This is a genomic window from Adlercreutzia mucosicola DSM 19490, assembly GCF_000422625.1.
Classification (GTDB): domain Bacteria; phylum Actinomycetota; class Coriobacteriia; order Coriobacteriales; family Eggerthellaceae; genus Adlercreutzia; species Adlercreutzia mucosicola.
In genome coordinates this window covers 120153-234003 of record NZ_KE383895.1, presented here as the reverse complement: position 1 = coordinate 234003, position 113851 = coordinate 120153, and the positions used below count along the sequence as shown (strand labels likewise).

The following is a 113851-nucleotide window of genomic DNA, read 5'->3' as shown; positions in this document are numbered from 1 at the left end:
ACGTTGGCCGCACTCGTAGGGTTCGCGGCGGCGGCGCTGCTCGTGGCGGCTCTGGAGCTGTTTCTGTCGAAAGGCTTCGACATTCTGCACATCTACCAGCTGCTCTTCCCCGCGCTGACCATCGGTTTTCTGCTGCCGTCGCTGTTCGGCCAGCAGTACACCACCCTGCTCGTAGCCTTCCTCATGTTCGGCTTCGAGGTGGTGAACCTGCTGCTCATCATCACCTGCGCGGTGTACACTATCCGCAACGGCCTGCCCTCGTCGCCCCTGTACGCCCTGTGCATCGGGCCGGTGCTGGCGGCGATGCTGGTGGGCAGCGAAGTCGGTGCGCTGCTGGGGCCGGTGCTATCGGGCGATCTGGCCCACTGGGCCAGTATCATTCTGTTCTGCATCGTGCTGCTGTCGGTAGCTTTAGTGCTGGTCGCGCGGGGAAAGGGGAAGGCGCCGGCATCGATGACCGACGCCGAGCTGGTCTCGCCCGCCGAAGCTGCGAGCGATAACTGCGCAGCCGCGCCGGCCAGCGGCTCCGCGCCCGAGGAAGCGCAGCCACGCTTGGCCGAACGCCGCCAAGTAGTGCAGGCCTATCTGGAAGAGCGGGGGCTTTCTCCGCGCGAAACCGAGGTGGCCGAGCTGTTGATGAAGGGGCACAGCGTGTCGGCCATCGCCGGTAAGCTGTTCATCTCGGAAAACACCACGCGCGGCCACGCCAAGAGCATTTACAAGAAGCTCGCCGTGCACAGCCGCCAGGAGCTCGTCGACCTCGGCGACCAACTCCTGGGATAGGAGCGGAAACTCGCCTGTCATTTTTCTTCGTTTGAACAGGCAAAAGTACACCATGATCGTGTTTTTCGAGCCAAAAGAAGGAAGGCGGGGCTGGTCAATCGTGTCTCCTCGACAATAACCGAAGCTCGCCCCTCCTCGCGCAGAAACGGCCCGGCAGCGAACTGTCGGGCCGTTGAGGGGGCGGTTGGCGAGAACTGTCGGGGCCCGCCGCCGGCTGATGGACAGTCTCCAGCCTCGGGCCCGCCGCCGGCTGATGGCCGGCCGCCGGACGACTTCCGACCACCCCGGGCACGCCTCGTGGCTCGCGGCCTACCCGAGGTTGATCTCGCGATGGAGCACTTTCGTCAGCACCAGATAGTAGATGATTCCGATGATGATGAAGACAACGCCCACTGTGAGGGCCACCTCGCCGACCGAGAGCATGATGGCGAAGCACACAAGCGCGCCCAGAGCCGGAAAGATCAAGTGCATGAACAGGGCCTTTGCACCTTTGCGCTGCTTCAGCTGGAACCAGCAGAACACGATGACGCCCACGTTCAGCATGGTGTAGGTGGAAAGAGCGCCGAAGTTTGAGATCTTCGCCACCGTGTTCATGTTGATGCCGCTGAAATGGAAGATTAGCGTCAGCACCACGGACAGGGCGATAATAAAGAACACGGCGTTGAGCGGGGAATTCGTGCGCCTGTTCATCTTCGCCATGAACTTCGGCAGACAGCCGCCCTTGGCCATGGTGAACATGACGAAGGCGATGGAATTCTGCTGGGCGATGGCAGTGAACACGCCCTGGGCCAAGGCCACGCCCACGGCGCACAGGATCATGAGCCACGGACCGGCAGCCATCTTGGCCACCACATAGAAGGCATTGTCGGTGTCGCCGGCAAAGCCCGCGCCGGTCGGGTCGACGCAGGTAGCGATGAAGCACTGGGCCACGTACAGCACGCACAGCACAATGGCCATCACCATCATGGCCCGCGACGGGCCGTGCTGGGGATCCTTGGCCTCTTGGGTCAGCGTGGCAATGGCTCCGAAGCCCACGTAGGACATCACGGCCAAAGACACGGCCGACATGGTGCCGCCCAGCTCGAACTTATCGGGGTCGAACACGTTGGCCGGCGAGAAGCTGACCGTCTCGGGATGCTGCACCACGAATGCGACGCCGAAGCCCACGAACAGGGCCAGAATGACCAGCTGAGCCACAAGCGCCACCTTGTTCACCACCATGGCCGTCTTCATGCCGATGACCGACACCACGCCCACGATTACGAGGAAGGCAAAGCACAGGGCCAGGATGGGAATGCTCGGCACCATGGAATGAATGGCGATAGCGGCGATGAGGTACACCAGCGCCGGACTGACCAGGTACTGCAGCAGCATGAGCCAGCCGGCGATGAAGCCCATGGCCTTGCCGAACACGTGGCTCACATAGGTGAAGATGGATCCCGACGACGGGAAGTGCCGGATCATGATGCCGAAGGAGAACACCGAGAACAGCACGGCCACAAAACCGATGAGGAAGGCCAGAGTGGGCATACCGCCGGAATCGGCGAACACGCCGCCGTAGATGGCCATGGGGGAAATGGGCACCATGCAGATAAGGCCCCAGACCACCATGTCCTTTACCGTGAGAGTCTGCTTGAAGGGGTCGCCGTTCTTCTGCTTCGTGGCCACGGTCGGCTTCGTCACCTTCTCGCCGTTGTTCTCAGGCATCGAGAGACGGGCGGCCTTGCCCGGATCCGCCGCCCTGACCGATGCTGCGCCGCCTACGGCGGCCGCGACCGATGCGGAGGCCTTCGGGGGGGCGCCCGCAGTCGTCTTTGCGTTGTTGCTCATGGAGAACACCTCTATCCTGGGCGGGCCGCGCCCCGCGCCCGAGGCGCGGCCCGTTTCGTTGCTGGCTACTTATGGTCGGACGCCTTCGGGGCCGCGCCGGCAGCGCCGGTCGCAGCGTCAGCGCCCTCGGCACCCGTCGCAGCCGCACTCGCCGCGCCCTCGGCACCGGCTGTGGGATGGCCCACCTCGCGTCGGGCCTGGTCGGCGGCCGCCTTGGCCTCCTTCACCTCGCGGCGGGCAGATGCCAGGTCGCTATCGGCCTCTACCTGCTGCTCTAAGGCCTCGGCCTCCACCTCGTAGGCATGGGCCTTCTCTTGGGAGGCCTTCGCCGCCGCACGGGCAGCCTGCTCGGCCTCGGTGGCCCGCTTGGCGTCGGTCACCGGGTCGCGGGGCACCGACTGGGCGGCCACCTCATCGGCGGGGGCGGCGGGCACCGCGGCGTCCAGCCGCACCGGCTCGGTTCCCTCTACCGGCGTCGGCACTGCGGGGGCCTTCTTCAGCCCCACGGTGGCGGCCGTGCCAATACCGGCCTTCTTCGAAATCACCGTCGGCTGGCTCATGGGGATGGCGCCCAGTGCGCCAATGGACGTGCCGCTGGTCTTCACCGGATGGTTCATGGCCGCAGGATCGTCGCCGGCCTCAATGGCCGGAGAGGACGGATGGTGCTTGCCGTGCACGTACTCGTCGGGCAGCACGATCTGCTCGTTGGGGTTCCACAGCTTCTTAATGGGCATGCCCATGGGGTTCTGGCCCTCGCTCATCAGCTCGGACGGCACGTTGGACAGCACCTTCTGGGGCTTCTTCAAGCCCTCGAGCTGCCAGGTGAACGGGGCGAACACGTTGTTCTCGTCCACCCAGTTATGGCGCTTGGAGGCCTGGTACACGCCGAAGCAGATGGCAAAGGTGACAACGATGATGGCCACGATAACCACCACATAGGTCACCGGGCTGCCCACCTCCTCGGCCACCTGGGCCGGCGGGATGATGGCCAGCACGATGCCGAACAAGCAGGCCAGAAGGCCAAGACCGGCCACGAGCCACGCGCCCACGTTGCCACCGGGCACCTTGAACAGGCGCGGGCGGTTCGGTTGGTCGCGACGCAGCTTCAAGAACGAGACGAACATGAGCACGTAGTACAGCATGTAGAGGATGGTGATGGCCTGGGTGATGAGCACGACGAAGCCCTCGATGTTCGGAATGAGGAAGCACAAAAACGCAATGAGGGTCATGAACGTCATCTGCAGGTACATCAGCCGGCTCGGCATGCCATGCTTGTTGGAGTTCTGCAGCACCTTCGGCAGGAAGCCGGAACGGCCAGCCTGGCCGAGCATGAACGAGGGACCGGCCATGTTGGTGACGAGCGACGCCATGGAGGCACCGAGGCCGACCCACACGAAGGCCACGTAAATCCACGGGCAGTTGAAGGTGGCGCCGAGAATCTTGTAGGTCTGGAACAGGCCGTAGACCAGGTTCATGTCGGACTTCGGCGTGACGATGGCAATGCACACCGTGCCGGCGATGAAGATGATCAGCGTCAGGATCATGGCGATGAAGATGGACAGGGGGAATTCCTTCTGGGGCTTCTTCAGCTGCTTGATGTGGGCGGCGTTCATGTCGATGCCCGCAAAGCTGAAGAACACGCCGGCGGCCAGGGCCAGGTTGGTGAGGCTGAAACCGTCGCCGAAGGGATTGAACGCTTCGGGCGTGGGGGTCACATTGGACACGTTGCCCTGGGCCAGCCACACCACCGTGAAGATGACGATGAATGCCAGCGGGATGAACGTGCCGATGATGACGCCGTACTTGGTCAGGCGGGCGAAGGCCTTCACGCCCTTGGTGGCCAGGAAAGTCAGACCCCAATAGTAGGCCAGCCATGCCAGAATGATGAAGAACTGGTTCTCCGGATGGTTCATGAACTGCACGGCCCAGTCCCAATCGGGTGTGTAGAAGCCGATGGTGGCCGATGCGGATGCAACGCCCATGCCGAAGTTGATAGAGGTCTGGAACCAGAGGATCAACAGGCAGGTGAATGCCAGACCGGGGCCTAAGGCCTCGCCGACCCAGCGGAAGATGCCGCCGCGCTGGCCCCAGCCGGAGGCCAGCTCTGCGGCCACCAAGCCGGTGGGCAGGAAGAAGACGAGAGCGCCGATGATAAAGAGCGTGACGGAGGACAGCCCGTAATAAGCCTGCTGGACGTCATTGGCAACGCTGCCGATGATGGTCACGTTCATCATGACCAGTGCCATGAGGCTGATATAGGCTCCACTGCTGGCCTTCGCTGCGCCCTTCGCCGGTGCCTTCGCCGGGTGAGATGCGGTTTGGGAGCTCATTGTTACCCCTCACGATAAGGTCCGGCGGAACGGTCGCGTCCCGATCCGCCGGACAGCGGATAGTGTGTGCGGGCTTGGGTGCCCGCGAAGCCGACTGCGCGATGGGCGCGCGGCCAGCGGGTGTCCTTAGGCAGACACCGGGTTGAAGGTGTTCCAGAACGGCCAGATGATCGGGTCGGAATCCAGGGCCTTCTGCAGCGCAGGGCTCAGGCGGTCCTTGCGGATAGCCACCTCGTAGACGAAGTTGTCGAACCATTCGTCGCTGCACACGAAGTAACCGTTGTTGCCGGTCTTCTTGCCGCCGTTCTCGGTGCCCCAGCTGTTCTCGATCTTCCACTTGGTGGGCTTGCCGTCCTTGATGTCCACGCCGGCGATGGTCATGGCGTGGGTGGGAAGGCTCTCATGGGTGGCGAAGCGCTCGGCCTTGTCCATGGTGAACTTCACGCCGAACAGCGACTCCAGATCGAACAGGTTGAAGTCCATGACGCCGGCCTCGCGATCGCAGTGCTGCAGCACGTCGGAGCCGAACCAGACGGGCTCGCCGTCCTTGAGCGACTCGATGACGTAGCCCTTCAGCTCGTCCATGGGCACGTTCAGGTACAGGTTGCGGCGCTCGGGAATCTGGTCGGAGTCCTGCACGGCATACAGGCGGCCGTAGGGGTTCGCCTCGCCCGGCACGTTGATGATGCCTACATAATCGTCCAGGTCAATGGGCACGTACTTCTTCAGGAACTCCAACGGGGTAAGGCCCAAGTCGGCGTGGTAGGTACCCTTGGCGTCGTTGTAGGTGAAGTCGAACTTCTCCGGGGGCTCGCCGAAGCAGACAGCCAGGATGCGGTACACCTCGGTGAGCATCTCCTCTTGAACCGCCTTGGTGTCCTTGCCCTCCTGGGCCAGGGTGCGCAGCCTCAGGCCATCCTGACGCAGCAGGTGCGAGAGCACGGTGTTCAGCTCGGCGGTATCATTGGTGCAGTGGGTCTCGCTCATGGCGGAATGGGGCATCACGCCGTACTTCTTCACGAGGGCGCACACCATGTCCCAGTCGCCGCCGTCGGCCATGGGAGCGCTGAACAGCCAGTCCACCTCGCGGTCGTCGAGGGCCTTGTCGGCGGTGGCCGCCGCATGCTCCATGAACCAGGCCGCGCGCTCCAGCTTGCTGAAGAACGCCAGGTAGGCCTGGGAGAGCTCGAAGGTGCCGCGGGGCAGGTCAAGCTCCTTCTCGATGTGGAAGCGCAGCACGTTCAGGCAGGCGAACATCCAGCAGCGGCCGGACATCTTCTGGTTGGCCACGGCCTGGTCGTCCACGTCGATGGAGAACGCGAAGTTCTTGGGGCTCATGGACTCGAGCACCTCCACGCTCTCGGCCGACGCCAAAATGCCGTTCTTGGTGACGGCGCGCTGGGCCACATGCTGGGTTTCGGCCTTCTTGTAGGCCTGAGCCATCTTCGCAAGTTGTTCCTTTGAGATTTCCATAATCTATGCTCCTTTATCCTCGATAGGCTGATGCGGTATATGGAAAGGACGCGAGCGCCGTGGAGAGGCGCAGCATCCGGGTTCCCGGTTTCCTAGTCGAACAGGGTCCAGGGCTGGGTGGGGCGATCCTGCAGGTAGCCATCCATCCACTTCCACAGCGGATGCTGGTCCATGAAGTCGCGCGCCACGAACTCCACCCCGTCGGCTCGGCCGTAGCGGCCCCACATCTTCATATGCTTCACGTCGTCGGGACCGGCGGCCTTGGCGTCGCAGGAGCCGGCCGGGTAGAACGGAATGTTCCACACGGCATCGGGATCGTCGGCGTAGTACTGCGGGTCCACGTCGTAGTGGGCGCAGATGCAGCGGCTCGACGGGCAGTTATAGCCGAGATACACGTCGTAGGTGTCGGCCAGCATCTTCTTCACGACCTCCAGATCGATCTTTCCGTAGTACGCATCGATCAGTTCCATCCAGCGCTGGCGGCGGGCACCGGTCTGCTGGCGCGGGTCGTTGAAGCCGTTGTCCTTGCACTCCAGGTTGCGGATGCGCGGGTCGAACACGGCGTTGCAGCCGAAGTAGGCGCCGTCGAAGGTGCGCTCCAAGCTCGTGAAGGCCAGGCCCTGCTCGAAGCGGGCGATCTCGCCGGTGTTGTGGTCGGCTATGAGCCAGGCGTTGGCGTAACCGCCGTTGTTCTGCCTGTTCAGCCGCTCAACGAACTGGTCGATGGTGGCCGAGAACTGCACGGCGTCGCGGATGCGCACCCACTCGGGCATACCGGCGTCGTCGTAGCGGTCGAAGCCGGCCAGGGTGGTCTCGGTGATGTTCAGGCCGGCGGCAGTCACATAGAAATCGGTCATGGAGGACAGCATGCACGGGGCCGAGGCCTGCATGATGAAGGCGTAGCCCTCGTCGGGCTCCACGCGCTTGCACACGTTGAAGTACTGGCCGCTCCAGAACTCGTCGAAGCTCTCGTGGCCCAGGTAGGGCTTGCCGTCCACGGTGGCCGAACCAGTGGCCACGATGGCGGAGCAGTGCTCCTTGCGGTGGGTCTTCATAAGCGGGCGGCTCATGACCTTCCCGGCGTTCTGGGGCCACCAGTAGCCGGTGATCTCCATCCAGTCGTTCCAGGCGATCATGTCGTCGGTGGTGGTGGGCACGCCGGCGGCCGTCAGGCCCTCGGCCATACCGCACAGCTCTTCCAGCCAGCGAGCGGGAATCATGTCCCGGTGCAGCTTCAGTGCCTGTTCGGCAAACCACTCGTAGGTCATGCCGAAGGACTCCAAGGTCATGAACTGGTAGACGCGCAGGGCGTCTTTGTACTCGTCAACGAGCAGGTAGCCCTCTTGGAAGCCGCACTCGTAGGGAGTGCCCTTCACCTTCAAGTGCTGCCAGCCGTTCACCTGTTGCAGCTGGGCGCGGTCGATAATCTTTTGCTGCTCGGCGGTAACCATTGCCTGCTCCTTTCCTGCGCGTCTCGCGGACGCAACGCTATCACGCTCTCGAATGGGGAAGTCGCCGGCGCGGGTGCGCGTGGCAGCGGCCAAGATGCGCCAGCCGCAGCGAGCCCTGTTCGAAACCGAAGATGGCGGTGGGCTTCCTCATGGGAAATGCTGCCCTCATGATGCGCTCGGCGCTGATCGATTAGGTTTCACCTGGGATTTCCGTTTCTGCGCCGTTACGGGTTAGTTTCCCCCTGCTTGCCTTGAGTTTCGCAAGCCCACGCCCCACTTCACAAATCGGTTTCGGGTTGGCAGGGCGGCCGCACGGCGGGGCGTTCCGTGGGATTATGACTTCGCATTTGCAAGCATCGGCGGCGAGCGGCGAGCCATCCCGCGAGCCCGAAAAGGAGGCACCCATGGACAAGTACATTTGCGATGTCTGCGGCTACATTTACGACCCCGCCGTAGGCGATCCGGACGGCGGCATCGAGCCCGGCACCGCGTTCGAGGACATCCCCGAGGACTGGGTCTGCCCCCTCTGCGGCGTCAGCAAGGCAGACTTCTCCCTCTACGAGGAATAGACCGCCGGCAGCGGGACGCTAGCTTCTGAGTATGGCGTCCCGCTGCAAGCCCCGTCGCGCAACTTCCGCGGCCTTTTTCGAGACAAATGCCCTTGAAAGTGGCGCTGAATTACGAAAAGTAGGCGCTACTTTGTCTGGGGTGCCTTCATACCTCTCTGTCGAGTAGCTATCACCAGGGAAAACAGCGTTTCCTGTAACGAACAGCGACCCCAGCTCGCAAAAGAAACGACGCCCTCGTCAACTTTTCGCGATCTAGCGCCATTTTCAGCACACTTTTTTCCCACGCCCGCTGATTGAGGAGATATGACGCGGGCGGCCGCAGTGCAGAACGGACCGAAAGCTTGGAATGCAGCTAATTTGACTTATATAGCATTTGAAGAGGATCAATTGCAGATTTTTGAACTTATATAGCATGAAAGTGTCCTTCTCGTTCATCCACAATGCTATATAAGTCGATTTTTCTGCAAAAGAGAGCGCTCGGCTGTCACGGGCGATGGACCAAATCGAAAATAGTGTCAGTCACGCCTTCGGAAGCCCTCAGGCGCCCTCCTTCTCGCTTCGATACTAGAACGCCCTTCGACGGGCGTTGCGCCACAGCCCATAACCCGCCGCAGTCCTAGGCGCACTGCGGCTTTCGGGCGTGGAGGACGGCGCTCGCGGGAACGGCCGCGGAAGTCGCAGCGCCGAGTTGAGAAGGGGCCGAAGAAGCCAAGCCCGCAACCGATTCCTCAGCTACGAGAAGCGGCTCCGAGGCCATGACGGCAGGGTCGGGAAAGCCAGCGGCGGTCAGCTGACAGATTACGGCGACGAGCTCGTCGGCCGTCGTCGTAACCACTTCCAAAACGAGAAGGCCCCCGGGCGCCAGCGCACGGAAGCACTCCCTCAGTGCTTGCGCGGGATCGGCGAAGTGGGCGAATCCGTTGTTGAGGTACACCACATCCTGGGAGCCGTCGGCAATGCCGGCAGCCGCCAAATCCTCGGGGTAGCCCTGGCGAAACTCCAAGTTGCTCGCGGTCAGCCCGCTGCGCGCCAAAGCCGCGGCAACCCCCTCCCGCGCCGCTTCTACAAACATGGGGCTCCAGTCCACGCCGACCACCAGGCCATCGGCACCTACGCGCTCGCTCAGCTTGTAGGCACCCTTGCCACGGCGGCAGCCCACATCCAGCACGTGCTTCCCCGTCCAGTCCACGCCGCCCAAGGCCATGGCGCAGCGGCTGGCAAAACCGCCCTCCCGAGGGAGGGCGGCGTAGTGGCGTTCGATGTACGCAGGCGCGGCCACGCTTAGCGATCCTTGTGGGAGCAAAGCAACAGGATGCCAGCCACCAGCGAGCAGAAGATCAGCGTGCACACGCCGAAGGCGACGGTATTGGCCTTGGTGCCCTTGTAGATGCCCCACGAGATGACGGACATGGGGATCATCCACGCGAGCGGAATGATGAGCCAGCAGGAACCCAGAAGCGACAGGATGCAGAAAATGAACGCCACCAGGCGCAGGGTACGATCGGTGTCGGTCATCGGGTACAGCGCCACCGGCTGAGCCGGGGCTACCGGTTGCGCGTATACCTGCTGATAGGATACCTGCGGCTGCTCGTAGCTGGCCTGATAGGGCTGCTGCGGCGGGGCCTGATACCCCTGGCACCCTTGGTATCCCTGGTATCCCTGGTATCCTTGGTACGACTGCTGGGCATAGGCCTGCTGGGAATAATCCTGCTGGGGCTGATAGGCTCCATAGGGCTGCTGGTCGGCGCTTCCCGCGGCGGCCTGAGCTGCGGCCACCTGCTCGGCGGCGCTCAGGTTGGGATCGGCCATCGGGGCCGTGGGGGCGCCGGCGGCCGTGGCGGTAAACTCGTCAGCAATGGAAGCGGCCGTCGCGCTGGCGCTCGAGGCCGCGGCGCCCGTCGCGCCGGCAACCGCGGCACCATCCGCCTGATAGGGCTTCGCCGAAGCGGCCTGCTGGTTGGGATTGAGTTGCGGTTCGGTCATAACAGATACCTCCTGTATCAAAATGGTCTGCGACCAGTATAGCCCCTTCCTCAGCCGATAACCTTACGCAACGCCTTTCATTGTCGTAAGAAAGCGAAGGCCCGCCAAAAGCGGGCCTTCGCAGGGGATAAGCGTTGCGGTGGCAGCGGGTACGCGGATGAGAAGGAAGAGTCTCCCAGGATCCGGGCAGGTTGCGGGCAGCCTGAAGCCCGTCCGCAACCTGCGAGGCCTCTTGGACTCTTAGCGGCGGGTAAGGCGCAGGATCTCTTCTCGGGACGACACGTCCAACTTGCGGTAGATGTTGTGAATGTGAGTACGAGCCGTGTTGGGAGAGATGAAGAGAACGCTGGCGATATAGGAGCCGTTATGCCCCTCGGCGAGGTACTCGAGAATCTCCCGCTCGCGAGCCGTGAGGCTGTGGGCCTCGGCAAGACGAGCGCAGCGAGCGGCCAGGGTATCGGAAGAGGAGGTATCTCCCGCGGCACCCGCGGCACCAACCCCCGATGCACCCTCCGCGTCGACCGCAACCACCGGAGACCCAACCTCCACAGCCCCGGGCGCCTCCCCCGCAGAGGCAACCGCAACCGAACGCCCGCCGCCGTCACTCTCCCCTCCTTCCGCAGCCAAAGGCGCCGCGGACTTTCTCCAAAAGTGCGATACCAGCACCAGTGCGAAGGCATAGAGCGTCGTAGTGATAGTGACCACGACCGAAACCATATCATTGGGCAGCGCGCCGCCGACCTGCTGGCCGATGAACGAGGCCCCGCAGAAAGCGCAGATGGCAACGGCAAACACCAGATCGGGCGAGAACTCTCCCGCATGGGCCACTGCGCACAGCGTTGCCAGGGTGAGCACGGCCGCCAGAGAATACAACCCATAGGTAAGCCAGTCGGACACCGCGACGCCCTGACCGACCGTGGCAGTGATATTCGCCGCCGCCAGCACCACTAGGGCCACCACGGGCAGGAACGTCTGCTGCAAGCCACCCGGCAGCAGAAACCGGCCGCGTTTCAGCAGCGCGTAGGCAACGATGCCCGTGCCCGATAGGGCCAGCGCTGCCAAGTAGAGGCTCTGACTCTCGTTGAAGGCCGTGCGCATCACCGCCATCACGAAGGCGAAGGAGACAAGCCCCAGGCTGGGCGTTCCCACCACCTCGAACAGCGACGCAATGCGCGAGCGCGCGTCGGGAGCATCGGCCTCGCCAGCCTCGTCAGCCGCATCGGCAGGCACAGCCGCGACTCGTCCGGCCACCGACGCCGAAGCCGCGCTGCCCTCATCCCCCTCCACGCCTCCACGCGAATCGTGCACAGCCAGGGGAATCACGGCGGCTAGAGTGGAGCCCACAAAGAACAGGGCGAGCATGCCCTCCAGAGGCAGCCAGCTGTAGAGGAAACAGAAAGCCGCCGACAGCACCGAGGCCAGACCGACAACCACCAAAGCCGGGCGCATGGTCAAACGACGCGCGCAAACGCGCCCCCATACCAGCACCATGCCGCAGTCGGCCACCGCAGCAGCCGTGCCCAGCAGGGGGTACACCTCAGGTGTGGTCACCTGAAAGTAGCAGGCGAAGCCGAATCCCAGCGAACAGCACAGGTAGGCGACCGCCGCCAGCGCGCCCAGCACCATGAAGGGCAGCGGGCGGCGCTTCCGCAAGCTGGCCATCGCGATGGCGGCCCCCAGCACCGTAGATGCCAGCAGCGTTGTCTCGGCGAACAGCGCCATGTAGCCGGCCGGGCCGAACGCCAGATCGAACAAGGGAAATCGCAGAAAGCTGATCACGGTACCCGAATAAATGAGCAGCGACGAGAACAGCCCCGCGAGGCCCACCACCAGAAGCCCCATGGCTCCAGCGGTCGATTGCCTATGGTTGTCCGCAGCCAGCGGCGTTGCCATCGCGCGCCCCTCTTTCCCTCAGCCGCGGTGCGCTTCTCACGCCGCCCGCGGACCTCCTCTCCCTGACTCGACGGCAGTCTCCAAAGAGAATTGACGTCCAGACCAGGCAGGGGCCATTATAGCAGCCCTTTCTGATCGCGTAGCCTCCGCACCATTCCCCACCTGGGAAAACGCTTTCGCTCATCGGGAAAATACGTAAAAGCGTTGAGACAAATCGCGCCGCTCACCACTCGAAAATCGACGCTTCGTCGGATGGCGACGGCCGATGCGGCCTGCCATGCTGGATACAGCGCCTCGGGCGAGAGCCGCGGGGTCGCCGATTCCGATAGTCAAAGTGATAAGGAGAGGGAATCATGGAACTGTCTCGTAGGAACTTTCTCGTAGGTGCCAGCGCCGCTGGCGTGATGGGTGTAATGGGCCTGGCCGGTTGCGCGCCGCAGGCGAAGTCCGAGCCCGCAGAGGCCACAGGCAACGGCGAGCTGAGCAGCACGGGTGCCGGAGCCGCGCGTCCCGACTTCTATATGTGCGACGAGGACTGGCTGGGCGCCGCTCCCGAGATCGCAGCCGATGCCATCACCGCCACGGAGAGCTTCGACGTCGTGGTGGTCGGCGGCGGGCACGCGGGCACCCAGGCGGCCCTGGCCGCGGCCCAGGCCGGCGCGAAGGTGGCCGTCATCGAGAAGCACAACGACGGCGAGATCGTCTACCGCGGCGATGACATCTGCTCCTACAACTCCCAGCTGCTGGAGAGCTGGGGCTTCGGACCCTATAATCTGGACGAGATCGTAAACGAGTACGTGCGCCGCGCCAACGGCCGCTGCAACACCGAGGTCATCCGTTCGTTCGTGTACAACTCCGGCGAGATGATGGACAACCTGGCCTCGCTCATCCCCGACACCTCCAACGTGTTCGACTACGCGGGCGGCGAGTGCATCGTGCAGATCGCCTACGACAAGCCCAGCGGCACCGACTACCCCGTGGAAATTTCCGGCTACAAGATGTGGGCCTCCACCGTGCAGACCGTAGGCACCCAGAACGCGAACCCCGTGGGCAAGGCGGGGCTGACCGGCATCTCGCGTCTGTCGGAGATCGAGACCTACTGCCGCGATGCTGCTGAAGAGCTCGGCGCCGTGTGGTTCTGCGGCCACGCTGCTGTGCGCTGCCTGTCCGATGACGCCGGCGTCGTGACCGGGGTTATCGCCGAGGACGCCGAGGGCAACTACGTGCAGTTCGACGCCGCCAAGGGCGTCATTCTGGCCACGGGCGACTTCGGTGCCAACAGCAACATGGTCTGGGAGCTGTGCACGGAATGTGCCGAGAACGCCATGCGCCACGGAGTGGACCGCGAGACGCTGACGGGCATGACCGATTGCGACGGCAGCGGCCACAAGATGGGCTGCTGGGCCGGCGGCGCCATCGAGAGCCATCCGCGCCCCGTGGCCGGCGACGCGCCCTCCATCTCGTTTGGCCCCTGGGGCTCCACGCCCTGCCTGTGGTTGAACTGCAAGGGCGAGCGCTTCATGAACGAGTCCTTCGCCGGCCTGGTGCTGGCCCAGTCCGTGCGCCAGCCTATCAATCTGGAAGGCGCTATGCAGGGCAACTTCGCCATCATGGACAAGAAGCACATGGACTACATCAAGGCGGGCGGCCTGGATCACGGCGCCCCCAACTGGGGATTCCCCGAGGGCATCGAGGAGTACCAGGCTCAGATGGACGCCGCCGACCCCGCGGCCGGCACCGTGACGGTGCGCGGCTTGGAAATCGCCAACCGAGGCATGGCCATGACCAACGACGTGTTCGTGGGCGCCACCGTGGAGGAAGCGCTGAAGAACGCGGGCCTGGAAGGCGAGGCGCTGGAGAACGCCAAGGCTGCCGTGGAGCGTTACAACGAGCTGTGCGCCACCGGAAAGGACACCGACTTCGGCAAGCCGGCCAACAACCTCATCCCCATCGACGAGGCGCCGTTCTACATTGCCGCCCAGGGCACGCCTCGTCTGTACGGCCCGGGTCTGAACACCTTGGCGGGCCTGTGCGTAAATGGCAACTACCAGGTGCTGACCGCTTCCAAGAACGACGTGATCCCCGGCCTGTACGCCGTGGGCAACACCATGGGGGAACGCTACGGCAACGCCTACAACTGCCCCTCGGCCGGCAATAACATGGGCAACGCCATGACCAGCGGCCGCGTCGCCGGCAAGCACGCCGCCGGGAACTAGGATCCAGACCGCCCTCCTCGGCTCGAGGCCAGTATCGCCCCTGAACCTCACCCTCCCCTTGCGCGCCCCGCATCCCTCCCGCGGGGCGCGTCCTTTTTCCTGTGCCGCACCGCTGCAAGAGAGCCCAGGTTTCGGAAGTTTTCCGATTGCTGATCGGAAAACTTCCGAAATTGAATTGATTTTCTTGGCGCATCGGCTCCAGAGGGCTTGGCCCTATTCAACCGGTGGGAAGAGCGCCTTGTCGTAGAGGAGCTGCCGCGGCGCTCGAAAACGCGCGAAGCCCGATCTTTGCGGATGGCCTTCTAGGACGGCCTTCTACCCCAACAGCGCCGTTACCTTTCCCAGCAGGGGCTCGAAGCTGACGCCGCGGGCCTCGAAGTCGGGCTGCTTGGCCGATACCACCATGGCATCAGCCGTGAAGTCGGCGGCGAAGGCCGTGGCCTCGGCCAGGTTGCGGCCGGCCATGACGGCGGCCAAAAGCGTGCTGGCGAACACGTCGCCGGTGCCGTGCAGCATGTAGGGCAGTTTCGCGTTGGTGGTCTCGGTGAAATCCACCGAGTCGCCCCACGCGTAGTTGTGGATAAGGCCATCGCCATGCTCGATGCCCTTCAGCACCACGTTCTTTGCGCCGCGCTCGCGCAGCTCCAACATCATGGCGCGCACGGTCTCCTCGTCCACATCGGCCCCTTCCCATTCGCGACCCAGGATGAGCGCCGCCTCGGTCAGGTTCGGCGTGAGCACGTCGGCGCCATTGGCCAGCTCGCACATGGCGGCCACCAGTTCGGGCGTGTAGGTGGGGTACACCTTGCCGTGATCGGCCATGACCGGATCCACCACGCGCAGGGCGTTCGGGTAGGTCTCCCACACCTGGTGGATGATGTCCACCTGCTCGGGCGCGCCGAGAAAGCCCGAGTACACCGCGTCCAGATCCACACCGATGCCGGCCCAGGCAGCCAGATAGTCGCTCAAAATATCGGTGGTGTCGTGCATGTACCACCCGGGAAATGCCGTGTGGCTGGAGAACAGGCCCGTGGGCACCGGGCACACATCGCAGCCCGCGGCCGACAGCACGGGAATAGCCACGCCAAGCGAGCACTTTCCGTAGCCGCACAGGTCGTGGATAGCCGCCACCCGGGGAATATACGCCTCGCGGCGCTCGTACAAATTCGTTGACTGCGGCTCGTTGGTCATGGAAACGCTCCTTCCGTTGAATGGTCGCCGCCGATTCTACCCTTTGGCACGGCCCCAGCTCCTTAGGTTTTTCCGAATGCCAGCGAGTTGTTTGCAGACGCCACTTGAAAGAGCGCCAGAACACATAGCAAAAAGCCGCACCGCCGTCATCGCGCAATTTGCACGGAAAGGTGCCTAAAGGTGTACACTGCATTTCAGCGATTCTTACAGAAAGGTAGTCCTATGGCAAACTCCAATGTCACCATCCGCATCGACGACGAGCTGAAAAAGCAAGCTGACGAAATGTTCGACGAACTGGGCATGAGCTTCACCACCGCCGTCAATGTGTTCGTGAAGCAGGCCCTGCGCGAAGGGGCCCTCCCCTTCGAAGTGACCCTGCACCCCCGCGGCCGCACCGCCTATGACTACGCCACCGAGGACCTGCCCGCCAAGTAGCCCGGCAGCGCCGATGACATCAGCGGTAGCGACACCACCTCGCGGAGGCGCTCCTAGCGATTCTCGATGTGCCCGATATTCTTCAGGGCGATTTGGATGCGGCCATCTGCGGCGCTCGAGAACTCGATGAAATCGGGGTTCTCGCCGTATTCCGCGGGGAAGGTCAGTTCAATGCCCGTGTCGGTGCGAATCTTGTGGTTGCGCGTAACCCGCTTGGCCACGGCCGCCTCCACCACCACGCGCTCGGGGATGGCCCCCTCGCTCACCGCGCGGTCGAAGCGCTCCTGCAGCACTGGCTCGTCGGCGAACACCTCGCGGCCCAGCTCGTGGGCGTCCACTTCGTCGGACTCCTCGGCGTTCTCGGCCACGTAGGCTTTGGCCTTCGACAGCGCCACGGCCGTGTTGGCGCCGTATTCCTCGGCCACCTCCTCCACCACCGTGGTCACCGCCTGCAGCACTTCCTTGCTGGACGCCTCCATGGAGCACTGCAGCAGACCGTCGGGGATGATCCAGCGTGTATCGCCGGCGATCTCGCGCTCTTTGTCCACGAACCACACGGTCATGGCATCGCCGTCGATGAGCGCGAACGACGCCACTTTCTGGGACGGATTCGGCAGAATGGCATGGTGCCGCGCGATGGTGGTGGCGGCGTCGCCGAAGTCGTTGCTGCCCACCTCGTGCATGTAGGCCTGCCGACTCTCCAGCAAAATGATGGCGAAGTACCGCGTGCCGCGCCCCTTGAAGGCGGTCTCGGCCTCCTCGTCGGTCATCTCGCGCACCGTTTGGTCCAGGTCTCCCTCGAAGTCGATGACGAGCAGGTCGGTGGAGGGGGTCTTCTCCATGCGCGACAACTCGTTCACCAAAAACTCGCCGATCTGCTGCGACAGCCCCACGAAATCGCGCTCGCCGCGGAAATAGGCGCGCAGCTCCTCGGCAAACAGGCTGTTCTCCGCGAAGGTACCGCGCTTGCTGTCCAGGTTCCCCACGGCCCGCTTCGCCTGGCTCGTCACGTAGCGCTTCGCCGTCTTGTTCCCCAAATCCATCTCGGCCTGGGCAAACACATTCACACAGGACACGAAATCGAACACATGCAGAATCGCCTTGTTAATGTTCATGAGGAGCCTTCCCAAAGAATCAACTAATCGCAGCCTGCCATTATAGCCGAGCTGCGCACGTCTCCCTTAGGCGATTTCGAACCAGACGTTGAGGTCGGCGTTGGTGGGAATGCCGGGAACTTCACCCTGGTTGGTGTACTGCCAAATGGCGAAGTTGAAGGAAACGGTGGGCTCGTCGATGCCGTACTCGGCAAGCCACAGCGGGTATTCCTTGCGCTCGGCGGGAGTAAGGCGCAGCAAGTCCTGCTGGTTGCCATAGATCATGGGCGCATAGCCGTTCTGCTCGATAACCTCGCAGAACGCCCGCGCGTTGGCGGCAAATTGCTCGGCTGAGATATTATTGGCCCGGGCGCCGTCGATTTCCACCGACTCGTGATCGTAGGCCACAATGCCCACCGACACACCCTCGGCTTCGACCTTGTGCACCTGCGCCAACGCATAAGCCGCTTCTTCGCGGGCCTCCTCCTCGTTCACCGACTGCGAGAAGAAATAAGTGTGCACGGGAATGCCCGCCTCGTGGGCGCCCTTCGCATTCTGGAAGAAATACTCGTCCACACCGAGCGACCCCTTGGTGGCGCCACGATTGCCGATGCGCACGAAAGCGAAGGTGGCACCCGCCTCGGCCACAGCACTCCAGTCCACTTCCAGCTGATGCTCGGACACGTCCACGCCCCAGCGGGACAGCACCTGGTCATTCACGCGGTACACAGGGCGACCGCCGTCCCAGATGAGGTCGTTCCAGTTGTAGGGGCAGGGGTCGTCCTGAACGGAAGACGCGTCGGTGGAGGCATCGGACCCGCAGCCGACCAACGCGCCGGCAGCAACGCAGGCGGCCGCGACCACGAAGGCCCGTCGGGAAAGAAGGGGAACTTCGCCGGTCGCCAGGGGCTGTGGCGTCCGCCCTTCGCCGTGGCTTGTTTCACGAGAAACACGAGACACGGTTTCTCTGGAAGTTCTCATAGGTCCTACTTTCCTCTTGCACAATGGGCATATTTTACACCGTCTTGCCCTTGCGTCCCTCGTCAATCGGCTTTTTTGCCCTTATTCGCTCGCGACATCGTGGAAAAGAGGGGAGGACCCGGGTGCGCATCCCCTATTCCGCGGGAAAAGAAGTGCCGACGGGGCGCATCCGATCTCGCGCAGAAATGTTCACGGGGCTTACCAGCCGAAGCAACGACGCCAGCTGTGGCCGAGGACCTCTCGCTTTGTGCAACGTAAAAAGGGGCCGCACGGAGCGACCCCCAACATAGATATCCTTTCGGCCTTCCGCGGTTACAGTGCCGCAGCGATCACCTCGGACAGGCGGCGGATGCCGTCGCGGATGGTGTCGGCATCGGCGTTGGTGAAGTTCAGGCGCATCGTGGAGCGTGCGCCGGGCTCGGCATAGAACGGGTCGCCGGGCACGAACGCCACGCCGCGCTCGAGTGCCTTCGGGAACAGGTCCATAGTGCTGATGCCCTCGGGCAGCGTGGCCCACAAAAACATGCCACCCTGGGGCTTGGTGAACGACACCTCAGCCGGGAAGAACTCGGCCATGGCGTCGGTCATGGCCTGGGCCTGATCGCGGTACAGGTCGCGGATCTTCACGAGGTGCTCGTCCAGGTCGTTGTGGCGCAGGTAATCCAGCACCACGAACTGGGCGAACACGTTCGTGTGCAAATCGGCGGCCTCCTTGGCGGTGTTCAGCTTCGCCAGCAGCTCGTGGTCCTTCGTCAGCAGATACCCCATGCGGAAGCCCGGCGTGACCGTCTTCGAGAACGAACCCATAACCACGCCGTGGGGCAGCGCCGTACCGCCGATGTAGGGCAGCGACTCGCCTTCAAAACGCAGCTCACCGTAGGGGTCGTCTTCCACGACCACAATGTTGCGGCCGGCCAGCGCCTCGCGCACCTTCGCGCGGTTCTCGGCCGTGTAGGTCAGGCCCGTGGGGTTCTGGAAGTTGGGAATGAGATAGATCATCTTCGCGCCGGCATCCAAGGCGGTGTTCAGCTCGTCGATGTTCAGGCCCTCGTCGGTCAGCTCCACCTCGCGAAACACCGGCTGCTGCAGCGCAAAGGCCTGGATGGCGGCCAGGTAGGTGGGCTTCTCCACGATCACGCCGTCGCCCTTATCGAGCAGCACCTTTCCCAGCAGGTCGAGCACCTGCTGCGAGCCAGTGGTGACCAGCACGTCTTCTTCAGTGTAGTCGGTGCCGAAGCGGTGGTTGTAGCGCTCGGCGATCCAGGCGCGCAGCTCGGGAATGCCCGCCGTCGCAGAGTACTGGAAGGCCTCGGCGCCGCGCTCGGCCACCACGCGCTGCATCGATTCCATCAGCTTTTCCTGCGGGAAAGAAATGGGGTTGGGCAGGCCGCCGGCAAAGGAAGTGACATCGGGATCGGAGGCCGCCTTCAGAATGGCGCGCACAAACGACGGCGGGGTGGATTTGATGCCGTCGGAAAGCAGTTCGTCGATGGCGAACTCGGTGGTGGTTTCGGTCGTGGTCATGGTTGCCTCCGCTCACTGGGAACTCTCAAAAACCATTGTTCCACTAACGTGCGCCCTCCGCGCCCATTTTTTTGCCAACGCGCCGAAGAGGAGGGCGGTGCGGCCTCGCGGGCGGTCATCGGGGACGAATTGATCGAGGAAACGGGTATTCACGAGGGCAATCACCTGCAGGCGTGGGGAGGATCGCCGCAAAGGCGATAAACAGAAGACCCAGCGACAGCAAGAGCGCCCAGACCGAATGAATCACCCCATGTCCAGCAGGCTGATGGCCAGCAGCATAAAGCAATTCAAGCACCAGGCCGCCCCCCATGTCGAATGCAGGCTGGGCCGCTCCGAACACCAAGTTCATCACTGCGTTCGAAGAGTGGCTGAACGGCATCGAGAAAGAGATGGGGAAGCGCATCGAAAGCGGCAGCTTGGTGAAGGCAGAATCCCTTGATGAATTAGCGGAAAAGATCGGCGTGCCGGCAGATCAGCTGAAAAGTCTGTCGATGAATACAACGCAGCCTACCAGGCAGGAGTTGATACGAAGTTCGACGTGCCGGCCCAATTCCTTTCAGAAGTTAAGACAGCGCCATTCTACGCGACCCCGCTCGTTTGTTCCACGCTAACCATCCCCTTCGGATTGCACGTGGACAACAATTCCCAGGTCTGCACCGAAGAAGACGAGCCTATCGACGGCCTGTTTGTCATCGGCAACGTACAAGGTGACTTCTTTGGAAAAGACTACCCCGTGCACTGCCCCGGCATCAGCCACAGCCGATGCCTCGTGTTCGGGCAGCTTGTAGGCGAGGCTCTTGCGAAAGATACGGTGCTTACCGCGCTCATAGCTTAGGTGGCTTGGCCGTAGTTCCCTCCCCAGAGCGGGCTCCTACAATGACTAGGAGTCCGCTCCACTTGCTTAAAGCAAGAAGGCGTTTCAAACCCAGACCTCTGGCCGCACCTCAGTCCATCCGTATTGCTCCCGCATCCAACGCACGAAGGAGCGAAAGGGCATTCGCAATCCACTGGGTGCCGGCCTCCAGACGATAACCTGCGAAACCTGCCTCACTGAGGATTTCCCCGATACGACCCTCATCCATATCCAGGCTCATAAGATCACCGAAGCGCACGCCCTGCGCCGCTATATCACAGACGTGATCCCAATAGGTGCCGGTGTAGCCGAAGGTGGTGGCGAAAGCGCGGGGGTCGGCTGCGGCCTTACGTGCGAACTCCTCGGTATCCTCGTAAAAGAGGCTGCGCCCGTTGTCGTAAAGCGGGTAGAAGCGCTCCCCCTCGCCCGTCACTAGCACCGCAATGTTCGACAAATGCCGATCGTCCTGACGCGTGATGAAATCGAAGGCGATCATGCGGCAGAAATTCTCAGCATACTGAGGGCGTACCGCCAGCAGGTTTTCCAACTCGTTTTCGCCACGCGGGCCGTCGAAAAGACGGCGCATATGCACCAAGTACTCGCGGGTGAAATCGTACTCGAAGACGCTGAATACCGCATCTTTGTCGAAGCGCCAAGCGCGGCAACATGGCACGCCTAGCTCTCGGGCAAGCAGCGCCGCGGCCACTTCGGATTCAACGTCAGTGGAAAGAGGGCTGATGCGCTGCTTTACAATGCCGTAGCATCCCTCGCTGGCCCCATAGCGCTTCACGTTGGCCCCCTCAGGTGTGTCCACGCTGTCGCCCACCGCGTCGATGCGTTGCAGGAAGACATCGTCGAACACCGCAGTGACCGCACTGGCCATAGTCTCGTCGACTTCCCGAGCCATCCACAGCTCATCGCGCGGGTTAATGGCATGCGTCGCGTCGGCAATCTTGAACACATCGTACTCTGAAAGACCGCAGCGGAACAGGAGGCGCTCGACGTCGCGGCGGCTCGGGCTCATGATACGCTCGGAGAGGAACTGCAAAAATTCATCGGGTGACCATGCTGAGCGGCCATGGGTATACAAGGCCACTGTCGTGTTGTAGCGCGGTTCGACGAATCGCACCGACAGATCGGGCGCAACAAGGCCAACAATATCGTCGTTCCACTTGAGATACCGGAAAGGCTCGACGGTCATAGCTCAGGCTCCATCCTACCGCATTCGCACACATGAGCCCAGCATAGCAGATAGGGTACCGACCCTTTACGCATACGGCAGCTTTGGTTGACAGTCTTCAACCATGGTTAGTAGATGCGCGGCGCGCCTTCTGTTTCGTGCCCGCCTTCATGCAGTCTATCCTGGGGACGCCGCCACCCGTCGCATCGCGCGCACTGTTCCCGGCGATCCTCTGCTCGCGCATCGTCCCACCAGTTGCCGGGCGCGTCTACGACAGGCGCGGTCCCGACGTGCTGCTGCCCCCGAGCTGCTTGTCCCCCGTGCTGCCGCCCTATGCTACTGCCACGGAGAACTACTCGGGCTTGACAGTTTTTTGACTTTACCGTCTTATGATTCGTAAGATTGGAGGCGACAGCATGACCCAAAAGATTCTCGTGGTTGATGACGAACCCATGCTCACCGACCTGCTGGACGCGCACCTGACCCAGCGCGGATATTTGGTTTGCAAGGCCAACAACGCCGAAGAGGCCCTGGCGAAGCTGGGCTTGAAGCCCGACCTTATCTTGCTGGACATCGGCATGCCGGGGACAGACGGGCTGCAACTGTGCCAGACCATCAGGAACCACATAGGCTGCCCTATTTTGTTTCTTACAGCGCGTATCGCCGAGCAGGACAAGATTGACGGCCTTGCAGTCGGCGGGGACGACTACATCACGAAGCCCTTCAGCCTGCGAGAGCTGACGGCGCGCATCGAGGCGCACCTGCGCCGGGAGGCCCGGGGACGCCAGACATCGGAAGTGGTGGCCGGGCAGGGCCTTCTCATCAATCGGTCCCAGCGGAAGGTGTTCGCCGGGGATCGGGAAATAGCCTTCTCGAAGCGCGAGTTCGACATCTTGGATTTCCTGGCATCCCATCCCAACCAGGTTTTCGACCGCGAGCGCATTTACGCGGCGGTATGGGGTATCGACGGCCAAGGGGATGCCAGCGTCGTCAAAGAGCACGTGCGCAAAATACGCCAGAAGCTCTCGGAGGCCTGCGGCAGCGAGCCCCTTGAGACGGTTTGGGGAATGGGGTACCGGTGGAAGGCATGAAGAAGAAGTCCCTCAAAGGCGAGTTCGCCCGAACCGTGGCGGTGACCATGCTCGCCGTTGCTCTGGCCAGCGGCCTCGCGATCTTCGGCTGCAGCCAGCTGCAGAAATCCATCCTGCCAGATTCCAACGAGGCGTGGCTCACCCAAAGGATCACCGCGGCCGACGGCACGGTCTCGGAAGCGACCACCCGAGTTGAGATCGGCGGACAGGCGCAGTCGCTCGGCCGTCTTGTCCAGGACGGCGCGGAAGGCGATCCCGACCAAACGGCGAGTTACACCATCGACCGCATAGACTCGAGCTTCTCGATGCTCACGGATAAGGCGAAAGCCGCCTACCGCGCCTCGCAGGTGGCCATGGTCGGGCTGCCGCTTCTCTTCGCCATCCTCGGCATCGCCCTGGCGGGGCAATGGTTCTACCGGAAGAAGCTGGAGCCTCCCATCCGCGCGCTCGCCGACGCGACCGCCCACGTCCGCCGCCAAGACCTCGACTTCCGGGTGCGCTGCGCTTCCGCCGATGAGTTGGGCCAGCTCTGCGTTGCCTTCGAGAGCATGCGTCAGGCCCTCGTCGACAACAACCGCCTTCTGTGGGACATGCTGGAAGAGCGCCGAGCCCTCCAGGCATCCGTGGCCCACGATCTGCGCAACCCCATCGCCATCATGGGAGGCTATGTGGAGCACTTGCAAGAAAGCCGCAAGGCGGGCCTTCTGACCGACGAGGAACTCGACCGGGCACTTGCCAACCTGGAATCCGCCGCCGACCGCATGGGGCGCTACACCGAAGCCATGCGCGAGGTGGGAGCCATCGAGGAGGTGGAGGTTCGCCCCGAAGAGGTAAGCCTTCCGGGTTTTCTGGAGGGGCTGGGCGATTCTTTGGCCGTGCTGTGCCGCGGCAGTTCCGCGCAGCTGACCTGCCGCATCTCCGTGCCGGAGCGCACAGCTGTCTTCGACGGCGAGCTTCTGTACCGTATTCTCGAAAACCTCGTGGGCAACGCCCAGCGCTTCGCCCGCCGCGAGATCGTCCTTGAGTTCCACCTGGAAGGAGAACTGCTAGCGGCCACGGTAACCGATGACGGCCCCGGCTTCTCAGAGACAGCGCTCCGAAAGAGGGACGCCCTGTTCTTCACCGAAGATGCCTCCGGCGGCCATTTGGGGCTGGGGCTTGCCATGAGCCGGATATTCTGCAGGAAGCTGGGAGGATCCTTGGAGTTGTCGAACGGCGATACGGGCGCCTGCGTAAAGGCGCTGATTGCCGTCAATCGCCCCCAAGGAGGCGTCGAGAAAAGCTAACGCAAAACCGCTGCCGTCGATCTTCACCGGCGCTCCTTCAGCATCTCCGAAATTTTTTTCGCCGCTTGACCGGTTTTTGACTTTTGCGCCCTAGGCTGGAGCAGAAGACGCAAAGGAGGTCCTGTATGCGAATGAAACCTATTTTGGCCATGCTGCTGGGGGCGGCTCTTCTGCCTATCTCCGCCTGCAGCGGTTACGACATTCCGGAAGAAGCTCCCGCACCTGCGCAAGGCGATGCGTCGAACCCCTTCGAGGAAGCCCAGGACGACGCGAGCCTTATGGCCATGCTCAGCCACGAGGCCGCCAATCCGCCCCTGTCCGACAGCGGTGAGCGGGAGCCGTTTCCCTACGATGGCGGAGAGTTTCGCCTGGACTATCGCTTTTCTGTCAGCGGAGACCTGGACAGTGTAGGGTTTCTCCTGTTCTTGGACGGGAAACCCCAGCCCTACCGTATCGATGGCCAATCGTCCGATTATGCCTTTTGCCATACATTCGATGCGGCGGAGGATCAAGACATTGCCTTCCTCTTCGAGCCGGTGGCCGGGCACGGCGGCGACACGCTGAACCTGACTATCGTCAGCATCACGAACCCCGACTTCCAGCCGGACATGGAAAGCACGTCCAGCTACGGGTGGTATCACAATGCACTTTCCGCCAGTGTGGAGATGCGCTTCAACGCCGACCCCCCTTCGTCTGCCGCCACGGCGCCGAACCCGGTGGAGGCTCTTTCCTCCTGCAGCGTGCACGAGGAAAAGGTCACGTCCCGGTACCTGGAGAACGACCTGGCCCAGGCGGGATGGCCGGATATAGCCATGGACACGCTGGACGACGGGATCTATTACACGCTCACCCTCGATGGCGACACGGTATTCGACAACCTTCCCCTTACCGAGCCGGTAGCAGTGCGCTTCACCCTGTGCGGCACTCCCGGCGCGCGTTACCACATTTCCTTTTTCCTCGATCACCAGCCGATGGCGATGAACGAAGAGGCATCGAGCGCCGTAGAGCTGAGCAAAGGGGGCGTGGCCGTGGTGGAGGGCGTCATCGACCCGTCCCTGTTAGGGAAGCTCAGCACGTTCTACTGCGTGGCGGTGCCTGCCGACAACGCGGGCGCGCCCTTCTTCAAAACCAACTCGATACTGCTCTTCCAGGAGGCCTAGATCATGAGAAAAGCACTTTGCGCCGCACTGGCCCTGTCGCTACTTGTCCTGGGAGCCTGCAGCGCGCCTGTACCAACGGACAACTCCGAAGAGGCGACGCCGGAAACACCGGCCGCCCCGCTGCCAGCTTCCGATGTCATGAAGGACGATGACCCCGCCCAAACGTCAGGCTCCTTCGCTTTCGACAGCGCTCCTCTCCAGGGAAAGCTCACGGGCTGTTCCTATGCCCAGGCGGGCACGTTGCTCGTCTGCGCTGATGAGCTGTACCTCTACGATACCGCCTCCGGCACGGTGCTGGCCCACTGCCCGGCTCCGGCACCGATGCGAGATTTTGGCGCAGCACCGTTCAAAGACGGCATCGTCCTCACGGTTATGGGCGATGCGGGGGCGGTCGCGTACATCTACGACAGCGAGTTGAAGCTGGAGGAAACTCTGGAGCTGGAAGAGCTTCTGTCCGGCGATCCGGTGCTCGATCCCGGCTGTGTGGCGGCGTCGAGCGACGGGAATCGGCTGGCCATCGCTGGCCTTAGCGCCCTCTACCTTTACGACCGCCCGGCCGGCCAGCTGACTACCCTGCTCGACACTGCCCAAGGCATCGGCGGCTCCAGCTGCATGGCGACCTCGCTGAACGGCGCCGCATTCACCCCCGACGACGACCGCGTGGCCTTTTTCGGCGACGGCTTTTCCGCCGAAAGCGGAGATGGCGAGGACAGCGCGCCGGTATGGGGAACCATAGGCATCGACGGCAGCGAGCTTGAGCTTGACTGGCTGGAATCGGAGGGCGTCGAGGAGATGCTACGAGCCGACGGCCGGCTGTTCTTTCCCCCTGCGATTTCCCATGTCGACGGGAGCCTTCCCTGGGTCGATACGGCAAGCGGCGCCGCGCATCGGCTCGCCTTTTCCGCGAGCGACGAGGGAGGGGACGGTGTCTACGTGTCCGAACAGGGCAAATACGTCGCCACCGCCGAACTGGGCGACGTGCTCACCGTGCGGGTCTATGCCGTTGACTCCGGCGAGCTTCTGGCCACCGAGACCATCGAGGTGGACGATTCCCGCTACGTGGGGCGGATTCCCCAGGTGATCCTTCTAGATGATGCGCAGGCCGCCATCGTGCTTCTGGGCTGCGGCATAGAGGAAATCGACACGGCAGTCGCCACGTTCAGCTTTGGAGCCTAGCATGGAGATTCAGTTCGATAACGTAGCGAAATGCTACAAGGGCAAGTACGCCCTCAAAGACTTCAGTGCCACGCTGGGCGAAGGCGTTTTCGGGCTGCTGGGCGAAAACGGCGCCGGGAAGACGACGCTCATCAGCATCCTCGTGGGCATCTTGCGCGCCGACGGCGGGACAGTGAGAGCCGATGGGCGCGACGTTGGGGCGCAGGGCCGCGCGTTTCTAGCCGATTTGGGCTATATGCCGCAGTACCCGGTCTTCTACCGTGACTTCACCGTGGGGGATTTCCTCCTCTACATGGGAGCGCTGAAAAGCCTGCCCCCGGCTTTGGCGCGAAGCCGCGCGGCGGAATTGCTGGACACCGTGAATCTGTCCGACGCGCGGGACAAGAAGATCGGCGCCCTTTCGGGGGGCATGCGCCAGAGACTCGGCATTGCCCAGGCCATGCTATCCGACCCGAAGGTCCTGGTGCTGGACGAGCCCACCGCCGGCCTGGACCCGGGCGAGCGCATCCGCTTTCGCAACCTTATCTCCCGCTTCGCCCCTGGGCGCACCATCCTTCTAGCCACCCACATCGTGCCCGACGTTGAGTGCATTGCCACGGAAATCCTGCTGCTGCGCCGCGGCAAGCTGCTCATGCAGGGAGCCCCGAGCGCACTGGAGCAGAGCATCGCGGGCAAAGTGTGGGAGGTAACGGCGGACCTGGAACAATCCCGGCGGCTGGCCGAACGCTGCTGCATCGGCAACATGAAACAGGACGGTGCCCTCTTCTCGCTTCGTATCGTCAGCGACGAGTGCCCCTGTGCGGGGGCTCGGCCAGCGCGACCGAACCTGGAAGACGTGTTCCTGTATTTCTGCCAGGACGGCGATGCACCATGCGCCTAGTCTGGTACGAATTCGCCAAGCTTTTCTGTCGGCGATCGGTGCTCGTGCTCTTCGTCCTGTTCAGCGTTATAAACCTGGCCAAGATCTACAGCGAGTGGGATGCCTATTCGTTTCTGGCCGACGGCGGCGGCGAGCACAGCTGGCACACCGTCTACTGGCAGCTCTACGACCAGTACCAAGGCCCCATTACGCCCGAAAAGGTGCAGCAGCTGCTGGCGACGTGGCAGCCTTTAGCCCAGGCCACGGCGGACATGACCGCCAGCACCGCCACCGACGACGCCAACTCCCTGACGGGAAATCTCTACAGCGATCGGAATCTACTGGAGAAGTACTTCGTCGATCCCATGCAGTATTGCTACGAATATGGCGACCGTGCTGCATCGGTGGCGGAAAAGGCGCGCCAGAACGCCGAGGCCGCGGCTCAGGCCGGGGCCTTGTACCAACAGCGGGAAAGCGCCGCCCTCTACCAGATCTACGCCGGTCGCACCGTGCCCGACTTCGCCTACACGGAGATGGCCAACTACTACCTGAACTACGACTTCTCCCTCGTTCTCGTGCTGCTTCTGGGGCTTTACGGCGTGGCCGGCACCTTCGTGGAGGAGCGGGAAACGCAGATGGACCGGTTGCTGCTCACGAATCCCAATGGCGGCAGCCGCACCGTTCTCGCGAAGCTGATGGCAGCCAGCGGGTTTTTGCTGCTGGTGACCATGTGGTTCTCGCTGCTTGACCTGGCGGGCTTCGGGGTCGCCTTCGGTACCTTAGAGGGCCTGAATTTGCCGGTGTACGCCATCCCCAGCTTCGCCGAGGCACCTATCGACCTCAGCGTCCTCCAATTCGCGGTGCTGGCGGCGGCGCTGCGAAGCGTCGGGCTCTGGGCTTTGGGCATGGTCTGGCTTGCGGTGTCGCTGCGGGGCAGAAACGCCCTTATTCCCCTTGTCGCCAACTTCGCGCTCACCGCCGTGCTCGTCATCGGCGGCGCGAGCGCGGCCTATTCCCACTTTGTCTGGGCGAAAGCGCTCGATCCCTATTCGCTGCTGGCGGGCCGCCCCCTCCTGGCCCAAACGGAGTTTCTGGACATCGGCGGCTTCCCCGTCCTGTCCTGGCAGGCAGCGCTCGCAATCTCCCTGGTTGCGGGGCTCGTCGTTGCCGCAGCCATCTATCTGCTTTCGCCGCGAAACACCTACTGCCCCATAAGGAGGCTGCGATGATGGTGCTCGCCTATGAATGGAAGAAGCTCATGATCGGGCAGCGAGGGTTGGCCTGTCTGCTGGCGGCCCTGGTGGTCAGCGGGGTCTGGCTGGCGGCGACCGAACAGCCCCAGAACATCGCCATGCAAGAGCACCGATCCGATTACGCCTGGTGCCTGGAAAGGCTGGACGGGGCGTTGAACGACCAGAAGGAGGCCTGGCTTCAAGACGAGAGCGAGGCCATCACGGAAGCGAAAGCCGCCCGTGCCGAAGCGCAGGAAAGCTACTACAGCGGCCTCACCTCGGCTGAGGATTACGAAAGTGCGGCGGCCCAGGCCGGGGAGGTGCTGGCCCACGAGCGGGGCTTCGACGCCGCCTTCCAGCAGTACCTCTATGTATCGGAGAGCCCGACCAACCGATACTTCCTTGAGACGAACGGCTGGGCCGGGCTTCTCTCTGTCCAGACGCTGGATTTCGCGGTGCTGCTGGCCGTCTTGTATCTGGCCGCCGCGGCTTTCTGCTCGGAATACGCCTGCCAGATGGACGCGCTTTTGCGCACGACCCCCGAGGGCCGCGCAAGCGCCCGGTGCAAGGTGCTCATCGTCATCGGTTCCGCCGTTGCCCTTTGTGTCGCGCTCTCCCTTCTCCAGCTCACGTTCTTCGCGGTGAAATACGGGCTGCCCCACGGGGACTATCCCCTCCAGAGCGTTCCGCTTTTCGGCACCAGCGAGAAGAGCCTCTCTCTTGCAGAGGCGTTCGTAGCGGCCGCCGCCCTCCGTTGCTTCGGCGCGGTGATGCTCGCGGCCTTGCTCCTCTTCGCCTCGGTTATAGTGAGGAAGTACGCACTGACGGCTCTTATCGGCGCCGCTGCCACCCTCATCCCCTTCATCGGACTGCCGGAGCAATTCATCTTCCGCCTGCCCCTTCCCCTGCCGTTCTTGCTGGCGACGGGATTCTTGGAGGGCGGCCGCTTTGCTCAGGGCGACGGAGGGGAGGCAATCGCCGTGTTTGCCGAAGTGTCCCCGTGGGAATTCGCGCTGGTGACGGGAATTTCGGCGGCGCTTACGATGCTCGCGCTGTACGGAACGGTGCGGCGCAGCACGAACTGCTGGCTCTTGGAGAGAAGGCCCCGCTTCGGCAGCAAGGCAAAGCCCGCGGCCGCCCTTCTGCTTGCCGTCGCTCTTCTGCTGCCTGTAACTGGATGCTCTTCCGAGGCCGCCGAAACCGTGGTCTACAACTCTGCCGCCCAAAGCGTGGCAGGCGACGGCTTTGCCGTGGCGCTCGACGACGAAACCCGAACCTACACCTTAGAACGCGAAGGTGCCGCAGCGATGGCCGTGGAAACATCGCCGCTTTTCGGCGCCTTTTCGGACGGGGAGTCCGTGACGGGCGCCTATGTGGCCGGCTCTTGCATTTACTACCTTACTTCGCGAACCCAACAATACATCGACCGGGTTGGCAATTACAACAGCACGTTCACCCAGTTCAGCATCGTGCGCCTTAATGCGGACACGCTGGAGCGCCACGTGATTTTCGAGCAGATCGCCGACAGCGATCGCTCCCTGCTGGGAATCGACTACACGGTCGGCGATACCTGGGCGTTTCTTCCGGATTGCCGCAGTTTTTTCCTGAACGACCGCAGTTTCTTTTTCGTGGCGAACGATAAGATCGTCGAGGTGGATCGAGCCACGCGGTCGGTGCAGACGCTCGCCATCCCCGCCAGCGGCAACATAGCCTTCGACGGTCGCGCCATTTACTTTGTAGACGAGGATTCGCGCCTTCAGGCCTACGACACCCAAACCCGGGAAGTTGCTCCCGTGGGAAACATCATCGCCCGCAGCTTCTGTCTCACCGAGGGCGGCCTTTGCTTCGTCAACCGCCTGGACGGCGATGCAGTCTGCACCTGCGCCAAAGACGGCTCCGATGCTGTGGTGGTGTTGGAAGGACCTGCCCTATCGGTCGATTATGAAGGCGGCGAGCTCTCCTCCACTCTGAAATCGGATGGCCGAACGGTTCCAGTTGAGTTATGACGAGCGGTTTCCCTATGCGCAACTGACCCAACGCGTGCTGCCTGCCCTCTCTTGCGCCCCGAGGGTGAAACGATCTTCGTGTTCATTTCTTACCTCATTTCCTTTTTTCCGAATCGAAGCACCGACAATGAGAGGAACGCCGCGAAGAGCAGCGCCGCGAAGAGGACGAACGGGAACGGCTGGAACGCGGTCGATGCCATTCCGGCCGTGAAGTCATGGAGCGAGCACGAGACGAGGTAGCCGCTATAGCAGTACGGATAAGCTATCCAGGCGGGGGTGTTCGCGACGAGAACGCCCGGGATGACGAGAAGCAGGTTGAGCCCGACGGTGATGAGGGGCTTCTCGAAGACCACCGTTATCGCCCACATGGCGGCAACGGCGGGCAGCATGGTCAGGAAAAGGCCCGCGCAGGACTTCAGCAGGTAGCCGATGGGCAATGTCTCCTGCACCCCCATCATCTGGGTGGCGATTAGCCCGACGATCACGAAGACCGCGAAGAACACGGCGATCTCCATGAGAAGGAAGAACGCGACGACCACGAACTTCGCCAGGGAGAGCTTGTAGCGGCTGACGGGGAGCGCAAGCATCTTCAGGATGCCGTTGTGCGACGTCTCCCTGCCCGCAATCATCACGCACACGACGATCATGCTGAGCGGGAGCAGGTAATACGCGTACACGAGCGCGCTCTGGACGAACATCGCGGGCCATGCGTTTGTGTACTCGGGGGTGAAGTAGCGGCTCAAGTTCGCCACCCCCGATACGACCACGAGGATGGGCGCAATGAAGATGAGCGGGACGATCTTCGACCTGCGCACCTTCATGAACTCGATTCCGATAAGGCTTGTAAATCCCATAACTGCCTCCTACTCGTAGCGCCCGCGGCCGGAAAGCCAGAGCCCGGCCGCAAGGAAGATGACCGTCTGCGCCGCCGAAACCGCGATGGCCAGGAACTCCGGCTGGGCGCTCATGGCGATCGCCGGCTTCAGCATCAGGACGAAGGGGTGGGCTAGGACGAGGGGCGAGTCGACGCTGGCGAGCGCCATGGCGCTCAAGAAGCCCGCCACGCCTATGCCGAGGGGTATCCACATGTTCTCGATGCGCGACGACACGAGCAGCATGAGGGTGAGAACGGGCATGCTGGTGATGAGCGAGTAGCCGGCGAAGGCGATCACAGCGCCGGGATCGTACGCCCCTTCGGGCAGACTGCTCGCTCCAATCAGGGCGAGCACTCCGTTCTGCATCGCGACGGCGATGAGGAGCCCAATAACGAGGACGAGGAACTTGCTCCCGTACATCGAAGGCATCTTCATGGGCATCACGAGCATTTTCTTGATGGCATCGCCCCTGAACTCCATGCCGTAGATCATGCACGCCGCCACGATGACCCCGAACATGTTGGTGACGACGATCATCCCGTAGAGCTGCGTGAGCAGGATGTCCATCGGGTCGAGCGGCATGCTGAGCAGCGTCTCTCCGCGAACGAGGAAGTTCGCGCATGCGTAAAGGGCTCCCAAGACGCCGATCGCCAAGAGCACGAAAACGATGCCCGTCCTGCGCTCTTTGCGCAGCTCGATCGACAGCGCGCTCATAGGACGGCCCTCTGCTTCCGCAAGAGGTTGTCCTGCTCTATCATCGCCAAGAACAGCTCTTCCAGGTTCTCGGCGGCGTAGCCCGAGGCAAGCGCCTGGGCGCGCAGGTTGTCGAGGCTTCCCTCGTAGAGCATCGTCCCATGGTTCAAGATGCCGATATCGTCAGCCACAAGCTCGATCTCCGACAGCATGTGGGAAGAGACGAGCACCGTGCAGTCGAAGGCCTTCGGCAGCGATTTGACGAGGTTTCTGATCTCGTGTATTCCAGCAGGGTCCAGGCCGTTCGTCGGCTCGTCGAGGATGAGGATCGGAGGCCTTCCAAGAAGGGCCTCGGCAAGCCCCAGCCGCTGCTTCATGCCAAGCGAGTACTTCTTCGCGAGGCGGCCGCCGAACTCCGACAGGCCCACGAGTTCCAGGGCCTCGTCCACGGAGCTCGCAGGCAGGCCCAGTATCCTCCGGATGATATCGAGGTTCTCCCTTCCGGTGAGGTTGGCGTAGTAAGAGGGGGACTCGATGAAGGATCCGACCTCCTTGAGGATCGCCACCCGACTGTCCGGAAAGCGCATGCCATCGATCTCGAAGGCGCCCGATGTGGGCGCCGTGAGGCCGAGCAGCATCTTCATGGTCGTTGACTTTCCTGCTCCGTTGGGCCCGAGGAACCCGTAGATGCTCCCCTTCCGCACATGCATTGAGACATCGTTGACGGCGACGAAGTCCTTGTAGCGCTTCGTCAGATTGCGGGTCTCGATGATGAGAGGATGGCGCCTCGAACGCCCTGGTTGCGCATGTTTCATCGTTGCTCCTTTCGACGGAGATCAAGGTATTCGCCCCGCCTGACATTCCTCGATTGCGCACCTGACTTTTTCCTTACTTTCGCGTACGGCCCAGGGGCGGGACTGTATTCTGTACAGCGGATAGGTTTGAGAAAGGCGCCTCGTGGATTACGCTCTCTTGCACAGCAAAAGGATCTTGCTCGTGGACGACGAGCCGGAGCTTCTTGCCCTCGTGTCAGATATCCTGACCGACGCGGGGTTCGGGGAGATATTCACCGCGGCAAATGCAAAGGATGCGCTTGAGCGCTTCGATGAAGTTAATCCGGAGTTGGCAATCTTGGACGTGATGCTTCCCGATGGCGACGGGTTCTCGCTCATGCGGCAGGTGCGCAAGTCGTCCGACATCCCTGTGATATTCCTCACGGCGAAAGACGAGCCCATCGACAGGATATCGGGCCTGGGCCTGGGAGCCGACGACTACATTCCCAAGCCATTCCTTCCCCAGGAGCTCTTGCTGCGCGTCTATGCAGTACTCAGGAGGTCATACCCCGCGGTTGAGCCAAAGGTCCAACTTGATTATTGCGTGATCGATTTCGACAGGGCCGAAGCCGTGCGCGAAGACGGCCCGGTCTCGCTCACGGCAAAGGAGTTCGCGCTGCTGGAGATCCTTTCCCGCAATCAGGGCAAGGTGGTCACAACCGATGCCATTTGCAATGCCTTGTGGGGCGGGGACGCATTCGGGTACGAGAACCCCCTCAATGCCCACATCAGGCGCGTGCGGGAGAAGATCGAGCGCGATCCCTCGCATCCTGTGTCGCTCATCACCTGCAAGGGGCTCGGGTACAAGCTGATGGTTTGCAGGTGATGCCGTGAAGTCCCTGCGCCCCTATATCGCGAGAAACCTCGCGTTCTTCGCCGCCCTGATGGTCGCTTTGCTGGCGTTCAATGCGGCAGCGTTCGGCATCTTCTTCTCCGGAGCAGTCGCCCATGAGGCCGGAGACGCCTCGCCCGTGGCCATGCTTCATGCCATTGAGGACACAACAAGCGCATCGGAGGCGTCTCCGGAGGCGAAGAGCAAGCTACGGGAAAACGGCCTATGGGCGCTGTTCATAAAGCCGGATGGGGACTGCTCGTGGTCGGTCGACGCTCCCGAGGGCGTTCCCCTCCACTACACCCTGCAGGATGTCGCGCGCTTCTCGAAGGGGTATATCTCCGACTACCCTGTTTTCACGCGCGTCACTGACGCCGGCCTGCTGGTCTTGGGCTATCCCAAGGACAGCTACATGAAGATCACGGGCAACTATATCCCCATGCGGGCGGTGCAAGCTCTCCCGTCTTTCCTCGTGGTGATGGCGTTCCTCGATGTCGGCTGCCTCTTTCTAGCCTATTGGCTCTCAAAGAGGCGCACTCTGTCTGGATTGGAGCCCATCGAGGATGCCATCGAGGCGCTGGGAACGGGCAAGGCGGCGCATTCCCTGCCGAAGGGGACACTTGCGAACCTTTCGGAGAGCGTGACTCGCGCGTCCGACCTCATCGCCAAGCAGAATGAGGCGCGCGCGAACTGGATTGCCGGCATATCCCATGACATCCGCACCCCGCTCACCCTCATCATGGGAAATGCGGAGCGCATCGCCAGCGACCCCTCTGCCCCATCGGATGCGTCTGGCCGCGCTGCCCTTATCAGCGCGCAGAGCGCCAAGATCAGCAACCTGATCAACGACCTGAATCTTGCCTCCCAGCTAGAATACGACATGCAGCCCTTGCATAAGGCGAAAGCGAAGCCCTCGAAAATCGTCCGCAAGGCGGTGGCAGATGCGATCAACGCATGCCCGGAAACGAGGTATTCCTATGAGATGGAAATCGAACAGGAGGCCGAAAAGGCGGCCGTTGAGTGCGATGAGCGCCTGCTCGGGCGGGCGATAGGGAATATCCTGCAGAACAGCGTCACGCACAACCCGCAAGGCTGCCGCATACGCATAGGGCTGAATGCGACCGATGAGCATGTGCTCATCACCATTGAAGATGACGGGGCGGGGGCGGCCGGAGAAGGCCTGCTCGCCCTTCTTAAATCTCAGGAACACGCGAGCAGCACCGACGAAAACCTCGACCTTCGCCACGGGCTCGGACTGCAAATCGCGTCACGGGTGATAAGGGCGCACCAGGGAAATCTCTCCTTCTCAGCTCCCGTCGAAGGCGGCTTCAAAACCGTAGTACAGCTTTCCAGGTGTTAATCCGGCTGCGAGGCCTGCTGCCTCGGTGCTCATGAGGCACGAGAACCCATCGTACACGCTCGGCCGCTATACAGGATACGCCCCGAACACGGTCATGGGCATAGGGGAAGGTGCATCGACTACATCCGTTCCGCCGAGCAAAATTGTGGTTTTATCTGTTAGTCGGGGCCGACAAAGATCAATAGCGTATAACTCAACAGCACGCGGGCGTCGCCAAGTGGTAAGGCCCAAGCTTCCCAAGCTGCTAGCGAGGTAAGCACCCGCGAAACACGCGAAATGCGTGGTCGAGAAATGCCCAGTTCAGAATCATGATTTCTGAATCCTGGGAAACCCTTCTCCCTTCTTGGTTTTTCGAGAAACCCCGATATTTCCAGTGCGCTTCCAGTATTTTCGCGAAACGCACGTCCATCGCACATCGCGCGAGGGCCGTCTGACCTCCCGATGCGGGCAACCGCAGAAGGAGGCGCATGAGCCATGCCATGCAGAACCATCGCAGTAGCGAACCAGAAGGGCGGCACGGGGAAGACCGCCACCACCTTGAGCTTGGGGATAGCCCTCGCGCATCGCGGGAAGAGGGTGCTCCTCGTGGACACCGACCCGCAGGGCGATCTCACCAAGTCGCTCGGCTGGGCGGACCCCGACTCGCTTGAGACGACGATCGCGAACCACCTGGGCGCTGTCATCGAGGGCGAGGGAGCAGACCCCCGCGAGGGCATCCTCTCCCACAAGGAGGGCGTCGACCTGATGCCCGCGAACATCGAGCTGGCGGGCATGGAGATGCCCATCCTCATGGCGATGTCACGCGAGCAGCTTCTGAACGTGTGGGCCTCGCCCCTCAAGGCCGACTACGACTTCATCCTCTTCGACTGCGCACCCACGCTCGGCATCATCCCCGTGAACGCCTTCGTCGCGTCCGACAGCGTGCTCATACCAGTGTCGGTGGAGTACCTTCCCGCCTCCGCCATGGTCGGCCTGCTCAACACCATCGGGCGCGTGAGGCGGCAGATCAATCCCGCCCTGGCCGTCGAGGGCATACTGCTCACGCTGTTCGACAGCCGCAACAACCTCGCCCATGAGGTCGAGCAGACCATCCGCGATCAGTACGGCAGCGCCTGCCGCGTGTTCGACACGGTGATCCCCAGGGCGGTATCGGCCGCCGAGGCGCCTTCTGTGGGCGCGAGCATCTTCGCCTACGACGGACGCGGCAAAGTGGCGAGCGCCTTCGAGCGCCTTGCTGAGGAGGTGGTCTGCCGTGGGTAGGAAGAAGGTTCCCATAACGCTGCCCGGCGTGGACGACCTGTTCACCTCGCAGGGCGAGCGCGACGGCTCCGCCATGGGCGGCGTGTCGGACATCCCGCTGGCGGCCATCGACCCGTTCCCCGGCCATCCCTTCCAGGTGCGCGACGATGAGGAGATGGAGCGGCTTGCGGAGAGTATCGCCGAGAACGGCGTGCTCGTGCCGCTCACGGTGCGGGCTGCGGGGCCGGATCGCTACGAACTCGTGAGCGGTCACAGGCGAAAGCACGCAGCGGAACTGGCGGGGCTTGAGAGCGCGCCCTGCATCGTGCGCGCCATGACCGACGACGAGGCTGTCATCGCCATGGTGGACTCGAACCTGCAGAGGGAGACCATCCTGCCGAGCGAGCGGGCGTTCGCGTATTCGATGCGGCTTGAGGCGATGAAGCATCAGGGGCGGCGCACCGACCTGACTTCTGCGCAAGTTGCGCAGAAGTCAGGCGGCAGGTGGTCGCGTGACATTCTGGCCGAGGAGCTTGGCGTCAGCAAGGACAAGGTGCAGCGCTTCATACGCTTGACCTTCCTCTCGCCGGAGCTCCTTGCCCTCGTCGACGAGGGGCGCATGAAGATGCTCCCGGCCGTCGAGGTGAGCTACCTCTCGCAGGAGGAGCAGGGATGGCTGCTCGACGCTATAGGCGCTCAGGCGGCAACCCCGTCCCACGCCCAGGCTATCAAGATGAAGCGCTACTCCAAGGAGGGCTCGCTCACATCCGCCCTCGTGCGCTCCATCATGGAGGAGGAGAAGCCAAACCAGGTCGAGCAGTTCAAGATGCCGAGGAAGAGCATCGCTCGGTTCTTCAAGCCGAGCGCCACGAGAGACGAGATCGAGAGCCGCATCGTGCGCGCCCTTGAGCTGCTTGAGCAGGCCGAGGCGAGGCGCGGCAGACAGGGCGGTGCATGATGGGCAACGTGATGCACCGCGGCAAGGGATCGTTCACCTTCGTGGAGAACACCATCTTCTTCGACCACGGCCTCTCCGCGAAGGCCAAGGGAATCTACTGTCAGATTCGCTCCCTTGAGAACAATCCCGAGTGGGTGTTCACCATCAAGGGCTTCGCCTCTCTCGTGAGGGACGGCGCGGATGCCGTGTCGGCCGGAATAAAGGAGCTGGAGTCCTCGGGCTACATCATCCGCGCCCGCAAGCGCAGCGAGAACGGCCGCTTCCTCAAGGCGGAGGAGGCCACCTGGATCACGCTCGACGACCCGGCCATGCACGCGCAGGTGGCGGCGGAGCTCAAGGCGGACGGCTACGCCATCCTCTCGGAGTTCACCCGCGAGCCGCCCGCCAACGTGGAGGCCGAGCCCTCCCCAGAGAACGAGGGCGAGAGCGACGGCGGCCCCGTGAAAGCCCAGGTCGTCACCAGAACGGGAAAATCCGTATCTGGAAAAGCCACATCTGGGGAACCGGCACCTATAAATTACTCATCCCATAAAACCCTTGAACCTGATAAAGAACCCCTCTCTTGTCCCCCCGACGAAAGCGCCGACGAAGCGAAGAAGCGGGAGGACGGTTTTAGGGAATATCGGAAGGGAGAGTTCCCGGAGGCATTCGAGCGGCTGTGCGCCATGTCCCTCAAGCCGGTCGCTTCGCTGCGGTTCAAGCGCGACTGCCTCGCGGCCTGGGAGCGGCGCGTGGCGCAGGGCTTCTCGCCCGAGCAGATCATCGACGCCTACGCCGCCTACGCCAAGAGCTACTGGATGCGCAACGGCGACGACGCGAAGCTCGCCAAGAACCTGGCCCGGTGGATCGAGGGCGAAGGGGGCTTCTCCGCGTACTCCGACGAGCCCATACCGCCCGACCTGCTGGACGCCGACGGGGAGCCGCTGGACATGGTGGGGCTTGCGCAGGCCGACCCCGACTTCGCGAAATTGTGGCGCAAGGTCGAGACGCGCCGTAGCGTCATCCGCTCGCAGATGGCCATGGGAGGCTCGCTGCCGCCGGAGGAGCAGGTGCTCGCGGCCTGCGAGGAGGACGGTCCCTACAAGCGCTACCTGGCCGCCTGCGAGGAGCGCCACGGACGCTATTTGAGGATATTCGACCTATTCAGAGAATCCGGCGCGAATGCCGAGTTTGAGGAGCTGCGCTATGAGGTCGCTGAGGAGGGCTTCGGCCCATGCGGAAGGGGAGTCATCGCATGAGAGCGGTTTGGAGGTTCGCAAAATGGCTGTTCCGTTCCGTCTCCAGGTTCATGTGACGGGCGCTTGCCGCGCGATGCGTCTGCTTAAGCTGTGAGTGCCCTTCGGACGGATATGGAGCGGTTTATAATAAGGGAGTCACGCTAAATTGAATACGAACACCAAATACCGGACAGAGGGGCATCTGCCGTTTTGGGTATTTGGTGTTCAATTCCCAACAGCGTGACAACTGAGGTGGATGCCTCTCATCTGACATTCACGGGGGCTACCATCTTCCTGATTCCATTTACGGAAAGGTGGCCCCATGGCAGCAAGCGAAGGTTACTCCCCAACCAAAGAGATGGTCAACGCTATGGTCCAGTCGTCCGAGAGGCTGGAAGGGGCGGCATCGCTCCTGGCGATGCTCGAAGACAAGGCCGGCGACGAGCAGATAACCGCCTCCGAGCTTTCCGCCGTCCGCTGCATAGTGGAGACCTGCGCCGCCGACCTGGATGCAGCCTGGGCACGCGCCTGAAAATAACTAGGGCCAGTCCCGCAGGACCGGCCCTTGCAAAGCCTCGAAGGCTTTGACATGTGCGATTATAGTGACAGGCTCACACGGCTTTGTCAATGAGCCGTTCTGTCCTACGGGCATCATCCCGAGGGGCCTTCATGGGAGATTCAGGGTCGGCACCTTCCGCACGGCTTGTAACCTGCGTCTATGAGCTCTTGCCTCATACCCGTATGCTTCCTCATCCGGCCGTCTTTGATCAGCTGGACGGAAGGGCATGACGTCCGGTGGAATGTCTTCGCCGCGTCGTTCACGATGCAGTCGTGCACCATGGAGTCTTGCACAGAATCGTCGCGGCAGCTCGCGCCTGTTGCGTAGTCTATGCGCACGCCCGGCTGGATGTTGTGGAGGTACACGTTGAACTGGAGCGGCGCGTCGTCCTCGCATATCGAGAGCGCCTCCATCTGAACGCCCCGCGCAACAAGCTCGTCATCCCGGTAGATCGGCGTCACGCGAAAGAGGACCCCCGCATCCCCATGTTGCGCGCAATGGTCAGCGACCATGTTCTCGAACACGCGCATAGCGTGGTTCATGTAGCGTGTGCCCGTGATGAGGTTGCGCTCGTTCGCGTGCTCGCCTGTCAACCTGTAGCCGATCAGGTGGCAGCGGTTGTAGAGCTTCCTACCTTCGACGAAATCGTATTCGACATCATGCCATCCGCTGGGGACGATCTGCTTGATGGCACGGCGCGACTCGCCGTCTTCCGGCATCGTCTCCTCGCTCACCAATGCGAATGCCGCGCCGCAGCGCCCCATCTCGTCCAACTCCGAGTAACGCTCACAGCCGACCCCGACGGCTTTGTCCTCTTCTGAGAAAGTTGGCACGTTGTCATTCACGATGTCGAAGGGATGTCCGGCATACTCCGGAAGACCGCCCGGGTCGAACGACGGCACTCCGTCCTCCACCGCTTTAATATAATCAGATCGACAAAGGCCGAGTTGGCCTGAAGCTGATCCTCCGGCGAAGCTTTGAAGCAACAATCCGGCAGTCTCCCCGATATCTTGGATGATATCGAAAACGGATCCTATGTCGAGTCGTCCTTCTGCCACCTCAGCGCTTCTGCTGGTCAGAGGTCGCGGGCAGCGCGTACCTTCGTGCGCGAGCATTTCCTTCAGCCTCGACGGTCCCCTCGGATACGAGCGTCCTTAGAAGCTCGTTGGTCCAAGAGACGCCGAGCCCAACTCCAGATGCGATATCTGCCGATTTGGAAGGCCCGTGCACCGTCAGATACTGGACTATGCCAGCCTTGCTGCGCTCTTTTTCCCCAGATGAGAGGGCATTAATATCTGCCGCTCGTATCTGACGGCGACCGGCAGATACTTCGGAAAGAGGCAACGTCAGAATCGTCTTGCCAGGGTCGGACTCTTCTCTATACGACGGCTCTGCATAACCCATCTCCCTCCACCCGTGGAAGATCTTGGTTATGCCGCTTCCTGCGCGTTCGCCTGCGTCGATCATGGCGAATATCTTGAGCATTGTCGCATTGCGAGGACTCGACTCGCCCGGTTGTACAGCCTTCTCAAAAGGAATGCGGAAGTTGCCAGGATTGGAGATCGTCAACGCCTCATCTCGCCAAACGCAAACGACGCCGCTCCTCCCATGGTAATCGGCATTGGTCAGGCAGTTCACTAGGGCCTCGCGAAGAGCTTCATGTGCAGGGGTGTCATCCACGCGCTCGATTCCTTCCAGCTTGAACGGAACTCTCAACGCAGCCTTGAGCTTGTTGTACGCCTTGATGTAGAAGTCGTAGATATTGCCCGACCAGTCTCCGGTAAACGATGTGAACCTGTCCTCCCATCGAGTGTCAGCGCTAGTCTCCTGCCGATAGTCGAGGAAGTAATCCGGGAGCACGCGGGTTATCCAACAATCCTTGCTGAACATGAGCATTCCGGCGTACGTCGGCCGCAGAACCCCTTCTGCGTCTTTTCCGGCCGCGCCGAGGAACATAAGGAAGTCATTGTCGCTTGCGGTATTCCAGACGTGTCCCTCGTTTCTGAACTCGAAGCGGGTGCGGTACTTGCGAACCGTCTCATAGTCGATGTGGTCCATCTCCGCCGTCTCTGCAATACGGGAGTCATCGCTTGACGACTCAGCGTCGCGGAGCATCGACTGGATTTCCTCGCGAGTGCAACGGTGGTCGCCCGTATGCGTGCGCCGCCACGTCTCGCCAAGGATGTCCTTGTTCAGAAACACAGGACGCATAAGCCTGCTGACGCGAGGCACCTCGATGACGATGACCTTCTTGTCGTTGACCGCATCAATACGGGCATCCTCGTCGCGCAGGAATCTGGCGCTCAACTTGTCTTTGCTCAGCGCAGCATTCCAGAAGTCGTCGAGCATCTTGTCGGCGTCACCGAGCCCGACGATCTCCAAAGTACCGTCTTTGCGCTCCTTGGCTCCGAGCACAATTACCCCGCCGCTCGTGTTCGCGAACGCCGAGACCGTCTCCCAGACGCTCTTCGGCAGACCGCCCTGGGCGGCCTTGGCTTCGAGGCGGTTACTCTCCTTGTAGGCTTCGAGTTTGGCTAGATCCATGCGGTGACCTTTCTAGTTCTCTTCATTTTACTGCCCTGAGCACCGGCTCGATACCGTGCGTTCCCGAAAGCGGAACATCGACGCAACGACGGGACCTAGGCCGCGCCCTCAGGCCTCCCGCTTACGCCTCTGCCCCCGGTCGCCTTGAGCCCGCACGTTCGCACGGCGCCGGCCCGGGCGCAAGGGCCGCGAAAACTTTTCGGCTGGGGAGAGAGGCCTTCCAAGACCTCCCGAAAACTCAAGCCCTGGCGGGTTTCGCTCTCCTCTCTTGCACCCGCGACGCCGCCGTGCGGGACACGTGCCACAAGGCGAGCCCGAAGGGGGCGAGCCGACAAGACCAAAGGAGGTCTGAAAGATGGAAACGACCAAGATCCCGCTCTCATCGTGCGTCGAGAGCAAGCACCAGAACCGCAAGGAGCTGGGCGACGTCTCGGGGCTCGCCCGCAGCATCGAGGTGAACGGGCAGATCACGCCGCTCATCGTGGTAGCCGACGGCGAAGCCTACCAACTCGTCGCAGGACACCGCAGAACCGCCGCCATGAAGTCACTCGGACTCGAAGAGGCTGACGCCTACGTGATGGACGGCTGGGACGACGCCCGGATCGCGCAGATCCTCAACGCGGAGAACAACCACCGCCGTGAGCTCACCGAGGCCGAGCGCGGGCGCGGCATCCAGACCATGCTCTCGCTGGGAGTCCCGGTCGCGGACGCGGCCGTGAGCGCCGACATCCCCGAGGGCAAGGCCGAATCCTACGTGCGCGGCACGAAGGTGGTCCCCGTGGACGCCGTGAACCTGGACTTCGAGGCCGTGGCGCTCATGGGCGACTACGACGACGTGCTCACCGAGGACGACGTGGTGGCCGTGCTCTCCAAGAAGAGCTTCTGGGACCGCCAGGCGGTCTGCCGCAAGGCCCGGGCGCGCGCGGCGGCCGAGGAGGAGGCGGCGCGGCTGGGATCCCTCGGCATCGAGGTGGTGGACAGGGACTCCCTCGGGGAGGGCTACCACGGATGCGGCGGCGACTGCGGGCACCCCGGCCTCGTGGCCGTCGTGAGGCCCCAGGCCTGGGGCGAGGGGGCGGACGTCACCTTCTACTGCGACGACGAGTCCCACGTCTACCAGCCCACGCCGGAGGAGGTCGCGGAGACGGAGGCCTTCCTGGGGCGCAGGGCGACGCTCGACGCCATGGGCGGCCGTATCGCGGAGTTCGCCAAGTCCATCTACCCGAAGTTCCCGGCCAAGGGCCAGTCGAAGCTGCGCCAGTGGGCGCACGAGGCCTTCGAGGCCTGCTACGAGTGCGAGCCCGACGACGTCTGGGAGGGCTTCAAGGAGCCGCGCGGCAAGGCGCTCGACCAGTTCATTCTGATGCGCACCATCCCGGCCTGCGTGCCCGGCCTCCCGGAGCGCGTCCTCAAGCGCGGCTACGAGCCGTGGTCGCGCGACCTGGACGACCTGCTCGGGTTCACCTCCTTCGTGGACGACGTGCTCATGCCCGCGGGCTACGAGCTCTCCGAGGAGGAGCGCGACCTGATGGACCACCTGAGCGGGATCTTCGCCGCCGAGGACGAGAACGAGGTGTTCGGCGAGGACGAAGACATCGAAGCCATCGAGGACGCAACCGAGGCAGATGATGACGAGTGCCCCTTCGACGCCGACACCATCGACGGCGAGCCCCTGAATAGCAGCGCGGCCATCGCCAAGGCGGCCTGACGCCTTATCTCCGCCCGGCCCCAGCCACGGGTCGGGCGGTCTCTTCTCTTCCATCACATATCAGAAAGGAACAAGCCATGAAGACCACCCTTGAGGCCATGATCGTCCCTGTGGGCGGTGCGCCCTATCCCAAGACCCTCGAAGCGGACGAGAACGGCTCGTTCCTCCGCGCCCTGCAGGAGTGCGTGGGCGGCCGCATCGAGCCCATGAGCCACCTGTTCGACGATGCCCCGACCGTCTACTGCAACGAGGAGGGCAAGCTCCCCGGGAGCGGGTGCCGCCCGAACCGCGCAATCTACGCGACCGAAGCGATGGCAAACGCTGGCTACGCGAGCCCCAACGACTCGAGCCGCGCCGTGAAGCCCGACGAGTTGTACGACATCGTGTTCGGCGACATGGTGTGCGTCGGCTTCGACTCCGAGACCGGCGAGGACCGCGACATCACGCCCGAGGAGCGCGAGCGCGTCATCGAGCGGTTCGGCAGCCGCGAGTCCATCGCATCGGGCGATCTGGAAGCCCTCCGCATCCAACTGGCAGCCCGTCACCGCTAGGCGCAGGCTATGAGCGCCACGCATCCCACACGACCTCCTCCGTGAGCGTCCTCCCTCCGCACGCCCCGTCCTGGGAGCCAAGCTGCCCGAGGGCGCGCGCGGCGGCAAGGGCCGCGAAAAACCTTCCGCTGAATACCCACGAAGGCGACCGAAAGCTCAGGCCTGCGGTTTTCGCTTCCCCCCTTGCCCCCACGTGCGCCCTCGGGCGGCCGCTTCTCCCAGGAAGGCGCATCCGAAGGAAGGACGCGCCGCGAACACCAGGAGGTCACATCATGGGAAACCGAGCCGTCATCACCACGTCCGAGCGCAAGGTCGGGCTCTACCTGCACTGGAACGGAGGACGCGACACCGTGGAGCCGCTGCTCCGGTACTGCGAGCTGCAGGGCTACCGGCCGCCGAGCCAAGACGAGTACGGCTGGGCGCGCATGTGCCAGGTCATGGGCAACTTCTTCGGGGGGAGCACGTCCCTCGGCATCGGCCCCTACACCACCGACCGCCAGATGGACCCCGGCGACAACGGCATCTACGTCATCGACGGCTGGCGGATCGCCGAGCATCTGCGGACCGAGTACGACGAGGGCTGGAACGCCGTCGGGATGCGAGCGTTCGAGCCCGCCGAGGAGGAAGCCTGGCACGAGTTCGACGATATGCTCCGCAGCCTCGACGCGTCCATGCCCGAGGGGCTGCGGCTCGGCGGGGTGCTCGACTCGGTGGAGGTCCCCGTCTCGGACGTGAGGCTCGGCGACGAGGTGTGGCTCTACGACGGCGTCTACGGCAAGTGGGAGTCGTTCCCGGTCGTCGGCTTCGGGCAGCCCGAGTTCAACCGCATCGCAGTGGAAGTCGACGCGCCGAACGGCAGGAGGGAGGCCACGTACCCGGACCTGCCATACGTCGCCAAGTGCGACCACGACGGCGACTTCTCGTGGAACTGCAACAACTACGTCCACGGCGACACGGCACGCATCAAGCCGCGAGGCCAGCAGGTTGCCGCATAGCAGCTCGCAAGCCCGTCGGCCTTCGGGTCGGCGGGCTTTCCCTTCGCTTCCCGCATGGGTCGCATCGACCTCCCGGCGTATCCGGCAGCCCCGCCCTGCCTCTCACCCGCATACTCGCCGAAGCCCCGCGGCCGCGCAAGGGCCGCGAAAACTTTTCGGGCGGAATGAGGGCAAGTCCAAGGCCTCCCGAAAACTCAAGCCCTGGCGGGTTTCGCTCTCCTCCCTTGCGCAGACGCGAGACTTCGGCAGCTCCCGGGTCACGAGGCAGGACAAGAGGGCCTGCCCGAAACTTTAGGAGGTCTACCATGAACGACTTGAACGCGAAGGCCAAGCAGGCCGCCGAGAGCTTCCTCTCGCGAAGGGGCTACGACATCCTGGACGACGGCTGGGAGGATCCCTCAGGCATCGTCGACATCGTGGCGCGCGAGGGCGACGTCCTCGTGTTCGCGGAGGTGACCGTGACGCGCGATAGCAGCCGAGGCTTCCCCCGCGAGCGCTCCGACGAGGCCAGCCGGGCGGCGCGCGAGGCGTCGGCGCTGGCGTACCTGGCCGAGCACGACGTGGCCGACATGATGGTGCGCTTCGATACCGTGTCCCTCGTGGTCCTCGGCAGCGACCGGGCGCTCGTGCGGCACCACGTCAACTGCCTCTCCGTCGGGATTCCGCAGCAGGAGCTTCCCGACGGCTCGGACCTGCAAGCCCTCCCGGAGGCCGCCTAGACCTCCTCGGCCCCGCGAGGGGCGAAGCCCTCCGCCTTCGGGCGGAGGGCTTTTTGATGCTCAGGACTGCCCCTTTGGCTGGAGGCTTGCAGGCATCGACCCAGACGCCCGCGGGCACGGTCTGCGCCAGCTCTTCGGGCGTCAAGGCGATGGCGCTGTTGGAGCTTCCGCATGCCGGGCAGATCACGTCGAACCGACGCAGGGACTCGTCGAAGCACACGTCGCAGCCGTCCTTCACGCCGAAGGGGCAGACGCCTCCCGCCGCATGGCTGATGCGGCCCTCCGCCTCGTCCGCGATCTTCCTCAATGATGGGTCGCCCATGGAGAGGCTTTCGGACGAATCTCGCCCAAGGTTCCCGCAACAAAGCAAGAGGCCTATTCCGTGTACACAGCACACGGAATAGCTCTTGGCCGCCGAGCGCCATCGTTCGCAAACGATGACCTTTGGCATCGTTTCGGGCGGTATCGCCATGAGGACGAACCTTCCCGAAACGATACGGCGGCAGCGCGGCCCCGGATGCCCTCGACTACGCTTTGTGCGGGGGATCCCCCGCGCCCCTAGTGCGCAGGCTTCGCCTCCTTATTCAAACTCGGAAGGGGGCAAAGCCCGCGCGATGGAGCGCCATCCCAAACAGATTCACGTGCGCATGTCGGAAGCCGAGGTCGAGCGGGCCAAGCGCCTCGCGACGGACACCGGCATGACGCTATCCGACCTCATCCGCGTCCTCCTGCAGCTGCCCTCGTCTTCCATCGAGGAAGGAGCGCGCCTCGTCGTCATCGACAGAACGACCGCCGCGAAGCTCACCCGCGAGATGCGAAGGTGGGGCCATCACTACAACCAGGCCGTGCATGCTCTCAACGCCATCGCCTATTACCTGCGCGCCAACGATATGGACACAGAAGACGTGCTCGAAGAGCTCGACCGCGCCTCGGACAAGCTCGCCGTCATGCAGCCCGGCGTCGAGGCCCTGCGCCGAAGCGTCGAGGACGTGGCAGGAAGCGTCATTGCGGCGCTCGGGAGGTGATGTCGTGCCGATGCTCAAGACCATCGCGGGGCATACCTCGGCACGCGGCATCTGTCGCTACCTCACGCGCAAGAACCGTGCGCTCGCCAGCGACTACATAAACATCGACGTCCCCGAGGGCAGCCGCGAGTTCGACTGGGCGGAGACGATGGATGCCACGCGCCGCTCCTTCGGAAACGACCTCCCCTGGCGGGGGAAGCGGGCGCGCACCTACAAGCACTACGTCGTGTCGCCCGATCCCAAGGACGGCATCGCGCTCGAAGCCCTGCGCGATCTCGCGACCTCATGGGCGCAGGAGCACTTCTCCGAATACGAGGTGGCAATCGTCTACCACGATGACAACGAGCACGGCATCCCCCATGCGCACGTGGTCGTGAACAACACCAACGTCGAGACGGGGCGGCGGCTCCAAGACCCTGACCCGAAGGCTCTTGCCGCATCGCTCCAAGCGCTCGCCGAGGCGCAAGGGCTCACCGCTTTGAGGCCGCCGCAGGCAACGGGCGTGGCGGCGCGCGCACAGAGGCGCAGCCCGAAGAGGAGCCCCGAGACTTACAGAAACGAGTATGTGCGCCGGGCGGAGCAGGAGCTCACCGAGCGCGGCGAGTACTCCTGGACGGCGGACATCCGTGCCCGCGTCCGCATAGCCCGCACGGTGTCAAGGAGCGAGGCGGAGTTCCGCAGCATCCTCGGCACCATGGGCGTGACTGTGGCCGACAATTCACCCAAAGCAGAGCGACGGGACTGGATATACGCGCTCGCGAGCCACCCTTCGAGGAGGATATCCGGGGAGCGCATGGGGCTCGCCTACGGGCGCGAGCGGCTGGAGCCGCTGCTGCGCTCGGGAGGCGCGAGAAGGCTCGAAGACGCCGGGGAGCGCGCCATCGCGGCCATAGCGAAGCGGGCGGTCGCGGTCGGGGACCTCGCGGAGCTGCGGAGCCTTTCCGGGGCGGTCGCCCTCATCGAGGCCTCTCATGCCAGATGCCTTGACGATCTGGATGCGCTCCTGAAGAAGGGCGGGGACGAAGCGGTGCCGCAGCTCGTCGGCTACGTCAAGGAGAAGGGGCTTCTGCCCAAGGAGCGGCCTGCGCCCGCCCCTAGGAAACCTGCGGCTAGATCGGGCATCCGTCCCGTCGGAAGCAGGCGCCAAGACGATGCAGGAAGACATGCTCGCCAAGACATTCAGGACAAGCGAAGAGAAGGACCCGAAAGGTGATAGTCAAGGCTTACTACTCCGGCGGTCGCATCGACGTGTTCGACACAGACCGCATGACCGACGGTGTGCCGCAGCCGGGAAACCTGCTCACCAACTACACCCTCGACCTCTCCGACGTGAACGGCGAGAGCCTATGGCTCTGCTCCTACTACTACGAGGCAGCCCAAGCGTATAAGGACGAGAAGGGGTCGAAGGACCTTCCTGTGGCCCGCAGGCGCGACGGCTGGAGCTTCCTTCTCGCCGACGCCGAGGACATGCAGAGGCTCAATCGCGTCACTATGGACGGGGAGACCGTGCTCGTGCAGATGGCCGGTGAGCTCGTGGACGTGTCGGCGTTATCATGGGCATGTGACGTGGCTGATGTGTTCGGGCCTCAGGTTGAGGAAGCTCATAACCTCTTGGCAGCAACCGGGGCAAACGCCCTTGCTGACATAGGGGTACCCGCCTCAATCGCGCATCGCCTCGCAATGAGCGTCGATCAGGGGAGCAAGGAACCCCTAAGATTCTGATGCCAATACCGTCCGGCCGCTCAATGAACCGACCCGAGTTGTAGCCTAATTCCAAACAGCTGGTCAGCAACTTCGGCACAACAACCGTGAGAGCATGGTTCTTAGCCGCGCATTCTCTTCATCGTGCTCAAAGAAGAAAGACCTGTCGACCCCCTCGACATCCCCCATCGCCTGCTTCAGGCGGTTCCTACCCTCTTCCGTATTCAAGATTGAATTGGCCCGCATGTCCGCTTCGTGCGGGGATCGACGAACGAGCCCTTTTTTCTCCAATAGCCTAACGGTAGAAGACACGGTCATCGCATCAATCATGGAGAAATCCGATATCTTCTTTTGGGTGATGCGCTCTCCTTGCTCGGAAAGCTCCTCGACTACAGCCAGGATTACGAACTGGGTATGCGTGAGGTCGTATGGCTGAAGCGCCTGCTTGACCTCTCTGTGCCAAAGCATATAGGTTTGCCAAAAGAGCAAGCCAGTGCTGTCTTTATGATTTTCGCACTCTGCAAACTTCATGACAATCCGTCACATGGAAAGGAGCTTCTTCAGGCAGCCGGCAAGGCCTGCGGTAATGCCTTTTCCTATGTTATCCATCTGGCTCTCTTCTCCACCATCAATGGTGACGGCATGTGTGATGATCACGTTGCCCGCATCTTCCTCCAAGGCGTGCTCAAAGGTGATCGTCATTGGCCCCATCTCAGATTTTGTAGTGAAGCCCTTCATTTGCGAGCATTCGACCAGAATGAAGGGCAGGTCAGGCCCATGCGACATCTCCATGACGCCATGGGTGCCGGCGGAGAACGGTCCAGACAGCCGCACGGATCTTACTCCGCTATCCCATGTACTCCATTTGCTGACATCAGAGTACAGATCCCAGATCCTGTTGATATCGGCTTGGCCGGTAGCAGATTCTTCATAGTAAAACATGCAAAGCCTCCTATTGGTAAGTACACTTATAATAAGATAACTTACTTTATAGAAGGATGCAATAGGCGGCTTATAGATGATCGTGGGGTCTTAAAAGACTGCGATTTTGTTGCCGCAAGTCCGCCATGGGCAAACGCCCGGAGCATCGGCAACTCAGGGATAGCCATACCAAATGCAATACCAGCACATCATATTGATAATTGACCGCATGCGCCTAGAGCGTGGCATGAGCGTTGCTGAGCTTGGCCGTCGGACGGACATCGACAAGAAGCGACTTTGGTACATCCTCGACGGGCAGCGGGAGATGCGAGTGGAAGAGTTCCTGAAGCTCTGCATTGCCTTGAAAATCGACCCCCGCAGCTTTGTCACCAGGGAGATGGTCGAAAAGGTGGCCGAGGCGACGAGGCGAAGCACCGAACGATACGATGATATAGGCATATGAAGCGAAGAGCGCCCCGCGGGGCGCTCTTCTGCGATTATCTACCCCTTTCCGCCAGCACAGGCTATTCTTCCTGCGGCTCTCCCTCTTCTTCCGATCCCCCTCTCCCGGAGGGATTCCCTGGCAAGAAAAGTCTTCCGGAAATCGCCTAGCTCACCCTTGCCATTGATTTCGTACAATGATATCTTCTCTTTGTGAACATATTTTACGAATGTTCGTAAACAATATTCTAAAAGGAGATGAGCCGCCATGCCGTCGAAGCCGATGCTCACCGAAGCCGACAGGGAAGCCCTCCGGGAGAGGCTTTCCGGGCTCTGCGAGGAGCGCTGGATAGAGCGCGGGTACAAGAAGACTTCCATCAAGGAGCTGTGCGAGGGCGCGGGGATGTCCGTCGGCACCTTCTATACGCTCTATCCCACCAAAGAGGATTTGTTCTGCGAGACCATAGCGGGCATCCAGGAAGAGCTAGAGGCGAGGTTTCTCGACACCATCGCGAAGAACCCCACCAAGGAGGGCTTCGCTCAAGCGATGAAGGATATCTTCCGCGAGTACGCGAGCAAGCCGTTCCTCTACAACGTCGGCACCGCCGACTTCCAGTCCTTCGCGTCGAAGCTGCCCGCCGACACCCTGGAGAAGATCAGCTTCGATAGCTTCGAGTTTTTCGGCCGTGCGGTCGACGTCGCCGGACTCGCCCTAAAGGTCGCTCCCGAGCAGGCCTACGGGACCTTGAGCGCGCTGCTCTCGATCATCAGCGCTAAAAACACGCTTAGCCTCACATGCAACTGCCTTGCCGTGTTCGACTACATGACCGACGTGCTCGTAAGCGGAATCTTCGAGTAGGAGGGGCCATGGAGCTATACGAATACGAGGTCATTGCTGCGGAGGCCGGGAGCGAGGCCGGTCTAGAAGGCGGCCTGAAGGCCGAGCTGAACCGGCTGGGAGCGCAAGGCTGGGAGCTCGTCACCTCCTTCGCGCTCCCGCACCTCGGTCGCTCGAAGCACGCCCTTCTCGGCATCGCGACACCGACGGTTCTCATACTCAAGCGTCCTCTCGGAGCTACCAGAGAGGTGCCGAAATGAGCTGGGCCATCGAGACCTGCGGCCTCACGAAGAGGTTCGAGGGCGTCACCGTCCTAGATGACGTGACCTTGCGCGTGAGAAAAGGCGACGTATACGGTTTCCTGGGGCCGAATGGCGCGGGCAAGACCACGCTCATGCGGTCGCTCTTCCGCCTCGTGACCCCCGATGCCGGGACGGTCTCCCTGCTCGAACAGCCCGTACGAAAGGGCTCTAATCCCGTTTTCGCTCGCGTGGGCAGCATGCTCGGCAGCCCGGCCTTCTTCGAGGGGTTGAGCGCGCGGGAGAACCTCACGCTGCACTGCGCATATATGGGAGCTGATGCGGGACGCGTCGACGAGGCCCTGGCGCTTTTCGGCCTGTCGGGGGCGGAAGACAAGGCTGCAGGCAAGCTCTCCCTCGGCATGAGGCAGCGCCTCGGGCTCGCCCGCGCCATCGTGACCGACCCCGAACTGCTCGTGCTGGACGAACCCATGAACGGCCTCGACCCCGAGGGCATAATAGAGGTGCGCAACATCTTGCGCGCCGTAAATGAGGAGCTGGGCGTGACCATATTCGTGTCGAGTCACCTCTTGGACGAGCTCTCGAAAATCGCGTGCACGGTCGGGCTGATAGATCGCGGGCGCATGCTCGACGAGGCGACCGTGAGCGACCTGCATGATAGCGACCGTACCCTTGAATCCTGGTACCTTGAGAAGACGGGAGCCCGCCATGGTAAAGCTGATTAGCTTGGAGTTGAGAAGGGTGCCGCTTCTGGGCCATCTCGTGGGCATCGTGGTGGCGAACCTCCTCATCGCCCTCGTGAGCATCATCGCGTCCGCCCTCCTGTCCGGGAGCGCATCCACCTCGGCCGCAGTCGGCTTGCCTGCCACTCCGCCGGACACACTCACCTTGGCCACCATGCTCGTACGGGCAACCCTCATCGTCTGGGAGGCGGTGCTCGCATCCCAGGTCGTCATCGAGGAGTACCGCGCCGGCACGCTGGCCCTGCTCTTCGCGAGCCCTGTACCGCGAGGAAGGATCCTCGCGGCGAAGGTCCTCCTCGTGTGCGGCATAACGCTCGCGCTCTACGCGCTATCCTACTGGTTTCAGAGCGCCTGCGTAGCCGTTGCGGGAAACTATCTGCCCTACGTGAGCGGTCACAACGTTGACCCCGTCAGGGATACCACCGCCATCGTCTCCGCAATCGCCGTAGGTCTCGCTCCCCTTCTCGTGGGAGCCCTAAGCAGATCCGTCATCGCTACGGTGGTCTCGTCCTTCGCGCTGGTGGCCGTCGCATCGAACGCCCAAGGGGCGGGAGCGAGCCTTCTGTCGGTCCCCTTCGCCGCGCTCTTCATAGGCATGGCCGGTACGGTCTGCGCAGCAGCGGCCGTCCACAGAATAGTATCGGCCGATTCGGCAAAATAGCAGAAAGGGAGAACGCATGCTCAATTTCCTCATCCCCAGCTCCATCCCCGTGCCCGACGCCAACACCCTCCAGCTCATATCCATCGCATCGCTCATAGTGGGTATCTGTCTCGTGCTTGCAGGCGGCGCCTTCCTCCTCTGGGGAAAGAAGGCGGGCGGCGGATGGAAGGTCGTACTCGGATGGGTTCTCGCCGCCATCGGCGCGACACTCACGCTTAGCCACGCCGTGCAGCTGATGCTCTACTAGGAAGGAAGACCGATGATAGACGAAGTAAATGATGCATGCAAAAAGCTCAACAAGGGGCTCGGCGTCCCGGTATCGCCCCCGAACCCCGGAGAGAAAGCGCTCGGCAGGGCTTCGGCAGTGAACGTGGTCTTGGGAATCGGCCTCGTGGCCGTAGGAGCCCTCTCATCCTTAAAATGGTGCGCCGTCCTCGGGATTGCGGCCATAGGCAGCAGCGCGGTGATGGCGTGGGAGAGCAAGAGGCGAAGGGACGACTGACTCCCTCCGAGGCTCGGATCCTCGACAAAATGAGGAAGATGCGGGGAATTTGTGTTGCTGAGCTGGCCCGACGCATCGGCGTTGACAAGAAACGGCTGTGGTATGTGCTCAACGGGCAACGTGAGATGAGGGTCGATGAGTTCTTGAAGCTCTGCGTCGCCTTGAGGCTCGACCCTCGCAGTTTCGTGACTCATGAAATGATGGACTGTGTTGCCGAGGCGACGAGGCGAAGCATCGAACGATACGATGATATAGGCATATGAAGCGAAGAGCGCCCCGCGAGGGCGCTCTTCTTGCTGTTTTCAGCTCCTTTCCGTCAGCGCAGACTATTCTTTCTGCGGCTCCTCCTCTTCTTCTGAATCCTCCTCTCCCGTCTCTTCGCCTTCCGAGGAGCCCTTGTGCTTGGCACGGCGTTCGTGCAGGGCGACAAGTGCGGCGATGAGGGCGGCCACGACCGCCAAGCATATGAGCGGCACGACGTTGTTGGTGTCGCCCGTTTGCGCGAGGCCGGTCTTGGGGTTTCCGGGGCCGGGCTTCTCCACGAGATCGACGCTCTGGCCCTCGTCGTCGATGTCCTCGTGCGTGGCCACCACATCCCCGTCGAGCGCAAGGCTCTCGAAGACCACCGTGCGGTGCCCGGCGAGCTCGCTGCCGTCGAAGGAGAACGAGACCTCCACCGAGCCGTTCGGTTCCTCGGGCGTGAACGCCACCATGCTCGTCAGGGGCAGCCCGTCCATCTCGACGGGCTTGGCGGTCGTCTTGTCGATGAGCGTGCCGGTCAGCACGTACTCGCGGCCGGGCTCAAGGTTCTCGTAGCGAACCTCGTCGATGATGGTCACATCATTGTCCGCCACGGCCTCGTGGTCGCCGTCGTCCGCGTCGGTCGCGGTCGTGCCGATCTCGGGCGCGGGCTCGGTCATGCGCACCGTCTGGTTCGCGTTGTCGAGGTCGCTGTGCTCGAGGACGGCCTCTCCGTTGCGGTACAGCGTCTCGAACACCACGATGTCGGTTCCCTCGAAGCCGGTGCCGTCGAACTCGAAGGCCACGGTCGCAAAGCCGCTTTCCTTCTCGGGCGCGAACTGCACCTCGCCCTCCACCGGGCTCCCGCCGACTAATACGGGCTCGCCCGTTGCCTTGTCCATCAGGATCCCGCGCAAGGCGTAGCTCTCGCCGGGAACGAGCCCCGTGTAGAACACCTGGTCCTCGATGCGGACGGTGGAGTCGGCCGAGACCTCGTGGTCGCCGTCGGCCGCATCGGTCGCGATGGTGCCGATCTCGGGGGCGGGCTCCGCCTTCACGGTCTGCCCCTCGTCGTAGATGTCCGCGTGCGCCGCTACCTCGATGCCCTCGTGCTCAAGGCTCTCGAAGGCGACGATCTCCTTGCCCGCGAGCGCGGATGCGTCGAAGGTGAACTCCACCTTCACGTGCCCGAAGGGCGCGATGGGGGCGAACTCCTTCTCGGACGTGACCTCGGAGCCGTTAACGATGAGCGCCTGGCCCGTCGCCTTGTCCATGAGGGTGCCCTTGACCGTGTAGGTCTTGCCCGGCACGAGGTTTGCGTAGGCTATTTCGTCGATGACGGTGACGGTGCCCTCGGGCGAGAGTGCATGGTCTCCGTCGGCCGCATCGGTCGCCTCGGTGGCGAGCAGCGGGATGGGCTGGTCGTCCACGGTGCCCAGGTCGATGTCGAAGCCGGTGGCGGTGGTGTCGCGGCTCACGTTGAAGGTGTCCTCCCAGAGAGCGTAGCCCTCGTTCGCCTCGCAGCGGAGCTCTTGGATGCGGTACTCGCCGAAGGGAAGGGCGCCCAGCTTGTCATCGGGCTCCGCCATGGAGCCGTCCTCGCCTTGGCCGAACCAGATGCCGGAGCCCTCCACTACGTCGGCGGTGTCGATATAGTCCTCGCTGAGCAGCTTGTCGTTCGCGTTCACCGCATCCTGGCGGCTCCTCCATTCGGAGGAGGTGTTCAGCATGCCGTTGCGGTCCGTCACGGCCACATGCACCTCTCCCGTGGTCACGTTGGTGATGAGGAAGGGGACGTGCGCGAGCTTGCCGCCTGTGATGGAGCCCTTCTTCTGCAGGTGGGCGTCATGGCGCACTACCTGGTCGCGCCAGAGCAGAGCGTCGCCCTCGCGGTCGCACGTGACGGTCTTGCCGTCCTCGCGTACCTCGAAGGTGCGGGGCTCTCCGTCGGTGAGCAGGTAGCTGTCGTTGGTCGCCGTCTCCGCGATGGTGTAGGTCCCGTAGGGCAGCGTGTCGGATGCGGTCTGGGCCGTGTAGGCTCCCTTCTCGGGGTTCCAGGCCGTCTCGATCACGGCCACGACGGCGCCCTTGGGCCGATAGGTGTCGCCCACCATGACGCCGTGCTCCGATGCGTTCACGACCGTGAACTGGATGCCCTCAAGGGAGCCGCCAAGATACCCTTCCGTATCGAGGGCGGAATGGTCGGCTCCTCCCAGCGCCTCGCTCTTGCCGAGCTCAAGGTCGTCCTTCTCCACTTGGACGCCTCCGCGAACCACCTCGTTCAGCATGCCGTCGTCCTCGACGAGCTGGTCGAACTGGCCGTCCTCGCGGATCTCGACGATGTGGCTCAAGATGCCCTCGCGCACATATCCGGCGGGGGCCTTCGTCTCCACGACCTCGTAGGTGCCGAAGGGGAGCGCACGCGCGCCGGTTGTCGCCGTCCAGGCGTCGAGCGATTCGTTGTAGCTGGTGGCGATGGTCATGACGGCATCGCCGGAAGCGAACTCCTCGGCCGCCTGGAACCTCCCATCATGGTTCGCGTCGTACCAGATGGGATTGGCGGAGCGGTTGTACACCGTGAACTCCGCGCCCTCGAAGGTCGCATCGCCCTGGGCGTAGTTCCAGAACTCCCCGTCCTCATGCTCGTAGCGCTCCGCGTCGCCTTTGCCGACGATGAAGCCGCCGCGCTGCGGGTTCTCGCCGAACTCGCGCGTAGGCTGCACCTCGATGACGGCGGAGCCGCCCTGGGCATCGGCCGCGGTGACGCGCAGACGGTGGACGCCGCGGTCGAGCAGATATCCGCCGGACGGATCGAGCTCGCGCACCTCGATGTCGCCGAGCGGGATGCCCTCGAACACCACGGTGGCGCCGTTCGTCTCGCCCCTGACCGTCTCGGTGGTGCCTCCCCGCTTGTAGCTCGCCTGGTAGAGCGCCCCGTCGAGGGTGGCGTCGCCCTGCGGGCTTCCGTGCCCCGTCTCAGCGTCGAACTTCTTCAGCACGAGGCGCACGGTGATAGGAGGCTCGGCCGAGGAGAACGCGTAGTCGTTGCCGGGGCCGACCTCGTAGACGTTCTCGTCGAGCACGTAACCGGACGAGGCCCGCACCTCCTTGGCGTAGAAGGTATCTCGGGTGGCGCCGAGGCTGCCCGACTCGCCCGCGCCGCTCGCGTCGGTGGTTATCGTCGTCAGCCGGTTGCGATCGGCCTGGGCGTCCGCCCGCGTCCGGTAGATGCCGTAGACCGCTCCCGCGAGCGTGTAGTCGGGGTCGTCGGCCGCCCAGGACCGGGCCGCCGACTTCGACACCTTCACGGTGGTGTGGTAGGTGAACGAGAGGATCACCTGGGTGGAGGAGCCCGTGTAGAGCATGAAGGGCTCGAAGTTCGAGGGCACCTCGCCCGCGCGGCGCAGGATCTTGCGGCCCGTGGCGTCGTCGTTGATGAGGCTCCCGTCGTCGCCGAAGCCGATGACGTTCCAGCGCACCCAGTCGCGGAACCCCTCGGTGCAGCCGAACATAGCGTAGTTGCCGTCCGAGGAGTAGGTGTCAGCCATGAGGATGTGGGCGAGCGCCATGTATCGGTCGGCCGTCATCGGGCCGCCGTCCTGCCACCGGCTCGGCCACAGCGAGGCGTCGAAGCCGGGCGTGCCGTAGGAGAACCAGATGTCGGCCGCCAACTCCTCGGTTCGCCCGCTAGTGGTCGAGAGCGGCGACTTCTCGTAGGTGCCCGCATCCGGCGTGAGCTTGGAGGGGTTTCCGCACCAGGCGGGCTGGCCGTCCACCTCGAACCAGGTGGTGGTATAGGCGTCGTAGTGGATCTTGTCGCCGACGGTGAGGGTCGCGCCTTGGGCCGCATGCGCCTCGCCCGGCGCGAGGCCGAGCGCGGGCGCGATCATGCCGAGGGCGAGCGCCGCAGCCAGCAGCAGGCGCAGCGCTCTGGAGGGCGTGCTGTTCCGGGTTCTCTCCATCACATCGCCCCCTCTAGCGGCCATCGCGGTCCAAAGGGCGGTCTGCGCCCTTCTCCATCGACTCGGACGCCTCCTTGGCCCCCTCGGCGCGCTCGGCGAGTCCCCGGTCGTCCTTCGCGTGCTCCTCTGCGTAGCGCTTGCGCGCCTCGGAGAGCGCCGTCTTGATCTGGTCGGGCGTGACCTTGATGACCTCTTTCTCGCGCTTCCCGTCGTCGCCGACGATGGGGTTGCCCTCGATGTCGCGCACATCGCGGCGCAGCTGCACCTCGCGGTCGGCCAGAAGCGGGATGTCGCGCCAGTGCTCGCCGCGGAACTTCGAGGGGTTCACGTAGAGGGGGCTGAACTCGCAGCCGCCCACGTCCTTGCCGTCGATGACGGTGTCCTTGGGCAGGCGCACGACGTTGAAGGTCTTCTCCTGCCCGGTCTTCTTGTCGGTGTACTTGATGCCCTCGTGGATGAAGGACTCGTGGAGCGAGATATAGACGTTCTTCTTGGGGGTAGCAGTCTCTTCTGCCATAGCTTGTCTCCTTTGCATCGTTGGCGCAGCGGCCATTGGTGAACGGGGAAATGCCGCGTGCGCCTCTGTGTTGACTGGTCTTTTGATCGCTCTTGGGCGCTATGGCCCGCGCGCTCTGATTCTCATGCCGGTCAGCCTCCCATGATGTCGCGCGCCCAAGAACCGCTCTTCACGAGCGAGAGGATGAGCAGCGCGCACATGGCGAGGTATTGGAGCGCATACGAGAGGCCGCCGACGATGGAATCAACCACTGGCACGCCCGCGCTCGCGGCGTTGAGGCCCCCGAGCACTATCGGGAAGGACACGAGCAGCACAAGGATGATGAGCCCGGCCAGACACACCGCGAGGAAGTTTTTCAAGTACCCGACACCCATCTGGCGCGTCTCGTCGAGGGAGGTGAGCGCGAGGGGGATGGGGCTGAAGGCGGCCATGACGTAGATCTGGATGGCGCGCGCCCAGCTCACGACGAGGGCGACCACGTAGGCCACGATGACGACGAGCCATGACACGAGCGCCACCACGAGCATCGCGATGAGGGCGGCCACGTCGTCGTCGGTCGTGGTGATGGAGACCGCCGACAGGTCGAGCGGCATGCTCTGGCCGAACAGGCCGACCACGCGGTCGATGGCGAGCCTCACCACCTCGTAGACGGCGGCCATCAGGTCGAAGCTGTTCTGTATGAGGAAGAGGAACACCGCGAAGAACACCAGCATGAAGACGACCTCCTTCACGCCGGGCATCGTGGCGTTGCCGTCCATCCTCTGCGACACCTTGATGAGCTGCACGGTGAACACGAACGAGAGCATCCCGCACCCGATGGGCAGGATCGCGTGCTGCCACACGCCGCGCACGACGTCGTACATCGTGACGGTGCCCGCGTGCCCGAGCATCTGGTCGAAGCCGGAGGAGAGGACGCCCCCCGCTCCGATGGACTTCAGCATGTCGGCCTGGCTTGAGAATATCCAGTTGCAGGTGTCGCGGAGAATCCCGCAGAGCCATGCGTTGATGTCGCTCGCTATGTCGGCGAAGGCGGGGCTCGGGCACGCGAGCAGGAGCGCGCACAGAAGCGCCGCCGCCGAGAACGCCACGGCGAACCCGCGGCCCGCTGCCGCCTGCTTGAGGAACGCTGCCATGGGACGCCGCCTAGCCGGCCATGGCGAACGAGCCATCCTCGTACACCGCCGTGACGATGGTGGAGGCCGCGTCGTCCAGGTGGAACGTCGCGCTCACGCGCCCGCCGCGCACGTCCAGGTACACTTCGCCGTCGAAAGATGCGACGGTGGCGGAGGGGGCGTGCGATGCGCACCACGAGCCGACGGCCGAGGCGAGCTCGCCCGCCTTTCCGTCGATGAGACCCGTATAGGGCTCGGCGAGCCCGGACACGCTCACGGCCGTGCCGGCGGCCTTGCCCTGCACGTAGCGCGGCTCCACCGCGAAGGCGTCGCTCGCGACGGTGAGAGCGCCGTCTTTCTCCTCCACGATGATCGAGGCGGAGGTGGCATAGGGGTCGCCCTCGCGCATGAAGTCGATGTCAAGGTGCTTCTGGCCGTTGCCCTCGCCGGCCTCCTTTGCGTCGAACACGGTCAGCCTCACCGACGTCCCGTCGCTCTCCACGAAGGAGCCCTCCCGGAACTCGATGGTCTTCTCGGGCGCGCCCTCGGCCTGCCACACGTTGCCCTGGAGCAGCTTCGCGATCTCCTGGGATGCGTCCGCGGCCGATGCCGTGCCGCCGGCATTGGCGCCGTCGGCATCCTGCGCGATGCTCTCGGCGGGCGCCTGCGCTTCGCTCTGCGCGCTCTCCTCGACCGTGTGCGCGATCGAGCAGCGGACCGCCGTGCTGCCGATGACGATGGCCACCATGCCGATGGCCGCTGCGAGCATTACCTTGTTCTTCTTCTGCATGTTCTCTCCTTGTCTATCGGAATCGGATGGCGCACGTGAAGTAGGCGATGCCGCTCGCGCGCCTGCAAACGTCCCCGGTATGGGGCTCGTGGATGTACTCGTCGCCGCCTGCGTAGATGGCGACGTGGCCCGGACGCCAGAGGATGTCCCCGGGCTTCGCCTCGGAGAGCGGCACGCGCCGCCCTGCGGAGGCCTGGTCCTCGGAGTTCCTGGGGATGGAGATGCCCGCCTGCGCGTAGCAGTACTGGGTCAGTCCCGAGCAGTCGAGACCGACACCGGGCGTCGTGCCTCCCCATACGTAGGGGGCGCCGAGCTGGCTCACGGCGGCAGCCACGATGGCGTCGCCGTTGGCCGCACCGGAGCGGAAGTCCTCAAGGCTCATGCCGTCGAAACGGCGCAGCCCGTAGGCGTCCATGGCCGATTTGAGGGATGCCACGTACTCCGACGAGGTGGCGTAGCCCGCGTCCTTCAAGCCCTCCGCCATCTTGTCGGAGCTCTTCTCGGCGATAGCCTGCTGGATGAGGGCATTTCCTGCGTACCGTGAATTGGCGAGGAGCACGCGGCTCCTGAACACGATGCACTCCCTGTGCCCCTTGAACACGGTGAAGTCGGCCATGATGCCGACCACTTGGCCCCCGTACTCCTCGTTGGTGGCCCACGAGCTCTTGCCCGCGACCTCCGGGCAGCCGAGGAAGGACGAGGCCCACTTGATGCCGAAGAGGTTCTTATCGCGCTCCGCAAGGAGCGAGAGGTGGTCGCCCGCGCCGCTCTCGCAGATGATCTGGGCGAGCGTGCATCCGGCGGGGTGCCCGTACATCTCCTGGCACTCAAGGGCCGCCTCAACCATCTCCACCGTGATGTAGGGAGGCAGGCCGTCGAGCGACGCCTTGGCCGCCTCGCTCTTCCAGAAGCCGAAGATGGCGCTCATGAGCTGCGAGACGACCAGGACCGCGAGCACGAAGCACAGGACGCCCGAGAGCGCCCCTGCCACGGGACCTGCTGCGGAGGCAGCCGCTCCTGCGAGGGTCTTGGCAGCGCCTTTCCTGGCCGTCTCCCCGGCGGCCTTGGCGGCCGATGCCGACTCGGAGGCGCGGACCGTCCTGGCGCGCATCCAGGTGCGGCGGGACTGCGCACGGCGCATCTCCTCCGTCCTCCTCGCGGATGCCTCGGCTTCCGCACCCTTGCCGATGCGCCTCGTCGCCCTGGCCTTTGCCGCCGCTTCCTTCGCAGGTGTGGCCTTCTCGGGATTGGCGACGGATGCCCCCTCGTGCTTTGCGGCGTGGATCGCGGCCCTCGAAGCTCGATAGGCATCTCCCGTCCCCTCAAGCTCGTCGGAGTCGTCCACCTCGTCGGCCGCTGCATCGGCAGCGAGCGCGGCGAGGTGTCTGCGCGCTTGGAGGGCCGACTTCGCCTCTTGCGATGCGGGTTCGTCGGCGGCCTTGGAGCCGGCCTTCCCTTCGCCTTTGGGACGGCTCTGCTTCACGGAGGGCTTCGAGCCTTTGGGTTTGCGCCCCTTGGCCCTGCGGTCGCCCGACTTTCGGACGAGCCCGGCCGATACCGCATCGGTGCGCGTCGCGCGTGCGACCTCGGCCGCATCGACCGCGCCCTCCTTGGCGGACACGGCGGCTTCCGTGGCCGTGGCGGGCGCCTGCGCACTCTTGGCTAGATGCGTCACTGGTCAGCGACCTTTCGGCGGCGGGCCCTCTTGGCGAAGTCGCTCTCGCGCTTCTTGGCGGCTATCTCCTCGGGCTTGGTGTTGAACAGCTCGTAGAGCTTGCCCTTCGGGAAGTCGTCCTTCAAGGGGACGCGGGCGCCGCCCGCGATGAGCAGCCCCTCTCCCGCGCGCACGGACTCGTCGATGTAGGAGGACTCCTGGGCGCTCATGTCGAGGAGTTCTGCCCAGGCGCGGCGATCGAGCGGGGACTGCTTGTGCAGGAGCACGAAGTCGGAGTTCAGCACCATGTTCCTGGCCTCCTCGTGGTCGAGCATGTAGACGCTGTTCTGTGTGATGCCCGTGGCGATGAGGTTGAACTTGCGGCCCTCCGCCCAGTACTTCGAGAAGTAGCTGATGATGGCGGGGTGCCCGAACAGCGACTGCACCTCGTCGATGTAGAGCCAGGTCGTGATGCCGCGCTCGTAGTTGTAGTACATGCGGTTTCGGACGCTCTCAAGAACGGCGATGATGCCGAAGGCGCGCATGTTCTCGGAGAGGTCCTTGAAGTCGATGTTGGTGATGCGCCTCGTAAAGCCCACGTTTGAGGGATGGTTGAAGAACGACAGCGCGCCTTCGACGTAGCGCTCGTAGCGAAGCGCGATGTCCCGGACCTCCGACTCGGGCTGCTCCTTCAGGATGCGGTGGAAGTCGCCGAGGAGCGGATCGCGTCCCGTCTCGGCCGCCTCGCGGTAGGCCGCCTCCACGCACCGGCTGATGATGGACTTGTCGGCCTCGGGAAGGCCCTCGGCCCCCTCCGCCATGGTCGCGGAGGACAGCGCCAGGAAGGCGTCGATCTTGAAGGCCATCTGCGCCGAGGGCGACTGGTGCGCCACGTCGGCCAGGTCAAAGGGGTTGAGGTGGGTGTCCGAATCGGGCGCGAACCTGATGGACTCGCCTCCGTTGGCGACGACCACCGGCGAGTACTCGCCAGCGGGGTCGAGGATGATGATCTCGTCGTCGGGGTAAGCGAGGATGGTGTTCTCAATCTCGCGCTTGACGGAGAACGACTTGCCGGAGCCGGGCTTGCCCGCGACGAAGCCCATGGGGCTCGCCAGGCGCTTGCGGTTGCAGAGCACGAGGTTGGAGGACTGCTTGTTCTGGCCGTAGTAGCCGCCGCCCGTCTGCGCGAGCTCCTGGGTCGCGAAGGGCATCTGTATGGCGACCTGCGCGGTCGTCATCATGCGCGAGACCTCCACGTGGTTGTGCCCGAGCGGCAGCACCGAGTTCAGGCCCTCGCGCTGCCGGAAGTCGAGCGCGTCGGCCTCGATGGAGTTTCGGCGCGCGGTCGATACGATCTGCATCACCTGGTCGTCCAGCTGCTCGCGCGTGGACGCGTAGGTGTAGACGAGGCCCGTGTAGACGTAGAGGCGCTGGTTGCGGTTCTGCAGGTGGTCGAGGAGGTCTTCGGCCTCCTCCTTGGAGTACTTGAGCTCGGAGGGAAGGATCTGGAAGTCGTAGCCCTTCTTCACCGCGCTCATCTGCTCGTCGATTATCTCCTTGTCCATCCACCCGATGCGCTTCTTCACGAAGGCGACGGCCTTTGACTTGTCCATGGCCTGCACGTGGATGGAGATGGCGAGCGGGATGGGCAGGTCGATGATGTCGGCCAGGCAGCGGTCCGAAAGCTCGCTTCCGAAGCGGTTGATCGAGAGCACCTGCCCCCACATGCCCTCGGTCTTGAAGCAGGTGCCCGAGCCCTCCGGCTTGAAGTCGAGGGACGCCGGGCAGATGAGGTCCTTGCTCGTGAGGCCGCCAGTCGCGCCCACCGCCTCCCAGGAGAACAGGTTGGGCTTGCCGGGACGGAGGAGGCCGTGGATGGCGTCGAGCCGTTCCTCTCCGTTGAGCGGTCTGCTCGCGCTGCGCATCTTGGCGAGCGTCTGCTCCGCGTCGGTCCTCATGCGGGCGAGCTTGGGGATGGCCTCCTCGATGCTCGCGGCACCGACGGAGAACGTGAGGTAGCGCTCGCGCACGAGGTTCGACACGCCCTCGCGCATCTTGTCGTTGAGGATGCGGTTGTACTCCTCCGCATAGGCCGCCGTCGCGGGATCGCCCGCGTCGAAGAAGCGCTTGCGGCCGATGAGGTCGGCGGGGATGGGGCGGTTCACGACGGCGAGCTGCACGCAGCTTTCCGCGCCGAAGTAGTCGAACAGCTGGCACCACCCGCTGAATATGGCCTGCTGCGTCTCCTCGCGCGCGGACTGGTAGCTGATGTCGTCGAAGGCGAGGGTCTGGCTGAACAGGCCCTCCTCGACCTGCGCGATGCCGTTCTCGTACATGAGGTCGAAGCCCACGGCCCCGTAGACGTCCCGGGCCGCGCGGCGGCGCTTGCGCTTCTCCGCCATCTGGTCGGTGAGCTCGCGCTCCTGCTCCGCCATGCGGCGCCCCAGGGACTTGGAGCGCTTGGGGCCGGAGCCGGGCCTCACGAGGGCCTTCTGCTCGTTCTGGTTGCTAGAGTTCCAAGACATGCCGCTCCGCCCCCTTTCGCTTGGAGGCGCGGCGCGCGCGACGGTCGATCTTCGCGCAGCCGACGGGCCCGGCGATGGATGCCGGATGCGAGCCCGTGGCGTAGACGAGCTTCCCATCGCCGAGGACGTGCTCTGCGAAGAGCGGCACGAACTTCTCGGGAACGAGGCCCTTCGGCCGCCAGAAGCCGAGCAGCCAGAACGGCATGGATGCCGCCATGACGGGAAGCGTCGCGGTGTCCACGGGAACGCCGAGGCCGACGTTCGCCACAGCGGCGACGACCACGGCCGCGCCTAGCCCTCCTGCGGTGCAGGCGAGCGTGCGGGCGGAGAGCTTGCCCACCACCTTCTCGGTGTACTCGCCGATGTCCTTGTGCACGGATACGCTCAACATGGCCGCCCCTTATGCCGGGAGCCAGCTCGTGTCGAGCATTCCGAAGTACACGGCGGCCGCGATGATGATGCCGCCGCCCGCGATGGTTGAGATGGCGCTCGCGATCTGCGCGCCGCCCTGCTGCTCGCGGATGGCGAGGCCCAGCGACACCGCGCCCCAGACGACGAGGAAGCCGCCCAGGAACGTCACGCATCCCGAGACGAGGTTGATGATGTTTGCCAACATGGGGTCTGTTTCTCCTTTGCATCTTGCCGCGCGGCCGGGAATAGACCCTGGGAAGGGCCGCGCTGTCGTTTAGAATCTTTGCCGGGGACGGGTCGCGCCCCGTCTCCTTTGCATCGCGGCGGCCAACGCGCTTCGGGTTGGGAAGCCCGGAGGGCGATCCTCGGCACCGTAGGGTGCGGCCGCCGCACCATCACCTCTCCTGCATCCTCCTTTCTGCGTACTCCGCGAAGTCGAAGGGGCGGTCGAACGCCGCGCCTTCGTGCCCCGGGTAGACCGAGTGCCACCTGGGGTGGGCGGTGATGTCGTACTTCTTGTCCTTGAGGGGGTCCGTGCCCGCTATGAGCACGATGGCCTCGTCGCGCGGCAGCTTCGCCACCTCGGCGGGCTGCATGAGGTCGCGCTCGATGGTGTTCCAGTTGCGCGTCGATGAGGCGGACTGCCCACGGCTCTCGTTCCAGGTGATCGTGGCGACGGTCTCCTTGCCGATCGACTCGGCTATCTCCTTCACCGTGTCGGTGGACTTGCCGCCCAGGAACAGCGTCGTGTCGCAGCAGTCGATGATCGTGGCCGCGTCGTCCTTGTAGGCGCTCTTGAGCTGGGAGAGGGATTGGAGCCCGAAGGCCATCGAGATGTTGCGGCTTCGCACCACGGCCACCATCTTCTCCACGTCGGGAAGGCGTCCGATGTTGGCGAACTCGTCCATGAGCATCACCACGGGCACAGGCAGCGCCCCGCCGTAGCGCTTGATGGCGCGCTTGCAGAGGATGTTCATGGTCTGCCACATCATGATGGCGAAGAGGAACGAGTAGAGCGATGAGGTGTCCGACATGACGGCGAAGATGGCGCGGCGCTCGCCCTCGTCGCCGAGGCGGTCCAGCTCCAGCTCGTCGTAGCTCACAAGCTCGCGCACCTGCGGTATGGCGAAGGGCTCCATGCGCGTGTTGCAGGACACGAGGATCGATTTCAGGGTCTTACCTGCAGCGTCCTTGAACATCTTGTAGTGCAGAAGGCAGAAGTCGGCGTCCACGGGGGTCGGCTCGGACACGCGCACCCATCTGTGCGCCCCTGCATCGGGTCGGAACGACACGCGACGCGTGGGGTCGAAGGGCTCCTTTTGCGCGTCGGTCGCCTTCACGTAGCGCATGCCCGTCTCCACTTCCTCGAAGAGGAGATCGAGCGGGCTTCTGTAGTCCTCGTCGGACTCCTTGGCCTTCGCGAGCGAGAGCAGCGTCACGAGTCCCGACAGAGACCGGTCCTCGGGCGGGCAGTGGTAGACGAGGTATCCGATGAGCGCCACGTAGAGCAGCCGCTCGGCGTTCTCCCAGAAGGGATCGCCCGCGTGCTCTTTGTCTCCCGTGGTGTTATCGATGAGGCAGGTGACGAACTCAAGGATGTCCGCCTCGTCCTGGATATACGCGATGGGGTTGTAGTGGAGGGACTTCGAGAAGTCCACGGTGTTGAAGGAGAGCACCTTGTAGCCTGACCGATCGAGCATGTGGCCCAGGCGCGGAAGCGACTCTCCCTTGGGGTCGGTGATGAGGTAGTTCGCCGACATCTGCATGACGTTGGGCTCGAAGAACCCGCACGTCTTGCCAGAGCCGGAGCCGCCCACGACGAGCACGTTTCGGTTTCGCTCGTACCTGCGGTCGTGATCGGGTCGGCTCATGGCCATCCCGAAGTGCTCCGTGAGGATGATGTTGTCGAAGGCATCCTCGGTGTTCATGAATCTACGGCCGCCTCGCACGGTGCCCCAGCGGGCGGATCCGTGCTCTTCGCCTTGGCGCTGGGCGGTCCCGTGGGTGAGGGACCACGCCCAAGCGCACCAGACAGAACAGGCGGCCACAAGCCCCGTCGCGAGCGCGGCAGCCTCGAGCGAGAGGGGGCCGTGGCCTATGAGATAGGAGGGAAGATGGGAAAACGCTGCGGTTAGGTTGGAGATGGGGTTGCCGGGAAGCGACAGCAGGCAGGCGGTGTATGCGTTCGCAGCGAGAAAGGATATGACCGAGAGGGCCGCCGCCCAGATGATGCCTACCGCTGTCACTTCGCCCGCATCTCCTGGAAGCGGGGCTCCTTCGAGAGAGCCTTGGTGGTGGACCTCTCGGCCTCAAGGGCCGCCGATGCCTCCCGCGCGTCCTCGGCTCGCTCGTCGAGCGTGCGGTCGTCGCGGTCGCGGGAAGGCTCCTTCTCGTGCTGCTCCCTGATCTTCTCGGCGGCCTTGGCGGCCGCGTCGTCCGTCTCGCGCGAGAGCTCGTCGAAGGACTGCCACACCTCCCTCGCGTCCGCGATGCGGAACAGGAGGTATTCCTTGCCGGTCTCCGGGTCGGGGAACCAGGTCGAGCCGACGCCGTGCGCGGCGAGTCTGTCCTCGATGACACCCTTGATCGCGCCATAGTCCTCGATTCCCTGGAACTCCTGCATGTCGAGCTTTGCCCATTCGGGGGCGTCGCCTTCGGGCATACGATCACCCGTCAGTTCCTGCGCGGAGCGGGTGGCGTTCTGGAACGCCCTCTGCATCTGCGCCGCCCGGGCGTACATCGCCCGCTCCCCCATGCGCTCACCGAAGCGCATGAAGTCGTCTATCATCTTGCTTCCGGCCTCGTCGCCGTAGTCGCTCGCCATGTCCTGAGCCTTCCTTCCCGAATGCGGGAAGGGGCCTCCCGCACGGCTATCGAATCAAGTGGTTGCTTCCGATCAGCTGTGGGGATGGCGATGGCGCGAGGGTGGAGATGGGGGCAATGCACAGCGAAACTGCGCTCTGATACGCAGTATCACGATGGGTCGTCCCCTTGTATGCGCTTAGCGGGTGCAGAGTTCTTCCCCTCTTCTAGATTGAGGAAGCAGACCGCAAAGTCCACTCCCGTAGTCTTCGATAACTTTCTTGCGGCGGTAGGAGAGCTCTTCCCTCATTTCGCTGGTGAGGAAGAATCCCATGTCTACATTCATGACGACGCAGAGCCGTATGAACTCATCTGCCCTCATCTGACGCTGCCCGTCGAGGATGTACCAGAGTCGTTTTCGATCGATGGAGGATCGCCGTGCGAGTTCTGCGACGCTGATGCCGCATGCTTCTCGCACCGCCTCCATTCGTATTGCAACTAGTTTTGCGTGGTCCATCCTCTAGTTTCGCCTGCCGTTTGCTACATGCTCGCATTGTCTGACTTTCGTACTGTTTGTGAGGCTAAGCGAGGAACCCATTTCCAGAAACCCTGTTGTCCTAAAACAGGTCGATGCGTTCCTAAATTAGGACTCTAGAAGAGCCATTCCGTGGCTTTGTCGCAAGCGCTCCCTCTCGATCGCGCGAAGACTCGACCCGTTCAAATGCCTTGCGTCTACCTCGAAGAGAATCACGCTATCTTCGATGCTAGAACTGCCACGGGTTTTCTGTCTCTTGACGTTTCCTTTCATTTGCATTTGCAAGACCTTATGTTTTTCTTACTTACCCTCAGTTGGGACGCGAGCGAAAACAACAGATATTAGAATGTATCTAAGCTGAGCAGAGAGGGATTTCCATCTTGAGAGATGCAGATGGCACAGACGCGCGAATCCTTGTGGTGGATGACGAGAAGGCAATCGTCGAGTTGCTAACATCGCTCCTCTCCTCCGAAGGGTTCCAGGTGCTTCCGTTCACGAAGCCTCTCGAAGCGCTTCTGGCATGTTCGCAAGAAGGGTTCGACCTCGCCATCGTTGACCTCATGATGCCGGAGATGAATGGCTTCGAGCTCTGCTCGAAGATGAGGATGATCACCACCGCGCCAATCCTGTTCCTTTCAGCGAAGGACGGCGAAACCGACCAAGTAGCCGGCCTTACGCTCGGCGCCGATGACTACATCACCAAGCCCTTCAAGCCCCGTGAACTTGTAGCGCGCGTAAAAGCACACCTCCGGAGAGTCGATTACAACTCCGGAGCACCCAGAGCGCTCTGCCGCAAGTCGGACATCGAAATCAATCGAAGGGGCCACGAGGCATTCCTTCTCGGAGAGCAGCTAACGCTGACACCGAAAGAGTTTGGTGTCCTTGAACTTCTCGTAAGGCGGGCGGGCGAGCCCATTTCGGGCGAGGAGATCTTTGAGAGCGTTTGGAAGGAGAAGTACGACTCTTCGGGGGCCAATTCCGTAATGGTGCACATTCGCCACCTGAGGGAAAAGCTATCCGAGATCGACTCGTCGCGTGAGTACATCAAAACTGTATGGGGCGTCGGCTACAAACTGATCGTTTCTACCGCACCTCATCAGGAAACGCCTTCAAGCGAAGCGGATTCCTATGAAGCCTAACAAAAGCGCCCAGTCCCGAGCGCTCAGGCGGCGGTATACCGTGCATTTTCTATTAACGCTGCTGGCGTATACGGCTGTGTTCTGCTCAGCAATGGTGATTTTGAACATCACAATCGTCCCCAAGATCGCGGACTGGATATTTGAAACCACCAGTGATGACGTGTACATCGATCCTGCAAATTATCTTGAAGAGTTTTCGACCGAAGAACTCCTGATTGACCTGCTCGAATCGTACAAAGACAATGGAACGCGCTACACGCTTCTGTGGGCCGCGCCAGAATACCAAGAGCTGCTGAGCGAAGCTGGCATTCAGACAGATGACCCTCAACGGGAAAGAGACGCGGATCTGGAATTCTCTATCGACGACCAATACCCCAACAACCTCGTAGGTGAAGTTCGCTTGAGTTCGATGGGGTTTGGTTCAAACGCTTACGAGACAACCGTGATAGAGCTTACGCCGATGTATTTGGCCTACTCCATGGCGACCAGGGAGGCGCAGGCCATCGAAGATAGGGGCGGGGATTGGAAATGGGAACAACTGAGCACCAAGGAAGAGACTCCGTTTCACCCCTTCATCCTCCGCAACACTACTTTTTACAACACCGCAAGAACGCTCAAGATTCCTTGTGCGATCCTCTTGTATCTGCTCGGATGCCTAGTGATTTCCCTTATGGAAGTGAGGCGAGCGCTAAGCTACTTTGATGAGCTGTCTTCGGCGGTTGTCAGCCTGATAACCGATAAGCTCAAGCCGATTAGGCTCACGAAAGACCTCTCGATTGCGCAAGACGAACTCAACCATATACGAGAAGAATCGGCGGCAAGCGAAAGAGCTGCGGAAGCTGCGCAGAAACGGAATAACGAGCTCGTAGCCTATTTAGCGCACGACATACGCACGCCTCTTACCTCGGTTATCGGGTTTCTGTCTATGGTGAACGGGGACGAGCGCATGCCGAAGGATTTGCAACGGTTCGTCTACCTGGCCTCCCAAAAGGCAGACAGCCTCCAGCTTTTGGTCGATGAGTTTTTCGATATCACCCGGTTCAATGCACAATCGATCTCTATTGAGCGGTCGCAGGTCGGCGTTATGTTCCTCCTCCAACAGCTTGCCGATGAGTTTTACCCTCAGGCCAAGGAGAGCAACATCCAAATTGTCGTCACGGCTCCAGAAGAAGGCAAGTTCTGCGTTGACGGAGAAAAGCTCGCTCGGGCTCTAGGCAATATTCTCAAGAATGCTTTGGCATACGCGGCGAGCGGCACAAAGCTCACGATAGCTGCTCGCAGCACCCAAGAGCATTGGGTGATCACCATAACGAATCAGGGCAGCGAAATCCCGACGGAGAACATCGAAAGGATATTCGAGAAATTCTACCGGGATGATGATGCTCGAAACACAAAAGCGGGCGGCGCTGGCCTTGGCCTCGCAATCGCGAAGGAGATCGTGCTTGCCCACAAAGGCGCCATCAGCGCGGTAAGCGAGCACGGCACAACCTCCTTCGTCGTCGAGCTGCCCATCAACGAGTAACGCTTGCGAGCTCACGCAATACGAAAGTCAAAATAAGTGTCCGGATAGGGCTCATCCAACAAGGTATAGTGCCACCATTCGAGCTCATACGGCAAAAAGCCGCTCCTCTCCATGATCAACCTAAGGTCGTCGCGGTTTCTGGATTCGGCCGCGGTGATTCCGGCAGCACCATGATGCGAACTTACGTCCATATAGTCGAAGCGTCCCCCCATATCCACCAACATGCCGGTCTCAAGACTGAACAGAGTGAGATCGATCGTTCCGCCCCTGCTATGCCCCGAACGCCTCGCCACGTAGCCCTGCTCCACGATCTCGGCCTTCTCAATGTTCGGATAGTGCTTGTCTTTCGTCAGCCCGTCTTCGGGACTAGACGCCCATCGGAGAAAGCAGTCAACGGCAATCTGCGGTCTATATCCATCCCAGAGAAGTAGGCCAAAGCCGAGCTCTCCAGCAACTCTTTGGGCCCGGCGCAAACCTTCCGCAAGCTGGCGCGTTCCCACAATACGATTAACGTCGTAGCCATCCACAGGACACCCGATGAAGTTATCCCAAGTAGCATATTTCGCATCCCACCGGATTCCAGAAACACATTCGTCTATATACACGAAGTCGCGATTCATGCTCATGCACCCCGTTTTAGCGCCAAATTGATGAGGCAATCGATCAGATTGGCTAGCGACACGCCTGCCGCCTCCATCATGCGCGGATAGCGACTGTATGATGTGAGGCCGGGCATGGTGTTCACCTCGTTGAGGACAACGCGTCCGCCATCGCAGAGAAACATGTCCACACGCGCCAAGCCCTGACAGCCGAGCGCACGAAACGTGCTTGTTGCGACCTCTATCACGCGGTCATGGTCCTCCGGTGCAATTTCTGCGGGAACTCTGATCTCCGAGTTTTCAGACCCGCTCTCGGGGTCGCTCTCTTGATGGATGCGAAAGAACCCGTGACTGAGAACTATCTGATCGAGCTCTCCTACGACCAGATCAGAGCCTGTGCCCAACACTGCGCAGCCAACCTCACTCCCGCGAACTTCCCTTTCCACGAGAACTTTTTCGTCGAAGGCTGCGGCAGCTTCTACGGCTTTTTGGAAGTCACCATCCTGCTCGACCTTGCTTACCCCGAAAGATGATCCCGATCGTGCCGGCTTAACGAATACGGGCAAATCCATTGGAGCCGCGGGGCTTTCGACACCACAGATCACATGCTCCGGCACCGCAACTCCTGCTTCCGAAGCAACTGCATAGGTGAGGGCCTTATCCAGGCAAATCGCTGATGAGGCGATGCCGCAACCGACATAGGGAATCCCGGCCAGTTCGAACAAGCCCTGAACGGCGCCGTCCTCGCCGTATCTGCCGTGCATGACAGGAAACGCGACATCTATGTTTTGTATGATGCATTGTCGCCTATCGGCAATCAGCAAGCCGCGTGTATGCTTATCCGGCGAGAGGGCAACAGCCCTCAAGCGCTGCTCCTCCCAACCTAGACAAGGCCGCTCGCAAAGCTTCCATGCCCCGTCTCTCGTTGTCCCAACATAGAACGGCTCGTATTTCTCCGTATCAATGTTCTTTGCCACGTTCATTGCAGACTTGACCGACACATCGTGCTCATCAGAGCATCCTCCGAACAGTATCAAAACCCTGAGCTTACTCATCTCTTCCTCCTTCTTTCCCATGCTCTCGACATTCCCTTAGGGCGCTTCTCGCCATGTCCTCCATTGCGTGATCCGTGAAGTAGGCAACATGGGGAGTGATCACGACATTAGGCATCGCGCACAATGTCTCCAAATGTCTCAGCATCTCCTTGTTTTGGGACGGGTCATCGTTTTCTCCCTCCACCACATCAAGGGCAGCTCCTCCGAGTCGTCTTTCCTTTATCGCATCCACAAGCGCCTCCGCTTCCACGAGTGCGCCGCGCCCCGTGTTGACGAGAATCGCTCCGGGTTTCATCGCGTCTATTTCCTTGCGACCGATCAAGTGATGGGTCTCTGCCGTGAGGGGAACATGAAGCGTGACCACATCACTTGAAGCGAGCAATTCTTCGAGCGAAACGGAGGTGCTGGATTGCTCGCGATCGCATATCAGAACAGAGCAGCCGAAGCCTTCGAGTCTTTTCAAAACGGCATTTCCTATTCGACCTGGGCCAATCACGCCGACAGTCATATCGCCGAGCTCCTTGCCGCACACAGCTGACCCCTGCGAGGTCTCGCGAGCGTTGCGGAATCCCGCTTTAACTCCCCGGAGGACCATGAGCATCAGCATGAGGGTGAAGTCTGCGACGCTGCCGGGAGAATAGGGGGAAGTCTTGATGGATATCTTCAGCCGGCGCGCTTCCTGGATGTCGATATGATCCGTACCTACGCTGCGCGTGATGACGCATTCCACGCCAGCCGCCTTGAGCGCCGAGAGCTCCATCTTTCCGATATTGGCCCTATGGCTCACGCTCACGATCGCAAAGTCTTTCGCGAAACATGCCAAATCCGGCGCGAACTCGTCTTCTACGAAGCGAATAGGTAGACGCTCATTGCTGAAGGCTCGCTCGAACGCCTCGGCTTCATCGGGTAGGCCGCCATACATAACAAGACCGCTACGCGTTTTCATGGGTTTCCTTTCGTGCTAGCCAGGGATGGATTCGTACAAGTTGATGGCGTCCTGGAATCTCGACTCATCGCTCGAACCCATAACCACGCCTATGTAAATACGCCCTTCGATTTCAGCGGCGGACACAAGGCATGCCCCCGCGAGCGTTGTGCTTCCCGTCTTTATTCCTATAGCGCCCGGGAAGTAGTACGGGCTATCCGGGTCAATGAGCTGATTGGTGTTGCGGAAAGTCGCTTCCTCCCCGCTGGGCCATTGTTCGTGAGAGACAGGCGTGCTCACGATTTCGGCCAGTGTCGGATCTTCGAGGCACGCCTTTGCCAAAATGGCCAAATCGACGGCAGTGGTGTACTGTCCTTCGGCGTCGAAGCCGTCAGGAACAACGAAGTGCGAGCTTTCCGCCCCCAACGCAAGCGCCTTCGCATTCACGCATTCCATGAACTCCCGTATTGCATCTTGCATAGGCAGATCGTTGTTGCCCGCCGCGGCTCTGCCCGCATGGACGGCGAGAGTGTAAGCAGCGTCGTTTCCCGAAGGAAGCATGAGCGCGATAAGGAGCTGGCGAACCGTGAGAACATCCCCTCTTTCCAGCCATGCCCGCGACGACTCCTCGTTGATAAGGCCAATCTCCTTTCCCACCTCAACTTCTTTGTCGAGAGGCAAAAGGTCGATGGTCGTTAATGCCGTCGCCATTTTTGCTGTACTCGCAGGGGCAATCTTCTTGTCGCTGTCTCTCTCGAAAACTGTACGACCCGACTCTGCGTCAACCAGAAATACTTCCTTCGCTTCAACGGTTTTCGGGGGGCTATCTCCTTGGCCTGAGCAATAGAGGCCGCCGGCGTTGTCCCGCGCCTCTCTTACGTCGAACGCTTGCGATGCCAAAGGGATGGTGTTGGCGCTGGAAGCAGAGAGGAGCACGCCGGAAACAGCTGAGAGCAATGCACCGAGCAGAAGAACGATGGCGCACAGCTTCGCCGCACTCCTGCGGGAGCGGCCAGCGCGATACCTCGTCCGCCCTCTACCGTACGCCGTCGCATATCTTCTTGCTGCCAAGTTTAGTCACATCCTTGCTAGTCCCCTTGCATCTGAGTTCGCCAAGGGTCTCGACCGTAGGCCTAGGATAGAAAGGGGAATCGTCTTAACAACGCTGAGCGGGCCAAATATAAGAATCAGGATGGGGAAAGATAAGGTTTAGCCAAGGCTTTCTGAACGATCGTTAAGGCTGAAAGCCCTTACTCGCCGAATACGACAAAGCTAAGACACTCGGGTATCGGAAGCGTCCTTTCCGGGTTTTCCGCAGCGGGCAGCATTGCAAGAGAGCAATCGCGTGCCTCTCTGGGAGGCGTCGTCTCTTCGGTGACGCTCGTATCGGGAACCGCTGTTCCCGTAATGAGACCAATCGACTCAATTCTTTGCAGCGGGAAGATAAGTTATCCAGGGTGCTTCATGTCGTTATCAGCAACAGGAGAAACGCACGGAGCTCCACCGGACCTTGATAACTACATTGAGCGCTCATTTCGAGCTGCGTCACAACTGCACGCTCTGCGCAAGCATGCGTTCGGGGCTTTCGCATCGTTGTGGCGTTTATCAAAACACCGCATCATCGCGGCCAGCGACGCTGGCCGCCTCACATTCGAGAGGAGGCGACTATGAAGGAAACCTATGGCGAGACGGAGATAGACGAAGCGCGCCTTACGGCGGCCGACCCGGACGGGTTGTACCTTTTCATGTTGGAGGACTACCCCTACATGATGACGCCCGACCACGTGGCCGCCTTCACGGGCACCACGAGCCAGGAGATACGAAAGCTCCTCGGTCGCGGGGAGATGCAGGGATGCCGCATCGGCATCCGCTGGCTCGTGCCGAAGCTGGGGCTGCTCAACTACCTCTACAAGGATCGCCGCGAGAAGGAAGGCGATGCAAATGAAGAAGCTGCGATGCGACAAGCCCTATGACATCGACGAGGCCCGCAAGAGAAAGGGGCTCCCGCGCCGCAGGCGCAAGGACTCGCGCACCACGGCCTACGAGCTGACCATCCGCGTGCCGAGCGAGTACCGCGTGTACTTCGACGGCAAGAAGAAGCTCACGAGAACCGCATTCGCGCTGAACAAGAAGGACGACCTCAAATCCCAGGTCGATGCCTTCGAGGACGAGAAGAACGCGGAGCTTGAGCGCAGGCTCGAAGAGCGCGGCTGGGTGCGCCAGGGCGGCGGGAAGAGCGAGCCCGGGCGCTGCACGACCCCGATCGGAAGCTACGCCGAGCGCTACATCGACATCAGGAGCAACGGCTCGGTCAGCAAAGAGACCATAGCGAACGAGCGCCGCTATCTGCAATACGTCGATGCCGCCATAGGCGCGATCCCCATCTGCGAGGTGACCGCCGAGGACGTGGAGGAGTGCCTGCTGAAGGTGCCTGAGCTTTCCGAGAGGTGGGCGCTTGAGCGCCAGGCCGCCTGGGAGGCGAACCGCAAGACCGCCCGGTGGGCGAAGAAGCACGGGACGCTGGCCAAGCCCTTCAAGCCCGTGCGCATCGCGGGCCCCGACATGCAGTCCAAAGTGCTCAAGTTCATCCGCGAGGTCATGAACTACGCCCACGAGAAGGAGGACATCCCGAAGAACGTCGCCAAGGCGAAGTTCCTCACCCGCGTGTTCAAGAAGAGCAAGCCGCTCATCGACCCGCTGATGGCGGACGATGCCGCGAGGTTCCTGCAGGAGGTGGAGAAGCTGCCGCTGTGCTATCTGAAGGTCACGCTCCTGCTCCTCCTCAACACCGGCATGAGGCCGGAGGAGATGCTTGCCATCCGTGCGGGAAACATCGTCTTCGACGGCAACGAGACCATCATCAGCATCACGGGCGCGCTCGACCGCGACGGGAAGACCATCAAGGACTACCCCAAGTCAGATGCCGGTCGCCGGTCGGTCCCCGTGGACGACTACACAGCCGATACCGCGCGGGCATGGATCGAACTCAAGTCGGAGGCGGCGAAGGAGCAGGGCCTGAAGCCCTCCATGAGCATGCTCGTCTGCGGACCCGAGATGATTCCCCGGACCTACCAGTCCTGGTACCGCGATTGGCTGAGGTTCGCGTCAGATGCGGGCTTCGAGGGCGTGCGTCCCTATGCCCTGCGCCACACCTTCGCCACCTTGAACCTCGCCAACGGGGAGAACATCAAGACGGTGGCGGTGCTGATGGGGCATGCGAGCTCCGCCTACACACTCGACCTCTATGCAGCCTACGTGCCCAACACGGGCATAGGGATCGGCAAGCGCTACATGAGCTTCCTTCGAGCCGCCGCCTAGGCGTCGCTCATGATGATTTGCTGAAATGACCGAGGGTTTCAAGGAGGTTAGAGTATAATGTTTTCCCACTGCGGGCGTGATTCAATGGTAGAATTTCAGCTTCCCAAGCTGACCACGCGGGTTCGATTCCCGTCGCCCGCTCCATAGGTTTCTAGTCGAAAGTCGCCTTCGCGGGCGGCTTTCGTGCATCAAGGGGACGATTGATACTCACGTGAAAACCTTCGCGTTTTTCCAGTATTTCGTCCAGTACGTTTGGTAGAATTGAGAACAGCAAGTTTAAAGGAACGAGGTCAGACGGCTAATTCGGAGTCGAACGAGCCAAGAAGCGTAGGAGCTTCCCAAGCTTGTATTCGCGGGTTCGAGTCCCGTCGCCCGCTCCAGAGAAGCAAGTCGAGCGCCGTCCCCTGCGGGCGGCGCTCGTGTTTTCAGCCGGCTGTGCGCAATCGACGGAAGAGAGATCGCCCGTGTCCACCACCGTGAACATCTACTACCACGGCGCCGACGGAAGCGCCCGGCGGTTCGCCGAGGAGATGACGGCCTCAGGCACGGTGGATGCCGTCCGCGCCGAGCGACGGGAGGGCTGAGCACTTCACTTCCCCGCCGAAGGACTGTCGGGGAACCTTGCAAAATCGTTAGGCGCGCGTAAGGCGAATCGATGGCGGGAGGAAGCCCCCTCCCTTAGGCTGGTTCCACCCTTGGATTGGAGCCGCCCATGATCTTGAAGCTTGCCATGCGCAATGTGCTGCGCTCGGCGCACGACTACTCGGTATACTTCGCCACGCTGGCCTTCGCGGCCTGCCTGCTGTACTCCTTCACGGCTTCGGGCGACTACCTCCTGTCCCTCGACCTCACCGCCGACCAGCGCGACATCTACGGGTCCGCCTCAATGGTCACCCAGGCGTTCTCGGTGTTCTCGGCGCTTGTTTTCGCCTTTTTGGTAACCTACGCCAACCGCTTCATCCTGCGGCGGCGTTCCCGAGAGTTCGCCACCTACGGGATCATGGGAATGGAGCCGGCGACCATGGCTCGCATCCTGGTCTACGAGGGATGCGCCGCCGCTGTGGTCGCACTTGGGGTCGGCGTGCTTGCCGGAGTGCTCGCCTCTCCCCTCTTCGGCGCCATCGCTGCATTCGTCTTCGATGCCGCCTGGCAGCCCCTGCTCGTCTTCTCGGCCGACGCCGCCCTCTGGACTGCGACATGCTTCGCCGGCATTATGGCGCTCGCCCTTGCCTTGGAGGTTCGGAGCCTGCGCAAGCATTCGCTGGTCGAACTGCTGGATGCCGACAGCGCGCCCGAACATCCGAAGGGGGCCGCGCGGCTTTCCTTGGGCCTCCAGACATCGCTGGCGGCAATCCTGCTTGCTGTCGTCTGGGGCTCCTGCCTGTTCCAGCCGACGCAGTTCATCGTGTGGATTCTGCCCATGGGGGTCGCCGCCGTGCTGGCCACCGGCATGCTCTTCCGGGTTTGGGCCATCAGGCGGCCGGCCCGCGCGTACCGTCGGCCCGAGCGGCTTCTATCGGGCCTGCGCCTCTTCGACCTGCGTCAGCTGCAGGCCCGCATGTCCCTCAACGCGAACGCGATGGCATGCACCTGCGCACTCATAGCCGTGGCAGTCTGCATGATGGTCGCCGGGCTCGCGTTCAGCGTCGGCATGCGGGACGGATCCGGGCGGCTGAGCGATCTGACGCTGGCCCCCATCGGCTACGTCGGCATCTTCTACGGGAGCACGTTCCTGATCGCGGCCGCCGCCGTGTTGGCCCTGCAGCAACTTGCCGGCGCCGCCGACGACCGGAAGGCCTACCAACTGCTCGGGAATTTGGGATGCGATGCGCCCGCGATGCGGAAGAGCATCCGGTCCCAGGTCGGCACCTTCTTCGCGGCGCCGCTGGTCTTTGCGCTCGTCCACGACATCTTCGGCCTGGCCCTGGTGGCGTTTGTGGCCTCCGTGCTGGGCAGCGCGCAGTTTCCCCTCATTGTGGCGGGAGTCGTGGGGGTTACCGCCGCGCTTTTGGGCGCGTACTATCTCATCACCTGCAGGGAGTGCAGCCGCATGCTCCTGCCGTCAGCTCTTCTCGAAGGCCACCGCGCCGCCAGTTGTGATTGTGCTATCCTGCGGAAAAACCGTTGAAAGGGTGAGCTATGGGCGTCGGGATGCTGAGTGAAGACGGACGCGGAGTCGACCTTTGGTGGGCGGGGCAGCTCACGCCGACGGAGGCTATCGAGGCGCGGCATTCAGTGCGCAGTTATACCGACGATCCGCTGGGCGCCGACGTCGTGGAACCCCTGCGGGCTGCCATTGCCGCAGTGAACGAGGAGGCAAACCTGAATATCCAGCTGGCCCTGGACGAACCGCGGGCGTTCTCGGGGTTCAAGGCGAAGCTCGTCAACTTCAAGGGGGCGCAAAACTACCTGGCGCTGATCGGCCCCGAGTGCCGCGAGCTGGACGGCATCCTGGGCTACTACGGGGAGAAGCTCGTACTGCTGGCCCAATCGCTGGGCCTGAACAGCTGCTGGGTCGGGGGCACCTATAAGGTGGTGAACCGCGCCTACAATGTGGACCTGGGACAGAAGCTATCCGCCGTGGTGGCCCTCGGTTACGGCACCACTGCGGGCGTGCCCCACAAGTCGAAAGCACCCCAGGACGTGTGCCCCGGCTACGACAGCGCTCCCGACTGGTTCCAGCGAGGCGTAGACGCGGCCCTGCTCGCACCGACCGCCCTAAACCAGCAGAAGTTCTCGTTCGCACTGGCGGGAGAGCAAGACGGCCTGCCCGTGGTGCGGGCCGCCACCAAGCGCGGCGCTTTCACCCAGATGGACCTCGGCATCGCCCAATGTCACTTCGAGATCGGCGCGGGCAGCACGCCCTTCATCTGGACGGAACAATAGCGAGAAAGACTGCAGCCGCCTCCGTCCGCACCGGCCGCCAGGGCCTCGGCGGGAAAGGCCCCCATGCCGGGGCGCCCACGTCCTCTACATCGCCAAGGCCATCGCGCATGCCAGAGCGCCTGTGGCCACACCCAACGCGGCGCCGGCGACGATGTCGCGGGGAAAGTGCACGCCTCCCAGCACGCGACAGGCCCCCAAGGCCGCCGCGGCAACCAGCAGCCCCACCGCCACGGGCGCGCTGGCCGCAAACCAGCAGGTGGCAATGGTGAACGACGAGAACCCATGACGGCTCGGGAACGATCGGCCCTTCCCCTCCCGCGCAATGAGCGGATTCAGAGGGCAGCACTCGTAGGGCCGCGGTGCGTCGGTACGGCGGCGGTACCAGCTGACCAGCAGGAAAGCCACGCCGGGCACCGCCGCCAGCGGTACTGCGCGCAGAGGCGTCCCCAGCGCCATCCACCCCAGCAACACCCCGTAGGCACCGTAGAACGCCAGGGTTAGCCCGTGGTTGGCGCCGCGCAGCAGGCGCGTCCCGCCCGGGCAGCGCTCGATAGCGCGCGCCCAGCGGTCGTAGCGGGCGGCGTAGGCCCGCGCCCCCTCGTCGGTCAGCCGCACGAAGCACCCCTTCCTTTCCTGGCCATTTCATCAGAGCCCATCATACCCGACCACAGCAAAAAGGGCCTCCCCGAAGGGAGACCCCCAAGAAAGAGCCGTCGCGGCGCGCTTAGTTGCGCCGGCGATGTGCAATCGCCGCCACACCTGCAGCTGCCGCGGCTGCGGCCATGCCAGTCGCGCCCAGGATCAGACCTAGCAGGCCATCGCCGGTCTGGGGAAGTGTGCGCACCGGAGCCTTGTCGCCAGCGGCCATGGGCACGGTATCGTCGAGGATAACCGTCTCCTCGCCCGCACCTTCCGCGCTGGGGGTTCCTTCGGCGCCGGCGTCGTCTGCGGGAACTTCCGCACTCGACCCGTTGCCCGCGTCCGTGCCGCCACCAGCGTCCTGATCGCCCGACTCATCGGGGCCCGCCGCACTTGGCGGCTGGGTGCCGGGAACATCCTGGGAAGGCTCGTCGGGCAGCGCCGAGGGCAGCGGCGTGTAGAACATGTTGACCTCGTTGCTGGACACCAGGCCGTCTACGACAACTTCGGCCTTGTCGGTATCCACGTAGGCCAGATCGGGCAGCGGTACCGCCAAAAGCTCGGTGTCGATGGCCGTGCCCACCGGCAGGCTCTCGATCTCATAGCTGCCCATCTTGTCGAAGCGCACCGACTCGCCGTCGACCTCGGCAATCACAGTCCCGTCTTCCTCGGGATAACCCGCCTCTCCATCGCTGATGGCGTAGTAGTTCACCACCGTGGGGCTCTTCACACGGAAATAGTTCAGCTGCACCGTGTTGGCCGCGGCGTTGACGCTCGCAATCTTGTTGTGCGCCCAACCATCAAAGAAGGCGAAATCGGGAATGTCACGCAGATAGTTCTCCGGGCGAATCTCCTCGCCCACCTTCACATCGTCGAAGGTGGCGGTGCCCAGCACGCGGAAGCCCGAGGGGTCGTCGAAGGACGGATCGTCGTAATGCACCATCTCGCAGTAGTACACCGTCACCGAGGTGGTCTCGGCGACTGCGGCCGCGGACTCGGCAGCATCGTTGTCCATGGCTTCTACCGCAGGGGCAAGTTCGGATGCGGCCTCAACCTCGCCGCCCGGCGCCGCGGCGAACGCCGTCAGCGGCGACAGGGCCAGGGTCAGGACTAGCGAGCCGGCCACCAGAGCGCGGGCGTGCGCCTTCGATCCACGCTTCAACACAATCTTCTTCACGCAGTTACTCCATTTCCATTGAAGGCGCGCTCGATATTCCCTCGAAAACAGCGCCTCACTCGTCAAAATCTATGTCTAGTCATTAGCTAGAAATAGATGGGATGATGTTGTACCAAATCCAGTACACTTGTTCAATAAAAACGGTGGGAAAATAGGGGCAAGCCATCTGTTTATCACGATTCACACACAACTGTTTTCCCAGGTAGATAATGAAAAGTGAATCACTCATATTTAGAAATGACCGCTTCAGGTATACTGGTAGACAAAGCAGAGGAACAGGTGCCATCGGCGCAAAACGAACTGGTCGCGCCGATGCTCAAGAAAGGACCCTTATGAGAATCGGCTTCATCGGATTAGGGAACATGGCCACCGCCATCATCGGCGGGATGCTGCGCGAGAACACGGTGCTTGGCAGCTCCGCCACGCCCCTCGCGGCCAGCGACATCATCGGCTCAGCCAAGACTAGCGCCACCCGCGATGCCAAAGCCGCCGAGCTCGGCATCGCCGTCACCGCCAGCAACCGCCAGGTAGCCGAAGAGGCCGATGTGCTCGTGCTCGCGGTGAAGCCCCTTTTCTTCCCCGAGGTTATCGATGAGATTCGCGACGTGATCAGCGACGGCACCCTCGTCATCAGTATCGCCGCCGGGCTCACCCTCAGCCGCATCGCCGAGTTGTTCGGCCGCGACTCGGACACCATGCGCCTCATTCGCTGCATGCCGAACACGCCGGCCCTGGTAAACGCCGGGTGCACCGCCGTGTGCCCGGGCCCCGGTGCCACCGCTAGCGACGAGGCGGTCTGCCTCGATCTCATGAACAGTTTCGGCCGCGCCATCGTTATTCCCGAGCGCCTTATGGATGCGGCCAGTGCCGTTGCGGGCAGCTCGCCGGCCTTCGTGTTCATGTTCATCGAGGCCCTGGCCGATGGTGCCGTGGCCGCAGGCATGCCCAGGACCCAGGCCTACGAGTTCGCCGCGGCCGCCGTGGCAGGCTCGGCTCAACTGGTGCTGGAAACAGGCCGCCACCCCGGCGATCTGAAGGACATGGTCTGCTCGCCCGGGGGCACCACTATCGAGGGCGTGAAGGCCCTGGAATCGCGTGCCTTCCGCGCCGCCGTGATGGAATCGGTGCAGGCCTGCGTAGCGAAAGCCCAAACTCTGTAGGCCTCGTCGGCGCGGCCCAACGGTTTGCCTACCGATTGCGCCAACAACGCGCGTCCAGGCTATGATGTCCCCACTTCAGCTATGCCGAATGGAAGGAAGACGCCATGAATCTTTCGAATGTATCGCGCCTCGGCCTTATGGCCGTGCTGGCGCTGGGTCTGGTGGCCCTCGCCGGTTGCGCCGTGAAGGGTGGATCCGGCGACGCCAACACCAGTCGCAGCGCCGACAACTCGGGCGACGGCACCGTGACCACGGCCATGGTGGCCTACGCCGATGGCGACGACATCCTGTTCGTCGACCAGGACACCCAAACCCCCTACATCCCCACCAACATCGATGAGGCCACGATCACCTTCGAAGGCGAGACCATCGAAGCCGACGACCTGCAAGCCGGCAACATCGTCACCGTCACGGGCAACGGCGTTATGCTGGAAAGCTATCCCGGCCAGTACCCTGGCATCGCCGCCGTCGAGGTGACCAGCGTTGGCAGCCCCGCCGATGCCGAGCAGTACGCCGCGCTCGTGGACCAGGTGTTCGCCGCTCCCGACCAGGCCGAAGTGCCCACAGGCAACCTGGATTACAAGACCTCCGACGCCCAAGTGTCCATCGCACTGAATGCCTACGAATTCGAATGGGAATACCAGACTGCCGACGGCCAGACCACCACGAACGCCCAGGATGGCACGGCCTTCAATCTTGACGGCACCTTGAACGAGAACGCGATCGATGCGCGCATCAGCACGGCCACCGATGCCTTCGCGGCGCTGTCGGTATCGCCCACCTCCGTGGAGATCGAACGCCGTCCGCTCGCCCAGGGCGACGGCGTGAAGGTGGATCCGAGCGGCGAGGGAGAGAACGTGCCGTGCACCATGAGCGCCGACGGAGCCGTGGCCTTCACCATCGAGCCGAACTACCTCTACGAGCTGCAGGCCACCTTCCCCCAAGGCGAGGCCGAATACGCTTTCTACACTGTTTCCTAGGGCAGGCAGCCTTTCTCCAAAGCACGCGAAACGGGCGTCCCTTAACGGCGGCGCCCGTTTTTCTTTGGGAAAAATGCTGGCCTGATGCGAGCCCCTAATCGAGATGGCGCAATGTGGCCTGGCTCTTGCCGGCGCGCTTGGCTACATACAGAGCCTCGTCGGCCACCTGGTACAGCTCGTCGAAAGTGACGGGATTGCGCGTGCAGGCCACCGCTCCGATGGTGATGGACGGATTCAGGCCTGCGGGCATGTCTTCGGGTCGGCCGCCGCGAGCGTAGATGCCCCCCGAAAGCTGAGTCAGCACGCGGTCGAGCGCGGGGCCCGGTCCCAGTCCCGCCGCGAAAATGGCAAACTCGTCGCCGCCGAGGCGCGCCACCACGTCGTCTCTGCGCATGTGACGGCCGAGAAAGCTCGCGATCTCCTGCAGCACGCGGTCGCCCTCGGGATGGCCGAAGCCGTCGTTCACCTGCTTGAAATTGTCCACATCCACCAAAAATAAGCTGCATCCCGTTTGGCAATCCTCGCCTGAGAGCAATTGCACGATGCGGTTCATAGCCGCCTCGCGGTTGAATACGCCGGTCAAGCCGTCCAGCTCGGCCTTCTTTCGCAGATTGGCCTCGCGCATCACCATCTCGTGGGTGTCCAGCAGCCGCCCCACATGACGCACGGGGCAGCCCGCATCATTGAACAGCACGAACGACTGATAGCGGCACCAGATGGGATCCCCCTCCACGTTGGGAAGCGAGGTCTCCATATCGATGAAGTCGCCGCGCTCCACTACAGCGCGCACAGGATCGATGTCGTGCACTTCCAGGTCAAGAGAGCATTCCTTCTCGCAGCGCTTCCGCAACACCAGATCGGTTGATTGCGGCTCGCGGCCGAAGCGCGCGTCGAAGTCACCGAACACTTCACCTACCTGCTCCTGGCAATCGATGTCGAAGATGACGTCGCGGGACAGCACGGTAAGAAGCTCCACGCGCTCTTCGGCGCGCTCCAGTTTGCGCTGGTATCCCATCTTGTCGGTGATGTCGATGATGGTGACGTAGAACCACGCCGTCCCGTCGCCGTCCACCACGTAGCGGCCGCGATCGTCCACCCACACCTCGCGCCCATCGGGACGGTTCAAGCGATAGGTAACTGCATCGGTGTCGCCCTGCTTGATCTGGGCGGCGATATCATCGGCAACCCGGTCGCGGTCGTCGGGATGCACCATGCCGATGAACATGTTGCCCGTGATGGCGCAGAACTCATCGTAGGTTGCGCAGCCGAACAATGCCAGCACATCGCGGCTCACGTAGTCGATAAGGCCGCCGTCATCGTCGGCGCGGTAGCGGAACAAGCCACCGGGAATGCGGTCGAGAAACTCCTGGGACACCTCATCGGCAATCTCGCAACCCTCGTGGGATCCTAGCTTGCCTTCGGTAACGCGATGAAACACCGTCATGCCACGCCCCCCTTCGCACCCCGCGGGTCACATCGGCCCGGGTGATACGGGCCCTCTTCTCGTCTCTCCCCTGATCATACACCCCTTTCCCGCGCCGCTCGTCGACATTCCGCCAAAATGCCACGCCAAAACAAGCGACGAGAAACAAAAGCGGGGGTTCCAGGCGAACCACCCGTTCACCTCGTCGTCCATGCTGCCGTACTCCATCACGCCGCGGAAGGGCTCGGCCGGATAGAATCCATGCCGACCTCCACCTGGAAGCTGTTGTTCACGCCGGATATGTCCACAGCCACACTGGGCGTGCCACCCGGAAAGCCGAGCTTCTCCAGACCGAGCACCGAGGTCGCGCTCAGCAGCGGGCGGCGGGGTGGTGCCGGCGGGAGCTTTCGCTTTGCTCACCTGCTCAAGAGTCATGAGCTCCCCTTCTCACCCATCCCCTGTCTTTGCGGCGCAGGGCTTGCCGGCGAGCAGCACAATGCCCGCAAGCAGGAGATTCCTCGGTGATGGCCCGGCGGACAAAGGCAGTGGTCGCCAACAGGACGGAAACGGTCACCTTGGGGAGCAAAAACAGCATGTACCGTTTCTCAAATCTCGGAATTCAGGCATTAATCTCTGAATTCCGAGATTTTCTGATATTCCGCGCAGCGCGCATCGCCGAGAGAAAAGAAAAGGGCCCCGCGGATGGGACCCTGTCATTTATGGTGGTCGGAGGGGGACTTGAACCCTCGGCGCACGGATTTTCAGTCCGTTGCTCTACCAACTGAGCTACCCGACCAGAGGTGCGGAAAGCAATTGCTTTCGACGCGAGCATTTATTGTAACGGCACTCCCCTTCTATTGCAAGAGATTTTTTCAGAACGCGACCGTTAAATGGGCAACTTAGAAAAGGAACGCCACCACGGTGCCGGCGGCTATGAAGGGGGCGAAGGGCATCGTGCGAGCGAGGAAGGGATCACGCGGGCCTTCGGACTGATCGTCGCGGGGGCTTCGGGCTGCAGCGACAAGAGCATAGCCCACACTGAGTACGCAGGCGACCAGCAGACAAACCAGTCCTCTTTCCCAGCCAAGGAACAGGCCGATCACAGCCATCAGCTTGATATCGCCGCCGCCGAAGGACTCGCGCTTGGTAACCAGCTCATAAGCAGCCGACAGCACCAGCATACCGCCGCCCAGCACCAGCGCTCCCAGCACGCCGCCCGATAACGACACGCCGTAGATGGGCAAACCGATGCGCCCGAGCACCTCGGGAGCAGGCGAAAGCAGGGTGGACCAAAAACCCAGCCCCATGTGCTTCCCTGCGAAGCCGAGCACGCAGCGCCACACGACCCACAGAAGTCCCAACAGGCCCACCATGCCGTTGGGGATGCGGCGCGTGCGCCAATCCTTCACCGCCACGGCAACCAACACCGCGATCAGCAATCCATAGGCAACCAGCGTGACAACGGAAACGTAGGTCATGAGCCGCCCCGCAACCTACTTGCAGCCGTCGCCGAAGATAAGTTCGCGCTCCTCGCCGGTCAGGGCGGCGCGCGCCTGATCGCGCAGGTTGTTCACGCCGATAAAGAACTGCCTCATCATAACCACCACCAGATAGCGGCCCTTGGGCGTCAGCGTCAACTCATCGGCATTGTCGGTGGCAAACGCCCCGCACGCGCGCATGAAAGCCATCTCGGCGGGCAGGCCGCGCTCCACCGTGGTGCCGAAATCGCGCAGGAACTGGCGCTTGTCCAGGCGAAGGCCGAACAGCTGCATCATGAAGCGGTAGCGCATCCGATCGCGCAGCGAGAACGTGGTCTGACCCATCATGGACATGCGGCCCGCTTCGATGGCCTCGTTGTACTCGCGCACCGAGAACGTGTTCACGTACAGGTTCGATCCCAGGTAGGTGATGCCGCCCGAGCCGATGGCCGGGTACTCCTCGTAGTCCACCACGTACTCGTCGATCATAGCGTCCTCGCCGGCAGCACCGGTGCCGCGACGGTTGAACGTCCAAGCGCTCCCCAGTTCGAACAGCCCCGGACGTCCGTCGGGCAAATCGCCCAACAGCAGATCGCAGATAATCTCGTAGAACCGCTGCTCGCGATTGTAATCTACCGGACCCACCGTGGCCGCCAAAGACCGCTCTACCGCCGGCGAAGCCATAAGCGGATAGAACGTGGTTTGGCTCGCACCCGAGGCCACCACCATCTCAATGTCGCGGATCAGGATGTCTTCCGTCTGTGCCGGGAAGTTGAAGATCATGTCGGCATTCATGGAAGTGAAGTAAGGCGAAGCCTCGGCGATGCGCTCGAGAATCTCTTCGCCGCTGCCGTACTTGTCGTAGCGGTCCATCTGCTTCAGCAGCCCGTTGTCGAAGGACTGCACGCCCACGGACAACCGTTGCACGCGCCCCTTCAGCTTCTCCAGGTAAGAGGGGATCAGGTGGTTCGGGTTCGTCTCGCTGGACACCTCGCGGATAGAGAACAGGTCACGGGCCTGATCGATGGTCTCGCACAGCTCGTCGATCATGATGGTGGGCGTACCGCCGCCGATGTACACGGAATCGAAGTCGTAGCCCAGCTCCTTCAGCATGCGCATCTCGCGGCGCATATTCTCGAAGTACGGTTTCGCCCGATCTTCACGGAAGGGGAAGCGGTTGAACGAGCAGTACGGGCACAAACGCTCGCAGAATGGCACGTGCATGTACAACATGTAAGCCTGCCCCGGCGTGGGCGCGGGCATGCGCGTCTCAGTGCACGGCGAAAGTTTCAGGTAGTTGGTCGTGCAGGCCGCCATCACCTTCGATAACAGTCGTTCTGACAGCATGGACTACTCCCAGGCCGAGCGGCCTTGCAGGGCCTTCTTGCCGATGTCGTGGCGGAACTGCTTGCCCTCGAAGTTGATGAGGTCGCAGGCCTCGTAGGCGCGCTCGCGGGCCTCTTCGAAGGTGTCGCCCGTAGCCACCACGTTCAGCACGCGGCCGCCGTTGGTGACCAGCTCGCCGTCGAAGTTGCGGCGGGTGCCGGCGTGGAACACGGTCACGCCATCCAGATCCTCGGCCTCCTCGATGCCGAGAACGACCTTCCCCTTCTCGTAGGAGCCGGGATAGCCCTCGCTTGCGAGAACCACCGAAACGGCCCAATCGTCGGACCAGTCCAGCTGGATGTCCTCGGCGCGGCCCTCGGCCACGGCCAGCATCACGTCCACCAGGTCGCTTTCCAAGCGCGGCAGAACCACCTGGGTCTCCGGGTCGCCGAAGCGCACGTTGAACTCCACGATCTTGGGGCCGGCGGGGGTCAGCATGAAGCCGCCATACAGCGTACCGCGGTAGTCGGCGGTGAAAGGCTCGCCGGCCGTAGCAGCAGCGGCATCCTCCATGATGGCCACCATGGCGGCCATTTCCTCATCGGTTACGATGGGCACCGGCGAGTACACGCCCATGCCTCCGGTGTTGGGGCCCACATCGCCGTCGTAGGCGCGCTTGTGGTCCTGGGCTGGGGCCATGGGGAAGGACTTGCCAGCGGTGACGAAACAGAGCAGGGAGCATTCGGGACCGGTCATGCACTCCTCGATGACCACCGTGGAGCCGGCCGCGCCGAAGGCACCCTCGAAGCAGGCGCGCACGGCATTCTCGGCGTCTTCCAGGGTTTCCGCTACCACCACGCCCTTGCCAGCGGCCAGACCGTCGGCCTTGATGACGATGGGGGCACCCTGCTCGCGCACGTAGGCCAGAGCCGCGGCCTCATCGTCGAAGCGGCCGTAGGCAGCCGTGGGGATATCATGAGCCATCATGAACTCTTTGGAATAGGCCTTGGAACCTTCCAACTGGGCACCATCGGCATTGGGGCCGAACACCGGCACGCCGGCGGCGCGCAGCACGTCGGCCACGCCGTCCACCAAGGGGGCCTCCGGACCAATGACTACCAGACCGATCTTGCGCTCGGCCACAAAACTCAGCAGGGCCTCGCTGTCGGCGATGTCGATATCCACGTTCTCGGCGATGTCGGCCGTGCCGCCGTTGCCCGGGGCCACGTACAGCACGTCGGTCTTCGGCGACTTGCGCAGCGCCCACGCAATGGCATGCTCACGGCCGCCCGAACCCAAAACCAGGATGTTCATGTTGGTCCTCTCCTACCAATTCCGCATGATGGTCTGATCGCGATCGGGGCCCACGGAGATGATGCTCATGGGCACGCCGGTGACCTCTTCCAGGTACTCAATGTACTTGCGCGTGTTCTCAGGCAGCTCCTCGTAGGTCTTACAGCCCGTGATGTCGATGTCCTTCCAGCCGGGCAGCTCCACATAGATGGGCTTCGCGTGATGCAGTACCGACTGCTGCATGGGGAAGTAGTCGTAGCGTTCGCCGCCGCACTCGTAGGCCACGCACACCTTAATGGTGTCGAAGGCCGACAGCACGTCCAGCTTGGTGAGGGCCACATCCGTAAGCCCGTTCACCTCGGCGGCATAGCGGCCGATGACGGCGTCGAACCAGCCGCAGCGACGCTTACGGCCCGTAGTCACGCCGAACTCGTGGCCGGCGGCGCACAGCAGCTCGCCGTCTTCAGCATCCTGGCCCACCCCGCCGTTCTCGGGAAACTTCAGCTCCGTAGGGAAGGGGCCCTCGCCCACGCGGGTGACATAGGCCTTCTGGATGCCGAGTACCCGGTCGATGGCCGCAGGTCCCACGCCGGTGCCCGTGGCCGCGCCGCCAGCGCAGCAGGAAGACGAGGTGACGAAGGGATAGGTGCCATGGTCAATGTCGAGCAGGGTACCCTGGGCCCCCTCGAAGAGGATGGACTTGCCCTCGGCCAGGGCCGTGTTCAGCATATGGGCCGACTCGCACACGAAGGGGGCGAGAATGCGGGCATAGGGCAGGTACTCGTCGCAGATTTCCTCGACGGTATAGGTATGCAGCCCGTAGATCTTTTCCAGAATGGGATTCTTCTGGGCCAGCACCGCCGCGAGCTTCAGGCGAAAGATCTTCTCGTCCAGCAAGTCCTGCATGCGGATGCCCTTGCGGCCCATCTTGTCCTGATAGCAGGGACCGATGCCGCGCTTGGTGGTGCCGATCTTCTTCTCGCCGAGGCTCTTCTCGTCGGCTCCGTCCAGATCCTTGTGGTAGGGCATGATGAGGTGGGCGTCGTTGGAGATGCGCAGGTTCTTGCAGGAGATGCCCTCAGCCTCCAGCATGGCCATTTCCTTCACCAGCACACCCGGGTCTACCACCACGCCGTTGCCGATGACCGGTACGGCATTCTCGTACATGACACCAGAGGGCATGAGGTGCAGCGCCAGCTTCTTATCGCCGTGAACAACGGTGTGACCGGCGTTGTTGCCGCCCTGGAAGCGTACGACGTAATCGTAGTCACTCGCGATGAGGTCGGTGATCTTACCCTTGCCTTCGTCGCCCCACTGGGCGCCGACGAGCACTGTGCTGGGCATGCTGTGTCCTTTCGTCTGGATGAAAAAACGCCCTCGAGAAGGTGCGTCTCGCAAGGGCAATAGTATACCAGCCCGTGAAGGAGGCAATGGCCAAAGACCGCTATTCAGCCACGCAGCCAGGTTGACGGAACACTGGAGTCTTTACAGATCGATCAAAGCGGCGGGACGGCCTTGTTGCTTGGCGGCTTTCTTCAGGGCGCGGGCCACGTCTTCGTGGCAGGTGAACAGGATGACCTGGCGGGTCTCGGCCAGCTCCACCAGGGCGCGGGCGGCTCCGGCGCGGCGCCGCTCGTCGAAGTTCACGAGAATGTCGTCGGCCAGAATGGGAATGGCCCGACCCACGTTGTCGGCGCTGGTGAGCAACGCGATGCGCAGGGCCAGATACAGCTGCTGGCAGGTACCCAGTGACAGGTGCACCGGAGCACGGCGGCACTTCACGGCGTCCACCACTTCCAAGGTGCCCTCGGCAGTGAGCGCCACCTCGGTCCAGCGGCCTTCGGTCATCAGCGCCAGCAGGCGGCTCGCCTTGGCGTACACCTCGGGCTGACGCTTCGATTCCCAGGTGGCGATGGCCGCTTCCAGCATGCGCTTAGCCAGCAGCAGGCGCGCGAAATCGGTTTTGGCCTCGTCGAGTCGCGTGGACACCTGCTGAGTCTCCAGCTTGCAGCGATCGTAATCCTGCTCGCATCGGGCCTGAGCCAGAGCCGAGGCCAGCTCGCCCGAGCGACGGTTCATAGACTCGAAAGTTTCCAGCAGCCCCGTGCGCTGGCGCGCCCGGTGCTCCAGCTCCTCGTCGATGGCAGCCAGATCGCTGTCAACCTCCAGACCGACGCGCTCAAGCAGAACTGCTTTCTCGGCGGCGATCTCCCGCAGGCGCTGCTCGGCCCGAACTGCCCGCGCCGCGGCGGCTTGCTGGCGCTGGTCGTCCAAGGCCACGGCGGTCCGCACCTCCTGGGCTTCATCCAACAGCATTCGAGCTTGGCGCAAAGATCCCGCCGCTGCGCCCAAGCCCACCTCGACCAGTTCGGCCTCTACCTCGCGCGCCAAATCGGCTTCGGCACCCTGACAGGCTTCCAACTTCTTCTTGTCTTGCACCATGACCCAGTGTGCGTCGTCGAAGCGCTGCTTGCGAGCGGTGCCCTCCTTGTCGGGACGGAACAGCGTGACGAACCCTCCCAGGGCCAGCAGGCCCGCGAACACCGACAGGGCCGCGCCGATGGCCATATAGCTGAGCGAACCGCGATCGCGCCCCATGATGAAAAGTGGCACGCCCAGAAGGAACAGTACCGTGGGCACGACGACGAGGAAGGCCGTTTGCATCGAGCGCTTCGAACGGGCCCGGCGGCGGTCGCTGGCGGCGTTGTCGGTTTCCAGCAGCGCCTCGTACACCGCCGTGGATGAGGCATAGTTGGCACGGGCCACCTCCACACTGTGAGCCTGGCGCGCCTCGCGGGCGCCGAGGGCGTCCAGGCGGTCGCGCAGAGCCCGGTCTTCCGCCGCGGTGATCTGAGCCAGGGGACGCGGTACCCGAGCCTGACGATTGCGGGCGTGATTGCGGGCATCGGCCTCGGCGGCGCGGGCGGTATCGATCTCTTCCTGGAGCTTTTCTTGCTCGGCGTTCAAGGCCTCCAGAGCGCTCTTCGCCGCCGTCAGATTCTCGATGAAACGATTGCTCTCGTCGACCCGCTGGGCCATGGCCTCGCGCTCCGGCTCCAGCTCGTGCAGCTCGCGGTCTTGGGCGCGCCACTGATCGGCCTGGTCGGAGGCCTCTTGCTGAGCATGGCGCAGCTCGTTCTTGAGAGCGGCCAGGCGCGGAATCGACTGTTCGGCCGAGGCAGCGCGCGAGGTGAAGGCCGCCAACCGCTCGTTCACATGGGCCAGGGCGTGGGCCGGCGACGAGCCGGTGCCCGCGCCAGCGGTGAGCAGCTTGGCCGTGGTGTCGGTGGTGTTGCGCAAGCCGCGCAGCTCATCGCTGTTCAGCGAGAACATCGTGCGGAACGTGTCGCGGTCGATGTCAGCTGCCAACTCGACGTCGCCCTGGAGCCCATCGGCGTTGCGCCCGCGAAACAGCACGAAGGTCTCGGGCGGGGCCCCCGTGCCATCGCCCCGTGCCGCGAGGTCGGCATCAGCGGTGCTCGACTTCTCTTCCAGAGCTTCGGGAACCGCGAAGAACAGACTTCCCGCCCGATCGGCGCCGACAGGTTTGTAGGTGTTGCGATTGCCGCGGGCATCTTCCCAACCGAACAACACGCCGCCCACGAACGAGGCCAGGGTAGTCTTGCCCGCCTCATTGCCGCCGAGGACGATATTCAGATGAGGTCCGAAGGGGCCCACCGTATGATCGGTGAACCGCCCGAAATGCTCGATGCGCAGATACTGAAGGTAGGGGTGGCTGCGTTGCTCGGCCATCAGTCACCATCCCCTTGTACCAGCAGGTCCAACACTAAATCGGTGGCCTCGTCGGCCAAGCAGCGCACCTGTTTCTCGGAAAGCGACGAGAGCATGGGCAGGTTGCGGGCGAGGAATTCTTCCTGAATGTAATCGATCTCCCGCGCGGGATTCTCGCGCACGGCATCAGCGGCGCGCAGGAACACCGCAGGAAAGAGACCCTCGCTGCGCAGGGCGGCCTCGTCCAAGGGGAGCCGCGTGCGATCGACCAGCGCATCGCAGTAGAACTCCGAGTACGCCTCGTTCAGGGCCGCGCGCACCTCTTCCAGCACGCCGGCACGCGCCAGCACGTCGTGCAGTGCCGTCGCACCCGTCAGCGTGATGCGCGTGACCATCATCTCGCAAAAGTCGTTACCGTTCGCCGCAAACGACTCGCGCATCACCTGAGAGATTAGATCGGGGATGCTCGAGCAGGCGGAAACGTCCACCTCCAGGCGCTCCCACACCACCGTGGCAGTGGGGATGAACGTCAGCTGCGGGGCGCGGCCCTCTATCAGTTTCACCTCGTACACGCCGCGCGGACCGGTTTCGCGGACGTCGCGCCCTTGGATGCATCCCGAGAACACCACACGCGGGTCGTCCTCGTTGTCGATGGTGCGCCGGTGAATGTGGCCGAGGGCCCAGTAATCGAAGCCGGCGCGGCGCAGAGCGCGGGGGTCGGTGGGGGCCTTTACCGGATCGAGATTCAGTCCCGTGTGCAGCACGCCCACGGCAAAGGGCGCCGCCTGCGCCTCCTTCCCGAGGAACCGCAAGCCGTCGGCACGGGTAAGCCCCGCAGCGATGGATTCGCTCGGAGACCACACCTTGTTGGGGTAGCCTCGGCCGCCGATCATGGCCATCGGCCGACCGTCGCGCTCGTACAGCGCGAAATCGGGACGATCCGCCGCCAGCATCGTCGCGCTCGGCGGCAGAGCGAAGAAATCCTGCTGCCACAGACTGAGCGGGTCGTGATTGCCCGTGCACAGATAAGAAGGAATACCCTGCTCATCAAGGCGCCACAGACCCTGGAAAAAACGGCTGTAGTCACGGTAGGAGGCACGGACGCTGTCGAAGATATCGCCGGCCACCACCACGAAATCGACGTTGCGGTCGATCGCGGCATCCACCACGCGGTCCCAAGCCTGGGGAATCGCCTCGGCCAGGCGGCGCCCCCATTCCTCGGAAAGGGCACGCAGCCCGCGGAAGGGCGCTCCGATATGGATATCGGCGGCATGGATGAATGTCAGCGATTCGGTCACCAGGTTTTAGAACCCCCCGACGCGGGAATCATCGTAGTAGTCGGTGAACTTGGTGAACTCGGCGTTGAAGACCAGGTCGATGTCGGCAAGCGAGCCGTTGCGGTGCTTGGCCACGATCAGCTGGGCCATGCCCATATCGGGACGGTTCTCGCTTTCGGCCTCCACCTCGCTCGTGGAACGATCGATGAACATAACGATGTCGGCGTCCTGCTCGATGGAGCCCGATTCGCGCAGGTCGGACAGCATGGGGCGCTTATCGCCGCGCTGCTCGACGCTTCGAGATAGCTGGGACAGGGCAATGACCGGCATGTTCATTTCCTTGGCCAGCACCTTCAGACCTCGGGAGATTTCAGCGACCTCCACCTGGCGGCTGTCGCTGCGGCGCGACGAGGGGGACTGCATCAGCTGCAGATAGTCGACGATGATCAGGCCCTGCTCCTCGCCCGTCACATGGCGCAGCTGGCGGCGGGCCTTGGCGCGGGCCTCCAGCACCGTAAGGGCCGGCGAGTCGTCGATGTATATCTTCATCTGGGACAGCTGGCCCGATGTCTCGGCCAAGGCACCCCAGTCGCCTTCGGCGATATACCCACTGCGCAGCTTCGATAGCGACACACGGGCTTCCGAGCAGAGGATACGCTGCACCAGCTGCTCGGCGGGCATCTCCATGGAGAAGAAGGCCACCGACACGCCGGCCTTAGCGGCGTTGGTGGCCAGGTTCAGCGCGAAGGAGGTCTTACCCACGCCGGGGCGGGCAGCCAGAATCACCAGGTCGCCGCCGCGCAGACCGTGGAACAAGTTGTCGGCGTCTTTGAAGCCCGTGGGCACGCCGGCCATATGGTCCTTCTGGGTGGCAAGCTTCGAGATCTGCTCATAGGCCTCGGCCACCAGCTCGTTCATAGGGCGGAACTCGGTACTAATGCGTTTTTCCGTGACGCCGAACAGGGCCTTCTCAGCCTGCTCCACCACTTCATTCACATCATCGGGAGCATCGTAGGCCAAGGCGTTGATCTGCGTTGCGGCATACACCAAATCCCGCAGGATCGCCTGACGCTTCACGATGTCGCTGTGGCGGTCCCAACTCGTCAGCGAGAATGAATTGTCGGCGAGATCCACCAGGTAGGCGTGACCGCCCACGGCCTCCAACTGTCCCTGAGCCTTCAGCGTGTCGGCCAGCGAGATGGGATCGACAGGGATGCGCCGCTCTACCAAATTGTGGATCACGCTGAAGATGATCTTGTGGGCCGGTCGATAGAAGTTATCAGGGGTCAGCTTCATGACCAACTCTTCGGCTACCTCGCTGCTGAGGATGCACGCGGCGAGAACCGATTGCTCGGCTTCGATGTCCTGAGGCAGCTGAGCCCGGGGAGCAAGGCCCGCGGCGGGGGCAGATTCAGCGGGTTGATAGGGTTGCTGGGGCATGAAAAGCGTCCTTCGCTCGGCGCAAACAGTGCTCGTTTCAGTATCGTTCCATTGTATCGCTTATCGCCGTTGTTTCACGGGAAACAAATAAGGCCCCTCTTGCAGAGGGGCCTTCAAAGGATGATGAGAAGGGGAGGTTTACTCCTCGATCTCGGTCACCTCAGCCTCAACGGTGCCGTCCTCGCTGATCTGGCCGTCAATCTCGACGGTCTCGTCAGCGGGGGACTCGGCAATCTCCAGAGCCTCGTCGAAAGCCTCGACGGTCTCGGCAGACTCCTCGTCCATCTGATCCCCGCCGCCAACGACCACGGTAACCGTGCCTTTGATATCGCGGTAGAGGGACACCGGCACCTCGTAGGTGCCGACCATCTTGATGGGCTTGCCCAGCTCGACGCGGCGACGGTCGATCTGAATGTCCAGCTGCTGCTCGATGGCCTCGGCCACCATGGGGGCAGTCACCGAGCCGAAGAGCACGCCCTCTTCGCCAACCTGAGCGTCCACGCGCACGGTGGCGGCGTTCAGCTTCTCGGCCAGAGCAGTCGCGTCAGCGATGCGCACTTCCTCGCGCTTGGCGATGTTCTTCTTGCGCTCTTCCAACTGCTTCAGATTGCCCTTGGTGGCGCGCACAGCGTACCCCTGGGTAAGCAGGAAGTTGTTGGCAAAGCCGCGGGCCACGTCGATGACGTCGCCTTCGCCGCCCTTGCCCTGAAGTTCCTTCAGAAGAATAACTTTCATGGTTCCTCCTTCTTAGCGGTTGCGGCGATCGCCACGGCCGCTCACGGCAGGAACAGCATACGGCATGAGAGCCATCACGCGGGCGCGCTTCACGGCCTCCGCGATGTCGCGCTGGTGCTGGGTGCAGGCACCGGTCACGCGACGCGGCTTAATCTTGCCACGATCGGTAACATACTTGCGCAGCATTTGAGTATCTTTGTAGTCAACATACTCCACGTCGTCTTTGCAGAACTGGCAATACTTACGACGAGGCTGCTTAGCGTAATCGGCCATTTTAACCTCTTTCGTTTCGCTTAGAACGGAATGTCGTCATCGTACACGGAAGAGGAAGCGTCAATGACGGGAGCCGCCGGAGCCGGAGCGGGTGCAGGGGCCGGCGCACTGTATGCGGGCGCCGGAGCACTGTAGCTCTGACCACCGTAAGGGTCGCCGCCATAGGACGGAGCACCGCCGTTGCTGTTGCGGCTCGACATGAACTCGAGCTCATCAACGATGACCTCCAGCTTGCTCCGCTTCTGGCCGTCGCGCTCCCACTGGCTCCAACGCAACTTGCCCTCGATAGACACCTTGGTGCCCTTCGACAGGTAGTTGGCCAGGCTGTTGGCGCGGGCGCCGAACATCGTGCAGTCCACAAAGTTCGGGTAATCCTCCCACTCACCGGTGGAGGGGTTCTTGCGACGGTCGTTCACCGCCACGCCGAAGCTCAGCACGGCCATGCCGGACTGGGTCTGGCGCAGTTCGGGATCGCGGGTCAGGTTGCCGCTGATGATCACACGGTTGATGCTCATTTCTACCTCTTCTCACACTGAGCAGCCTGAAAGCTGCTCGATTTCCTACTAGTCGCGGTCGGTGCGGGCCACAATCATGTGACGCATCACGGCATCGTTAATGCGCAGCACACGATCGAGCTCGGCGATGCTCTGCGGATCAGCGTGGAAATCGATGAGAGTGTAGTCGCCATCGGACAGACCATTGATCTCATAAGCGAGTTTGCGCTTGCCCCAGTTGTCGACGTTATCAACAACGCCGGCGCTCTCGGCGAGAGTAGTCTCGATGCGCTTCATCACGCCAGCGCGAGTCTCGTCGTCAATCGTAGGAGCAACAATAAACAGCAGTTCATAAGCCTTCATCAGCTCACCTCCTTTGGACTTTACGGCTCCGGGCTGGTGAAGGCACACACCGGAGCAGGAATAGCCTGTCTATTTTAACAAAGCCGCTCCGATGACCCTTGGCGAGTTTTCTCCCTCACGGTAACCACACATTGCCGCGTGCAAGGGCATGTTATCAGGTCCGAACCGTCAAATGGTCGCGAGAACCACCGTAGAGAAGCCGTACAGGAACCGCCCCGAAGTCGCAGCGGGGTCGGGTCCGCACCGTCGCGAAAGCGGGCGAGAGACGTCGGACCGCCGTCGGGGAACCGTGGTTTGGGGAGGGAAGGAGGGCGGCCTCTCATCCCTGACGGGCAGGCTAAAGCCCGCCCCTACGGAGAACATCCCGCGCGCCCATCCTTGCGGCAGCCATTCCTTCACCCGATAAAAAAAAACGGACCCAGGGATGTTCCTGGGCCCGCTGATTGACCTGGCGCCCCCGAGAGGACTCGAACCTCCGACGCACGGTTTAGGAAACCGACGCTCTATCCGCTGAGCTACGGGGGCGGATGTGAGGAGCTATTCTACCATGGCATTCCAACCTTGCGGCCGAATGCCCGGCGAATCGCCCATCGCAGTTAAATCTGCTTCAGCAATTCCATAACGAATTCGGCGTTCAACGACAGCTGATCACTGTCGATATTCTCAACCACATCGTCAGCCTGGCCGAAGAACGAAGGCTTCTTGCCGTCCATACCCACCAGGTGCAGCGCCTGCTGACCATGCTTCAGCGCATAGGCAGACGAGCTGTCCATCCACGTCATAGTGACCGACGGCACCGACAGACCCACGGCTTGGCCGGCTTTCTTCACCAGACGCTTCATGCGGCTCGACGCCTTTTTGGGCAGATAGGTGCCCTCTTTCTCTATCAGCGTCAGCTCACCGGAGCCCAGGGCCTGTACATCCACGATGATGGAGCCCTTCAGCTCGGCGGCATGAGTCTCCATAAACGCCTTCATACCGCCGTTGCCGGCCAATTCGGCGCCCAGGGCCACAAACCACACCTCGATATCCACGCGCTGGCTGTGGAAGGCCTCGATGCGCTGAGTGGCCTGATCGTCCTCGAAGACGAAATCGGCGGGCAGACCGTCGGCGAAAGCGCTGCGTACGGCCGGTCGTTCCTCGCTGAAGCCGTCGTCTTCGAAAGGCTCCTCCTCTACATCACGCGAGAAGGAACCACCCTCGAAAGGGCGCCCGTGGCGGGAGCCGGGGCGGCGAGGAGGCTCTTGCTCGTCAAAGGCCTCATCGAAGTAATCCGGGGTAAAGGCCGTCGTCTGGCCCATCTCCTCGTAGGAGTCATCCTCGCGGAAGCTCTCCCAACCGCCGCGGGCCGCGCCCACTTCCTGGGCCTCGAAATCATCCTCCACGTTCAGCCACTGCTGGGGGGTGCCCTCGTCCTCGTAGCCCTTCGAGCGCAGTTTGCCGAAGAGGCGACCAAAGCGGCTCTTCGGCATCTCCACATAGCCGGGGCCGGCAATGGCGCCCGTCTCGGTCACCTGCTCAACATAGGCGGAATCGTCCACGTCTTCGATATACATCTCGCCAGGCGCGGAGGCATCCAGCAGCTCATCGCCGATGGGAGCCGCGGCACCGGTCGCGCCTATAGAAGAGAACGACCCGGCCAGGCTGATGCTGCCCGACAGACCCGGGTCGCCCTGGGCGGGCACGCCCGCCAGCGAGGGCAGGGCGCTGCGCAGGGCCGACTCGGCCGAAGGCGCTGCCACATCCGGGGTAATCGCCGGGGCAGCGGCCACCGACGGCACCACGGCGCTTAAGTCTCGCACACGGCCATCGTGGGCGGGGCGTTCCTCGGACAGAGGAGCGGCCTGCAAGTGATCGTCCATGGAAATACGCGGCAATTCCTGGGAAACACCGATATCGGGAAGGGAAATAGCCCGGCGCTTGCGAGGCGTGGGACGGCCAGTCGTCGCGGCAGCGGCAGAAGCTGCCGGGACCGCAGCCGCCGGGGCGGCCTCCACCTCGGGCACCACCAAACGGCGGCCAGCGGGCCGCTGGGCCTGCTGCCCATCCAACGGATCCGGAATATGGCCCAGCCCCGCAGGGGCGGCTCCCGCGGACCCCGTCAGGGGACGCTGGCCTTCGCGCAAACTCACATTAGGGTCATCGGTGGGCACGGGCACCGCAGCGCGGGGAACGGCCGTCGGCGGCTCGATGATCGGGGAGGGACCGCCGGGGACCGCATCGACTGCGGGAACCGCGGTGGGAACAGCGGCTGCGGAAGCAGCAATGGGAGCAGGAACTTCTGTCACCGGCGGCGTCGACACCGGTGCTGGCAGCTCCTCGGCAGCGGCCACCTCGCCAGTCGCTCGGGCCACCGGCTCCAGGGCAGCGCTCTGGGAGGCAGCCTGAACCGCCGCGTCGGGGATGACCCCCGTGGGCATGGCGCCCGCCGCCTCGGAAGCCGCCTGAACCGAAGCGCGCATGGTGCGCACGCGCTCACTCAGCTTTTCGGCCGCAGTCTTCTGGGCCTCTTCGCGGGCGGCAATCTCCTCTTCCGCCGTAGCCAGGGCCGCAGCATAGCGAGAACGCTGGACGGGCTTCTCGACCGCAGGCTTTTTAGCCTGCTCCTGTCCCTTTTTGAACCAGTCGGGCACAGAGGGCTCGGCGGGCGCGGGAATAAAGGGAGCCTCCACTGGCTCCTCCGCTTCCAGAGCCGCCAAGCCGGCGCTGACCGCCGCCGAAGCCGTCTCGCCGGTAGCGGCCACGGCATCAGCCGCCACCGTCGCGGGAGCCGTTCCCTCTGCGGGGGAAGCGGCCGAAGACACTTCCTCAACCACAGCATGTTCGCCAGCCGGCTTACCCGACAGCGCGGCTACCGCGGCCTTCGCCGCCGCCAAGCGCTGAGACGCCGATTCCATAGAGGCGTCCAGGTCGCCCCCGATGGGTGCGTCGTATACCAACTCGGTCCCTTCGGGCACCAATCCCGCACTGCGGGCAGCCTCCTCACCGTGGATGAATCCCTCGTCCATATCGGGAAGGTCGCGGGCAGCAGCTACGCGGGCGGCCACCTCCATCATCACGGCCACACCCGACGCGTTGCAGTTCGCGCCCTCGTTATAGGCCGACACCTTCTCAACGACAAACGCGATCACCGGCAGCGCGGCAACGACCATCATAATGCCCAATACCACATTGAACGCGATCAGCGCCGTGTCCTGGGGGGCCATGATCATGCGCACGAGCAGTACCACAGGCATCAGCACCAGCAGGGCGAACTCGACCCAGTACAGCGCGGGCAGCACCGAGATGGTCGCGCTGTTCAAGTCGCGGCGCACCTTGCCGCTGTCGTAGTTGGCGACCAGAATCACCTTGCGACGGCGGCCGGCGCGGTTCGCCGACTTCATCGGCACATACTGGGCCACCACGTTCTGACTGACGCCGCGATTCAAAAAGCGGGACAGCACCGGCTTGCCGAAAATCTCGGCGGCCATAAGGGCCGCGCACAGCAGGGCGATCACCATGGCGGGAACGGTCACCACCGAGAAGATCGTCGCCACCAGCGTGGCCACCACGGCCACACCGGCGCAGAGGGACCGAGGCAGCGTGCTGTCGGGATTGCACTGGAAATCTTCCATCGTCGTCGGAAGCCCCGTCGTCGATGAAAGCGTCTCGCTAATATAGAGGGCCGCGCGCTGCTCTTCTTCGGTTCCTGCGGGGCGCGGGCCGATTTCTTGAGACAGGTATGCAACATGTTCGGTTAGTTCGGCCATGTCGGCTGCCTTTCCTCGTTCAGAGAGGTCGATTTGACACAAGTATTGCTAGTATACGCTATTGCGCGTCGCTCCCCAAATAATTACGGAGAAACGTATCAGCATTGCCAGCTTTCAGGCGTTCGGCCTCGTAAAATTCCACATCTTCAGCGATAGCGGCATGGTAGAAGGACACAACGACGACATCAGGATCGTCGCCCAGGCCTTGAGCCAAGTCGGCCGCCTCCTGCTCCAGGGCGTTGTAACGCTCGTTTTCTTGGGACAGCAGCTCCTTGTTCCGATCCAAATAGGCCTGGTCGGCGGAAAGCGCCGCCTGCTGGGATTCAATGCGCTTCGCCACGTATTGGTCGAAAACGCCCAGATCGAGGCCAGGATAAGAATCCTGGGCCATGGAGAACGAGCCGGCGGCACGGTTCAACAGGGTCAACGCCGTGTTGGTCTTGTCGATAGAAGCGTGCACGTTATCCTCGGTCATATCCTGCAACAGCGCCGTAGCCTCGCGAACGGCGGCATCGGCGGCAATGATGTCGTTCCACCCCTGGCGTGCCGCCTCGTAGGCCTCGGTGGCCATAAGGGCCTCGTCCACAATGGCGACGCCGGTATCGAGCATGCTCAAGCGCGACTGGGCCGCCACCAGGGCCTGGTGGGCAGCTTCTTTATCGCTGTTGTCAGAAAGGGATGGCTGAACAGCTTCGACTTCCCCAATTGCCTCTTTCAGCTCGCTGTATACTGGAGCGATGTCGCCCACCAGACCGCGATAGGTCTCGGTCAGCTGGTCGAGCATCGAAACATCTTGATTGGCTGTGGTTTTGGTGAAGTGGGCGGTGTCATACTGGCTCATTACCAGGGTGTCAAAGGGAATGAGTACCTCATCAGCCCGATTGATCTGGGTGATCTGGGCGCTCAGTCCGCCGCGCAGATCACTTTGGTAGCTGCGCATCTGGAAGAACGTCTGACCGATCGTGAGAGCCAGGGCGATCACCACGCAAATGCCCACGACAAAGGGGATATAGCGCAAGGGGGTGCGATCGCGGGGCACCACCGCGGCGGAGCGGGGGGCACTGGTGGCCCGAGCGGGAAGGCGCGGCGTGCCCTCGGGCAGGACGATGTGCTGCTCCTTTTCCGGCGTTGGCCGGGGTTTCTTGCCGCGGCCCAACGTAAACAGCGATACCCCGCCGGCCTCTGCACCACGGCTGCCCCCGCGCTCGGCGGCATCCCGTGCCTCACGGGCCGCATCCAGCACGCTGAAGGAAATCTCGTTGGACGATCCTTGCGTATGGCTCTTGATATGCAGGGCGTGATTGATCTTCTTCCGGGCCATAGGGCGCGTCCCGACTCCCTAGCAATCCCGGCCGGCAAGCTCGGCGGTGATCTCGTCGATGGAGCAGAAGCGGATATTCTGACTCGGCAGCGAGCGCAAGAATGTCTTCCCGTAGCTCTTGGTCATCAAGCGCTTGTCGGCCAGGATGAGCACCCCGCGGTCGTCGGCCTTGCGGATAAGGCGCCCGGCGGCCTGCTTGGTCTCCAGCACGGCCGCGGGCAGCACATAGCGGCGCCAGGCTGCGTCGTCGCGGGCGGCACGCTCGCAGGACAGAGGATCGGTCGGCTTGGCGAAGGGCAATTTCGGGATGATAACGCCCTTCAGCGTGGCTCCCGGTGCATCGAATCCCTCCCAGAAGCTCTTCAGGGCGAAGAGCGACAGGTGCTCATCAGCGAGAAAGTCGTCGCGCAGGCCCTTCACCGACACCCCCCATTTCTGGCATACCAGGCGCAGATCGTCCTGTTTCAGAGCCGGCTGCACCTCCTCGAAACAGCGCTCCATCTCGCGGCGATTCGTGAACAGCGTCAGCATCGAGCCCCGCTGGGCGCGATGGCTCTCTACCAGCAGGCGCTGCAGCGCGTCAAGATACGAGGCCTCGTTGGGCTCGGGCATGTCGTTCACTACATACACGGTCATATGTTCATCGAAGTTGTAGCTGGAGGCTAGCATCAGCTCGTCCGCTTGGGAAAACTCGCTTGTACCCAGGCCGAGCGCGGCCTCGAAGCCCTTGAACGAGCCATCGACCGACAGCGTGGCCGACGCGAACACCACCGAATGAGTGTTGGCGAACAGGGTCTCGTTCATGGTCAGGCCCACGTTCAGCAGCAGGGCCTCCATCTTGTTGCGCGGACGGTCGTTCTTGCGGCTCAGACTGGCAGCATACACGTACTGCTCTGGGCATTGCACGCAGATCACATCCACAGCTTGGATGATCTCCTTCAGCTCCATGGCGACAGCGGCGATCTCGCGCTGCACTACGGCGGCGCCGTCCACGTCTTCCAGATAGCCCACCAACTCCTGGCTGGCGGTCACCATCTTCTCGGCCGACTCGGCCATGGCCTTGCCGTGTTCGGCCAGGGTGCGGAAGATAGAGCCGGCGCGGATCTCGTCGTTCAGCCACAGATCGACGTTCTCATAGCCCTTCGAGCGCTTATTCGTGTCGTAGTAGAGCAGATCTTTCATGTGGCCGCAGAATTCCTCCGCCGCCGAGGCGAAGTTCGCTCCGGCATGGCGCGCCTTGGTGGTCAGGCTGTAGAACAGCGTCGCCGCCGAGTCGTTGGCGGGAGCGATCACGGTGCGCTCGGCGCGCAGAAACACGTTGCGGCGGGCCTCGTCCGACGACACGCGATGGGCCAGAGAGAGGATATCCTCCTCGGCCAGCTCCAACGAGAAAGCGCGGCGGGCCTCGTTTTCGGCTCCGTGGGCCTCGTCCACCACCCAGTAGCGGATAGGCGGCAGCAGTCCCCCATCGGCGGCCAAGTCGCAGAACAGCAAGCTGTGGTTGGTCACCACAATATTCGACGCCTCCGCGCGGCGGCGGGCGCCGTGCACGAAGCAGGACGTACCGAAAAAGGGACACTTGCGGCGCAGGCAGTCATGGCTCGTCGTCGTGATAGCCCAACGGGGCAGCACGCGATAGTCGATCTTCAAGTTATCGATATCATCGTACTCCGTCTGCTCGATGAATGAGAGCAGGGCCGCTAGGGCCGGGGCCTGGTGATGTTCCTCCTTGCTCACCGTGCGCATGCGCGGGCCGTCCACCGTCACGCGCTCGATACGATGAAGGCAGGGGTAATGGGAGAATCCCTTCAGTGAGGCGTAGGTAAGACCGCCGCCGAGCGTTTCGGCCAGGGCCGGCAGCTCATGGTACACCAGCTGATCGAGCAGGGCATTCGTCTTGGTGGCCACGCCGATGTTGATCTGATTGTCGCGCGCCGTCAGAGCAGCGGGCAGCAAGTAGGCCATGGACTTTCCCACGCCAGTGCCCGCTTCTACCACCAGATTCCGGGAGCGGGCGAAGGCGCTGCGCACCGCCTCGGCCATAGCGCACTGCTCCTGGCGCTGTTCGTAATCGTCGTACAGCGAGCCGACTGCTCCCTCGGCCGTGAAGGCCGTGCGTACCGTCTCTGCCGTGGGAAACACCATGCTGCGCGCGGGGTCGGCGGCGATGTCGTCCGCATCCACCTTCGCGCGCATATCTATCTTTCCCACACGGTCGCGGCGCAGGGAGCGCAGCGAGAAGGGCAGCGGCCGTTCCTCCTGCAGCGTATCGGCGAAGTATTTGAATACCGTCACCGTCGGCCATTGGGCCTCTTCGGCCATGCCGGCGATCTCGCGAATCAGCATAGGGGGCATAGCCTCCACTGCGGCCAGCAGGATGCGGAACAGCGCGCAAGTGGCGGCTACGTCCTCGTCGGCTCGATGGGTGGAAAGCGGCGCGCCGAAGGCCTTCACCAGATCGATCAGGCGATGGGACTTCATGCGTGGCAGGGCGATGCGCGAGAGATCGAGGGAATCGACCCAGGTATTCTCCAGCAGCGGGTATCCCGCAGGATGCTTCGTGGTGAAGTTGCGATCGAAGCCAGCGTTGTGGGCTACGATAATCGCGTCCCTGACAAATTCCACCAACCCCGCCAGGGCCTCGGCGGGCAGCGGGGCGTTGGCCACATCGCTGTCATGGATATCAGTCAGATGCGCCACATCCTCAGGGATGGGTTTCCCCGGGTTCACGAAGGTGATGTACCAGTCAACGATCTCGCCGCCCTCCATGCGAGCGGCGGCGATCTGAGTCAGCTCGTCGTGATTCAGCGAGAAGCCCGTGGTCTCGGTGTCCAGAACCACAACGTTTCCATCAAAGGGGCCGAAATGCCCCGCAGCGGCGCGAACGGGCAGCGACTCATAACGCTCGATCACATCCTGCGGGGTACCATCGGTGATGAAATTCTTCAATTGTCCCTGAACGGGCGCGGTGCTGCGTGCCATGCGTTTTCCCTATCTCCGGGAGAGCTCCCTATACCGAAAAAAAGGAACCTCGTCGCGGCGAGAGTTCCATGATCGGACGAGCTCGGGTATGGTGTCAGATTGATAACTCGCAGTATTGTATCAGCCAGAGCGGAGAGAAGAACCATGGAACGGTATATCGGTACATATCAAACATTTCAGACCGTGTCCCGTAAGGAGGCGGCCGACCTCATCGGTGCTGACAATCTCATCGGCGATCGCTACACCATTGAATGCACCATCGAGGACGGTATTCAGAAGGCATGGCTCGTCAACCGCTTCCAGAAGCGCATCGGTTTCTTCGAGCCAGCTTATTCGCGCTCGCTGAGCATCCTGAAGGCCCAGGGCATGGGACTGACCGCTTTGCTATCCTTTGTCGCCTTCACCGATCATCCGGAACCGGGCTATTACTGGGGCGAGGTGGCCGTTATTGCCTACGGCCCTGCCTACCGCGACGCCATGGAGCCCTTCATTGTGGGTCTGTCCAAGGAAATGGCTAAAGGCCGACGACCGCGCGTGAACTTGGAGACGAAGGGAGTCGATCAGATCATTCGGTCCCAGGGCAGCTGGCTGCCCACCGACACAGTGCCCTATCCCGCTAAAAAGAAGGGCACCGCGCTCGTGAAGACCCATCGTTCCATCACAGAGCGCCTCGTGGAGGAAAGCCGGAAGGGCAATAAGGGCTGCTATCTGCTCAGCTGGGCCTTCCTACTGGCGGTTGTGGCGGCCATCATCTTCGGCCTGAAGTCCTGCGGGGTGTTCTAAGAGCCGCATGAACCCCTTCCCGACTTCCCTCTTGGTAAGAAAAAACGGCCTGCGGGCCGTTTTTTCTTTATCTTTTTTCTAGGGCATAGCCGATGAGGCGGGTGCACAACTCGGGGAAGTCGATGCCTCCCGCGCGGGCGGCATCGGGCAAGAGCGAAGTGGCCGTCATGCCGGGAATCGTGTTTGTTTCCAAGATCCACGCCACCTGATTCTTGTCGAGAATAAAATCAGATCGCGAGACACCTGTGCACTCCAGCGCCTTATGGGCCTGAACCGCGAGATCCCGAATCGACGCCGACAATTCCTCATCCAAACGTGCAGGGCAAATATGCTGCGAGCCGCCAGGAGCGTACTTCGAATCGAAGTCGTAGAACTCGCCGCGCGGAACGATCTCGATAATCGGAAGGGCAAAGGCATCCTCGTTGCCCAGCACCGCCACGGTAATTTCCATACCCTCGATGAACTTCTCGACAATCACCAGACTGTCGATCTTGAACACTTGCTCGATAGCGTCGGCGACAGCCTCCGGACCTTCGACAATGTAGATGCCGAGAGCACTACCCTCAGTCGCGGGCTTCACGACACAGCAGCCATCCATCATTGCGGCGATTTCCGCACCGTCGTAGGCATCCCCCTGTTGCAAATACAGGAACGGAGCCGTGGGAATACCCGCGCGCTCATAGAATAGCTTCGACTTCGCCTTGTTCATAGCCGTGGCGCTGGCCCACACCCCCGGTCCAGTGTAGGGAAGGCCAATAGTCTCCAAGAATCCCTGCAAGCAACCATCTTCGCCACCCTTACCGTGCAGACACAGAAAGGCAACGTTGTAGTCACCATCAATCAGAGCCTTCAGATCTTCTTTCGAGGCGGGGTCATACTCGTCCACGATGAAACCTGCCGTACGCAGAGCTTCACCGGCTCCCTTTCCCGAAGCCAAGGAAATCTCGCGCTCACCGCTGGTACCGCCAGCGAGCAGCGCAACGCGACAGGAGGCAGGATCGATAGATGCCATTGTGCACCTTCACCTTTCTGGACGGGGAATAGCTGAAGAAAGTATATCAGAGCGAAGGGAATGTCTATAATAGGCTCATGAATAACGAACTTCTGACACTCCCCCAGACCGAGCTTGCAGCCCTTATCGAGTCATGGGGCTTCCCTCGTTTCCGTGCCATGCAGGTCTACGAATGGCTCCACCGCCACCACTGCTCCACCTACGATGAGATGAGCAATGTTCCTGCCGCCGTGCGAACGCAGCTTGCTGAAGCTTTCCCCTTGGATACCTTCACCCTCTTCGATCGTCAGGTCTCCCAAGACGGAACGCGCAAGTACGTCTTTAAGCTCAACGACGAACGACTGGTGGAAACGGTAGGGATGCCCACATTCAACCGAGACGGCTCCCTCGACCGCCTTTCAGTCTGCATCTCATCGCAAGTCGGCTGCCCGATGGCCTGCGCGTTTTGCGCCACAGGCAGAGAGGGCTTCACTCGCAACCTGAACGCCGCCGAGCTCGTGCAGCAAGTCGCCTATGTGCAGAAAGACTTCGACGCCCGTGTCAGCAACATCGTGGTCATGGGTCAGGGAGAACCCTTCCTGAATTACGACGAGGTCATTAGGGCACTCCGTATCATGAACAGCAACGACGACCTCAATATAGGGGCGCGTCACATCACCATCTCCACCTGCGGCATCCTCAAAGGCATCAATCGCCTTGCGGAAGAACCCGAGCAATTCACCCTCGCTATCTCACTGCACTCGGCAGTGCAGGCCACGCGCGACCAGCTCATGCCCCAGGGCGCTCAGCAAACGCTTCCTGAGCTCAAGAACGCGCTGACCCATTACATCAAGCGCACCAATCGCCGGGTATCGTTCGAGTACCTCCTCATTAAGGGAGTGAACGACAGCCCGCGCGATCTCGATGCCCTGATCGAGTTCTGTAGTGGTCTGCTCTGCCATGTAAACCTGCTGCCCATGAACCCTATCGAGGGATCAGCATATCAACCAGCCACTGCTCAAACGGTCTCCTCTTGGATAGATGAACTATCCGCTCATGGCATTGAAACCAGTATGAGGAAATCGCGGGGTGCTGACATCGACGGTGCCTGCGGCCAACTGAAAAACAAACTTGTTTCACGTGAAACAACCTGATTAATATCACAGTGTTATGTAAAACATCTTTCCCGACTCCCTATCCGTGTCTTAGATAAAGAAAAGTGGGATGTTTCATGTGAAACATCCCACTTTCGGCAACAGGAGTAAAACTCAGTAGAAGAGAAACTTACTCCTCTTCACTCGCTCCAATGATCTCATTGAAAAGACGCTGCAGATCCTCCTCGTCCTTGAACTCGATCTCGATCTTATTCTTTCCCTTAGAAGATTTGACGCGAACGTTAGCATGCAGCGTTTCACGCAGTGTCTTGGCCACTGATTTATACACAGGAGGTGTAGCCGGGCGCGCTGCGGAATGAGACTCTTTCTTACCCGACATCAGACGAGCAAGATTCTCAGCTTCGCGCACTGTCATGTTGCTCTCAACAATCTTCTGCGTCAACGTCGCGCGGCCCTCTTGAGTCGGTACCGAAAGGATAGCGCGGGCATGTCCCGCCGTGATCTTCTCTTCAAAGAGCAGCTGCTGGGCCTCTTCGGGGAGATCGAGTAGGCGCAAGGCATTGGCCACAGTAGAGCGGCCTTTCGAAACCGCCTGAGCCACCTCAGCCTGAGTCATCGAACGACGCTCCATCAACCGGCGATAGCCATAAGCCTCCTCGATGGGGTTCAAGTCGCTACGCTGGATATTCTCAATCAAGGCCAACTCGAGTGCCAGGTCGTCATCTGCCTCCTTGATACGTATCGGCACCTTCTCCAGGCCCGCTGCCTTAGAAGCCTGCCAACGGCGTTCCCCGGCGATGATCTGATAGGTTCCATCTTCCAGCTGGCGAACCAAAATAGGTTGTAGCAGGCCATCCTTCTCGATAGAGGCAGCCAGCTCATCAATCTCTTCTTTTTTGAATTGCGTACGCGGCTGGTCGGGATTAGGGAAAATCTGCGTCAATGGCACTTCATCCGTCGCCTTCGGCGCCGCCGACTCCGCATTCAACACCGGCACTGCAGCAGTCACCTCGCGGGGAATGGGCTCCGACAGCACTTCCTCTGTCGATTCAGTTTCCACGGCATGGTACGCAGGACGAGTGGATACAGGGGCCTCTCGCGCGGCCTCTTCCTCCACCTCGATAACGACGCGCTGCCGCTCTGGAACCGGAGCGGCAGGGGCGACCGGATCATAGGATCCAGGAAGAAGTGAACCAAGACCACGACCAAGTCCTCCACGGCGCTCCGGTTTAGCCACGAGCAATCACTTCCTTTGCAAGTTCAATATAGGAAAGAGATCCTCTTCCCTTGGGATCGTACTGAGTAATCGGCTGTCCGAAGCTCGGCGCCTCAGACAGTTTCACCGTTCGGGGAATCGGTGTCGAGAACACCAGGCGACCAAAGTATTCGCGCACCTCATCCACAACCTGCTTGGACAGGGTGGTACGGCTATCGAACATCGTCAGCAGAATGCCGTAGATATCCAATGTCGGATTTAAGCGAGTTTTGACACGTTTCATTGAATCAAGAAGTTTTGTCACACCCTCCAGTGCATAGAACTCGCACTGAATAGGGATCAGCAGCTTATCGGCGGCCACTAGTGCATTCACAGTCAGCAAGCCGAGAGACGGAGGACAGTCGATCAGAATGAAATCATAGCGCCCACGCATACCGCCGACGGCATCTTTCAAGCGATTCTCACGGGCCATCTCAGCAACAAGCTCGACTTCGGCGCCTGCGAGGTTAATGGTCGCCGGAGCAATATCCAATCCCTCGGCGATGTCGGGGATGATGACATCTTCGATCGGCACGTCGTTCAGCAGCACGTCGTAAATGCATCGCTGTATCAGACTTTTCTCTACACCGAGTCCACTTGAGCAGTTGCCCTGCGGATCAAGATCGACCAACAGCACCTGCTTACCCATCTCCCCGAGGGCGGCTCCCAGGTTAATCGCCGTCGTAGATTTACCGACACCGCCTTTCTGGTTGATGATCGCAATGATCTTCGTCTGCCCGATCGCATGACGTACGGGGGCCTTATCCTTGTACGACTTCAGCGGCGCCGTCGGAGGAGCCGCGTAGTAGCTCGCTTCCACATCACGCACCTGCACTTCAATCGCCTCAGGATCTGGCTCGCGAAACGCCGCCTCCTCCGCAAGAGGAGCGGGCTGATTCTGGTTCTGGGGAACTGGTTCAGCAGCGACAGTCTGAGTCTGTTTTGTGTCCCGTTTAAGACCATCAAAAAATCCCACAGGAACCTCCTTCCTTACTTGCAGGACAGTATAGCATCTGACCTCGCCACTCTTTGAGGTCTTTCATTGGAACGGCAAGGGAATTCACTGTTTCACGTGAAACAGTGAAACTTCAGGAGCGCGGCTTCAGAGGAGTCTTCTGGGCAGCACCGATGCGCCGCGGCAGCTTCAACTTCGCCTTTCCTACTTTCTCGAATACAACAATCGTGCGCCTCGTCTCTCCGTCGCTCAGCATTGTCTCTCGTTGGGATACCAGCCTCATACCAAGAAGATCTTCAACGGAGAGGGCCTCCTGCATCTCCTCGTCCGATAACTGAGCCTTGTAGCACACCAGCCGACCACCCTTCACAAGCAGGGGCGATGACAACTCAAGCAGCGCCACAAGGCGCGATAAGGCCCGTGCAGTCAATACCGAGAAAGAACCGGGCCGGTCAAGGGCCAAGTCCTCAATGCGATCGCTACAAGTAGTGATTTGCCGGCCCAAGCCCAGCTGATTTACCGCTTGTTGGACAATGGCCATCTTCTTTTTCACCGAGTCCACCAGAACGGTCTCACGACCTGTGGCCAGAGCCAACGGAACACCAGGAAAGCCACCGCCCGAACCTAAATCACCATAGAGGCCCTCGGGAGCCTCACTGACTTCTTCCAGGCCCACCAACGAATCTTCGATATGAAGCACCAGCGCCTCATCACGCGAAGTGATGCGCGTGAGATTCGTCGTCTTATTGGCTTCAAGAATCAGATCGAGGTACTGGCCCATCAGCTCTTGGGCCACCGGGGAAGTCATAGGCGCTCCTCAGATTCAAACCGCTTGATCGCTTGCATAATAAACTTATGAGACTATAAGTCTCAGACAACGAAGGGCGGGAAACCCCGCCCTTCGCATTGCGTCCATACTGAGCAGGAGAGCTTACCGCGGTACAACCACCACATGACGGGCCGAACCCTCGCCCTCGGAGATCGTCTCGACACGATCGTCATCGCGCAGGGCGATGTGAACGATACGGCGTTCATAGGGCGTCATCGGACGCAGGCCCACCTTACGATGCTGGCTCGCCGCCCGATTCGCGGACGAATGGGCGATAGACTCCAACTTCTGGCGCTGACGATTCTTATAACCCTCCACATCGACAATCACCGGGTAACGGAACCCAATGGTACGGATAGTGATCATCGACACAATAAACTGAAGCGCATCAAGGGTCTTGCCATGACGACCGATCAACACCGCCATGTCATCGCCGCTGATATCCAGGATCAGCTCTCCCTCGTCACCCTCATACTCGTCAATGGTCACATCGCCTACATTGAAGTACTGCAAAATATCCTGGAGCGCGGCGATGGCGGTATCGGCGATGGAGTCCAACATCTCATCGGTCACGACCATTTCCTCAGCGGACTCCTCGGGAGTCTCTTCGGTTGCAACAGAAGCTTCCGCGATCTTCTCGTCAATCTCAGTCGTCATCTCGTCGGCCATGGCACTCTCCTTCGCGTTATATGATTCTCCGCAGCGGACATTGAGTTCTGCGGACAAAGAAGGGGAATGTTTCACATGAAACATTCCCCTTGAACAACACTGTTGCTAGCGCTTCTTCTTCGGGCGCTTCTTCTTTTCCTTGCGCTCCACGTTCACCTCGATGGGCTTCACCACCAGGGCCTCCTCTTCGGCCTTGCGACGATCCTGGGCGCGGCAGTGAGCCAAGGTGAGCTGGCTCTGGGCGATACCAATCACCGAAGAGGCACCCCAGAACAGCAACACGCCGGCGGGCGAGCTCCAAGAGATCCAGAGCATCATAAGCGACATGATGGCGCCCATCATCAGCGTCTGGTTGCGCTGCTGCTTGTTCGAGCTGTTCATCTGCTGAAGAATCATCGGCAGGAACGTTGCGCCGGCGAACACCACCATAAGGATCAAATAAGGAACAAATGTTCCAAAACCTTCGCCGAAGGCCTGCGACGGAGTCGTAACCAGATTAGGCACCAGGTTGTAGAAGGAGTAGCTCGCATCACCCACGCGGTCACCCATCTCACGCAACACCTGGAACAGGGCGATGAAGATTGGCATCTGCAGAAGCAGGGGCAGGCAGCCAGCTAGCGGATTGAACTTCATCTCCGCATAGATCTTCTGCATCTCCTGGGACTGACGAGTCGGATCGTCGGGGAAACGCTCCTTCAGCTCCTGAATCTTCGGCTGCACCTTCTGCATATCGTAGGAGGACTTCGCCTGCTTATGCATCAACGGAGCCACAATGATACGGAAGATCACCGTGACAACGATGATCGCAAGGCCCCAGTCGCCGCAGAAGCCGTAAAAGAACTCAATGACTTGGAAGATCCAGTCCTTGAAGATATCCCACATATTTCGTCCCTCTCACGCCGCGGGCAGAGACGAGCCCCTAGGGCACCGGATCGTACCCATGGGGGCCGCCTGGGCGGCATTTCAGTATACGTTTCGCCGTCAGCACGAACCCCTTGCGGAACCCGTAGCGCTTGAAGGCGGTCAGGCCATATTCGGAGCACGTGGGCACAAAGCGGCACGCCGGTGGAAGCAGAGGGGAAATAGCCATCCGGTAGAACATGATCAGGCCGATGGCCAGCAAAGCCGGCAACCGTTTAGCAAGATCGAGGGCCCTTTTCACCAAAGCATCCTTCCTTCCCTGAGGAAAGGCGCCGTGTCGCGTCTCCACATGCTTGCAGAACTTTGCCATAGGGAACCTGGCAAAGAGACGACTTCGCAAGAAATATCACGTCGAAATCGGGCCATGGGCCGCCCAATTCATGGCAGACCGCCCTCATGCGACGCTTTGCCTGGTTACGCCAAACGGCATTTCCCAGTTTCTTCCCTGCAATAAAAGCAACACGACCGCCCGGGCCGTGTTGCTCCTCGTCTCCTCTGGGCTTCCCACAGCGGCGCTCTCCTACGATCAGCGTAACATAGGGGGTTTTCACCCTCTTGCCATTCGAGAAGAGCTGGGAAATCTCAGCGCTGGAAGTGATCGTTTCCAACCTGCGATCTCCTAGACGGTGAGGCGCTTGCGCCCCTTAGCACGACGGGAAGCGAGAACAGCGCGGCCGCCCTTGGTGGACATGCGGGCACGGAAGCCGTGGCACTTGGCGCGCTTGCGTTTGTTCGGTTGATAGGTGCGTTTCATTGTTTTCTTTCCCTTTCATGGTTCAAAGAATAGCTTTCAAATTATATACCACAGAAATACCGTGTCAACGGGGCGTCTTGGGGAAACCGTGAAGGCTTCGGGAAGAGGGAACGGACGACGGGCAACAATCTTTCCTGACGACATCACTCCTTTCCCCGGTTTGCCCTCTGTCGTTCATGGCGTCTCGCGAGTACCGTTCTTTCCCTTTTCCTATAAGAAGTAAAAGGTTGTTGTAATAGTAAGCTCGGTTCATTAGTCAGGAACCCTGTCTTTCCCCAGATGATTACCGAGAAAAGATTGCACAAATCCCGTTGAATTCTTGTACCCGCTTTCCACCGTGTCGGGAGAAAGCGGGGATCGGCCTCTTCGGGGCCGTGGAAAACAAGGGAGGTTTTACTCATGTTTTCCACGGATTGTGAACCTACAGCTCACTGAGGATCTTTTGCAGTGTCTCTACCTCTTCCTGAACGTCGCGCTCTTTTTTCAGCTTCTCCTCGATGGCTCCCACGGCGTAAATGGCCGTGGAATGGTCGCGATTGAATTTCCGCCCGATGTCCTCATAGGGTACGTCGAGCAGCTGGCGACACAGGTAGATGGCGATCTGCCGCGGGTAGGCGATGGAGCGGCTGCGCTTGGCACTGAGCAGATCGGCGTGGCTTACCTTGAAGAAGTTCTCCACCTCGCGCTGGATGTCCTCTGCCGACAGATTGCGCGACATGCCGCCGGAGAAATGGTTCTCCAGCAACACACGGGCGCCTTCGATGGTCATATCTGACTGCCCTGAGAACACCATGCGGTACAGTACATTGGTCACAGCGCTCAGCAGCTCGCGAATGTTCGAGCTGGAGTTTTCTGCGATGTACATCTGAATGTCATCGGGGATAGCACACTGGCTGAAGCCCTCGTTGCGGCTGCATTCCTCGGCAAAGCGCTTCACGATGGCCAGCTTCGTCTCAATGTCAGGCGGCCGTACC

Annotated in this window: 106 protein-coding genes and 3 tRNA genes (2 of these 109 only partly in view); 45 read left to right on the top strand and 64 right to left on the bottom strand. The window is 62.2% G+C overall.

Annotated features, from left to right (window positions below; all coding sequences use genetic code 11):
- Window positions 1-783 carry the 3' portion of a helix-turn-helix transcriptional regulator gene (locus G503_RS0112045; protein ID WP_028027757.1) on the top strand. 690 nt of this gene lie to the left of the window's left edge, so 783 of the gene's 1473 nt are visible here — the last part of the coding sequence; its start codon lies beyond the left edge, outside the window; the stop codon is at window positions 781-783.
- A gap of 309 nt (window positions 784-1092) precedes the next feature.
- Here G503_RS0112045 and G503_RS15150 read toward each other — a convergent pair whose 3' ends face one another.
- The 4 genes from G503_RS15150 to G503_RS0112025 all read right to left on the bottom strand — a co-directional run bounded on the left by G503_RS15150 (window position 1093) and on the right by G503_RS0112025 (window position 7867).
- Window positions 1093-2613 carry an APC family permease gene (locus G503_RS15150; protein ID WP_051191245.1) on the bottom strand — a complete coding sequence of 507 codons (1521 nt, stop codon included), beginning with the start codon at window positions 2611-2613 and terminating at the stop codon, window positions 1093-1095.
- A 65-nt stretch (window positions 2614-2678) separates the two neighbouring features.
- Complete coding sequence (locus G503_RS15145; RefSeq protein ID WP_084636608.1) at window positions 2679-4943, bottom strand: APC family permease; 2265 nt, start codon at window positions 4941-4943, stop codon at window positions 2679-2681.
- A 126-nt stretch (window positions 4944-5069) separates the two neighbouring features.
- On the bottom strand, window positions 5070-6416 hold the full coding sequence (locus tag G503_RS0112030) for a C1 family peptidase (RefSeq protein WP_028027756.1): 1347 nt from the start codon (window positions 6414-6416) through the stop codon (window positions 5070-5072).
- A gap of 92 nt (window positions 6417-6508) precedes the next feature.
- Window positions 6509-7867, bottom strand: a complete 1359-nt coding sequence (locus G503_RS0112025; protein WP_028027755.1) for a C45 family autoproteolytic acyltransferase/hydolase — start codon at window positions 7865-7867, stop codon at window positions 6509-6511.
- 404 nt (window positions 7868-8271) lie between these two features.
- On the opposite strand from G503_RS0112025, the gene rd reads away from it, so the two are divergent.
- Window positions 8272-8436, top strand: coding sequence for a rubredoxin (gene rd / locus G503_RS16110; protein ID WP_084636606.1), 165 nt, complete (start codon window positions 8272-8274; stop codon window positions 8434-8436).
- Window positions 8437-9052: 616 nt separating this feature from the next.
- Here rd and G503_RS15140 read toward each other — a convergent pair.
- From G503_RS15140 to G503_RS16815, 3 genes are all read right to left on the bottom strand, one after another.
- Window positions 9053-9715, bottom strand: coding sequence for a class I SAM-dependent methyltransferase (locus tag G503_RS15140; RefSeq protein WP_051191243.1), 663 nt, complete (start codon window positions 9713-9715; stop codon window positions 9053-9055).
- Window positions 9716-9717: 2 nt separating this feature from the next.
- The gene (locus G503_RS15785; protein WP_051191240.1) at window positions 9718-10419 is read right to left on the bottom strand and encodes a hypothetical protein; all 702 of its coding nucleotides are present in this window, start codon (window positions 10417-10419) and stop codon (window positions 9718-9720) included.
- Window positions 10420-10659: 240 nt separating this feature from the next.
- Window positions 10660-12312 (bottom strand): helix-turn-helix domain-containing protein, encoded by a 1653-nt coding sequence (locus tag G503_RS16815; RefSeq protein ID WP_051191238.1) that lies wholly within the window; start codon window positions 12310-12312, stop codon window positions 10660-10662.
- Window positions 12313-12665: 353 nt separating this feature from the next.
- Here G503_RS16815 and G503_RS0112000 point away from each other — a divergent pair, with 353 nt between their 5' ends.
- Entirely contained in the window at window positions 12666-14528 is a 1863-nt protein-coding gene (locus G503_RS0112000; RefSeq protein WP_028027753.1) for an FAD-binding protein, read from the top strand.
- Between the two features lie 315 nt (window positions 14529-14843).
- Here the strand turns inward: G503_RS0112000 and G503_RS0111995 are convergent, their stop codons facing one another.
- Window positions 14844-15719: a pyridoxamine kinase gene (locus G503_RS0111995; protein WP_028027752.1), complete on the bottom strand. Its 876-nt coding sequence runs from the start codon at window positions 15717-15719 to the stop codon at window positions 14844-14846.
- A 222-nt stretch (window positions 15720-15941) separates the two neighbouring features.
- Between G503_RS0111995 and G503_RS15130 the strand changes: the two genes are divergently transcribed.
- Entirely contained in the window at window positions 15942-16154 is a 213-nt protein-coding gene (locus tag G503_RS15130; protein WP_051191235.1) for a type II toxin-antitoxin system RelB/DinJ family antitoxin, read from the top strand.
- A gap of 53 nt (window positions 16155-16207) precedes the next feature.
- Here G503_RS15130 and G503_RS0111985 read toward each other — a convergent pair whose 3' ends face one another.
- The 3 genes from G503_RS0111985 to G503_RS0111975 form a co-directional block, all read right to left on the bottom strand.
- On the bottom strand, window positions 16208-17269 hold the full coding sequence (locus tag G503_RS0111985; RefSeq protein WP_028027751.1) for a nucleoid-associated protein: 1062 nt from the start codon (window positions 17267-17269) through the stop codon (window positions 16208-16210).
- Between the two features lie 66 nt (window positions 17270-17335).
- Window positions 17336-18112 (bottom strand): GH25 family lysozyme, encoded by a 777-nt coding sequence (locus G503_RS15125; RefSeq protein ID WP_051191233.1) that lies wholly within the window; start codon window positions 18110-18112, stop codon window positions 17336-17338.
- A 429-nt stretch (window positions 18113-18541) separates the two neighbouring features.
- On the bottom strand, window positions 18542-19753 hold the full coding sequence (locus G503_RS0111975) for an aminotransferase-like domain-containing protein (RefSeq protein WP_051191231.1): 1212 nt from the start codon (window positions 19751-19753) through the stop codon (window positions 18542-18544).
- A 308-nt stretch (window positions 19754-20061) separates the two neighbouring features.
- Here G503_RS0111975 and G503_RS16810 point away from each other — a divergent pair, with 308 nt between their 5' ends.
- Together G503_RS16810 and G503_RS16805 are read left to right on the top strand one after the other, a co-directional pair.
- Entirely contained in the window at window positions 20062-20364 is a 303-nt protein-coding gene (locus G503_RS16810) for a hypothetical protein (RefSeq protein WP_235715578.1), read from the top strand.
- Complete coding sequence (locus G503_RS16805; protein WP_028027749.1) at window positions 20292-20588, top strand: FAD-binding protein; 297 nt, start codon at window positions 20292-20294, stop codon at window positions 20586-20588. The genes G503_RS16810 and G503_RS16805 overlap by 73 nt, the downstream gene beginning before the upstream one ends.
- A gap of 109 nt (window positions 20589-20697) precedes the next feature.
- On the opposite strand, the gene G503_RS0111965 is transcribed toward G503_RS16805, so the two are convergent.
- Entirely contained in the window at window positions 20698-21807 is a 1110-nt protein-coding gene (locus G503_RS0111965; protein ID WP_028027748.1) for a hypothetical protein, read from the bottom strand.
- Window positions 21808-22202: 395 nt separating this feature from the next.
- Here G503_RS0111965 and G503_RS0111960 point away from each other — a divergent pair, with 395 nt between their 5' ends.
- From G503_RS0111960 to G503_RS15120, 7 genes are all read left to right on the top strand, one after another.
- Window positions 22203-22877: a response regulator transcription factor gene (locus G503_RS0111960; protein WP_028027747.1), complete on the top strand. Its 675-nt coding sequence runs from the start codon at window positions 22203-22205 to the stop codon at window positions 22875-22877.
- Window positions 22874-24163, top strand: coding sequence for a sensor histidine kinase (locus G503_RS0111955; RefSeq protein ID WP_235715577.1), 1290 nt, complete (start codon window positions 22874-22876; stop codon window positions 24161-24163). Before G503_RS0111960 ends, G503_RS0111955 begins: the two co-directional genes overlap by 4 nt.
- Window positions 24164-24288: 125 nt before the next feature.
- Window positions 24289-25323, top strand: a complete 1035-nt coding sequence (locus G503_RS0111950; RefSeq protein WP_028027745.1) for a hypothetical protein — start codon at window positions 24289-24291, stop codon at window positions 25321-25323.
- A gap of 3 nt (window positions 25324-25326) precedes the next feature.
- Entirely contained in the window at window positions 25327-26499 is a 1173-nt protein-coding gene (locus G503_RS0111940) for a WD40 repeat domain-containing protein (protein ID WP_156892014.1), read from the top strand.
- 1 nt (window position 26500) lies between these two features.
- Window positions 26501-27379 carry an ABC transporter ATP-binding protein gene (locus G503_RS0111935; RefSeq protein ID WP_028027743.1) on the top strand — a complete coding sequence of 293 codons (879 nt, stop codon included), beginning with the start codon at window positions 26501-26503 and terminating at the stop codon, window positions 27377-27379.
- Entirely contained in the window at window positions 27370-28587 is a 1218-nt protein-coding gene (locus tag G503_RS0111930) for a hypothetical protein (protein WP_035023068.1), read from the top strand. The genes G503_RS0111935 and G503_RS0111930 overlap by 10 nt, the downstream gene beginning before the upstream one ends.
- Entirely contained in the window at window positions 28584-30596 is a 2013-nt protein-coding gene (locus tag G503_RS15120) for a hypothetical protein (protein ID WP_051191229.1), read from the top strand. Before G503_RS0111930 ends, G503_RS15120 begins: the two co-directional genes overlap by 4 nt.
- An 89-nt stretch (window positions 30597-30685) precedes the next feature.
- Here the strand turns inward: G503_RS15120 and G503_RS0111920 are convergent, their stop codons facing one another.
- From G503_RS0111920 to G503_RS0111910, 3 genes are read right to left on the bottom strand one after another with little or no spacing between them, the layout of a single operon-like run.
- Window positions 30686-31450, bottom strand: a complete 765-nt coding sequence (locus tag G503_RS0111920; protein WP_028027741.1) for an ABC transporter permease — start codon at window positions 31448-31450, stop codon at window positions 30686-30688.
- A 9-nt stretch (window positions 31451-31459) separates the two neighbouring features.
- Entirely contained in the window at window positions 31460-32185 is a 726-nt protein-coding gene (locus tag G503_RS0111915) for an ABC transporter permease (protein WP_028027740.1), read from the bottom strand.
- Window positions 32182-32979 carry an ABC transporter ATP-binding protein gene (locus tag G503_RS0111910; RefSeq protein ID WP_051191227.1) on the bottom strand — a complete coding sequence of 266 codons (798 nt, stop codon included), beginning with the start codon at window positions 32977-32979 and terminating at the stop codon, window positions 32182-32184. Before G503_RS0111910 ends, G503_RS0111915 begins: the two co-directional genes overlap by 4 nt.
- Window positions 32980-33160: 181 nt before the next feature.
- Here G503_RS0111910 and G503_RS0111905 point away from each other — a divergent pair, with 181 nt between their 5' ends.
- The 6 genes from G503_RS0111905 to G503_RS0111880 all read left to right on the top strand — a co-directional run bounded on the left by G503_RS0111905 (window position 33161) and on the right by G503_RS0111880 (window position 39135).
- Window positions 33161-33823, top strand: coding sequence for a response regulator transcription factor (locus tag G503_RS0111905; RefSeq protein ID WP_235715564.1), 663 nt, complete (start codon window positions 33161-33163; stop codon window positions 33821-33823).
- A gap of 4 nt (window positions 33824-33827) precedes the next feature.
- Window positions 33828-35189, top strand: coding sequence for a sensor histidine kinase (locus tag G503_RS0111900; RefSeq protein WP_028027737.1), 1362 nt, complete (start codon window positions 33828-33830; stop codon window positions 35187-35189).
- A 474-nt stretch (window positions 35190-35663) separates the two neighbouring features.
- The gene (locus G503_RS0111895) at window positions 35664-36449 is read left to right on the top strand and encodes a ParA family protein (protein WP_028027736.1); all 786 of its coding nucleotides are present in this window, start codon (window positions 35664-35666) and stop codon (window positions 36447-36449) included.
- Window positions 36442-37386 carry a ParB/RepB/Spo0J family partition protein gene (locus G503_RS0111890; protein WP_035023065.1) on the top strand — a complete coding sequence of 315 codons (945 nt, stop codon included), beginning with the start codon at window positions 36442-36444 and terminating at the stop codon, window positions 37384-37386. Before G503_RS0111895 ends, G503_RS0111890 begins: the two co-directional genes overlap by 8 nt.
- On the top strand, window positions 37383-38624 hold the full coding sequence (locus G503_RS0111885; protein WP_028027734.1) for a helix-turn-helix domain-containing protein: 1242 nt from the start codon (window positions 37383-37385) through the stop codon (window positions 38622-38624). The genes G503_RS0111890 and G503_RS0111885 overlap by 4 nt, the downstream gene beginning before the upstream one ends.
- A gap of 301 nt (window positions 38625-38925) precedes the next feature.
- A complete protein-coding gene (locus G503_RS0111880) occupies window positions 38926-39135 on the top strand; it encodes a hypothetical protein (RefSeq protein WP_028027733.1) in 210 nt (69 codons plus the stop codon).
- A 146-nt stretch (window positions 39136-39281) separates the two neighbouring features.
- Here the strand turns inward: G503_RS0111880 and G503_RS15115 are convergent, their stop codons facing one another.
- Both G503_RS15115 and G503_RS0111870 read right to left on the bottom strand, forming a co-directional pair.
- Complete coding sequence (locus G503_RS15115; protein WP_051191224.1) at window positions 39282-40220, bottom strand: DNA/RNA non-specific endonuclease; 939 nt, start codon at window positions 40218-40220, stop codon at window positions 39282-39284.
- A gap of 1 nt (window position 40221) precedes the next feature.
- Window positions 40222-41706 carry an ATP-binding protein gene (locus G503_RS0111870; protein WP_028027732.1) on the bottom strand — a complete coding sequence of 495 codons (1485 nt, stop codon included), beginning with the start codon at window positions 41704-41706 and terminating at the stop codon, window positions 40222-40224.
- A gap of 355 nt (window positions 41707-42061) precedes the next feature.
- Between G503_RS0111870 and G503_RS15110 the strand changes: the two genes are divergently transcribed.
- The 4 genes from G503_RS15110 (at window position 42062) to G503_RS15105 (ending at window position 45679) form a co-directional block, all read left to right on the top strand.
- Window positions 42062-43414 carry a ParB/RepB/Spo0J family partition protein gene (locus tag G503_RS15110; protein ID WP_084636598.1) on the top strand — a complete coding sequence of 451 codons (1353 nt, stop codon included), beginning with the start codon at window positions 42062-42064 and terminating at the stop codon, window positions 43412-43414.
- A gap of 77 nt (window positions 43415-43491) precedes the next feature.
- Window positions 43492-43965 (top strand): DUF3846 domain-containing protein, encoded by a 474-nt coding sequence (locus G503_RS0111860; RefSeq protein WP_028027731.1) that lies wholly within the window; start codon window positions 43492-43494, stop codon window positions 43963-43965.
- Between the two features lie 272 nt (window positions 43966-44237).
- The gene (locus tag G503_RS0111855) at window positions 44238-44960 is read left to right on the top strand and encodes a hypothetical protein (RefSeq protein ID WP_028027730.1); all 723 of its coding nucleotides are present in this window, start codon (window positions 44238-44240) and stop codon (window positions 44958-44960) included.
- Window positions 44961-45265: 305 nt separating this feature from the next.
- Window positions 45266-45679: a YraN family protein gene (locus G503_RS15105; protein ID WP_051191223.1), complete on the top strand. Its 414-nt coding sequence runs from the start codon at window positions 45266-45268 to the stop codon at window positions 45677-45679.
- On the opposite strand, the gene G503_RS16930 is transcribed toward G503_RS15105, so the two are convergent.
- Window positions 45600-46001, bottom strand: a complete 402-nt coding sequence (locus G503_RS16930) for a YbaK/EbsC family protein (protein WP_328285577.1) — start codon at window positions 45999-46001, stop codon at window positions 45600-45602. The two genes, G503_RS15105 and G503_RS16930, sit on opposite strands and share 80 nt — an antisense overlap.
- Window positions 46002-46293: 292 nt before the next feature.
- Here G503_RS16930 and G503_RS0111840 point away from each other — a divergent pair, with 292 nt between their 5' ends.
- The 3 genes from G503_RS0111840 to G503_RS15100 are packed head-to-tail and all read left to right on the top strand — an operon-like array spanning window position 46294 to window position 48426.
- Entirely contained in the window at window positions 46294-46704 is a 411-nt protein-coding gene (locus G503_RS0111840) for a P-loop NTPase family protein (RefSeq protein ID WP_028027728.1), read from the top strand.
- A 10-nt stretch (window positions 46705-46714) separates the two neighbouring features.
- Window positions 46715-47917 carry a relaxase/mobilization nuclease domain-containing protein gene (locus G503_RS0111835; protein WP_084636667.1) on the top strand — a complete coding sequence of 401 codons (1203 nt, stop codon included), beginning with the start codon at window positions 46715-46717 and terminating at the stop codon, window positions 47915-47917.
- Window positions 47914-48426: a hypothetical protein gene (locus tag G503_RS15100; RefSeq protein WP_051191221.1), complete on the top strand. Its 513-nt coding sequence runs from the start codon at window positions 47914-47916 to the stop codon at window positions 48424-48426. The genes G503_RS0111835 and G503_RS15100 overlap by 4 nt, the downstream gene beginning before the upstream one ends.
- A gap of 63 nt (window positions 48427-48489) precedes the next feature.
- Here the strand turns inward: G503_RS15100 and G503_RS0111825 are convergent, their stop codons facing one another.
- The gene (locus G503_RS0111825; protein ID WP_028027726.1) at window positions 48490-48936 is read right to left on the bottom strand and encodes a MarR family winged helix-turn-helix transcriptional regulator; all 447 of its coding nucleotides are present in this window, start codon (window positions 48934-48936) and stop codon (window positions 48490-48492) included.
- 9 nt (window positions 48937-48945) lie between these two features.
- Window positions 48946-49347: an SRPBCC family protein gene (locus tag G503_RS15095; protein WP_051191218.1), complete on the bottom strand. Its 402-nt coding sequence runs from the start codon at window positions 49345-49347 to the stop codon at window positions 48946-48948.
- A 172-nt stretch (window positions 49348-49519) separates the two neighbouring features.
- On the opposite strand from G503_RS15095, the gene G503_RS15090 reads away from it, so the two are divergent.
- From G503_RS15090 to G503_RS16800, 8 genes are all read left to right on the top strand, one after another.
- Window positions 49520-49789, top strand: a complete 270-nt coding sequence (locus tag G503_RS15090) for a helix-turn-helix domain-containing protein (protein WP_035023062.1) — start codon at window positions 49520-49522, stop codon at window positions 49787-49789.
- Between the two features lie 246 nt (window positions 49790-50035).
- Complete coding sequence (locus tag G503_RS0111810) at window positions 50036-50626, top strand: TetR/AcrR family transcriptional regulator (RefSeq protein ID WP_028027725.1); 591 nt, start codon at window positions 50036-50038, stop codon at window positions 50624-50626.
- Between the two features lie 8 nt (window positions 50627-50634).
- Entirely contained in the window at window positions 50635-50865 is a 231-nt protein-coding gene (locus G503_RS0111805) for a DUF4177 domain-containing protein (RefSeq protein WP_028027724.1), read from the top strand.
- On the top strand, window positions 50862-51590 hold the full coding sequence (locus G503_RS0111800; RefSeq protein ID WP_028027723.1) for an ABC transporter ATP-binding protein: 729 nt from the start codon (window positions 50862-50864) through the stop codon (window positions 51588-51590). Before G503_RS0111805 ends, G503_RS0111800 begins: the two co-directional genes overlap by 4 nt.
- The gene (locus tag G503_RS0111795) at window positions 51574-52269 is read left to right on the top strand and encodes an ABC transporter permease (RefSeq protein WP_028027722.1); all 696 of its coding nucleotides are present in this window, start codon (window positions 51574-51576) and stop codon (window positions 52267-52269) included. The genes G503_RS0111800 and G503_RS0111795 overlap by 17 nt, the downstream gene beginning before the upstream one ends.
- 16 nt (window positions 52270-52285) lie before the next feature.
- A complete protein-coding gene (locus G503_RS0111790) occupies window positions 52286-52516 on the top strand; it encodes a hypothetical protein (RefSeq protein WP_028027721.1) in 231 nt (76 codons plus the stop codon).
- A 12-nt stretch (window positions 52517-52528) separates the two neighbouring features.
- Window positions 52529-52771 carry a hypothetical protein gene (locus G503_RS0111785; RefSeq protein ID WP_028027720.1) on the top strand — a complete coding sequence of 81 codons (243 nt, stop codon included), beginning with the start codon at window positions 52529-52531 and terminating at the stop codon, window positions 52769-52771.
- Window positions 52690-53034, top strand: coding sequence for a helix-turn-helix domain-containing protein (locus G503_RS16800; protein WP_328285576.1), 345 nt, complete (start codon window positions 52690-52692; stop codon window positions 53032-53034). The genes G503_RS0111785 and G503_RS16800 overlap by 82 nt, the downstream gene beginning before the upstream one ends.
- A gap of 63 nt (window positions 53035-53097) precedes the next feature.
- On the opposite strand, the gene G503_RS0111775 is transcribed toward G503_RS16800, so the two are convergent.
- From G503_RS0111775 to G503_RS15085, 11 genes are all read right to left on the bottom strand, one after another.
- Window positions 53098-56973 carry a VaFE repeat-containing surface-anchored protein gene (locus G503_RS0111775; RefSeq protein WP_028027718.1) on the bottom strand — a complete coding sequence of 1292 codons (3876 nt, stop codon included), beginning with the start codon at window positions 56971-56973 and terminating at the stop codon, window positions 53098-53100.
- Window positions 56974-56986: 13 nt separating this feature from the next.
- Window positions 56987-57490, bottom strand: coding sequence for a hypothetical protein (locus G503_RS0111770; protein WP_028027717.1), 504 nt, complete (start codon window positions 57488-57490; stop codon window positions 56987-56989).
- A gap of 131 nt (window positions 57491-57621) precedes the next feature.
- On the bottom strand, window positions 57622-58623 hold the full coding sequence (locus G503_RS0111765) for a hypothetical protein (protein WP_028027716.1): 1002 nt from the start codon (window positions 58621-58623) through the stop codon (window positions 57622-57624).
- A 10-nt stretch (window positions 58624-58633) separates the two neighbouring features.
- The gene (locus G503_RS0111760; RefSeq protein WP_028027715.1) at window positions 58634-59392 is read right to left on the bottom strand and encodes a hypothetical protein; all 759 of its coding nucleotides are present in this window, start codon (window positions 59390-59392) and stop codon (window positions 58634-58636) included.
- A gap of 13 nt (window positions 59393-59405) precedes the next feature.
- Window positions 59406-61013 carry an NlpC/P60 family protein gene (locus tag G503_RS0111755; RefSeq protein ID WP_035023230.1) on the bottom strand — a complete coding sequence of 536 codons (1608 nt, stop codon included), beginning with the start codon at window positions 61011-61013 and terminating at the stop codon, window positions 59406-59408.
- A 50-nt stretch (window positions 61014-61063) separates the two neighbouring features.
- Window positions 61064-63529: a VirB4-like conjugal transfer ATPase, CD1110 family gene (locus G503_RS0111750; RefSeq protein WP_371821103.1), complete on the bottom strand. Its 2466-nt coding sequence runs from the start codon at window positions 63527-63529 to the stop codon at window positions 61064-61066.
- A gap of 25 nt (window positions 63530-63554) precedes the next feature.
- Window positions 63555-63962 (bottom strand): PrgI family protein, encoded by a 408-nt coding sequence (locus G503_RS0111745; protein ID WP_028027712.1) that lies wholly within the window; start codon window positions 63960-63962, stop codon window positions 63555-63557.
- 9 nt (window positions 63963-63971) lie between these two features.
- Window positions 63972-64187 carry a hypothetical protein gene (locus tag G503_RS0111740; protein WP_016310179.1) on the bottom strand — a complete coding sequence of 72 codons (216 nt, stop codon included), beginning with the start codon at window positions 64185-64187 and terminating at the stop codon, window positions 63972-63974.
- Window positions 64188-64377: 190 nt separating this feature from the next.
- Window positions 64378-66228, bottom strand: coding sequence for a VirD4-like conjugal transfer protein, CD1115 family (locus tag G503_RS0111735; protein WP_028027711.1), 1851 nt, complete (start codon window positions 66226-66228; stop codon window positions 64378-64380).
- Window positions 66225-66806, bottom strand: coding sequence for a hypothetical protein (locus G503_RS0111730; RefSeq protein WP_028027710.1), 582 nt, complete (start codon window positions 66804-66806; stop codon window positions 66225-66227). The genes G503_RS0111735 and G503_RS0111730 overlap by 4 nt, the downstream gene beginning before the upstream one ends.
- A 177-nt stretch (window positions 66807-66983) precedes the next feature.
- Complete coding sequence (locus G503_RS15085) at window positions 66984-67301, bottom strand: helix-turn-helix domain-containing protein (RefSeq protein WP_051191216.1); 318 nt, start codon at window positions 67299-67301, stop codon at window positions 66984-66986.
- A gap of 398 nt (window positions 67302-67699) precedes the next feature.
- On the opposite strand from G503_RS15085, the gene G503_RS15080 reads away from it, so the two are divergent.
- Window positions 67700-68458, top strand: coding sequence for a response regulator transcription factor (locus G503_RS15080; protein ID WP_235715563.1), 759 nt, complete (start codon window positions 67700-67702; stop codon window positions 68456-68458).
- Window positions 68448-69980, top strand: a complete 1533-nt coding sequence (locus G503_RS15780; protein ID WP_051191215.1) for a sensor histidine kinase — start codon at window positions 68448-68450, stop codon at window positions 69978-69980. Before G503_RS15080 ends, G503_RS15780 begins: the two co-directional genes overlap by 11 nt.
- A gap of 11 nt (window positions 69981-69991) precedes the next feature.
- Here G503_RS15780 and vanX read toward each other — a convergent pair whose 3' ends face one another.
- The 4 genes from vanX to G503_RS15065 are packed head-to-tail and all read right to left on the bottom strand — an operon-like array spanning window position 69992 to window position 73630.
- Entirely contained in the window at window positions 69992-70600 is a 609-nt protein-coding gene (gene vanX / locus G503_RS0111705; protein ID WP_028027709.1) for a D-Ala-D-Ala dipeptidase VanX, read from the bottom strand.
- A gap of 2 nt (window positions 70601-70602) precedes the next feature.
- Window positions 70603-71634 carry a D-alanine--D-alanine ligase family protein gene (locus G503_RS0111700; RefSeq protein WP_028027708.1) on the bottom strand — a complete coding sequence of 344 codons (1032 nt, stop codon included), beginning with the start codon at window positions 71632-71634 and terminating at the stop codon, window positions 70603-70605.
- On the bottom strand, window positions 71627-72580 hold the full coding sequence (locus G503_RS15070; protein ID WP_051191212.1) for an NAD(P)-dependent oxidoreductase: 954 nt from the start codon (window positions 72578-72580) through the stop codon (window positions 71627-71629). Before G503_RS15070 ends, G503_RS0111700 begins: the two co-directional genes overlap by 8 nt.
- A 15-nt stretch (window positions 72581-72595) precedes the next feature.
- Complete coding sequence (locus tag G503_RS15065) at window positions 72596-73630, bottom strand: D-alanyl-D-alanine carboxypeptidase family protein (RefSeq protein ID WP_084636592.1); 1035 nt, start codon at window positions 73628-73630, stop codon at window positions 72596-72598.
- 596 nt (window positions 73631-74226) lie between these two features.
- On the opposite strand from G503_RS15065, the gene G503_RS0111685 reads away from it, so the two are divergent.
- The 5 genes from G503_RS0111685 to G503_RS0111660 all read left to right on the top strand — a co-directional run bounded on the left by G503_RS0111685 (window position 74227) and on the right by G503_RS0111660 (window position 78763).
- Window positions 74227-74532, top strand: coding sequence for a MerR family transcriptional regulator (locus G503_RS0111685; protein ID WP_028027707.1), 306 nt, complete (start codon window positions 74227-74229; stop codon window positions 74530-74532).
- Window positions 74501-75877 (top strand): tyrosine-type recombinase/integrase, encoded by a 1377-nt coding sequence (locus G503_RS0111680; protein WP_028027706.1) that lies wholly within the window; start codon window positions 74501-74503, stop codon window positions 75875-75877. Before G503_RS0111685 ends, G503_RS0111680 begins: the two co-directional genes overlap by 32 nt.
- Before the next feature lie 70 nt (window positions 75878-75947).
- Window positions 75948-76021: transfer RNA gene (locus G503_RS0111675), tRNA-Gly, on the top strand.
- Between the two features lie 568 nt (window positions 76022-76589).
- Window positions 76590-78005, top strand: a complete 1416-nt coding sequence (locus tag G503_RS15060; RefSeq protein ID WP_084636663.1) for an FtsX-like permease family protein — start codon at window positions 76590-76592, stop codon at window positions 78003-78005.
- Between the two features lie 11 nt (window positions 78006-78016).
- On the top strand, window positions 78017-78763 hold the full coding sequence (locus G503_RS0111660; protein ID WP_202805181.1) for a nitroreductase family protein: 747 nt from the start codon (window positions 78017-78019) through the stop codon (window positions 78761-78763).
- A gap of 84 nt (window positions 78764-78847) precedes the next feature.
- Here G503_RS0111660 and G503_RS15055 read toward each other — a convergent pair whose 3' ends face one another.
- Both G503_RS15055 and G503_RS0111650 read right to left on the bottom strand, forming a co-directional pair.
- Entirely contained in the window at window positions 78848-79378 is a 531-nt protein-coding gene (locus G503_RS15055) for a phosphatase PAP2 family protein (protein ID WP_051191207.1), read from the bottom strand.
- Between the two features lie 109 nt (window positions 79379-79487).
- Window positions 79488-80579 carry a hypothetical protein gene (locus G503_RS0111650; protein WP_028027704.1) on the bottom strand — a complete coding sequence of 364 codons (1092 nt, stop codon included), beginning with the start codon at window positions 80577-80579 and terminating at the stop codon, window positions 79488-79490.
- Window positions 80580-80911: 332 nt separating this feature from the next.
- Between G503_RS0111650 and proC the strand changes: the two genes are divergently transcribed.
- Window positions 80912-81739 carry a pyrroline-5-carboxylate reductase gene (gene proC / locus G503_RS0111645; protein ID WP_028027703.1) on the top strand — a complete coding sequence of 276 codons (828 nt, stop codon included), beginning with the start codon at window positions 80912-80914 and terminating at the stop codon, window positions 81737-81739.
- Window positions 81740-81843: 104 nt separating this feature from the next.
- Window positions 81844-82719 carry a hypothetical protein gene (locus tag G503_RS0111640; RefSeq protein ID WP_028027702.1) on the top strand — a complete coding sequence of 292 codons (876 nt, stop codon included), beginning with the start codon at window positions 81844-81846 and terminating at the stop codon, window positions 82717-82719.
- Between the two features lie 94 nt (window positions 82720-82813).
- Here G503_RS0111640 and G503_RS0111635 read toward each other — a convergent pair whose 3' ends face one another.
- The 17 genes from G503_RS0111635 to G503_RS0111555 all read right to left on the bottom strand — a co-directional run bounded on the left by G503_RS0111635 (window position 82814) and on the right by G503_RS0111555 (window position 104605).
- Complete coding sequence (locus G503_RS0111635; RefSeq protein ID WP_028027701.1) at window positions 82814-84163, bottom strand: sensor domain-containing diguanylate cyclase; 1350 nt, start codon at window positions 84161-84163, stop codon at window positions 82814-82816.
- A gap of 699 nt (window positions 84164-84862) precedes the next feature.
- Window positions 84863-84938 (bottom strand) — tRNA-Phe (locus G503_RS0111630).
- A 103-nt stretch (window positions 84939-85041) separates the two neighbouring features.
- Window positions 85042-85620 carry a prepilin peptidase gene (locus G503_RS15775; protein WP_028027700.1) on the bottom strand — a complete coding sequence of 193 codons (579 nt, stop codon included), beginning with the start codon at window positions 85618-85620 and terminating at the stop codon, window positions 85042-85044.
- Window positions 85621-85635: 15 nt separating this feature from the next.
- A complete protein-coding gene (locus tag G503_RS0111620) occupies window positions 85636-86967 on the bottom strand; it encodes a coproporphyrinogen III oxidase family protein (RefSeq protein ID WP_028027699.1) in 1332 nt (443 codons plus the stop codon).
- Window positions 86968-86970: 3 nt separating this feature from the next.
- Entirely contained in the window at window positions 86971-88260 is a 1290-nt protein-coding gene (gene purD / locus G503_RS0111615) for a phosphoribosylamine--glycine ligase (RefSeq protein ID WP_028027698.1), read from the bottom strand.
- 12 nt (window positions 88261-88272) lie between these two features.
- A complete protein-coding gene (locus G503_RS0111610) occupies window positions 88273-89583 on the bottom strand; it encodes an adenylosuccinate synthase (protein WP_028027697.1) in 1311 nt (436 codons plus the stop codon).
- Between the two features lie 141 nt (window positions 89584-89724).
- Entirely contained in the window at window positions 89725-91992 is a 2268-nt protein-coding gene (locus G503_RS15045; protein WP_051191206.1) for an ATP-binding protein, read from the bottom strand.
- Complete coding sequence (locus G503_RS0111600; protein ID WP_028027696.1) at window positions 91992-93269, bottom strand: metallophosphoesterase family protein; 1278 nt, start codon at window positions 93267-93269, stop codon at window positions 91992-91994. The genes G503_RS15045 and G503_RS0111600 overlap by 1 nt, the downstream gene beginning before the upstream one ends.
- A 6-nt stretch (window positions 93270-93275) precedes the next feature.
- Window positions 93276-94688, bottom strand: a complete 1413-nt coding sequence (dnaB, locus tag G503_RS0111595) for a replicative DNA helicase (RefSeq protein ID WP_028027695.1) — start codon at window positions 94686-94688, stop codon at window positions 93276-93278.
- Between the two features lie 138 nt (window positions 94689-94826).
- The gene (rplI, locus tag G503_RS0111590) at window positions 94827-95423 is read right to left on the bottom strand and encodes a 50S ribosomal protein L9 (RefSeq protein ID WP_028027694.1); all 597 of its coding nucleotides are present in this window, start codon (window positions 95421-95423) and stop codon (window positions 94827-94829) included.
- 12 nt (window positions 95424-95435) lie between these two features.
- On the bottom strand, window positions 95436-95696 hold the full coding sequence (rpsR, locus tag G503_RS0111585; protein WP_016310128.1) for a 30S ribosomal protein S18: 261 nt from the start codon (window positions 95694-95696) through the stop codon (window positions 95436-95438).
- A 20-nt stretch (window positions 95697-95716) separates the two neighbouring features.
- Window positions 95717-96211 (bottom strand): single-stranded DNA-binding protein, encoded by a 495-nt coding sequence (locus G503_RS0111580; RefSeq protein WP_028027693.1) that lies wholly within the window; start codon window positions 96209-96211, stop codon window positions 95717-95719.
- 48 nt (window positions 96212-96259) lie between these two features.
- Complete coding sequence (gene rpsF / locus G503_RS0111575; protein WP_028027692.1) at window positions 96260-96553, bottom strand: 30S ribosomal protein S6; 294 nt, start codon at window positions 96551-96553, stop codon at window positions 96260-96262.
- A gap of 449 nt (window positions 96554-97002) precedes the next feature.
- A tRNA-Arg gene (locus G503_RS0111570) sits at window positions 97003-97078 on the bottom strand.
- 71 nt (window positions 97079-97149) lie between these two features.
- On the bottom strand, window positions 97150-100302 hold the full coding sequence (locus tag G503_RS0111565) for a hypothetical protein (protein ID WP_028027691.1): 3153 nt from the start codon (window positions 100300-100302) through the stop codon (window positions 97150-97152).
- Window positions 100303-100360: 58 nt separating this feature from the next.
- Entirely contained in the window at window positions 100361-101623 is a 1263-nt protein-coding gene (locus G503_RS0111560; protein WP_028027690.1) for a hypothetical protein, read from the bottom strand.
- 18 nt (window positions 101624-101641) lie between these two features.
- On the bottom strand, window positions 101642-104605 hold the full coding sequence (locus G503_RS0111555; protein ID WP_028027689.1) for a helicase C-terminal domain-containing protein: 2964 nt from the start codon (window positions 104603-104605) through the stop codon (window positions 101642-101644).
- A gap of 144 nt (window positions 104606-104749) precedes the next feature.
- Between G503_RS0111555 and G503_RS0111550 the strand changes: the two genes are divergently transcribed.
- Window positions 104750-105388 (top strand): hypothetical protein, encoded by a 639-nt coding sequence (locus tag G503_RS0111550; RefSeq protein ID WP_028027688.1) that lies wholly within the window; start codon window positions 104750-104752, stop codon window positions 105386-105388.
- A gap of 67 nt (window positions 105389-105455) precedes the next feature.
- Here G503_RS0111550 and G503_RS0111545 read toward each other — a convergent pair whose 3' ends face one another.
- A complete protein-coding gene (locus tag G503_RS0111545; RefSeq protein WP_028027687.1) occupies window positions 105456-106400 on the bottom strand; it encodes a D-alanine--D-alanine ligase family protein in 945 nt (314 codons plus the stop codon).
- Between the two features lie 77 nt (window positions 106401-106477).
- Between G503_RS0111545 and rlmN the strand changes: the two genes are divergently transcribed.
- Window positions 106478-107533, top strand: a complete 1056-nt coding sequence (gene rlmN, locus G503_RS0111540; RefSeq protein WP_028027686.1) for a 23S rRNA (adenine(2503)-C(2))-methyltransferase RlmN — start codon at window positions 106478-106480, stop codon at window positions 107531-107533.
- A gap of 130 nt (window positions 107534-107663) precedes the next feature.
- Here rlmN and G503_RS0111535 read toward each other — a convergent pair whose 3' ends face one another.
- The 9 genes from G503_RS0111535 to dnaA all read right to left on the bottom strand — a co-directional run.
- The gene (locus tag G503_RS0111535; RefSeq protein WP_028027685.1) at window positions 107664-108731 is read right to left on the bottom strand and encodes a ParB/RepB/Spo0J family partition protein; all 1068 of its coding nucleotides are present in this window, start codon (window positions 108729-108731) and stop codon (window positions 107664-107666) included.
- Complete coding sequence (locus tag G503_RS0111530) at window positions 108724-109725, bottom strand: ParA family protein (RefSeq protein WP_028027684.1); 1002 nt, start codon at window positions 109723-109725, stop codon at window positions 108724-108726. Before G503_RS0111530 ends, G503_RS0111535 begins: the two co-directional genes overlap by 8 nt.
- Window positions 109726-109837: 112 nt before the next feature.
- Window positions 109838-110512, bottom strand: a complete 675-nt coding sequence (rsmG, locus tag G503_RS0111525; protein WP_202805180.1) for a 16S rRNA (guanine(527)-N(7))-methyltransferase RsmG — start codon at window positions 110510-110512, stop codon at window positions 109838-109840.
- Between the two features lie 123 nt (window positions 110513-110635).
- Window positions 110636-111112: a Jag family protein gene (locus G503_RS0111520; protein ID WP_235715575.1), complete on the bottom strand. Its 477-nt coding sequence runs from the start codon at window positions 111110-111112 to the stop codon at window positions 110636-110638.
- 195 nt (window positions 111113-111307) lie between these two features.
- Window positions 111308-112084, bottom strand: a complete 777-nt coding sequence (locus G503_RS0111515; protein WP_028027681.1) for a YidC/Oxa1 family membrane protein insertase — start codon at window positions 112082-112084, stop codon at window positions 111308-111310.
- A gap of 37 nt (window positions 112085-112121) precedes the next feature.
- Window positions 112122-112364 (bottom strand): membrane protein insertion efficiency factor YidD, encoded by a 243-nt coding sequence (gene yidD, locus G503_RS16795; protein WP_257482875.1) that lies wholly within the window; start codon window positions 112362-112364, stop codon window positions 112122-112124.
- Complete coding sequence (locus G503_RS16095; protein WP_084636661.1) at window positions 112339-112731, bottom strand: ribonuclease P protein component; 393 nt, start codon at window positions 112729-112731, stop codon at window positions 112339-112341. The genes yidD and G503_RS16095 overlap by 26 nt, the downstream gene beginning before the upstream one ends.
- An 11-nt stretch (window positions 112732-112742) precedes the next feature.
- Window positions 112743-112877, bottom strand: a complete 135-nt coding sequence (gene rpmH, locus G503_RS0111505) for a 50S ribosomal protein L34 (protein WP_016310113.1) — start codon at window positions 112875-112877, stop codon at window positions 112743-112745.
- Window positions 112878-113298: 421 nt separating this feature from the next.
- A protein-coding gene (gene dnaA, locus G503_RS0111500; RefSeq protein WP_028027679.1) for a chromosomal replication initiator protein DnaA crosses the window boundary here: on the bottom strand, window positions 113299-113851 show its 3' portion. Its footprint extends 1151 nt past the window's final position; the window shows 553 of its 1704 coding nt (coding positions 1152-1704); its start codon lies off the right edge, out of view — the gene reads right to left on this strand; the stop codon is at window positions 113299-113301.

What these genes read in the sequence shown, in the direction of transcription:
- G503_RS15785 (WP_051191240.1), bottom strand. Translation starts at nt 10,419, where the DNA reads ATGACCGAACCGCAACTCAATCCCAACCAGCAGGCCGCTTCGGCGAAG.
- G503_RS0111960 (WP_028027747.1), top strand. Translation starts at nt 22,203, where the DNA reads ATGACCCAAAAGATTCTCGTGGTTGATGACGAACCCATGCTCACCGAC.
- G503_RS0111515 (WP_028027681.1), bottom strand. Translation starts at nt 112,084, where the DNA reads ATGTGGGATATCTTCAAGGACTGGATCTTCCAAGTCATTGAGTTCTTT.
- G503_RS0111745 (WP_028027712.1), bottom strand. Translation starts at nt 63,962, where the DNA reads ATGTTGAGCGTATCCGTGCACAAGGACATCGGCGAGTACACCGAGAAG.
- G503_RS0111995 (WP_028027752.1), bottom strand. Translation starts at nt 15,719, where the DNA reads ATGACCAACGAGCCGCAGTCAACGAATTTGTACGAGCGCCGCGAGGCG.
- G503_RS0111545 (WP_028027687.1), bottom strand. Translation starts at nt 106,400, where the DNA reads ATGGCATCTATCGATCCTGCCTCCTGTCGCGTTGCGCTGCTCGCTGGC.
- G503_RS15095 (WP_051191218.1), bottom strand. Translation starts at nt 49,347, where the DNA reads ATGTTTTACTATGAAGAATCTGCTACCGGCCAAGCCGATATCAACAGG.
- G503_RS0111880 (WP_028027733.1), top strand. Translation starts at nt 38,926, where the DNA reads ATGGCAGCAAGCGAAGGTTACTCCCCAACCAAAGAGATGGTCAACGCT.
- G503_RS0111680 (WP_028027706.1), top strand. Translation starts at nt 74,501, where the DNA reads ATGAAGAAGCTGCGATGCGACAAGCCCTATGACATCGACGAGGCCCGC.
- G503_RS15150 (WP_051191245.1), bottom strand. Translation starts at nt 2,613, where the DNA reads ATGAGCAACAACGCAAAGACGACTGCGGGCGCCCCCCCGAAGGCCTCC.
- rpsR (WP_016310128.1), bottom strand. Translation starts at nt 95,696, where the DNA reads ATGGCCGATTACGCTAAGCAGCCTCGTCGTAAGTATTGCCAGTTCTGC.
- G503_RS15780 (WP_051191215.1), top strand. Translation starts at nt 68,448, where the DNA reads ATGAAGCCTAACAAAAGCGCCCAGTCCCGAGCGCTCAGGCGGCGGTAT.
- G503_RS15070 (WP_051191212.1), bottom strand. Translation starts at nt 72,580, where the DNA reads ATGAAAACGCGTAGCGGTCTTGTTATGTATGGCGGCCTACCCGATGAA.
- G503_RS0111840 (WP_028027728.1), top strand. Translation starts at nt 46,294, where the DNA reads ATGGAGCGCCATCCCAAACAGATTCACGTGCGCATGTCGGAAGCCGAG.
- G503_RS15060 (WP_084636663.1), top strand. Translation starts at nt 76,590, where the DNA reads ATGATCTTGAAGCTTGCCATGCGCAATGTGCTGCGCTCGGCGCACGAC.
- G503_RS0111785 (WP_028027720.1), top strand. Translation starts at nt 52,529, where the DNA reads ATGATAGACGAAGTAAATGATGCATGCAAAAAGCTCAACAAGGGGCTC.
- G503_RS15145 (WP_084636608.1), bottom strand. Translation starts at nt 4,943, where the DNA reads ATGAGCTCCCAAACCGCATCTCACCCGGCGAAGGCACCGGCGAAGGGC.
- G503_RS0111765 (WP_028027716.1), bottom strand. Translation starts at nt 58,623, where the DNA reads ATGGCAGCGTTCCTCAAGCAGGCGGCAGCGGGCCGCGGGTTCGCCGTG.
- G503_RS0111825 (WP_028027726.1), bottom strand. Translation starts at nt 48,936, where the DNA reads ATGAAGTTTGCAGAGTGCGAAAATCATAAAGACAGCACTGGCTTGCTC.
- G503_RS0111965 (WP_028027748.1), bottom strand. Translation starts at nt 21,807, where the DNA reads ATGACCGTCGAGCCTTTCCGGTATCTCAAGTGGAACGACGATATTGTT.
- vanX (WP_028027709.1), bottom strand. Translation starts at nt 70,600, where the DNA reads ATGAATCGCGACTTCGTGTATATAGACGAATGTGTTTCTGGAATCCGG.
- G503_RS0111560 (WP_028027690.1), bottom strand. Translation starts at nt 101,623, where the DNA reads ATGGCCCGGAAGAAGATCAATCACGCCCTGCATATCAAGAGCCATACG.
- G503_RS0111870 (WP_028027732.1), bottom strand. Translation starts at nt 41,706, where the DNA reads ATGGATCTAGCCAAACTCGAAGCCTACAAGGAGAGTAACCGCCTCGAA.
- G503_RS0111610 (WP_028027697.1), bottom strand. Translation starts at nt 89,583, where the DNA reads ATGCCCAGCACAGTGCTCGTCGGCGCCCAGTGGGGCGACGAAGGCAAG.
- G503_RS16930 (WP_328285577.1), bottom strand. Translation starts at nt 46,001, where the DNA reads ATGGGCGACCCATCATTGAGGAAGATCGCGGACGAGGCGGAGGGCCGC.
- G503_RS0111795 (WP_028027722.1), top strand. Translation starts at nt 51,574, where the DNA reads ATGGTAAAGCTGATTAGCTTGGAGTTGAGAAGGGTGCCGCTTCTGGGC.
- dnaB (WP_028027695.1), bottom strand. Translation starts at nt 94,688, where the DNA reads ATGCCCCAGCAACCCTATCAACCCGCTGAATCTGCCCCCGCCGCGGGC.
- G503_RS0111730 (WP_028027710.1), bottom strand. Translation starts at nt 66,806, where the DNA reads ATGGCGAGCGACTACGGCGACGAGGCCGGAAGCAAGATGATAGACGAC.
- G503_RS0111910 (WP_051191227.1), bottom strand. Translation starts at nt 32,979, where the DNA reads ATGAAACATGCGCAACCAGGGCGTTCGAGGCGCCATCCTCTCATCATC.
- G503_RS16810 (WP_235715578.1), top strand. Translation starts at nt 20,062, where the DNA reads ATGTCGAATGCAGGCTGGGCCGCTCCGAACACCAAGTTCATCACTGCG.
- G503_RS0111930 (WP_035023068.1), top strand. Translation starts at nt 27,370, where the DNA reads ATGCGCCTAGTCTGGTACGAATTCGCCAAGCTTTTCTGTCGGCGATCG.
- G503_RS0111520 (WP_235715575.1), bottom strand. Translation starts at nt 111,112, where the DNA reads ATGGTCGTGACCGATGAGATGTTGGACTCCATCGCCGATACCGCCATC.
- rsmG (WP_202805180.1), bottom strand. Translation starts at nt 110,512, where the DNA reads ATGACTTCCCCGGTGGCCCAAGAGCTGATGGGCCAGTACCTCGATCTG.
- G503_RS0111580 (WP_028027693.1), bottom strand. Translation starts at nt 96,211, where the DNA reads ATGAGCATCAACCGTGTGATCATCAGCGGCAACCTGACCCGCGATCCC.
- rplI (WP_028027694.1), bottom strand. Translation starts at nt 95,423, where the DNA reads ATGAAAGTTATTCTTCTGAAGGAACTTCAGGGCAAGGGCGGCGAAGGC.
- G503_RS15120 (WP_051191229.1), top strand. Translation starts at nt 28,584, where the DNA reads ATGATGGTGCTCGCCTATGAATGGAAGAAGCTCATGATCGGGCAGCGA.
- G503_RS15090 (WP_035023062.1), top strand. Translation starts at nt 49,520, where the DNA reads ATGCAATACCAGCACATCATATTGATAATTGACCGCATGCGCCTAGAG.
- G503_RS0111885 (WP_028027734.1), top strand. Translation starts at nt 37,383, where the DNA reads ATGATGGGCAACGTGATGCACCGCGGCAAGGGATCGTTCACCTTCGTG.
- G503_RS0111920 (WP_028027741.1), bottom strand. Translation starts at nt 31,450, where the DNA reads ATGGGATTTACAAGCCTTATCGGAATCGAGTTCATGAAGGTGCGCAGG.
- G503_RS0111985 (WP_028027751.1), bottom strand. Translation starts at nt 17,269, where the DNA reads ATGAACATTAACAAGGCGATTCTGCATGTGTTCGATTTCGTGTCCTGT.
- G503_RS0112025 (WP_028027755.1), bottom strand. Translation starts at nt 7,867, where the DNA reads ATGGTTACCGCCGAGCAGCAAAAGATTATCGACCGCGCCCAGCTGCAA.
- G503_RS0111635 (WP_028027701.1), bottom strand. Translation starts at nt 84,163, where the DNA reads ATGACGGTGTTTCATCGCGTTACCGAAGGCAAGCTAGGATCCCACGAG.
- G503_RS0111700 (WP_028027708.1), bottom strand. Translation starts at nt 71,634, where the DNA reads ATGAGTAAGCTCAGGGTTTTGATACTGTTCGGAGGATGCTCTGATGAG.
- proC (WP_028027703.1), top strand. Translation starts at nt 80,912, where the DNA reads ATGAGAATCGGCTTCATCGGATTAGGGAACATGGCCACCGCCATCATC.
- G503_RS15110 (WP_084636598.1), top strand. Translation starts at nt 42,062, where the DNA reads ATGGAAACGACCAAGATCCCGCTCTCATCGTGCGTCGAGAGCAAGCAC.
- G503_RS0112030 (WP_028027756.1), bottom strand. Translation starts at nt 6,416, where the DNA reads ATGGAAATCTCAAAGGAACAACTTGCGAAGATGGCTCAGGCCTACAAG.
- G503_RS0111955 (WP_235715577.1), top strand. Translation starts at nt 22,874, where the DNA reads ATGAAGAAGAAGTCCCTCAAAGGCGAGTTCGCCCGAACCGTGGCGGTG.
- G503_RS0111975 (WP_051191231.1), bottom strand. Translation starts at nt 19,753, where the DNA reads ATGACCACGACCGAAACCACCACCGAGTTCGCCATCGACGAACTGCTT.
- G503_RS0111935 (WP_028027743.1), top strand. Translation starts at nt 26,501, where the DNA reads ATGGAGATTCAGTTCGATAACGTAGCGAAATGCTACAAGGGCAAGTAC.
- rd (WP_084636606.1), top strand. Translation starts at nt 8,272, where the DNA reads ATGGACAAGTACATTTGCGATGTCTGCGGCTACATTTACGACCCCGCC.
- G503_RS0111740 (WP_016310179.1), bottom strand. Translation starts at nt 64,187, where the DNA reads ATGTTGGCAAACATCATCAACCTCGTCTCGGGATGCGTGACGTTCCTG.
- G503_RS0111855 (WP_028027730.1), top strand. Translation starts at nt 44,238, where the DNA reads ATGGGAAACCGAGCCGTCATCACCACGTCCGAGCGCAAGGTCGGGCTC.
- G503_RS0111770 (WP_028027717.1), bottom strand. Translation starts at nt 57,490, where the DNA reads ATGGCAGAAGAGACTGCTACCCCCAAGAAGAACGTCTATATCTCGCTC.
- G503_RS0111810 (WP_028027725.1), top strand. Translation starts at nt 50,036, where the DNA reads ATGCCGTCGAAGCCGATGCTCACCGAAGCCGACAGGGAAGCCCTCCGG.
- G503_RS0111640 (WP_028027702.1), top strand. Translation starts at nt 81,844, where the DNA reads ATGAATCTTTCGAATGTATCGCGCCTCGGCCTTATGGCCGTGCTGGCG.
- G503_RS0111660 (WP_202805181.1), top strand. Translation starts at nt 78,017, where the DNA reads ATGGGCGTCGGGATGCTGAGTGAAGACGGACGCGGAGTCGACCTTTGG.
- G503_RS0111620 (WP_028027699.1), bottom strand. Translation starts at nt 86,967, where the DNA reads ATGCTGTCAGAACGACTGTTATCGAAGGTGATGGCGGCCTGCACGACC.
- G503_RS15085 (WP_051191216.1), bottom strand. Translation starts at nt 67,301, where the DNA reads ATGGACCACGCAAAACTAGTTGCAATACGAATGGAGGCGGTGCGAGAA.
- G503_RS0111760 (WP_028027715.1), bottom strand. Translation starts at nt 59,392, where the DNA reads ATGCAGAAGAAGAACAAGGTAATGCTCGCAGCGGCCATCGGCATGGTG.
- G503_RS15775 (WP_028027700.1), bottom strand. Translation starts at nt 85,620, where the DNA reads ATGACCTACGTTTCCGTTGTCACGCTGGTTGCCTATGGATTGCTGATC.
- G503_RS15105 (WP_051191223.1), top strand. Translation starts at nt 45,266, where the DNA reads ATGAACGACTTGAACGCGAAGGCCAAGCAGGCCGCCGAGAGCTTCCTC.
- rlmN (WP_028027686.1), top strand. Translation starts at nt 106,478, where the DNA reads ATGAATAACGAACTTCTGACACTCCCCCAGACCGAGCTTGCAGCCCTT.
- purD (WP_028027698.1), bottom strand. Translation starts at nt 88,260, where the DNA reads ATGAACATCCTGGTTTTGGGTTCGGGCGGCCGTGAGCATGCCATTGCG.
- G503_RS16800 (WP_328285576.1), top strand. Translation starts at nt 52,690, where the DNA reads ATGGTGCGCCGTCCTCGGGATTGCGGCCATAGGCAGCAGCGCGGTGAT.
- rpmH (WP_016310113.1), bottom strand. Translation starts at nt 112,877, where the DNA reads ATGAAACGCACCTATCAACCGAACAAACGCAAGCGCGCCAAGTGCCAC.
- G503_RS0111895 (WP_028027736.1), top strand. Translation starts at nt 35,664, where the DNA reads ATGCCATGCAGAACCATCGCAGTAGCGAACCAGAAGGGCGGCACGGGG.
- G503_RS0111555 (WP_028027689.1), bottom strand. Translation starts at nt 104,605, where the DNA reads ATGGCACGCAGCACCGCGCCCGTTCAGGGACAATTGAAGAATTTCATC.
- G503_RS15130 (WP_051191235.1), top strand. Translation starts at nt 15,942, where the DNA reads ATGGCAAACTCCAATGTCACCATCCGCATCGACGACGAGCTGAAAAAG.
- G503_RS0111550 (WP_028027688.1), top strand. Translation starts at nt 104,750, where the DNA reads ATGGAACGGTATATCGGTACATATCAAACATTTCAGACCGTGTCCCGT.
- G503_RS0112000 (WP_028027753.1), top strand. Translation starts at nt 12,666, where the DNA reads ATGGAACTGTCTCGTAGGAACTTTCTCGTAGGTGCCAGCGCCGCTGGC.
- G503_RS0111565 (WP_028027691.1), bottom strand. Translation starts at nt 100,302, where the DNA reads ATGGCCGAACTAACCGAACATGTTGCATACCTGTCTCAAGAAATCGGC.
- G503_RS0111915 (WP_028027740.1), bottom strand. Translation starts at nt 32,185, where the DNA reads ATGAGCGCGCTGTCGATCGAGCTGCGCAAAGAGCGCAGGACGGGCATC.
- G503_RS0111800 (WP_028027723.1), top strand. Translation starts at nt 50,862, where the DNA reads ATGAGCTGGGCCATCGAGACCTGCGGCCTCACGAAGAGGTTCGAGGGC.
- G503_RS0111860 (WP_028027731.1), top strand. Translation starts at nt 43,492, where the DNA reads ATGAAGACCACCCTTGAGGCCATGATCGTCCCTGTGGGCGGTGCGCCC.
- G503_RS0111805 (WP_028027724.1), top strand. Translation starts at nt 50,635, where the DNA reads ATGGAGCTATACGAATACGAGGTCATTGCTGCGGAGGCCGGGAGCGAG.
- G503_RS16815 (WP_051191238.1), bottom strand. Translation starts at nt 12,312, where the DNA reads ATGGCAACGCCGCTGGCTGCGGACAACCATAGGCAATCGACCGCTGGA.
- G503_RS15045 (WP_051191206.1), bottom strand. Translation starts at nt 91,992, where the DNA reads ATGGCCGAGCAACGCAGCCACCCCTACCTTCAGTATCTGCGCATCGAG.
- G503_RS0111775 (WP_028027718.1), bottom strand. Translation starts at nt 56,973, where the DNA reads ATGGAGAGAACCCGGAACAGCACGCCCTCCAGAGCGCTGCGCCTGCTG.
- G503_RS0111940 (WP_156892014.1), top strand. Translation starts at nt 25,327, where the DNA reads ATGAGAAAAGCACTTTGCGCCGCACTGGCCCTGTCGCTACTTGTCCTG.
- G503_RS0111835 (WP_084636667.1), top strand. Translation starts at nt 46,715, where the DNA reads ATGCTCAAGACCATCGCGGGGCATACCTCGGCACGCGGCATCTGTCGC.
- rpsF (WP_028027692.1), bottom strand. Translation starts at nt 96,553, where the DNA reads ATGAAGGCTTATGAACTGCTGTTTATTGTTGCTCCTACGATTGACGAC.
- G503_RS0111950 (WP_028027745.1), top strand. Translation starts at nt 24,289, where the DNA reads ATGCGAATGAAACCTATTTTGGCCATGCTGCTGGGGGCGGCTCTTCTG.
- G503_RS0111685 (WP_028027707.1), top strand. Translation starts at nt 74,227, where the DNA reads ATGAAGGAAACCTATGGCGAGACGGAGATAGACGAAGCGCGCCTTACG.
- G503_RS0111790 (WP_028027721.1), top strand. Translation starts at nt 52,286, where the DNA reads ATGCTCAATTTCCTCATCCCCAGCTCCATCCCCGTGCCCGACGCCAAC.